Below are 115,343 nucleotides of genomic sequence, written 5' to 3'. Positions count from 1 at the left end.
TTGAAAAGCAGAACTACCGAGCTTATCAGCAAATCAAAGGTCAATACGACTTCACTGATTTCACTTTGTTTATCGATCATGTACAGGGTGACCCTTATGCATCGGCGTCACGTTTTCGTGCGACTCGCGCATGGTCTTTGACTGGTCTTGAGTGGCTAAGAGACGAGTCTCCTGCATTTCAAATAGGTGCACGTGATTTTATTGCGCGTAGTTTTGAACAGTTTGCTAAACAAGAAAACTCAGTATCAATTTCACTGACAGGCCAAACTGTACTGGATAGCACCGCGGTGTTGTTTACTGAAGAAGGTATTGAACTGCGTTTTCGAGTTAACTTACCAGCCGAAGGTCGTTCAGTATTGGGGAAAAAAGCCAACAACATACTGACTTTCCACCTGCCTAAGTTTATCCGTCGAGCAACTTTAGAGCGTGAACTCGACAAAGCCGCTTTAATTAAGCACTGCCAAGTTGTTGAAGACCAAGATGCCCTGCGAGAACAGTTGGAGGCCAATAACTTAGTCGCGTTTGTCGCAAACGGCAGTATTCTTCCTCGAATTGCAGGTAATTGCGACCTTCCTATGAAAGAAGCCGTTGAGTTTAAAGCCCCTGAATCTCTACAAGTCACTTTACATGCGCCAAACAAGGGTCATGTCACAGGATTAGGAATTCCAAAAGGTATCACACTGATCGTAGGTGGCGGCTTCCACGGTAAATCTACCTTATTAAATGCAATAGAGCGTTCAATTTACGATCATATTCCAGGAGATGGTCGCGAATACATTGTTGCCGATAACAAGGCTATGAAGATTCGTGCCGAAGATGGCCGATGCGTACACCACTTGAACCTGTCGAACTACATCAACCATTTACCGATGGGTAAAGATACGGCGGACTTTTCTACTCAAGACGCATCAGGCTCAACGTCGCAAGCCGCTTGGCTTCAAGAGTCTATTGAAGCGGGTGCAAGCACATTATTGATTGATGAAGATACTTCTGCTACCAACTTCATGATTAGAGATGAGCGTATGCAGGCATTGGTGGCAAAAGGTGATGAGCCAATTACTCCTCTCGTCGACCGCATTGGTCAATTACGAGATGATCTTGATATCTCTACCATTATCGTTATGGGTGGGTCGGGCGACTACTTAGACGTTGCCGATACCGTCATTCAAATGCACGACTACCAAGCCGTTGATGTAACTGAAAAAGCGAAAGAAGTTATCGCTCAGCACCCTACTCAACGCCATAACGAGTCAGAAGAACGTTTACAGACCTTCCCACCTCGAGCACTGAACCGCGTTGCGTTGATGAATATTCTGACTGACGGCAAGTTCCGTGTGAATGCGAAAGGCAAAGAGTCACTTCGATTTGGTAAAGAGTTTACTGATCTTAGCGCTTTGGAACAGATAGAGTCAGCCGATGAAGTCAACACAATTGGCTGGTTATGGTTCCAAATTGCTCAACTTCCAGGTTGGTGTAATCATCCAGCGAAGGAAATTGAAGAAATGCTGTCTGGTGAGTGGCATGCCGCTCTTCCTAAGCAAGGCGACTTAGCCAAACCACGTACACTAGACGTTATGGCTGCCCTCAACCGCATGCGAAAATCTCAGTTTAAGTCATCATGCTAGTTTTGATACGCTGACAGAGACAGTTCAATCAAAAGGCAGTTATAGTTAGCTGCCTTCCTTTATCTTTATTCTTAGCGAATCATTCGTTTCTCAGTACATTCCACGCTTCACAAAGAACTCTAAATCTTTCTGCATTGCCATTTTCTCGATCAGGATGCCAACGAAGCGCGAGTTTTCGCCATTGTTTTCTAATTTCCGCAGGCGTAGCGTCAGTGTTAAGTTCAAATAGTGACAGTGCCTTTGTCTTATCTACGCTGGCTACTGACGAACCACCGATGAACTTTTGATAAGTTGTCCAAAATTCATTCAACAGTCGACGCACTTCATCTTCGTCCGCTTCGTAATTGCGCCAATCTAAGTAATACTCACGCAAAGGATCATGAATATCGATCTTATGCCTCAAAGCTTCCATCGAAGACATGAGCTGAATATCCATGGCTTCGACTTGAAGCCAACTATCCGGATACAGAGTGTCTTGCAGTTGATATAATGCATTCATGATCAGGAAATTTCTTTTGAATAAATCCTTATCGGGAGAGTCGTCCAGCTTTGAGATATAACCTTGTTCACCCAACGAGCTTGCCAAGGTGTGCACTTTCCAATTAGAGGGCTGTTTTCTCAGAATTTCTAGCATTGGCCAAAGCAGCGGATTTTCTATTGCATGAGGCTCAATACTACTGACAGTACGTTGTCCTTCCATTCATCCTCTCTGACACGAGTTTAGGGCCCCATTCTCGGCACAAAAAACATAGTTTCCATTTTGTAGCATAAATGCAAAAAGGCCGATAGTCATTCACCATCGGCCTTTGTAAGGAGATCACGTAAAGGTTAAATAACCCCTAGCTCACGTAAACGTTCCATAAGGTAGCTATGTGCAGTGTAGCGCTCAGATAACACCACTTCCGGCTTTGGATGCAGGAACAACGGTAATGAGATACGTGACTTTTCTTGACGGCCACCCGTAGGGTTGATTACACGGTGAGTCGTTGAAGGGAAATAACCACCTGACGCTTCTTGAAGCATATCACCAATGTTGATGATTAAGTTTCCGAAGTCACATGGTACATCGATCCAATCACCCTCTTTACTCTTTACTTGCAGTCCAGGCTCATTGGCAGCAGGCAAAACCGTTAACAGGTTAATGTCTTCATGCGCAGCAGCACGAATAGCGCCTGGCTCTTCTTCGCCTGTCATCGGTGGGTAGTGAAGCACGCGTAGTAATGTTTTGTCACTGTTATTGATCATTTCTGACAACGCGATAGAGAACTTCTCTTGAACGTCCTTAGGTGCGTACGCTTCAACCCAACCTAATAGCTCTTGAGCAAATGCATTGGCACGCTCGTAGTACTCTAAGATTTCAGCTTTAAGCTGCTCTGGGATCTGCCCCCAAGGGTAAACATGAAAGTACTCTTTGATGTCTTTCACTTTGTGCCCTTTCGCCACTTCAGACACAGAAGGTGGGAAGTAGCCATCTTGGGTGTCTACGTTAAAGTGAAAATCATTCTTTTGATCTGAACAGAAAAACTCATGCCAGTTTTTGTAAATTGACTCTACAAGCTCTTGTGGAATCGGGTGGTTTTTCAACACACCGAACCCCGTTTCGCGTAGAGAGGTAACGAACTGTTGAGCAGCATCGTCAGCAAGATAATCGACAGTTTCCAGTTTCATGGCTTTACTTCTTTTTTATTAGACTGAATCATGGATTCTATGGATGGGCATGTTGTAAATCAAACTTTAATGAAAAGTGCACGCGCAAACGTTTTAATGTTGAGCAGTTTGCCAATAAATCAACATTTTCAGTGATCAAAAAACCCATTAAAATATCAATTGCACACCGTTCAATTAAGTGTAATCATTAACACAATCTATGGAGTCCCACTGTAAGATAAATTGAAGGATCAAATAACTCTATGAAAAGCACCTCGACACTCTTAGGATTAACGATTTTTTATGCCATCGTGTTTTTATTTTCTGCGTTGGAACCTAACTCACGTGCAGTTTGGTTTGCGGAGATTATCCCGGCGATTGGTATTCTTGTTGCTATTTGGGCGATTTCGATTCGCTATCAGTTCAGTAATACGGCTTACTTTTTAATGTTCATCTGGCTCTGTTTGCACACTATCGGTGCGAAATATACGTTCTCCGAAGTGCCGTTTGACTGGTTTAACGACATGATTGGTTCAGAGCGAAATAATTTTGATCGCGTTGCGCACTTTTCAATTGGCCTTTACGCATATCCGATCGCTGAATACTTGATAAACAAAAAACGGTTCAACAAAGCGTTCTCTTGCTGGTTTGCTTTGTTTGCTATCATGTCACTTGCTGCTGGCTATGAGATTATCGAATGGTGGTATGCGGAGTTAGCTGGTGGCGATGAGGGAATTGCCTTTCTGGGCTCGCAAGGTGACATATGGGACGCCCAGAAAGATATGTTGTGCGATACCGTTGGTGCAGTGTTGTCGTTATTCTTAATGTCGGCTCAACGTCGATTCTCTCAACCATTCTAAATAAGGGTTAAACCCATCAACAATTGGAACCTGTACGATTTGAGCGACCTCGTATTCGTGCAGGTTTTCTATTTTCTCTTCCACCAATTCATAAAGTTCTCGACGAGTTTTGATGACTAGCAACCATTCGTTGTCAGTACAAACCTCCCCTTTCCAAACGTAGTGGCTTTCAATAGGCATTGTTTGAATACACGCGGCTAATTGGGCATCTAGCAAACCTTTAATGATCTGATCTCGATTTTTTTCATTACTGGTTGTACTTAAAACCATGCAATAGTCATGTTTCATACTCATTTTCTAGCCCTTTATTATTTCATCGTCACTTTGCCGCCAATCATTTTGTAAGCGGGGGTTCCTCTTACTAGGGTATCTCTTGCAAACTCTTGTCCGCAAGCGGGGCAAATACATGGGGTTTGTGTGAAATCGTCAACAATGCGCTCTTTGAAGCATTTAACCAGTGCTCCTTTCCCGCCTTTACGGTACTTGAATAGTTGAGTTTTACACTTTGAGCAATAGATATCGACGGTTTTCGTCGGCTGCTTCTTATTCGGTTTCGCCATGGTTACTTTCTATATCCGGTTTGACCCATACATTATTAAAATCAAACCAACCTAAGGCATTACACTTTGCATTTTGTAACGCACCGCTGTGGTCTTTATTCACGCCTAGCCAACAGTGAAACATAGGAATCACCTGACAGCTTTTTACTAACTGTCGTCCTAGCTCACGCGCAGGAAAGTCTGTGTGCATCCCAGCACGCCATTGATCGACAAGTTTAGCCCATTCACTAAAATCGTAACCTGAACTGAACTTCTCAATATCACTGTAATCCAGGAGCCAGCCCGCCAACGCGTCATTTCGGTTCGTTGCAATACCCATAGCTTTCACCCAGATATCCACTTCCTCCGGTGCGGGCGGTTGAGAATCATAACGAATAAACTCAACCTCTATACCGTGCGGTTTTAAGAGTGTCTTGATGGCCTTGGCAACTACTGGAAACATCGGATGCTTTTTCTGATACGCTACGGAAATTACCTCATTAGCCTGTGGTACGCTGCCCGCTTCTGCTGGCCTAAGATCAATCCAACCGGGCTTAAGGCCAAAGGCTTGCAATACTCCCAGTTCCATCACTTTATCTTGTGGGACATGCGCGTAAATCTGGTGACTGTTGAGGGTTTGCGAGAGGAACTCTGCCCAACGAGGATCTTTTGCAATCCCAGTGTTTTTGTTTAGTAATAGGAATGTACAGCCAGGGTCCAGCTCGACTTCATCGGATGAACCTTGTTTATCCATCTTCGGTTTTGACAGGCTTGGATAAACCATTGAGGAATAGGCTTCATCGATTACCCACACCTCCACCTGGTCAAGTAAAGGGCGAAAACCAAAGTAGCCATCAAAAGCAGTCAAAATAAGACGCTTATCATCATTCATTTTAACTTGGAACGGCCCTGTCCCTATCGGTTGTCTATCGAAGCTTTCAGAACGCAAAGCACTCGGTAGCAAAATTTTTGCTTGCGACTCACTCAGAGCCAGAGGAAGGTAGCGATCAGGACGGACGAGCTCAATATCAACGGTCCACTCTTGTGGTGAAGACACCCGCTTTATGTGAGAAAACAAGTTCAAGCTATTTAACGCAAGCACACTTTCAAGAACACAACTGGTTGTTAACGGTTCACCGTTATGAAAGCGTACTCCACGACGAAGATAAAAACGCCAATGTGTATCAGAAATTGCTTCCCACGTGTGGGCTAAATCTGGTTGAAGTTGTTCATTTTCATCAAGGCGAGTGAGTCCGCTAAAAATTTGTCTGGCGATGTGCTGTTCAGAACGCCGCATCGGTTTCTGCGGGTTTAACATCGACAATGGTCGATAATAAGGCAAACGCACGACCTGCTCGCCCTGTCGATGTTGAAGCCCTAAATAACCTTGGATGACCTGCGTCAATCGTGCCGCATCGTTATCAAGCGCATCTAGAGCCTGACCGATTTTCCCTTCATCGAGATAACGCCTGGCGAGGTTTTCGCTGACGTCGCTTCGATTACGCTTAAAAACGAGTTTCGAAAGTTTTCCTCGACCCGCTGCCGGATGCCACTCAATCCAGCCCTCTTCTTCAAGTTTATTTAGAACAATACGAGCATTACGACGTGTACAAAACAACGCTTCGGTGATGTCTTCGAGCTGAACGTCCGTATCGTGACCGGAAAATTTTTCAAACAGTGTTTCGAACTGAACACGTAAACGAGGGCTACTCATAAAGAGGAAATTCTTATCTTGTTGTCGATAAGCTAAGTTTCCTCATTTTTACCAAAAAGTGCAAACATCACACTATAAATTATTGAATATCGATACCAATTTCTCGCGAAAGTTCAGCCAGTTGTTCCTCGTTGTCCAGCTTGATAGACCATTTACACTCTGCTCCATGAGATAAAACAACGTTCGCTCCTCTACCCAGCAACTGAATTGCATCGGTTTGCGCTTGCAAGGTTACCATTGCACTGCCGGAGAGCTTAATCACTATTTCACGCTGGGTTGCAATGATTTTTCCTAATGAAAACTCAATCACCATCTTAGTTTATACCGACTTTGTTTTGTGTTGTTTCACAGCGATGGTCAAGCGACTGGTACACACTAAACGGCCTCGCTCATCAGTGATATCGATTTGCCACACTTGCGTTGAAATACCCAGATGAAGCGGTTTTGCCGTACCAATCACATGACCACTTCGCATGGCTCGCACATGGTTCGCGTTAATATCTAAACCGACGCAGTAGCTGCCCTCATCGACAGAGAAGTTTGCAGCTAATGAGCCTAATGTTTCTGCGAGCACGACTGATGCACCACCGTGAAGCATTCCTAAAGGTTGATGAGTAAAGCTGCATACGGGCATGGTTGCTGTAAGGGAGTCGTCAGTGAAATCTGTATATTTAATTTGTAGGTGCTCGATCAGGGTATTTTTTGACGTGGCATTCAGAATCTCTATGCTTACGGGCTTTTTCCATATACTCATTGTTTTACTCTTAGTTTCACAAACTGGTTTGTTAGGTTGTAACGATGTGCTAGGAAGCTAGCATAGACGCTACTTGGGCATAACTTCAAGACGTAACATCTCACCTTCTTTATTAATCAGATGAATAACTTGATCCATGCATCATGTTACTATTTGGGTATATACTATTGCTTCAAAACAAAAAATTAAATGGAGCCTGTTATGAAGGTATGGATGAAAGCCTCTGCTCTTTTAACTATCGCGGGTTTAACAGCGTGTAGCGCATCACCGACGGGTCGCAACCAGATCCTGATGTTTTCAGATCAGGAAATGTCATCGCTTGGAGCTAAATCTTTCGAACAAATGAAGAAAGATATCCCAATCAGCAAAGACCGCAAAACGAATGCCTACGTTCAATGCGTTGCCAAACACATCACTGACAGCATTCCCGCTCAATCTGGATTTAAAGACTGGGAAGTCGTTGTTTTTGATAGTGAACAAGTCAATGCGTTTGCTCTACCAGGTGGGAAGATCGGCGTGTATACCGGGCTTTTAGATGTCGCGAAAAACCAAGATCAGTTGGCAACAGTGATTGGTCACGAAGTCGCTCACGTCCTCGCTGACCACAGTAATGAACGTCTCTCACAAAGTCAGTTAGCAAATGCAGGGTTGTCTCTAGCAAACGTTGCCATTGGCGCTTCCGAGTACAAACAGTATCAACAAATGACGATGGCGGCACTTGGTGTCGGTGTTCAATACGGTGTTATCTTGCCATACGGTCGTACTCAGGAATCCGAGGCTGATATTGTCGGGCTGGAATTCATGGCAAAAGCAGGTTTCGACCCACGTCAAAGTGTCGATTTATGGAAAAATATGAGTGCTGCATCAGGTGGTTCTCAACCACCTGAATTCTTCTCAACCCACCCATCGCACAGTACGCGCATTAAAGATTTACAAGCAACCATAAATAAGCTGCCTGCGTATAACGCGAAAGCACCAAGATGCGGCTAATTGATTGCTACTATCGTCTACCTACTTACTTGCCAAATAACAAAAAGCTCCCTAGGGAGCTTTTTAATGATTCTAATCAAGTGCCCAATATCTGTAGCGGCAAACTTAACAAACTATCTCCGAGAGTGGCAAAATACCAGATGATAGAAACAAAACCTCCGACAGAGACCAAGTACCAAGCCAGTGAGAATAGCTGCCCATAACGGGTTAATGGCAATAAATGGCTTTGATGTCGAGCTCTCCATTCCATCACCACTTCCAACATTCCCATTAACAATAAAAACCCTAGCAACGTCAGACCGAAATAGTAACTGATAAAAATGCCTAATAAAGCGGTCGCAATACTGCCAACTAACCCGACCCAAGTATTCATTGAGAAGGTAATACTTTTGAGCACATGGCCACCATCTAATGGTAAAATAGGCAGCAGATTAAATAGGTTTAGCAAGGCGTTAAACACAGCAAGCCCAGCGAAGATTACCTCACCAGTCATCCAATAAAGCAAAGTAAAAACAATACTAAGTACTAAACCGAAAAATGGTCCCATGATTGAGATAACCACATCCTGCCAGCGCGTGTTTATCTTTTCGTCACTTAGCGCCAAACCACCTAGGAATGGAATCAAATAGATTCCTTTGGTCTTCATTCCAAAATACTTCATCGCTCTAATGTGACCATATTCATGAAAAACCAAACAAGCGATCAACGCTAGCGCGAACTCGATGGAAAATAGCCAAGAATATGCAGCGAGACTTGCAGACGCTAACGCCACTTTAATAACTTTCGCACTTTTAAGTGCTTTCATCCCAAGAGATACGAGGCCTATTACACTTAAACGCTTTTCGGATGGTGGCGTAACTTCTGGCACTTGGCGCTCGATGTCTTTTTCATTTCGACAACCTTCATTGATGAGCTCACCGTTAATTGTGACCTTGTAACTCAATTCAAAAGGTTGCCATGTTAAAGAACACTCTAAATGACAGTTCAGGATTTCCTCACCCGCAGAGAGCCTAAACTGGTGTAGACAAGTCTCTGCGGTATTGTCACTGGCATCGATTTGAGACACCAACGTATTATCCCAATATAACTGCTGCCACCCAGCCATCGATCCTTCGAGCCTTAGCGAACGACCTAAAAATTCAACATTCAGTAATTCCAATGCGGTTCCTATTGCGTCTATTGAATAACTACATAGCGAGCGCGAATTATGCCTGTGAAGTGAAGAAACAGCAAAGCGAGCTATCTCTTGATTTGATCGTTATTTAACTATAAAGCTCGCAAAACAATTCTGGTCGTACCATCCTCTTCAAAAATATAACGATAATACATGCCCTTACAAGCCATCGTTTGACCTATGCATCATATTTAAAACGCAAAATACGCTCAAACTTTGACAAGTTATTAAACATACAATTAACATTACATTTACATCACCGTTGTATTTCGCGTATTAACAATTGGTGTAAGTACCACACAACAATTACAAGGACTTCGGTCCAGCATTATGACACCCTAGGAGGGTCAAGGATGAACAAGAAGCACTGCTCTCTGCTTACAATTTCAATATTGTTTGCGTGTAATGCCCACTCAGCGGGCTTCCAGGTAGCTGAACATTCGGCATCTGGTCTTGGTCGAGCATTTTCAGGTGAAGGGGCTGTCGCAGATAATGCCAGCGTCCTTGCTCGTAACCCTGCAGCAATGACACTTTTCAAAGAAGCTCAATTTTCGGGCGCGTTATCTATCATCGACCCTGAAGTCGATGTGTACGACACTGTAAACAATGAACACGCGAAAGATGTCGCTCCTTTACAGATCGTGCCAGCAGGTTATTACATCAGCCCTATCAATGATAGCTGGGCTTGGGGTATCGGTATGTTCACAACATATGGTGTTGCCACTGACTATCCAAATGATATTTCCGCAGGTGATATGGCGGGTGACACTTCCCTACTTTCAGTAAACATCAACCCTAATGTCGCTTACCGTATCAACGAGTCTTTCAGTGTCGGTGGTGGTATCAACCTAGTTTACGCTGAAGCAGAGCTGACTCGCCACAAAGGCGCACTCGCCGGTATTTTAGGTGGTAATAAGTCCGATAACCTTGTCGGCATGGAAGGTGAAACTTTCGCTTGGGGTTGGAATGTCGGCGCTTTATTTGAGCTAAATGAAAACAACCGTTTTGGCTTTGGCTACCGCTCTAAGGTTGATCTAGATTTTGATGACGGTGAGTTTAGTAGTTACGACTCTGGTCGAGCTTCATCACCAAAAGTTGATGGCCGTTTAAAAATCTCTCTCCCTTCAATTATCGAATTATCGGCTTTCCATCAATTGAATGAACAATGGGCTGTACATTACGGCTGGCAACAAACCGACTGGAGCACATTTAAAGAACTAAAAGCGACCAGTAACGAATGTAATGACGGAGTATGTTTCTTTAAACCTGAGAAATATGAAGACAACAATCGCTACTCCATTGGTGCAACTTACATACTTAATACAGACTGGACATTCCGTGCAGGCTTTGCGTACGACGAACAAGCAGGTGAAGCAACATTGAGTATCCCTGACAGTGACCGTTTTTGGTACAGCGCGGGCCTAACTTACGCAATGAATGAGAATTTAACTTTCGATGCAGGCTTTGCACTTGTTAAGAGTAAATCAGGCTCTTTCACTGAGAAAAATGCTCTGGGTGAAGAGATTAAGTTTGACTCAGAAGGTACTGCTTACATCAGCGCGGTACAGATGAACTACACCTTCAAATAATGGGATTACGGAGTAAACCAATGAAACACACGTTTAAATTATCAATGCTTTGTTCTGCAATCCTTCTTGCTGGTTGTGGTGATGATACCTCCAGCTCTGGTACTTCCGACAAAGTTCAATTTGAAGATGAAGTCCAAGCATTGCTTGATCGCGAAACATCCATCAGTTTTACGCTTCAAGGAGCGAACGCAGATGTACCGGCACCGTCTTACTTATTAATGGACACAAGCGATGGTACGCTTGGTCTGCCAACTGATGGCGATGATGCTTTAACCAACCCTAGAGCCTCAATGAACACGATGGATGGATGGTCAACGTCTATGCCAATCGTTCTTAACTTCAACGGCGACGGTTTTGCAACGGGCATGCTGTCGTCTGGTGTTAAAGTCATCAAGATTAACCAACGCTTAACCGAGTGGGACGGTAAATCTAACCCAATCGAAGAGGTACTCGTTCAGAATCAGGACTACGTAGTTCAAGCAAAAGGTAGCTCTCTATACATCCAGTTCTTGGCTGCACTTGATGAGTCAAGCGAGTACATTTTTGCGGTTACACAAGATGTTACTGACGTGAATGGTGAGCCAATTGGTACATCAGCCAGTTATGCGACAGGTAAATCGAAAGAAATCGTTTATGAAACTGGCGACCTTGCTTCTGTTCAAGCAGTCACTCAGGCGGTTGAAGGCATTTTTGGTCTAGCTCAAGTTAATCCTAACGACATCGTTTACTCCTCATGGTTCAGTACCCAGTCTGTAGGTGATACGTTAGCGGCAGTCAAAGGAGTAACCGCTACTGGTTTTTCTACTGGCGCAAACACACTAAATACCGTTTACAAAAATGACTCAAACGAAGGTTCAGTAGACTTATCAACGGCCTACACAATAACGCTCGGTGAAACCCAAGACTTTAGCACTGCGCTAGACTCTGACGATGACTTTAGTAAATACATTAGCGATCTAGACGCAGCTAAAACGGCAATTAAAGGCCTTTACATGCAATCAGGTGCCGATGTAAGCGTGACACAAGGTGTGGTAAGACTGCCTCATTACTTGGAAAAAGGCGCAAGCTGGAACATGCAACCAATGGTATCTGCGATGCCAAGCCTAGCGAAGCTAAGCGCAGCATTAGCGGATCCGAACGAGCAAGCAAACATGGTTCAGCAGCTATCAACAGGCGTTTTTGCAAATGATCCTGTTGATGTGACAAAGCTTGCTACAGATCCTACAGAGCAGCTAAAACTTGTTGGAGCTAAGCTTACTCTTACCGATGGTACCCAGCTTGATAGTGAGCGTATTATTACTCGCTACTCGCCTGTTCCCGTAGTGAAATCGGTTGAAGATGTCGAAGTACTGGTCTTCACACCTAAATCTGGCGTCGCGACAGACGTTGTGATTTATCAACACGGCATCACCTCTGCGAAAGAGAATGCGTACGCGTTCGCGTTCAATATGGTAAAAGCAGGTGTGGCAGTTATCGCTATTGACTTACCTATTCATGGTACGCGCAGCTTAGATGAACAACGTTCCGCAAATGCGAATGTACTGGCTTATCTAAATCTTTCCAACTTAGCCGTTGCGCGTGACAACCTACGTCAAAGTGTTCTGGATGTGTTAGGTTTGCGCGCTAGCTTGGTAGTATCTGCTCAAGGCGGTCTTTTAGCTGGAGGTCCTCTGCAAGGCTTCAACCCAATGACGGGTTCAAAAGTCAAAATGCTAGGTCATTCACTTGGCGGTATTGTCGCTACATCTGCCGTCGCAGCAGCAAACAATACATTGGGCAGCCCTACTGCGGATGCACTGTACACCTTTAGTTCTGCATCAGTACAGAACTCTGGTGGACAAATTGGTAATTTGTTACTGGGTTCAGACAATTACGGCCCTCAGATCAAACATAACCTCGCTTATGCAGCATCTAAAGACTATGCGAGTTACGCTGATGCATCATGTGCGGATCTAGAAGATAAAACATGTTACGAAGCATTTGAGGCTGCGGCAACGGAAGCTCAAGTAGCAGCGCTAGAAGCAGGTTTTTCACAATTTATCTATGCAGCACAGACTACACTAGACACTGTCGATCCGTTCACAAACGCTTCAGATTTAGTGGCATCTGGTTCGCTAACGACACCATTCTTTATGACAGAAGTGGATGGCGATAGCACAGTACCAAACAGCGTTCCAAATGCACCATTCGCGGGTACTGAACCGCTCGCTAATAAGCTAGGGTTGAAGACTGTGAACAGTACGGACACTACTGTGAATGCAACTGCGAGCTTTGTACAGTTTAATGCTACTGCATCGCACAGTACTTTTGCTTCGCCAAATGGCACTTTGTCTGATATTGATCATCATGTAGAGATGCAGATGGAAAACACTGACTTCTTAATGGATGACGCACTAACAGGTGTCACTAACACTTCTGTTTTGAAGTAATCGCAACACCCTTCCTACCAAAGCCCAGTTTCTACTGGGCTTTTTCATTTCAATTGTATTCAAACCCACTCATATTTCCTCTGCTATAGTTAAATCGATGTCTTTGCCTAACTCACTTGTTTAAAAGGAAAACTCTATGCGCGTATTGACTGTTATTGCCACTGTATTACTTCTTGCTGCATGCGGAAGTAGCCAATATCTGATGTCGACAAATGAAGGGAAAATTATTACCTCTTACGGTAAACCAGACCTGAACGAGGAAACGGGTATGTACGAGTATGAAGACATGGATGGTAAAGAAATGAGCATTTCAAAAGAGCAAATTGTCCAGATTGTCGAACGTTAACTACAGGCCCTCTGTAAATTAGAGGGCTATGTTCTAGCCACCCTCTCTCTACATTTACCTCTTTTAGGCTTGTAATCGTTGTAGAAATTGACACAACCAATTCATAAGCCAAAACAATTAATAGAGTCTTTTATACTTCCGTATTATTTATTTAGCGAATATTTTACATCTTCACCTTAATCAGGTTGGAGTATTGTAAAATCTAGTCTTTAATTCGCTAACACCCTTTTATTTCTCAGGATAAAGTGGATAATACCGCCACAAAATAACATTACTAAGGTGAGTCCTTATGTCTATTGAAGCTACTCTGCTTGCGCGCTGCGAGTCAAAATGTGAACTGTGTTCTTCTGAATCTCAACTAACTGCATACGCTGTCCCACCTCACGGTAATGTGACGGTTGATACTGCCATCATGGTTTGTGATAAGTGTCTGGGTGAGATCGATGAGCCAAAAGACATTAACCACTGGCGTTGTCTAAACGAAAGCATGTGGAGCCAGGTTCCTGCTGTACAAGTGACTGCATGGCGCCAACTCACTCGCCTAAACACAGAAAGCTGGGCTCAAGATGCTCTTGACATGATGTACATGGAAGAAGAGCAAATGAACTGGGCAATGAAAGGGATGTCTGCTGACGATAAAACGGTTGACTGTAACGGCACTGAACTTAAGAAAGGTGACGATGTAACAGTAATTAAAGACCTACCAGTAAAAGGCACTAACCAAGTAATCAAACAAGGTACAGTGATTCGTGGTATTAGCCTTGGCGATGATCCAAAGCTAGTTTCGGGTAAGGCAAATGGTGGTCAGTCGATGTACGTGATCGCAGAATACTGCCGCAAGAAGTAATATCTCACTTCAGTCAAGTCAAAACGGGGCACCAATGGTGCTCCGTTTTTCTATACAACACTTAATCTACTATCATGTCTACCTCCTCTAGAGTGTTTCTTTTCTAGGGCGTAGGTTGAGTAGACATGTTTGACAAATAAAAAAATACCGGCTCATAGGCCGGTATTTCTTACACTATTTCAATATTAACGGTACATACCGATGTCTTTTTGAATATGTGCTGACAAGTCTTCTGCGTAGTAACTGCGTGGCGCAGTGTTATCTACAAATAGAATGTCCAGTAAGTGAGCAATCAGTCCTTTGAAGTTAACCGCGTAGGTTTTCTTATCCATAGAGGTTGGTAAAGCTACATTTGTCATTTGCATTGCTTGTGCCATGATTGCCTCTCTTTAAAAGCAGTAGTCTGTTTAGTTGGTTGTATATTAGTCAGTTTATTATTGTTTAAGAAATGACAAATTTTACCCATTCAGATTAGAATTTATAATAAAACAAACTCATTACAAAACTCAAAAATACAAATGAATAATAACGGCATAAATAATCACAATTGCTGCGATTACATTGAATAACTGAACATTACCTGCATAATCGCCCCTTAAGCAACAACATATATTTAACAATATTTTTCGTTATTTCTTTTGATTTTAGTGCTTACTTTATATTTTTTGATTAGTAATATTAACGCTAGTTTGACGCTTCGCTTTATTTTTTAGGAGTGATGCCACCACTGCCGATGTCATCACAACAACTAAAAATGTGAGAGACCATGCTGTCGGAATCTCATATTCTGTTCCAACCAATAGCATTTTCACCCCGATAAACATCATGATTACTGATAATGCTGGTTTTAAGTACACAAACTTATCTAACATTGCTTGAAGAACAAAGTACAGCGATCGCAAACCCAATAATGCAAATACGTTCGCGGCTAAGACTAAAAATGGCTCTCGCGTTACCGCGAATATAGCTGGTATAGAATCCAATGCAAACATAACGTCCATTACTGCAATGACACCAACAACGATCAGCATCGGTGTTGCCACCCACTTACCAGCTTGCTTTAAGATTAAGTGATTTCCTTGGTAGTCATCTGTAACTGGCAATACCTTTCGAATCAACTGCTCCGGATATGGATTAACCTCTTCTGCTTCGCCTTTGTCGCGAGCTAGCTTAACACCTGTCCAAATAAGGAAAGCAGCAAATAAGTACAATACCCAGTGATACTGTGCAAGTAACTGAGCACCAACCGCAATCATGACAGCGCGTAAAACTAGCGCACCTATCACCCCCCAAAGCAATGCTCTCGGACGCAAATGCTCCGGCACACTGTATTGTGCAAAGATGATGGCAAACACAAACAAGTTATCAACGCTTAACGACTTCTCTAGTAAGTAACCAGTTAAGAATGAAATCGTTGCTTTGTCGTTCGTATAAGCGCTATGTGGCGCGTAAAAGTCCCAGAATAAATAAATAGAACCTGCAAAAACAAAGGCAAGCAAGAACCAAAAAACACTCCAAACGATGGCTTTTTTCATCGTGATAGCGCCACCACGTGTTTGATAGATATCAAGCGTAACAAGAACAAGGGTAAATAAACCAAAAGCACCATACATCGCTAATGATTCTTGAAGAGGCACCGATTGGCTCAATTGGGTGGTATTTTCGATAAGAGACATATTTCCTCCCATGGCGGAAGGACTTCGTTTGGTGACCTTCCGCAGACAATAACAACCAACAGCCACATAACGATTATGTGCTGCTAGTCAATGAATGCGTTGGTCTCGTTGAAGTGTTGACGTGAATGAACCACGTAACACCTTTACTTACCGGATAAGCTGATGCTTAACGAGATGACGATAAGTAAACTTGCGCTAACTACTCCCCAAACGCCGACATAATAACGCCGAGCGTCAGGCTTTCCAACAAAAAAGCCTTGTCTTATCGAAATAAAATTCTTATCAAAAATCAGGAAGCACTATAAAAAGAAAGAAATGGATTCAACCACCTGAACTTTAGTAAACAGACAAAAAGCAGCAAATGGATCAAGACAAACTCTTCATTGGTTAGAGCCCTAACGGGGAAGATAGATACAAAAAAGGAGCATTACTGCTCCCTTTTGTAACATCCACATTCTTAGCAATTCAAAAGCCGCTTAGAGGCACAAAGTAGACCAGTGTTGACCAAATTGCGATCCAGGCAACCACGACTGCCGTATCTGCCCAATCTTTATTCCACATACTGCCATCCTCATCAACCCATGTAGTAAGTGGAGAGCAGCAAAATCAATACCAGTATCTATTATCGACGTCGCTTTGTGTAAAGTTTGTGACTTTGATTCAAACAGTTTGGCTCATCGGTCAGGAGTTCAATAAAACAATCAGCCATGGACAAACTGGTCACACGTCCTTCTCCTTTCATCTCCTGCAATGCGTCGTACCCCTCTTTCCCTTTCATCGTATAGGCAGAAGAAGTCCCTCGATACCAAACATCATCTTGAACACCAACCCATTGTTTGCCATCAAAAATCACTAATGATTGAACTCTTTCACCTTTTGGGGCATCTGCGTGGTACTCGAAGTTTAAATTGTAAGTGTACGGATAACTGCCAGATCCAGTGCCTTCTACGCCATTGTTGAGTGCATTATTTATCGCGCCTTCAAGTGCACGGCGAATAGCGCTGCCTTTTACATCGTAAAAGCCGATAGGAACGGCAAAAGGCAACAGCCGTCCGGCAATGTCTGCCACTGTAATGTTGCCAGGGTTCAAAGAGGTTCGCACGCCACCCGCATTATGAATTGCAAATTGAACGTCATATCCACGTTTGTTTAAACAGTGCAGAAATGATCGGGCAACGGAGGAAGCCAACTCACTCTCACCAAATTCATCGGGAATTCTCACATGACGCTTTTTGGTGTCAACACTAGCAATGACTTGTGACTGTAACTGCCTGACCTGAGGAATATATTTATCGCTCAGGATCGCTTGAGTTTCCGGGTGTTTCTTACAAACCACGACATTCGGTTGACCATGGATGAAGTCGCACGCGGTTTCGAATACACCTTGGTCGAGCTGTTGGTTTAGCGTCGAGTCCCAAAAAATACGTCGACCAAGCAACAGTTCATTTTGTCCACTCAACATCGTTGCTTTACCGTGTTCATCAAACTCAATGACGCAGTGCCCCATTGTCAAAGCATGGAAACCCGCTTGCACCACATAGGTATCATTAATTTTGATACCGTAGGGATCGTCTTGTCCTAACCCTATTGATGAAAAATCACCTTGCAACCGGTGGCTGTGTCCACCAACAATTATACCAATACCTGCGACTTGCTCAGCTAACTCTAAATCACCTTCATAACCTAAGTGGCTCAGAAGAATAATATTTTTTATACCTGATGAATGGATTTGTTTTACGGTCGCCTTGGCGGTTTCAATTGCTGAGTGAAAAGGCGTGTCTGCATCAGGGTTTGCGATGTCGCTCATTTTATCTATGGATAATCCGAAAATCGCGACCCACTCACCATGGAATTCTTTAACAATGTATTGAGCGCTCTGTGTATCCGGTTGGTAACTATATACATCCTTGCAATCACTGATACGGTGAGGTTTTTTAAGTGATTCATTGGATAAATCCCAGTTGCCAGCAAGCAATGGGAACTGAGTACATTGGCAAAACAATGCAACTGGCTCATTCCCCATATCTAATTCATGGTTACCTAACGCCATTGCATCAATCTTTAATGCGTTCAATAAGTCGGCATTGGCTTTGCCTTTAAATAGTGAGAAATACAGCGTGCCTTGGAAGCAATCTCCGGCATGGAGGAACAACATCCCATGACCTTGGCGCTGAGCATCATCTCTTAACTGCTCGACTCTGGTTGCGATACGAGAAAAGCCGCCAGCACTGACATAGGGTTCTAGCGTGAGTTCATTGTTTATCTTAAGCTTTAACTGTAATGACGTTGGTTCAAAGTAGGAATGTGTGTCATTGATGTGTGCCAGTTTGATTCTCACTGGCTTATGATTGTTATTCATCTTCATCTTCTCTTTTTTCATTCCTTATAATAATAAGAAGTGAATCATGACAGAATCATGAATTTTATGAAACTGCGATTTAGGATTTCATGTTTAAGTGATCACGATGCTGTCCCCCGGCTTTGAAAGCAAGCCTCGCTTGTAACGGTCTCTATTCAGTAAGAGGCTCTCGTAATTTTGTGAACTGAGCTTAACTCAAAAATTTCGAATTCATATATGCTTAGGAGTAGCAAAATAACTCTCGATAATTCAAATAATTGCAAGGAGGATTGAGATGAGACTAGAACGCATCGAAATCTCCGGGTTTAGAGGCATCAAACGCCTTTCACTCTCTTTTGACGAACTCACCACGCTTATCGGTGAAAACACGTGGGGCAAATCATCATTACTCGATGCCCTTTCCATCGCATTACCTGCCAATGGCTCATTGTATCAATTCAAACTGAAAGATTTTCACGTTGACTACTCAATTTCTCATCCACAAACACAACACTTACAGATCATTGTTTGTTTTAAAGCACAGGATAAAAACGAAGTAAAAGCGGGACGCTACAGACGCATAAAGCCTACATGGTGCACCAACGAAGATGGTGAGCAAGTCATTTACTATCGTATTAGTGCGTCTCGCGATGAGCACGGCATTAATACAGAGTACGCGTTTTTGGGTCATAACGGCAAACCCAAAAAACTTCACCACTCAGAGAAACTCGCTATTGAGTTAATGACACTTCATCCTGTAATCCGACTACGTGACTCCCGACGCTTCCCAGATTTAAACCATGTCAACGGCGATGGTAAAAATGCTCGGATTGAAAAACGAATCAACAATACCTGTCGACGCTTATTGGCTATGCCTGGCCATGTAAATAAAGGTGAGATTCGTAGTAGTCTCGACTCAATGCAAACGCTTGTTGAGCACTATTTCGCGTTCAGAAGTGTCAGTAAAGGTAACCCACGCAAACCTCGTGATGGTCTTTTCTATACAAGCCCTTCCTCTGATAAAGGTTTGAGTCAGTTCTTGAAAGAAACCAATGACAAACAAAGCCGCTTGCTCTTAATGGGGTTACTCAATGCCTATCTTCAAGCTAAGGGCCCCACTGATTTAAGGCGCTGTGCGAGACCAATACTGATCATTGAAGATCCAGAAGGTCGACTGCATCCAACTCATCTAGCGAGAGCGTGGTCCTTATTGCAATTATTGCCAATGCAAAAGATATTAACCACCAACAGTGGCACGTTACTCGGTTCTGTTCCACTGTATTCAATTCGACGTTTAATTCGGCTATCAGACAGAACCATCGCTAAGAGTTTAAACTCAACAAAGTTTGGTCGAGATGAGTTGCGCCGAATTGGTTTCCATATTCGTTTTCATCGTTCAGGAGCATTATTTGCGCGGTGCTGGTTACTTGTTGAGGGCGAAACCGAAGTTTGGCTTTTTCATGAACTGGCTCGTCAATGCGGGTATGACTTGGCTGCCGAAGGGGTTCAAATCGTTGAGTTTGCTCAATCAGGTCTAAAATCACTCATCAAAGTAGCAAAAGAGTTTGGTATTGATTGGCATGTCGTTACCGATGGCGACCCAGCAGGGAAAAAGTACGCGCATGCAGTGCGAGCACAGCTCGACCATGATCAGGAAAGGCATCGACTTACGGAGTTACCCGACCGAGACATCGAGCACTTTCTGTACAACAATGGTTTTGAACTTTTCTTTAAGGACATCATCAAAGTTCCTCATGACCACCCTATCCCTGCTAAAAAAGTCGTAAATCGTGTTTTGAAAAAACATGCAAAACCGGACTTAGCTTTGGCTATTGTTTCTCATTGTGAAGAGAAAGGCATGGAGTGTATTCCTGTTCTTCTGCGCTGGACACTTAAACGCGTTGTTACCATGGCCAACGGCAATACATGAGTTAGGCGTATTTTACACTCAGCGTATTGTCTTGTAATACAAAAAAAGCACACCAATTTGGTGTGCTTGTATCAAACATCATTAATTTTGATTAAGGGTATTGAGAGGGATAAAACTCAATACACAGTGGATACCAATAAGATCGGGGGTTCACTACTGTGCTTGCTCAGCAAGCGAAGAAGAAGTAGCGGTTGATTTCGTATGCAACCATAGCCCTGTCGCTTTCATTAGATAGCCAAACACACCACCTAGCAACAACGATGGAATGACAAGTTGCCAGTTTCCGTCAGCCGCAAATGTTGCGCATGAACCAATAAAAGTACCAGGGATGTACGCGAGCCAAGCCTGTTTAGCTTGAATACACATGAAGAATGCCACAATAGCGGTAATCGCATAGCCAATAATTTCCAACCCCACGTAAGTGGAACCGTGAATAATTACCATTGCCCAGAATACGCCTGTCATATTGGTGATTAAGCTGATGCCTAGTCCTTTCAATCCGCTCGTTGGCGCTGCAAAGTAGCTCGTGCAACCTAAAAAACCAGCCCAAGAAAGCAAACCTAAAGAGATGGCGATCCAACCCCATACGCCAGATAAAATTCCAGTAGTGATAGAAATAGCTAAAAGTGTCGTCATGGTAGTCATACCTACTCGGCTATTATCGTACCTATATGGTTCAATAACTGCCTTCATACATTGAAATCAAGGACACATGTTAGATACATCAGCTCAGCTTATCGGTGATGCTGATCACAATAAGATATTATTATTTTCACAATTTACATTAAAAGTTTGACGCAACCGATAAATCAACAGATTTGGGGAATAAACCCAACTCATCTCGTAGGCATGTTTAATCAACCTTTAAAGAACTGAAGGCTTCCCTTTCATCATTCGCAGCCCCTCTCTTTTAATGCAGTCGACTAATGGGTTTTCTGCCATATCTGAGCGCCATATAAATGAAAGCGTCCTTTCCATTTTTAACTCAGGTACATTTAATGCCACAAGATGACCTGCTTCTATATATCGCTCTACATCTAAATACGGTAAGCAAGTAAGGTACTGACCATTAGCAACTAAACTACGTAACACCGGAACGTGTTCATACTCGCGCCACACATCCAAATCTTCAATAAGGTGGTGAATGGAACTATCAAATGTTTTTCGTGTGCCAGAGCCATGCTCTCTTAGTACCCACTTCGCTTGCTCTAACTGCGCAAGGCTAACAGACTGATTACGCGCAAAAGGATGATGAGAAGCTGCGACAACAGTAAGATGATCACGACACCATACTTCTTGGTGTAAACGGTTATCATCACAGCGCCCTTCAATAATCCCTAAGTCATACTTGTAATCTAATACCCCATCAATCACCCCTTTTGTACTTTGTACACCGAGGGAAATACGCATTTCTGGAAAGTCATTATCAATGATACTGATAAGGTCGGGAACTAAGTGCTCTGCTGGGGTTTGACTCGCTCCCATACGAATCTCACCACTCAATAAATGTTGCTCATAGAAGCCCATTTCAATCTGCAATGCATCTTGTAGCAAGCGTTTTGCTTTTGGTCGTAACCACATCCCCCAATGGGTTAACGCCATTTGCTTGCCTTGCCTCTCAAACAACGGCCTGCCAAGCATCTTCTCTAATTGCGCAAGCGACATACTCGTCGCTGATTGTGTTAAAGCCAATTTTTCTGCGGCTTGGCTTACACTGCCGGTATCTGCAACTGCGTCGAAAACCGCTAATTGCTTAAGTGAGTAGCGCAAAGTGTCCTCCATTATTAGTGGGTATTTCCCAATCCCCACAATTGTTAAAGCATGCCCCAATAAGCAATAGAGTTCATTTTACCTAGCCCCGTAAAGTTATCAATTAATTTGATGAGGTTTCTAAATATTATCAATTTTACCTTACTAACCGTTCTCCCTATTCTGAGTATGCGGTTCGGGAACACCGCAAGCCTCAATGGTTTTGAAACCGAAGTCATTGAGGCTCTTAATAAAAACAACAATTTCATTTTTGAGTTAATAACCAAGGATTTTTTATGCGATTACAAATTAAGGAGTCAATATGGCGGTGACCAGTTTTCAAAATCACCAGTATTTTTCTCCAAAAGAGATGATGGTTGAAGCGGAAAAATTTGCGTTAAGTAAGGCAAACAAAACCAGCAGTATGACATTAAGCCTCGCCATTATGGCCGGCGCGTTCATCGGGTTAGCATTCTTGTTTTACATCACGGTGACCACCGGCAGTACGGGCGCTGGTTGGGGCTTGAGCCGCCTAGCTGGTGGACTCGCATTTAGCATGGGATTGATCCTCATCGTGATCTGCGGTGGTGAATTATTTACCAGCTCCGTCCTATCCAGTATTTCTTGGGCCAATAAGCAAATCTCGTTCGGTAAGATGCTTTCGATCTGGGGCAAAGTTTACGTTGGTAACTTTATTGGTGCGATGTTCCTACTTGCGTTGGTTACTGCTGCTGGTCTTTATCAGATGGATGGCGGTCAATGGGGATTAAATGCGCTTAACATCGCACAACACAAACTTCACCACACTCTCATTCAAGCGTTTGCACTCGGTATTCTCTGTAACCTGTTGGTCTGCCTAGCGATTTGGCTGACATTTAGTTCTGCAAATGCAATGACAAAAGCAGCAATGACAATTTTGCCTGTGGCAATGTTTGTCAGCAGCGGTTTTGAGCACTGTGTTGCGAACATGTTTATGGTTCCACTTGGTATTGTTATCGCGAATTTTGCACCTGAATCTTTTTGGGCATCTGTCGGTGTGCCCGCGTCACAATACACAGACCTAAACATTAGCCACTTTATTACCGCTAACTTAATTCCTGTCACGCTTGGCAATATCGTCGGCGGAGCGGTATTAGTTGGCCTTTCAAACTGGTGTATTTTTCGCCGACCAGAACTAAAAGCAGCGAATATTTCTTCTATCACTACAACTACAACACTGTCGTCAGTTAAGGATTTCACCATGAAAAATGCCTCTTTTGTTAAAGACATTATGAACCAAAAACCAGTCACCATTCGTGCAGAAACGCCAATTGCAGCCGCGCTGGATGTGTTACTTGATAACAACGTAACTAGCACACCTGTTGTAGACGTACAAAATCGATTAGTTGGCTTCTTCTCTGCTCACGATGTGATGGTAGAACTATGGTGTGAGGACTACATTCCGGTGAAAGACCAAAAAGTCGTCGACATCATGAGCCGAGATGTGGTCGCAATTGACGCTGGTGATCGCCTCGTTGATGTTGTGGAATTCCTATGTATCGATAAAGAGCAGTTGTACCCAGCGAGCAGTATGGGTATTGCCACTCGCTTGACGTCTTTGTCTCTCGAAGAACGCGCTAAAAGTATCAAAGTAAGTAAGCCACAAGTGCTTCCTGTGCTTGAAAATGGGCAGATGGTCGGGGTGGTTACTCGTACTGAAGTATTAAAAGCACTACGCCCGATTTTTGGTGAGCGTTTAAACCTAGTGGAAAAAAGCGAGTTAGAAACAGCGTAATTCGCTAAACATTTACAACGTCTATTGGCTTTCAATCGCTATCACTGACTGGTTTATCGATGTTAGTGATGTGATTAAGATAATAAAAAAGCGCTCTTCAAGTGAAGAGCGCTTTTAGTGTATCTAAAAGGAACTAATTACTTCTTAATACCTTCGATATGAAGTTCCATATCGACGTAGCTTGAAGCACCCATTACTGGGATGTCAAAGTCAGCAAGCTCTAGGCGAGTGTTGCCAACAAAGCCAGCGCGCTCGCCGCCCCATGGGTCACTGCCAGCACCAACGAATTCAGCCTCAATAGTAATAGGCTTAGTAACACCGTGTAGCGTTAGATCACCAGTTACATCTAGTTTGCCATTGCCTTTATCAACCACTTTTGTGCTCGTAAAGGTTGCTTCACTGTATTTACCAGCATCGATGAAGTCACCACTACGAATGTGTTTGTCACGTTCAGCATGGTTTGAATCTAGGCTGGTTGTATCAACAACAACATTTACTTTTGAGTCAGCAATGTTGTTTTCATCAAAAGAAAAGTCACCAGAAAATGTATTGAAACGACCTTTGATGAAACTGTAACCCAAGTGGCTAACTTTAAAGTTGATTGAAGCGTGAGCACCTTTGGTATCGATGACATAATCTGCAGCTTGCGCACCAAATGGCAGTGCCATAGCGATAGCTAATCCTGTAGCGAAAAGTGACTTTTTCATTTTGAAGCTCCTAACATTTTTCTTAATGTGTTGTCTTTATCGATAAAGTGGTGTTTTAGTGCAGCAATAGCATGTAAGCCTGCAATCAGGATGACTGCCCAAGCTGCATAGAAGTGAATCTCACCTGCAATATCTGATTGGCCTGGGAATAACTCTCCCGCTCCTGGCACGGTGAACCAATTAAACACTTCGATGCCGCGTCCATCAGACGTTGAAATGAGGTAACCTGAAACAAAGATGGTGATCAATAGTAGGTACATGACACCATGCGCTGCTTTAGCAGCAAGCACTTCGTAACGTTTGCCTTCTACCTTTGGTGACGCCGTCACATGTTTCCATACGATGCGTGCCAAAGTTAAAATAGCGAGTAAAATACCGACAGAGCGATGGTAATGCGGCGCAGTTCGATACCATTCGCTGTAATAGCTAAGGTCGACCATCCACAAACCCACTGCAAATAGACCAATAATGCACAGCGCTGATAACCAATGCATCACGCGTGCAGTAAGGTTGTAATTCTTTACCAGTGTATCCATCTCAAGTTCCTAGATATATTCCTAAGTTAATGCTGAGCAAGAAACACTACATTAACCTATTTACGTCATATGAAACAGATTATTTACCATCATTTACATCCAGCCAATGGTACCGTATCTATCAAGTTGTTCGAATTTTTTGAAGGAACTTTAAATCGTTTGTAAAACTGAAACTTACAGCTTAATTTCTTGTTCTATCTCATACAGCTCTTCGGAAACTTCTAACATTCTGCGTTCAACCAGTAACTTAGCATCTTCAACACCCTTGTTATAGTAAATTGGCCCTAGTTTTTCTGTAATAAAATCAATTAGAAACTCACTATCGAACTAGCCAATTTCAACATCTAGCTCGTCTTGCATGTAATCTTGAATGGCGGTGGCCAGCGCCTCTTTTTGTGCGCGTTCTAGCTTTATCATTTTTTCCCTTTCAAATTTTTGTTCAACTTCTGCTTCTTTCGTGTTGTTCTATTAAAGATTAGACACGGTCATTTGTGAGAAATTTGGTGTTTAGATCAAGAAGTTGCCGAAGTAAATTAGTCTATTCTCAAAAGACTATGCTAACCTTTTGCAGTTCGTTTTGTAATTATTAAGGGATATTCTTTGCTACTCGACCTAGTTATTCAAAGTGTTAATGATTTTCAAGACGACTGTCTTAAGCTGTGTGAAAAGCATTACCCTGCGGTGCATAACCAAGGCATGAGTGAGCATCATCTTGGTCTCGCGTTTTCAAGAAGGATGGAACATACTTTTCGTCACTTTGGATACAACTGCGTGATAAAGCCAATCGAAGTGTTGGATTCTCCAGACCTTCCCCATCACTATCGAATTTCATCCGACATTGGCACTGTCTGGGTTCTGAGTCACCATATGGTCAGTGCCGGAAAATCTTGCCGGGAAAACTTACTCTCATCAATTACGGAATGGCAGAGTGAATATGGCTATGCCTTACAGCCTAATGACCTACTCTTTTTGGTTTGCGATCATTGGATAAGTCGCAGCAAAACGAGCCGAGAATTACTTCATTGGTGGATGGGTGAACTACCCGATCAGATCAACGAATACACAGAACAAGGAATCACACTGTACACCAGCGAGTCGCAACTCACGCAATCTTTGGACACTCGATTCGGTATTAGCCCTTGTTACATTAAGTTTGGGCATCCTTTACGGCGTTCGAACAAACAGCAGTTAGTCAGAAAATATTTGCAGTTGTATGCCGTACTGCAATGGTAGCATCAAATTGAAGTGCTGAGATTATCAATTATTTCATCAATTTGTTTGATATCACTCGACAAAACTACCCATCCATTACCATCGTTCTTGCTTGAGTTAATGAGCACACTTAGATTCATTGCCAATGAAATAGAAAAATTAGCGCGATAACGCTGATGTTGAGACATTGATTTAGGTTGTGGTAACAATGATGAGCATCTCGCAACTACTTAGTTGCATCCGGAAAGAAGCCGACGGGCAGTATATTGCGAAATACGCGAACTTCACTCTCCGCAGTGTCTTTCAACCCATATATAAGAACGATATTTCCATCGTTGGCCTTGAAGCACTGGTAAGAATTAGTAATGCCAATGGCACCATGGTTAGGCCAGATCAGTTTTTCCAATCCAAAGCGACTCCCACTCAAGATTTGCTCAATGTTGAACGCTTAAGTCGCCTAATCCATATCAAAAATTTCTCTCAGTCTCGCTTTCACACAAAACAATTGTTTCTCAATGTATTACCGGTAGCGGCAGAGATACTAGTCAAAGACATCACTTATAACCGACTGCTAAAACAAACCATTTATGAATCGCATTTGATGAATGAACAAATCGTCATGGAGTTACTTGAATTGAAGGTGGAGGATGAACTCTCTTTGTCTCAAGCTGCTCGGGAGTTAAGTCTTGAAGGATTTAAATTAGCGATTGACGATTATGGCGTCAATGCATCGACAACTGAGCGAGTGAGAAGCGTTTGCCCAGATATAATCAAGATGGATCGCTCTTTATTGCTAAGGTATGAAAACGGTGATTTTAAAGCGCTTAACGATGCATTATCACTCGCAAAAGCGTTATGCTCTAAAACCGTTATCGAAGGAATTGAAACCGAGCATCAACTTCGCTTAATGAAAAAGCTCGGTTTCGATATGTATCAAGGGTACCTACTTGCTATCCCCCAAACGTTAGACGTCTATGAAGAGGCAAAAACAGCCTGACTATGTAAGAACAAAAGTTTGCGCGGTTTAGCGAGAGCTACGTGATTTACCACGATTCTTATGAATCGCCAATTTTGCTTTTAGCTTACGCTTCTCAGATGAACGACTACGACGGCGCCCACCCCCATTTTGTTCAGGCTCAACTTCTTCTACAAGACTTGGTTCGAAACCTGCCAGCCATTCTTGGGGTAAGCGTTGATCAAGCAGGTTCTCGATAGCTTGCAACAAGTACTCCTCATCTCTACTCATCAGAGAAACCGCCAAACCTGACTTTCCTGCTCTTCCAGTGCGGCCAATTCGATGGACATAATCTTCTGCTTTGAATGGCATATCAAAGTTCACGACTTGTTCTAGCTCTTGAATATCTAACCCTCGTGCTGCCACATCGGTTGCAATCAAAGCACGTACCTTACCTTGTTTAAATTCATCCAAAGCTCTTTGGCGGGCACCCTGTGATTTATCACCGTTGATAGAAACCGCTTTGATGCCATCTAACTTGAGCTCTTTCGCTAACTCATCACTGCCTTGCTTCGTTTTTGTAAATACCAGCACTTGCTGCCAATTCCGCAAGCCAATTAAGTACGCTAGCAATTCACGTTTCCGTTTTTTATCCACTGGATAAACCATTTGTGTTACCGTTTCAGCAGTCGTATTTGCTGGTGAAACTTCGACTTCAACTGGCGATTCCATGAGTTTATACGCAATAGTTTTGATTCGCTTCTCAAATGTCGCAGAGAACAATAGGATCTGTTTCTCTGCAGGTAAACGTCGGAAGATGCGCTGCAAGTCAGGCCAAAATCCCATATCTAACATACGGTCGGCTTCGTCTAACACGAGCATACCGGTTTTAGAGATGTTTACGTTACCATTAAACAGGTGATCCAAAAGGCGGCCTGGCGTGGCAATCAAAATATCAGCGCCCTCTTCTAACTTTCTCTTTTGTACGCCAATGCTTGTACCACCATAAACACACACAATGCGAAGTTCTGTTTCTGCCGAGTACTGATTCAAATTATCAAATACCTGCTGTGCAAGCTCGCGTGTTGGAACCAAAATCAATGCTTGAGGTGTGCCGTTAAGTTTCTTTTGCTGAACGGTTTGTATGATAGGTAAACCAAACGCAGCCGTTTTTCCCGTACCAGTTTGTGCAGCAGCAAGTAAGTTTTTTCCTGCAAGGACGTGTGGAATTGACTTTTCTTGCACTGGTGTTGGCGTCACGATATTTAGATTGCCTAGCGTCTCGATTAGCTTTTGTTCGATGCCTAAATCAGCAAAATTAACAGACATGTGTAACCTCATTATTTTTGGAGCGCAGAGTTTACCAGAGCCCCTAAAGCCATACTACTTTTCTGTCTCATTGAGTTGAGTCATTAAGCTGTTGCTGAAAATCATACGACTGGCGCAAAACATCTCGATAAAGTGACGAGAACTTCTCTTCTAATTCGGTGTAATCACTTTCAATCACTTTAAATGTTGTGGTTAAGTCTGCCATCCTAGGACTTCTTTGCGACATCCGATGTAGTGCAAATTCTATATTGTCTAGATCTTGATAGGATTGAAGCCATCGGCCATGCCACATTCTGCTGTGGAGCACCAAAAAACGTGGCGGCAAATGTTCATGAACCTCTCGGTTTACTCTCTCGTATGCCGTTTGGACAAAGTGTTCGAGAGGCTCGGAATGAAAGTCGTTCCAGTGTTTTGCGAGGCAATGATCCCAAAACATATCCAAAGCGATAGGTGCAAAACGTCGCGCAACACCAGTGAAATGAGGCTTACATTCGTTGACGATTGGATGATGATCAGTAATACGGTCAACAAATCTATGTAATCTGATGCCGTTTGAGATATCGCGCTCATATAGCTTGCTTGGATCTCCTTTTACGAAGTCTCCAAGCAAGTTTCCCAATAAATGGCTGTTACTGTGATCTGCGATATGCAGGTGGGCTAGAAAGTTCATTCGACGCCAGTTTTGGCCTCTAGGGCTTGGTGTGACATGAACCTAGTATAACGTCAATTACGACGAGATGAGAGTGTTCCGCTATTCGGCTTCGTTGTCTGAGCCAACGTATTCCGACAAGATAATGCCAATTTCAAGCGCATCTAGCAGCTCTAGGCTCTCATCGTTTTGGTATTGGTCGCTCATTGTGACCTCCTTTATTTTAAGCTCTCTTGCTTTTACTTGCTGACGGCCTGACTCTTGCCATATCCACATCAGCAACTCCTTTTTATAGTCTTTATATGACACATTCATGACAGCGAGAAGTAAAGATTTAAAAACCTATGAGCATAATCAAAAGTAAACGATTGCAATTAGGTTTCATATCCGCTTAACACTTTAGAGAAATGACTCTTTTATCAACATTCATGTCAATTTAAAGATATAACATACTGTTATAGGCGTCCTTAGATCTCATTTCTTAAACTAAATTTAGTATTCGTTACATATTTTGCTGATTAACTTCGCATATTTTGTTTCGATATAGCAATAGATTTGGTCAATATCTTTTATCTCTAATGGAGCTTTAAATGAGAGAAGTTGAGTTTAGAACGATAGACAGGCTGTTTATCAAGATGTCTATCAACGACAAAATGTGGGTTATATTCCTACTGTTTTTAGTAGCCCTCACTTCAGTGGCTGGAAGCCGCTACTTCAATGAAATACAACAATTTGAGCAGCAAGCCATCTCGGCGAGCGAAGCGAAGCTTTCTGGTATCGTTGATGCTCAATCAAACCGCGCTACAGAAATTGACGGCGTATCGAAATCGAACCGCGTAAGCGAGAGTTCTTTTGTCGATGGGTCTGTGACCGCTTATGCCAAGTTGCATTCTGGGGAAGTGATTAAGCTGACTCAAAATGTGTCCACACAATACGAATCGTTAAAATCATCAGCTCTATCGTCACTATTACTCAGCTTCTTATGGGTTATTCCTTTTGCCCTATTCTCTTACTGGGTGGCAACGTTTATCGGAGGAGCTCTGTGGGTTTTATATACAACAACCGAAAAAATTGGTGACGGTGACTTAACCTCTCGTCTTGGTTTCCATCCAGGTCGAGATGAATTCGGTACCATCGGCTGTGCGCTAGACAAGTCTATGGATACCTTAAGTGAACTGGTTAATAGTGTTAAAAATAATGCAACGATGTTGAGCGAGACATCTTCTGCATTCGAAAAAGATATGCAGTTGAGTGAAACCCAGATATCTCATCAATATCAAACGCTTGATTCAGTCGCGACGGCAATGGAAGAAATGACAGCCTCTGCAAAGGAGGTATCAAGTATTTCTCAACAAGCAACGACGCAGTCAGACCAAGATGCCCAGAAGATCGAACTAAGCAGAAGCCGTGTACAAAACGTGATTGGCGAGATAGAGACGTTATCTAGCTATATTGAACAAGCCTCTACGTCAGTAACCAATTTAAACGAGAATACGACGCAGATTAATGACGTGATCACAACGATTAACGCCATTTCAGAACAAACTAATCTGTTGGCACTAAACGCAGCAATCGAAGCAGCCCGTGCTGGTGAACAAGGTCGTGGATTTGCAGTGGTTGCCGATGAAGTACGTACATTAGCAAGCAGAACTCAACAGGCAACAGTAGAGATCCAAGCCATGATTGAGAAGCTTCAAATTGAGAGCCAGAACATTGCTTCAATCACCAACCGAACCGTTCAGCAAGCTCAAACCAGCAGCCAGCTTATTGATGAAATCGGCCATGATGTTACCTCTATTGCCGAGTCAGCACGCTCATTAATGGACATGAGCATTCAGATTTCCACATCTGCTGAAGAACAAAGCGCAGTTGCTAACGATATTGCATCGGAACTTTCAGAAATTCGTAGTCAATCAAGCACAATCAGAGAAGTGGCGGAGCAATCTACCGCTGGCGTCGCTAATCTCACGCAAGCCTCCGTTTCTCTTGGTGAGATATTACAACGCTACCGCACCGCATAACGTTGTGGAACTTATGATCAACAAGGGCTCCTTAAGGAGCCCTTTTCTTTAAACCGTGTTCAACTATTACCTTCGATATTTTCTACGACATCCAAGTGGATATTTGAAGTGAATCTCAAGTTCTCGCTGTACCGGATGAAATAATGTTCTTAAACAAAGCGTTCCGCTATGCTTGATCTTGCCAATTCCAATTTGCTGCTGGAAAACAATATGAATAATTACAAAGACACAAAAGACATAGAGAACCTGAACTGCCCACTCTGCCAAGGAGATGAATATCTCATTTCATCGGATGGCGAGAAATTCACATGCGCTGCTTGTGGATTTCATACAAAAAACTTCTCATCTATCCAATGTCTACATCAAACGCCTTACCTACAGTCTAAACTTAAGCACATCCACAGCTTGAGTCCGGTTTGCCATTAGTAGGTCAAACAGAGCAGCCACACAGCTGCTCTTTTAATTCATCTAAATGATGGATGCGAATTACACGCTCGTCATCAACAAGATTGATAGCTTCACCATTAAATAACTGCACCGTTTTGATACCGGCGTTTAGTCCCGCCTCGACTCCTTTAGGCGTGTCATCAATATAAAGACAGTCACTTGGTAAAAAGCCCATGCTCATAGCACTGTACATGATTAAATCGGGCTCAGGCTTCCAACTATTCGCATCGAATGCCGAGAACACTTTCCCTCGGAAAGCATCGAGTAAACCGGTTAACTCCAAAGCGTATTCAATTTTATCTTTAGGTCCATTAGACGCCACACAATATTCGATATTATGCGAATCCAAAAACTGAATTAATCGTTTTGCGCCATCCATCGGCTGTAAGTGACGCACAAAAAGAGACTGGACTTCTTCTCGGTATTGCGGCTCTAAAACATCAATTGGGACTTTGATATCTTTCAATTCTTTAGTATCTAAAAGGATGTCAGCGAGCTTTCCTCCTTTAAAGTGAGAAACGCACTCTTCCATCGTTAACTCAGCCCCATGCTGGTTAAATACATTGACGAGCGCTTGGCAACACAGTCTTTCGCTGTCGACCAACGTACCATCACAGTCAAATATCACGCACTTAATATTGGTAATTGCCATAGCCATCTCCAGACGTCTTAAAGGCTCAAGCCCAAGCTGATTTTAAGAATGTTTGGATTAATCTTATTTGAGTTTGGGATTGTTGAAACGACGAGCTTGGCATTTCATGGAAATAGAAGGGAGCAATTACAGTTTTTCTAAGCAAGATCACCCAACGTCATCTTGCTTTACTTTTTATGCACATTGATGTGTAAGTTAGTCTTCGATAACCACTGAGTCTAACAGTTTTTGCTCGGTGCTTAGTCTTTTAGCCAGATCAGCCACAAACGAGCTTTTGTATTTTGATTCAGAAACAGCAACATCAGAGATGAGTGTATTTCCTTCGAGATGGCTAACAATAGCAGCACCAATTGGGACTCCTGATTTAAAACCAACATATAATTCAAAATCTGGCGTGAGGATAATCTGTGTCAGATATTCAATGATCATATCTTTATCATACTGCTGTTCCCAGCGCTGAGATTGCAAGATAGAGAACATAATGGTCAGTCGATGAAAATCGACCAGAAAAATATCGTCGGGGTTAAATTCAGAGTCACTTTCCAGTAGTGTGTCTTTGTCGACTACTTGATACGTTGCTTTTTCTAGCGTTTTGAAATAGACATCGCGCCCTTTCAAACTCTCTGGTGTCGGAAATTCAACTTCGACCAGATCATACAGCCATGTATTTTTACGCTCGATACTGGCTAACTGTTGTTCATTCATCTTGATACCTTCGTTTAGAGCAGTACATTAGCATGAAGCCCGCAACAAACCTAGCGCACATAGACCTTTCCGTGGCTAAATTTTGTTTTAGGTGCAAACCTCTGATAGATTTCATCAATATCTTTCCTAGTTAAGGACAAAAATAATGAAAAAGATGCTGTTAAGTGCATTGCTTGCTACTACTCTAGTTGGTTGTTCAGATAACGATGTTGCTGACGTGGGGCTCGGTTGGTTTACTTTGAAAGACATCAAAGTCGGTGAGTTGAAAGACGAGGTGGTAACAGGTGTCACATGTCACATCGCCTCTATCGAAGCGGATTTCAGCTTAGCAGATCCAAGTGATAGCTCAATATCATGTCGTCAGACTGGCGAAATCACACCGGAAATGATTGCAAAAATAGATAAGAGTAAGTCCGGTGAAATTGTATTTAAGAAGTCAAAAAGCATTTTCTTCAAAACAATGAAGGTTCGCCGTATTTATGATGCCGATAACCAAACCTTACTCTACTTGTCTTATACAACAAAAGAGACCGATGGTAGTTTTAAGCATAGCCTTTCGACAGTCCCACTTTGGGGTACCAAGGCTTACGTTGAGCCAACTGAAGTGAAAAAGTAACGCGGGTAAATTTAGTTAGCGCGGAGCAGGCTCTTTCCGGGCGCTGCTGAGCAACAAGTTTAAAAAACAACCCATTGCAATACGACAAGCGCCATAAATTGCAGCTGCTTTGGTTGCTATTTACTCAGCTCGCTGATTTTTTCAGCGAGCAGACTTCTTTGTAATAAATCACCACGATTTTCATTTTTTTGTGATACAATCCCGCGTCTTTTTTTTCTCACTCAAGAACAAGCATGAAGTTTCCTGGTCAGCGTAAATCTAAACACTACTTCCCAACTCACGCTCGAGATCCATTAGTAAACCAAATCCGACAGGCACCTAAGCTATATCGCCCAACTATTGTTGGTGTCGGTCAAACCATTGTAGATATCGAAGCACGTGTAGATGACGCGTTTTTAGAGAAATACAACCTGAGTAAAGGACATTCGCTCGTTCTTGAAGAAAGCAAAGCAGATGCACTTTACGAAGAACTGGTTGAGCAAGGCCTGATCACACACCAATACCCAGGTGACACGATTGGCAATACTCTTCACAACTACTCGGTTTTAGCCGATAGCAAATCCGTTTTGCTCGGTGTGATGTCTAAGAACATTCAAGTCGGTTCTTTTGCTTACCGCTACCTTTGCCGTACGTCTTCACGCATGAACCTTAACCATTTACAAACGGTAGATGGCCCTATTGGTCGCTGCTACACCCTAATTTCTCAAGACGGTGAGCGTACATTTGCTATCAACGAAGGTCATATGAATCAACTACTTCCGGAAAGCATTCCTGAAGAGATCTTTGAGAAAGCATCAGCCCTGGTTGTTTCTTCTTACCTAATGCGTGGTAAAAAAGAAGATCCAATGCCTAAAGCGGTACAAAGAGCGATCGACTTTGCTAAGAAGCACGATGTCCCTGTTGTACTTACGCTAGGGACAAAGTACGTTATCGAAGGTAACGCACAGTGGTGGCAAGAATACATTCGCGAAAACATTTCTGTTGTCGCTATGAATGAAGAAGAAGGTGCGGCGCTAACAGGTGAAACAGAGCCGCTAGCAGCTGCTGATAAAGCACTTGAATGGGTTGATCTCGTACTTTGTACAGCAGGACCAAATGGTCTGTATATGGCTGGTTACACCGACGAGAAAGTAAAACGAGAAACCACACACGACATCCTTGAAAGCTCCCTCGAAGCCTTTAACCAGTACGAGTTTAGTCGTGCGATGCGTAAAGAAGACTGTCAAAACCCAATGAAGGTCTACTCTCACATCGGCCCTTACCTTGGTGGACCACTAGAGATTAAGAACACTAACGGTGCAGGTGATGCAGCCCTTTCAGCCTTACTGCATGACATGGCAGCAAACTCTTTCCACCAAAAAGAAGTGCCTAACTCAGAAAAGCACGAAGTACGATGCTTAACCTACTCCTCGCTTTCTCAGATCTGTAAATACGCAAACCGAGTAAGCTATGAAGTGTTGACGCAGCACTCTCCTCGCCTATCGCGAGCGCTTCCTGAACGAGAAGATAGCTTAGAAGAGACTTATTGGGATCGTTAAAACGACAGCTTTAAAGCTAAAAATATATCAAGGTCACCATTTGGTGGCCTTTTTGTTTTTATCTAGCACTATAACGAGTAGATTTCGTTAGTATGTCGCACAATACGAAGCAGTAAACTCTTTACAAGCCTAACCGAAACAGTACCATCACCAAGCAGAGCTTTGCCTCACAATAATACTCGTTATAACTCAGGTAGTTTTTCAACGCTACTTGTGTGCCACTTTGGGGATTCTCCATGCAGTCAGATATCGAAATTTGCCGAAACACACCACTTTCTTCTATTGATGTTATCGCGGAAAAAGTAGGACTATTGCCCGAAGAGTATGACACTCACGGGAAGCACAAAGCCAAAGTCCACCCAAAATGTTTGGAACGACTCAAAGCAAATGATGACGGTAAACTTGTACTCGTCACTGCGATCACGCCGACTCCTCTTGGCGAAGGAAAAACCGTTACGACGATAGGACTGGCGCAAGGTTTAGCAAAGCTTAATCAATCTGTTATTGCATGTATAAGGCAACCTTCGATGGGCCCCGTCTTCGGTATTAAAGGTGGCGCAGCGGGCGGTGGTTATTCTCAAGTAGCTCCAATGGAAGAGTTAAACTTACACCTTACTGGTGACATTCACGCAGTGACAGCGGCGCACAACCTTGCTTCAGCCGCTCTTGACGCTCGCTTGTTCCATGAGCAACGCGAGGGTTATGATGCCTTTGAATCACGCACCGGGTTAAGAGCACTTAAAATCGACACGGCAAGTATTACTTGGAAACGAGTGATGGACCATAATGATCGTGCACTACGTAAAGTCAAAATTGGCCTCAATGATGCAGGAAAAACCATCAATGGTTTCGAGCGTGACGAAGGGTTCGATATTTCAGCCGCTTCCGAGTTAATGGCTATCATTGCACTAGCCAAAGATTTAAAAGATTTACGTCAACGTATTGGGAAAATTGTCGTAGCGTACGATTTGAACGGAAACCCCGTCACTACGGAAGATCTACAAGTTGCAGGAGCAATGGCAGTAACACTAAAAGAGGCGATTGCACCAACACTGATGCAAACTCTAGAAGGTGTTCCTACGTTGATCCATGCAGGTCCATTTGCAAACATCGCCCATGGAAATTCATCCATTATCGCGGACGATATTGCGCTAAAACTGTCAGGTTACACGGTAACTGAAGCCGGTTTTGGTTCGGATATGGGATTCGAGAAAGCGTGTAACATTAAAGCTGCTGCCGCCAACAAAGCTCCTGACTGTGTAGTGATCGTAGCAACATTACGCGGCCTCAAAGCGAATTCCGGACACTACGATTTACGGCCAGGTATGGCTATTCCAGATTCCATCTTTAATCCGGACCAAGCAGCATTGGAGGCTGGGTTTGAAAATTTAAAATGGCACATAAATAACGTTCATAAATACGGTTTACCTGCTGTCGTTGCCATTAACCAGTTTCCACAAGATTGTGTGAAAGAGCTTAAAGCTCTTGAAGAGCTGATTCACCAATTTAATCCCGAAGTTAAAGTAGCCATCAGCACCGCTTTTTCGCAAGGCGGACAAGGCGCAACGGAACTAGCTCAACATGTTATTGATGCGTGTACCACGCCTGTAGAGTTTTGTCCGTTATACAACAAAGAGCAATCATTACTCGAAAAGCTCATGGCAGTATGTGAAGCGGGCTATGGAGCAACCAATATAGAAATGACTCCTATCGCGACTGAACAGCTCAAACATTTTGAGCAATTAGGCTTTAACAACTTAGCGGTTTGCATCGCGAAGACACCACTATCGATAACCACAGACTCCGCAGTCAAAGGCGCACCAACTGGTTTTACCGTCCCAATCCGCGAGCTGCGCTTGTGTGCGGGCGCAGGATTCGTTTACGCATTATCTGGTACCGTGATGACGATGCCAGGCTTACCTGATAAACCCGCATTTATGAATTTAGATCTTGATGATGAAGGAAATATCATCGGTCTCTCTTAGTACAGTGATAACGTATCGCTATCAGTGAAGTGAGCATATTCATTAAGTGAGTGGTCTACTTACCTATCCACTCACTCTCAACAACTGTGAAAAGAGTTGTCTCAGGCCTTCTACTCTTGAATTGTTGATACAAAGCTCTCCTGCCTTACATCAACGCGCCTGTTTTAGACCTTTAGAGTTAAGAGGCTAACCCTAAGCCTTGTTTAGCCATAGTTATTAAGCTAGAAAACCCTATTTATCTTCTTGTTTTGTCGCCACTTTACATTGTAAATCCATACTTTTTGACTTCTCCTTTCTACAATTTTGCGCCAATTTGATGCACGGGCTATTTAGCGCTTCACTAATATGGTGCAGTTGTCTTACAGTGAAATTTTAACCTCCTTGATTTTTAAGGAGATATTCTATGGCTCGATTCTTGTAGTAGACTTTTCACTAATAAGCACATTAGCACATGCTTTTCAAAACCTCTGCGTTGCATACCACCTCCTTCAGGTTAGCACCGTTTTGATGCATGTGAGAAAAGGGAAAGGGAATACTATGGAAGACGCACTCGCCGTAATTTTAGCAGGAGGGATGGGGTCTAGACTCAGCCCACTCACCGATGACAGAACCAAGCCAGCCGTACCTTTTGGCGGAAAATATAGAATTATAGATTTCACACTAACCAATTGTTTACATTCGGGTTTACGCAAGATCCTTGTTTTAACCCAATATAAATCTCATTCACTTCAAAAACACTTACGAGACGGCTGGTCGATATTCAATCCAGAGCTAGGCGAGTACATTACTGCTGTTCCACCACAAATGCGCAAAGGTGGTGCATGGTATGAAGGAACCGCCGATGCGATTTATCACAACATGTGGTTGCTATCGCGAAATGATGCAAAGTATGTGGTTGTGTTATCCGGCGATCATATCTATCGAATGGACTACGCCGCAATGCTTGAAGAGCATAAAGAGAAAGGTGCTAAGCTCACCGTTGCCTGTATGGATGTTCCCGTAGAGGATGCTTCAGCATTCGGTGTAATGGGCACCGCAGCAAACGGGCTCGTTACTTCGTTTATAGAGAAACCTGAAACCCCACCTACTCTTCCTGGAAGCGCGACCAGAAGCCTTGTTTCTATGGGAATATATATCTTTGATATGGATGTTTTGAAAGAAGCGCTTGAAGAAGACTCAAAACTCGATTCATCAAGCCATGACTTCGGAAAAGACATCATACCTAAGCTGATTGATACCGAATCCGTTTACGCTTATCAATTCTGTGGCAGTAAAGGGCGCGTCGATAAAGATTGCTATTGGCGCGACGTGGGTACCATTGATTCCTTCTATGAAGCGAATATGGATCTACTAGAACCTGTGCCACCAATGAACCTTTATCAGTCCAATTGGGCGATTCGTACTTACGAGCCGCAGTTTCCACCAGCTCGTACTGTATCGTCGGCCACGGGTAATGAAGGCATTTTTATTAACTCCATCATTGCTACCGGTGTCATCAATTCCGGAGGCTCGGTACAGCACTCCATTATTTCCTCTAATGTACGCATTCAAGATAGTGCAACGGTAGTCGATTCCATCATTTTTGATGACGTAGAAGTCGGTGAAGGAAGTCAGTTGGTCAACTGCATAGTTGATAAACATGTTCGTATTCCGCCACATACTCAAATTGGCATCAATAAACTTGAAGATGCGAAGCGATTTAAAATCTCAGACAAAGGTATTGTCGTCATACCCGAAAGTTACCAATTCGATTAAACGACAAACTATCACAACAAAAAAGCGCACGATAATCATCGTGCGCTTTTGTTTAAGTGCCTGTAAACATTAGGCTATAACAAATAATCCATAATAATTAGATGTTACATACCGTTGACCAGCTACCATCTGTACCCGGTTCAGCCGCTGTCCACCAGTTCGCTTGGTAAACCACACCGTTGTGGATGATCTTATCACCTTGGTTAGCGTGGCTTGGATTACCTGCCCAATCCGTTTGTGGCAGAGCTGGGTATGTCACTAAACCTGTCGTATCACACGTACCTGGTTCAGTGGTACCACCACCCGTGCCCGCATTGAGATCACCAATTGGTAGAGCTGGCTGTTCAAACTTAAACGCAAACTCTTTACCACCAGAAATCACTGAGTAGTTAGCCGGACCAGAGATTGGTAGGTAGTAAACCATATCAAGCTCGTAAGTGCCGCCCGCCGGCAAGTCTTTCCATGCTGGTAGAGAGAACGACACACGGTGCATTACGCCATCTAAGCCACCAATGTTGTTTGCTCGAGTATGTCCAGAAGCAATTACTTTCAAACCACCACCTGATTGGTCTTTCGCGTTGTCCGGCGCAGATACTGGGATATCGAATTGGAATTCAGTACCGCCAGGGATCGCTTGACCAGTGTTGTTCGTAAACGTGATTTTCGGGTTAATTGGGTAGTTTTGATCGCCAACTTTGAAGCCGCCAACACTAACAGTAATGTCTACTGCTTCAGTTGGTGTTGGACCAGTCGCTACTTTATTACCGTAAGGCGTCGCAGACTTAAACTTGTCGTAGATAGCTTTGGTCATAGTGTTACCCATGTGGTATTCACCATTACCCGCCGCACAAGCTTGTTCAGTTGCATCTACTGCCGTACGATTACCATTTGCATCCAGTACGTAACAGTTGTAGTCACCGGCTAGTTCCCAGAACATGATACCGCCGATCTCTTTATCGATAACGTAATCGGCTTTCACCTCGATAGAAGCTTTATCTTCCGTAGATAGGAATACGCTCTTCTCCGCGTTCCACAACCAAGGTGCTACAGCAACGCTATCGTAATGACGAGTATAAGTACCAACAAACTTATCTGAAGGATCGTTGACTGGGTCAAGACCGTAAGCAGCTGCGTAAGAGCCCCATATACCGTTTTCTAGGTTCTTAGCATGCCACATTGGGTTAGAACCAGCGCCCATTTCGTTTCCTTTAGGGTCGGTATCATGCCACATGTTGTCGATACCAATAGCGCCGTGACCACAGTTGTTCTTCTCACCTTCACCTGTGCCCGGTTGGCACTCTGCTTGGTTTGGTAGTGCCGCTCGGCCCCAAAGGCCATTTTCGCCACCAGTAACACCTTGCCAACCACGGGTGTAGTAAGGAACACCAATGTTGATACGACCTGCTGGCATAGAACCACGGAAGTAATGGTAAGCCCAGTCTGTGTTCAAGTAACCGATACCACCGTATGCAGCAGTGCCGTATACGTTCCACTGCGCTAGCTCAGAGTCTTTACCTGTATCGAATAAAGCCGCGTTATGACCAACGTGATCATTCCAAGCCCCATGCAAGTCGTAAGACATGATGTTTACGTAGTCTAGGTACTTAGTTACATCGAAGGTTTCCATCCCACGTAGCAAGTAACCTGAAGATGGTGCTGCGATAGTCAGCATATAATGAATACCATCTTGCGCGGATGCCGCATCAAGTTTCTCACGCAATACTTTCATCAGCTCTTGGTAAGACGCCCATAAATACTGACGACGTGGTTCCATGAAGTCTTTGTCGTAAGGGTTACCAGCACCAGCCATTGACGTCGGGTATTCATAGTCAATATCCAGGCCATCGAACTTGTACTGACGCATCATTTCAACGGCTGAAGTTGCGAACTTCTCAATACCAGCATGATTAATAGAACCGTCCGCATTCGTCGTCATGGTGTAGAAGCCACCATCAGCTACACGATCGCCGTTCGTATCGAAGTGACCGCCCGTTTCAGCCCAACCACCAATCGAGATTAGCGTTTTAACATCATGTTTTTGCTTGTAAGTTGCTAGCGCACCAAAATGACCTTTAAAACCAAGAGCGGGATCTACCTCAACGCCTGGCCAAGTTTTACCTGTAGCAGGGTTGTTAGGATCATTTACGTCGCCAACGTTTACTTTGCCGTCAGAACCAATGCTCACAAACGCGTAGTTAATGTGAGTAAGTTGTTCCCAAGGAATGTCTTTAACAAGGTAAGTCGATTGTGGGTCGTCACCTGATCGCCAACTGGTGAAGTAGCCGATTACACGACGTGGGTGATCAGCCCCCATTTTCTCACGGCCTTCTTCGTCATAAATAGAACAGTAAGGAACATCTACACCCGTTGTTTGATAAAGACCATCAGGACGACAATCAGATGTCACTGCGCCGCCGTTTACTGTTAACGTCGCAATTGCAGAATCTGCTGTTGCTCCAGCATCATCGGTTGCTCTCGCATAAACACTCAATGAGCCAGCTTGTGAAGGGGTTACATCCAGCGTGTATGGCGCTGTTGTAGCAGTGCCAGCAAGCACACCTGCAACATAAAAATCAACTTTAGCAACGGTACCATCCGCATCCGTAGCATTTGCAGTCAGTGTTACGGAACCACCCAGGTCAATAGAGCTCGCAGAAAGCGCGACATCCACTGTCGGCGCTTCGTTACCAGGTTGCGCTGATGCCACAGTTAACGTCACAACACTTGCCGTACTAACGGCACCTGCATCGTCATAGGCCTTGGTAGAGAACTCGTGCTGTCCTTCAGTTGCTGTCCACGATGCAGCATACGGCGCAGACGTTGCCTGACCAACTAATACACCATCAACAAAGAACTCTACTTTGCTAACAGTCCCATCAGTATCTGCCGCATCTGCAGCTAGGTTAACAACATCACCCGCAGTCACAGAAGCCGACGCAGAAGGCGATGTCAGAGTAACCGTCGGGACTTCATTCTGAGGTGGATCAACCGGTCCAGTGCCATCACAAGCGCCAAGTGTTTCCCACTCGCCCCACTCACCAGATTGCGCTGGATTGTTGTTTTGCGTCCAGTAACGCGCTTTATAAGCATTACCTTCATGCTGAACTTGGTCGCCACCGTTATAAACTTTTGATGATTGCCAAGTTTCTAGAAGGGCACAGTCAACTGCTGCGTAGCTATTGAAGGCCATAAGACAAGAAGCGGTGAGTGTGCTTAGTGTGAACACGTTTTTCACTGCGTTGCCGTTTTTAAGGTGCATAATCGCTCTTCCTTAAGTTATTGTTAAAACAATACTAAATGCGCTAAACGAAGCGCATCTATACTTTTATTTCGACGTAAAATAACTTAAGTACAAGTTGGTGATTTCACACTATCTATTTACGAGTTTTCCACACCGCCTCGCAACAATCCACTAAATGATTGCAACAACGTACCTATTATTTGGCACCAGTAACTAATTTTATAACTCAAATAAATATGTCACTCGCAAATTAATAAAAAAGGTAAAAAAAGTCGCCATTGTGAAATAAAGATCACTAAGCCTTTGTTGACCTTGGCGTTTCATTAAAATGCCGCTTGTACTCGCGACTAAACTGTGATGGGCTCGTGTACCCGACCATTCTCGCTGCATCATTAACACGTCTCCCCTCTAACTGGATCAATTCGCGCGCTTTGTTAAGTCGAACTTTCTTAATATATTGCAACGGAGATTCAAGCGTGACATTGCGAAATGCTTGATGGAAAGCAGACACACTCATGTTGGCTTCTTCAGCCAATGCTTGTACGTTCAACTGTTCATGATACGCTTGATGCACGCGATTTAGTGCTTTAGCGACCCTCGCGTAAGAACCTTCTTGATGTGCTAGGTCAAATAAAACATACCCCTCTTTGCTCACCAAAGTACGATACACAATTTCCTCAAGAAGCAGCTCGCCAAGCATGATGACATCAAGCTCGTTACACATTGCTTTCATTAACCGCTTGCACGCATCCAACATACCTTCATTCATACGTACCGACTTAAGGCCGCAACGGGTTGCATCCAGACACTTATTACTGAATTTCTCAGCCTCTAATTTTTTAACGAGTTTATGAAGAAGCGTTGGCGAAATATCTATCGAAATGCCAAGTAAAGGCTCATTGTTTGTCGCAAACGCTTCGCACTCTAGTGGCATGGGAACCCCGACAACAAGGTAATCTTCGGGCCCATATTGCACTGGTGTATCACCAATATGAATGTTCTTATGCCCTTGACCCAATACGATGATGCCGGACTGATAGACAAACGGCTGGCGATGATTCCCTTTGCTACTGCGATAAAACCATACGCCATCTATCGCTGTTTTCTTCATACCTTCTAGGTCATGCAGCCCCTGCTTTTCTACATATTGCTGCATGATATCTGCGAGAGTGTGCATTAGAGCGCTCCATCAATGACCAACGAGTTTGGTCTCTATTATCGTTTCGAGCACTATACTTCCTCTCGACTTTAACTTTCTAGCTCAAGAGCATTAATTTTGTAGAAATAGGCAAATTATTTGCAGAAATCGACCTGTTAACGATCGTTAATCAGGACTAATATGCATGTATTCAATCTCCTTCACTGGAAGCAAGAGGGCTAATAATGAACTTTTCTTATGTAAACCCAACCAAGATTTTCTTTGGTCAAAAACAAATCGCAGCAATCAAAGAAGCTATCCCATCCGACCAAAAAGTTTTAGTGGTATACGGTGGTGGCTCCATCAAAAAAAATGGCGTGTACGACCAAGTAGCAGAAGCTCTTGAGGGACATGAATGGCTAGAGTTTTCAGGTGTTGAACCAAACCCAACCAAAGAAACACTCGATAAAGCAGTCGCAATGGTAAAAGAGCATGGTGTTGATTTTATTCTAGCGGTAGGTGGTGGTTCAGTCATCGATGGTTCCAAATACGTAGCAGCGGCATCAATGTATGATGGTGATGGTTGGGATATCATGATTGGTAAGCACCAAGTCACTGAAGCGACGCCTCTAGCTGCAATTTTGACATTGCCAGCAACAGGCTCAGAGTCAAACATGGGCGCAGTTATCACTAAAAAAGAAACTCAAGACAAACTTCCGTTCATGTCTCCAGCAGTGCAGCCAAAATTTGCCGTGTTAGACCCAGATGTAATGAAAACACTGCCAGAACGCCAGCTTATCAACGGCATTGTTGACGCATGGGTGCACGTATGTGAGCAATACTTGACGCTTCCTACCGGTGCAATGGTTCAAGATGGTTACGCAGAAACACTGCTGAAAACTTTAAAAACACTCGGAGAACAGTTTGCGGAACGAGACGACGATATGTGGCGCGCAAACTTAATGTGGTCTGCTAACCAAGCATTGAATGGGTTAATTGGTAGTGGCGTTCCACAAGACTGGGCGACACATATGATCGGCCATGAATTAACCGCTCTATGGGGCGTTGATCATGCGCGTTCTCTTGCAATTGTCCAACCATCGTTACTTCGTAACCAAATGCAGTTTAAGCGCCCTAAGTTAGAACAAATGGGTCGCAACGTATTTGCTCTTGAAGCAGGTGAGGATTTAGCAGAGCGCACAATCGAAGCTATCGAAGCGTTTTATCATCAACTTGATGTCGCAACTAAGCTCGAAAACTATGGTGAGAGCCGTGAACAAGCTATCGATGCCATCATTGATCAACTAAACAAACACGGCATGACTGTTTTAGGTGAAAACCAGGCGATCACACTTGAACGTAGCCGAGAAATCTTAGAGTTAGCTGTCTCATAACTGCAACAATTCTTCACTGCCCTTCCTAGGGTTTAACGGTATTGTGACTTAACAGTCACAATACCGTTTTTTTATGCTATTTTGTAAGCCACATCACGTTCAAAACGAGGAGGCTTCTAAAAACAACGATTCCCTCCAGACAAAAAATCGGCCGTGTTGGTTAGTAAAGAGACAACTGTCCAGCTTTACACAAATAAAAATAATTGAGATCAAAGAACGAGTTAACTCGTTAATTAAGTTTTGATTTGTTGTAGTGATGTACTACATAATTTTGTCTGTTCGAGAAAACACTTTATGTGGCTAGTTGTTGTCGTATTAGCATTCATACATATCATCAGTATCCGTAAAGGCTCTAAATGGCTCTTTTACGTTTCTAAACCATTACCAGTGCTCTGTATGCTTGGTATTTTAATTCAGTCCCCGGCTTACCCAATGCCATATGCGCATTGGATTTTGATTGGCTTATCGCTCTCGTTGCTTGGTGACGTGTTATTAATGCTCCCTAGAGACAAGTTCATTACAGGATTAGTGCTCTTTTGCTCTGCCCATCTCTCCTATAGTTATGGTTTTGCCATCATGTCAGCGTGGCATTTTACACCTTGGCTCCCAATTGCCTTGTTCGGACTCGGTATATGCGTCTACTGGTTGTTCCGACCGGATCTCGGTAAAGAAAAACGGCCAGTTGCTAGTTATATATTGGTACTGATGACTATGTGCTGGGCTTCGATCGAGTATTATTTGAGTGGGAAAACACAATCCTCCTCTTTTGCAGTGCTCGGAAGCTTTATCTTTATTATCTCTGGCATCGTATTGGCTTTCGAACGCTTTGGAGGACGGTCAATATTTTCACGACAAGTTGTCATGGTGACCTACTATTCTGCACAGACACTAATGGTTATGTCTGTTGTTGCGATTGTTGTTCGTTATCCGTATCTCGTTGAACTGAGTTAGTCATACTCTAGACTCTAGACTGCACCAACATTAAAGAAACATGGATGTATCTTGTAAGCGATCTGAATAGAGTCTTAAAATCATCGCCTAAACATTAGCTTATTCTTAATGAAATTACGCGCACAACTTGCTATTGTAAAAGGATATTTTTCCGTTATAGCGTGCCCCTTTGAAAGAGAATACTCCCGTCGTTGAGTTTAGCGACGTAAATAAGTGGTATGGCGATTACCACGCTCTAAAAGACATCAACTTCTCCGTGCATTCTGGCGAGATCTTCGTGGTGTGTGGCCCTTCAGGTTCCGGAAAATCAACGCTCATTCGTTGCATCAACCATCTTGAATCGATTCAAGAAGGCCAGCTTCATGTGTTCGACCAGCCTTCTCACGCAAAATCTCTCAAGCCCGGTAAAATCGGCATGGTGTTCCAACACTTTCACCTTTTTCCTCACTTGACTGTACTGGAAAACCTCACCTTAGCGCCGATTCGCACACACAAATTATCAAAACAAGAAGCGGAAAAACGCGCAAAACATTACCTAAAGCGAGTCAATATTGAAGAGCAAGCGAGTAAGTATCCTATCCAGCTTTCTGGCGGTCAGCAGCAACGCGTCGCGATTGCCCGCTCCTTGTGTATGGAACCGGACTTACTCCTGTTTGACGAGCCAACTTCAGCGCTTGATCCGGAAATGATCAACGAAGTGTTGGATGTCATGGTTGAGCTGGCTCAAAGCGGAATGACGATGATTTGCGTCACGCATGAAATGGGATTTGCCAAAAAAGTAGCGAACCGCGTGGTATTTATGGATGAAGGCCAAATCGTGGAAATGAACTCTCCAGTCGCCTTATTTGAGACACCTCAGCATCCACGAACCCAAGCATTTTTGAACCAAATTTTAAGTTACTGATGATAGTTCGCGTAATCAAACCTGTCCTTCAAGCTTTACTGCAAATGACGCTCCTCTTCATCGCGATTGTGTGGGTGTTGGACTCTGGTGCCGACGCTATGGGCTATCAATGGCAATGGGAGCGCGTACCTGATTACATCGCTTTTTATGAAGGTGGAGAATGGTGGCCGGCAGAACTTATTGATGGGCTATTGGTCACGCTTAACATCTCGGCTATTAGTCTATTTTTTACCTTAGTATTAGGGTTGGTTACCGCGTTACTAAGGCTGAGCGATTCGAAAGTCGGCAATATTATTGGTACAACTTACGTCGAAGTAATACGTAACACGCCGTTGTTGGTGCAAATCTATTTACTCTACTTCGTGTTTGGCCCCGTGATTGGTTTGGACCGATTCAGCACCGCCGTTTTGGCATTATCCCTTTTCCAAGGTGCCTACACCGCGGAAATATTCCGTGCAGGTTTAAACAGTATTCCTAAAGGGCAATTCGAAGCAGCACAAACTCTCGGACTATCACCGTTTTACACCTACAAAGACGTAATTTTGCCTCAGGTTTTACAGCGCACATTACCGCCATTAACCAATGAAGTGGTTTCTTTGATCAAAAACTCTTCCATTGTAAGCGTGATGGCGATTTTTGATCTAACAACACAGGCACGCAACATCGTCTCAGAGACGGCGATGCCGTTTGAAATTTGGTTTACCGTGGCAGCAATTTATCTTGCTCTCACTCTGTCACTTTCTGGCTTGTCTGCATGGCTAGAACACAAACTCGGAGCCAGTTGGCGCAAATTATAAGGAGATAACATGAAGTTATTCAAAGCGACCATTACTGCATTATTAGGGCTAGCCATCGCTATGCCTACAATCGCGAAAGAAGATGTCGCCACAACCAATGTAGATCAAATCAAAGAACGAGGCACTTTGCGCGTTGGTATGTCAACATTTGTACCTTGGGCAATGCGTAACAAGCAAGGTGAGTTAATCGGTTTTGAAATCGATGTTGCCAAACGCTTAGCACAAGATTCAGGTTTGAAAGTGGAATTCGTACCGACTGCGTGGGATGGCATTATTCCCGCACTACTGGCGAAAAAGTTCGACGTGATCATCGGTGGCATGTCGGTTACGCCTGAACGTTCCAAAAGCGTGTTGTTTACGGAGGCCTACTCGCACTCAGGCGTTCAAGTAGCAGCAAACAAAGAACTCGCCTCTGGTTTTAGCGAATTTTCGGATTTTGACTCACGACGCGTAAAAATTGCGGCTCGTCGCGGCGCATTCACCGTTCAAGTAGCCAGAGAAACCTTCCCGAAAGCGAAGATCCTGCAATTTGATGACGACGTGCAAGCGTTCCAAGAGGTGCTGAATGGTAACGCCCACGCGGTCATTGCTTCTAGCCCAAAACCAGAACATGAGACAGTGAAACACAGCGACAAACTATTCCTTCCATTCTCTGAGCGACTATCACAAGGCAACGAAGCCTTTGCAGTTCGCTTGGGGGAAGAAGATAAAAAGGCCTTTTTCAATAAATGGATTGAAGCAAGAACCCAAGATGGATGGTTAAAACAACGTTATGAATACTGGTTCTCGACATTAGATTGGCAAGATCAAGTCGCGCAAGGCCAGTAATCTAAATGGCTCGTGGACGCCGCGAGCCTATACTCTCCAATCATCCATTTTACTTTTCCATAACTTATCGGAGTCAAATTTTTGGGCGAACACACTACCACTCGCACAGCACCCGCGAAATCCAGCACAGGCTACCTTTTACCGCAATTAAACACACTAGACTGGGTACTACTTGTTATGTGCGGTATCGGTGGTGTTTGGCTGTACCATCGGTCCGCTGTTGGTGTGCATTATTTGTGGCAGTGGAAAGAGGCGCTTGAATTACTTTTCACGCCTAGAGCAGGTGGTGGTTTGCCCTACTTCTTCCAAGGTTTGATTTCGACGTTAAGGCTCAGTATTTGGGGCATCAGCTTCGCATTAGTGTTTGGCACTTTGTTAGGCTTAGCACGCTTCTCTCGTTCCGTTTGGTTGCGCACACCTGCCAATGCGTTTATCCAGTTAGTGAGAAACATCCCTCCGTTGGTGTTTGTTTTTATTTTCTACTTTTTCATTTCTAACCAATTGATCCCGTTACTCGGTTTGGAAGATCTTCTACGAAACTACAACGGCGAACCAAATGCGCTACAGCGCTTTCTGTTTGGGCCTTCGAACCTTTGGGAAAACCTTGCCTCTGGCGTGTTATGTGTCGGCTTACTCTCTTCTGCCTACATTGCAGAAGTTGTGCGCGGTGGTTTACAAAGTATCGACCAAGGTCAGTGGGAGGCGGCTGACTCATTGGGCTTGTCTCGGTGGGTGAAATACCGATTTGTTATCGCGCCACAGGTGCTTAAATCAATAACACCTGCACTTGCCGGTCAAACCATCTCTTTGGTGAAAGACACCTCTATTGTTTCACTGATTTCGATACAAGAAATGACGTTTGTTGGGACAGAGATGGCAAATTCATCAGGGTATATATTTGAAATTTGGTTGATTGTCGGCCTCGCTTACTTCTTAATTTGTTTTGGTCTGTCACTTATTTTTCGCCATATTGAAGCAAAATCGGAAGCCATTTCAAATTAACTCAACCGCATATGTAATTAGGCACATTTGATTCTTCAAATCAGAATTGCACCCTGTTACATTGACAAGATGCTAAATTTTCGGCGTTTTTCATGGAGTTAAAGAATCAATCCGACTACGAGCGATACATAAAACAAGATAATCTTGGTGAATATTACGTAGCTCTCAATCAATTCACTTTTCACAGTGTTTATCAGCCAATTTTTGATAGACGCCAACGTATTATTGGTATGGAAGCCTTACTGCGTATTCGTGGCATTGATGGTTCCCTAATTCGTCCTGACGTGTTTCTGGCCAATAATGGTCTTGATCCCTACTTTCGCTTATGTGTAGAGTTTTTATCCAGAGCAATGCACATTCGAAATTTTGCACGCTATTTCGCAGGGACACCGATCAAACTGTTTCTTAACGTCATGCCTCAAACGCTACTCACGCTAACCAAAGACATGGGCTTTAAAGATAACGGCCTGCTTTACAAACGCCTTTCCGAACTTGGTATGAGCCCATCAGACGTAGTTTTTGAAGTAGTCGAAGAGTCATGCGGAAATACGGATTTATTAATCAAAGCCGTACAGTTAATGAAAGCGAATGGCTTTATCTTTGCTATCGATGATTTTGGCGCCCAACATTCTGATATCGCACGTGTTCAGCAGCTCTGCCCTGACATCATCAAAATCGATCGTTCCTATTTGCTAGACTACTGCGCCGGAGAAACCTTTTCCATACATAGCGCCGTTGATCTAGCGGATCATATGGGAGCAAAAGTCATTATAGAAGGGGTTGAAGAAGACGTGCAACTACAAGCTATGTATCAACTTAATTTGGATTATTACCAAGGCTTTTACTTAGGAAAGCCTTGCGCCATTCATCACTGGACAGATAGCCTAAACATCGAGACGACAGTGCATTAACACTGCCCACTTACAGCACAGTGAAACCAAAAAAGCGCCGATATAATATGCTCGGCGCTTTTTAGTTTTACTCAGATGTCACTTATTTAGTTAAGCGTTCATTTCCCTAGAAAAAATCAATAGAATTACGTCCGCTCTTCGGATCACGAGTGGCTTGCGGTTTGTCTTCTTTTTTGCCTTTCTTAGCAGACTGAGACAACGCTTCTTTCTGCGCTTTACGCTCTTTATGTGCCGCTTTACGGCCTGTTGATTTAGGCCCAGAGGCTTTAGGTGACTTACTTTGACGAGACTTATCTTTACGAGAAGACTGTGCTTCTTTTTTCGCTTTCTTTTCTGCTTTTTGCTCTGCCGTTTCAGGTTCGGTTACTGGCGCATCGCAAACCACAACATAATATTCCTGGTTAAACTCAAAAAAGTCACCATCATACATCTTGCGGCGCTTACGTGTTTCTAGTTCACCATTCACCGCGACGTAACCTTCCTCGATGATATGTTTTGCTTCGCCGCCACCGCTGACCAAGTTTGCGATTTTAAAAAGCTTGTACAGTTCGATTGGATGCGCATCAACATCGATGCCAATCGCTTCGATCTCAATCTCTTCGCCTTCTAAATACTCTTCGTGGTCGTAATCTTGGGTCATGTTACTTACTCTTACTATTTGATGCCCTGAAGTTTAAACGCAATGCTTAAAAATAGAAACCTCTGGCGATGTTCAATCACCGATTCACCTTGGCATTTGAGCACCTCTTAACCCATTTAGCTTGTCGCTCGTTAGCTTGTATCTCGATGCGTAGCTCAAACGAAGCTGCAATTACGCAACCTGAAGGTATATACTCTCTAAGTTATTGTTGAAAAGAGCGAATACTTTGTCTCAACCAAGTAGAATTACCTTTGTCACTGCGAACTTGTTTAATTTTGTCGCACCGCCTAACGCTTACTATGATTTCGAGAACATATACTCGTTAGAGCAATGGCGAGACAAACTTTCGTGGACGCAACGTCAAGTTGAAAAACTGGAAGGCGACGTGATTGGCTTACAAGAAGTATTCAGTATCGAGAAGACCCAGGCATTCTTTTCAACCATCGGCTACCCCTACTTTGCGACCGTTGACACCCCACATGTTGAGGATGAGTACATTTACTCAAGCCCTGTTGTGGCAATCGCATCTCGGTTTCCAATAGAAAAAGTACAAGCGGTAGAGTTTGACTTAGCAACGCTTGAGCCTTTTGGAGTAAGTGTTGTTCCAGAGTTCAGTCGCAAACCTATCTATGCCCAAGTAATACATCCTGTACTTGGTCATATCGCCGTTTACGTAACGCACCTGAAATCTCAACGCCCAGCCGACTCAGAACAACCAGAAACGTCTAGCACGATTATTGGGCGCTGGTTATCCACCCAGCAAAGAGGCTGGGAAGCAGCGATGTTAAGAGACGCGATGCAAAAGAGGTATCGAAAAGAACCAATGCCGACAGTGTTAATGGGCGATATGAATCAACCTATCACTCCTATCAGCGTTAACAGCTCATTAGTATCCAATACTAGTGACAGCGTCACTGAATTACAACTCAAAGATGGTTGGTTATTGCAAAGTGACCCCCTGAAGGATGAACGCCCAGCCACGCACTATCATTTTTCCACTGGGAATGTACTCGACTATATCTTGCTCTCACAAGAGTTTGATACCTTATCAGATATATCGGTTGCCGAGGTTGTTGACTATCAGGTGTCTAACCAACATCTGATCAACCCGATTTATGACAGAGATAAAAACGCCAGCGACCACGCATTTGTGGCGCTGACGGCTGAAGTAAAGCTTTGAGCAACCTATTTAGTTACTTAGTGACGTTTCACAATTTTACGCGGGATAAGTTCTACGCCAGGCTTGTAACGCTTGGCGGAAGCGTTGAGTGCTAACTCCATTGCGCTGTCCGCGATCAACTCAAACTGTTGAGGCAAAGAGTTGATTTTCACAGGCAAGAAGTCCAGCAGTCGATTATCACCAAATGTCGCTAAACGCACCTTTCCCATCAGTTCTGGTTTTTCTAGCATTACATCCAACACACCTTCTAACAGTGTGTATGACGTTGTAACAATGGCATCTGGCAATGCGTTCTCTATTAACCATCTCTCTAAGACTTTCTTGCCTTCTTCCCGGGAGAAGTGTTGTCCATAACCCACTGTTGCCGTTTTGCCACCTTGTTGAGAAGCAGATAGAAAACCGAGCTCACGCTCTTTTGAGACTTGAAGATCTTGCAATGCACCGATTAAGCCAATGGACTTAATATCCTCTGACAGTACTGACTGAGTGAGTTCAAGTGCGGCATCAAAATCTTCGCTGATGACACAACAAAAGTGCTCATCATCCATTGGACGGTCTAGCGCGATAACTGGCGTACCAGAATTTTGCAACTTAAGGTAATACTCGTTTGCAGTGGGCATACCACTTGCCACAAACAACGCATCAATGCGACGACTGACTAATGCTTCCGCCACCTTTTGCTCTGTATCAGGATCATCATCAGAGCAGCCAATCAAAATTTGGTACCCCGCTTTCCGAGAGTTCTGCTCTATCAGCTTTGCAAGACGCGCATAACTGGTGTTCTCTAAGTCTGGGATGATAAGCCCAAATGAGCGTGAATTACCTGCCCGCAAGGAAGACGCCGCATGATCTGGCTTATAATTGTACTCTTCTACAACGGCCATCACCTTTTTCTGAGTCTTCTCGCTGATGCGGTATTTCTGCGCTTTTCCGTTAATCACATAGCTTGCAGTTGTCTTAGAAACACCCGCTAATTTGGCTATTTCATCCAGTGTCATATTCTAAACCTTATTCTGTGCGCGCGATCATATTAATACATCAACGATCTTTCGATAAGTTGAATTATAAGCTGAACCGATTCAGTATAAAAGCTGAAAGGATTCAGCAAAACTTAAAAATTGACGTAAATCACCCGAACACGCAACAAACCAATTTGTGAGCTAGGCTATAGGACAGCGGCAAAGGCTCGTTTGTTAACGTCAGTTTTTAAAACAGTTTTTCTGAGTCTTTTAAAAAATTTACCAACAAGCTGAATCGATTTAGCTTGAAATATAAAAGGTTTGAGGAGTGATAAGCGCTCAGAAGAAGCGGCGTTCAACTTCTCACACAGAATACATTTTTAAATTGATACCTTAAGGCTGGAGAAGCACCATGCTTAAGCTAAATAAGAACGACATTACCCTCTCGCAATCAGCGACAGATAAGTTTGAAGCAATAAAGAGTATTGCTCATAGCCTGACTGATAAAGGCCTAGTTGAGCAAGGTTACGTTGAAGGCATGCTAAACCGTGAAAACCAAAACTCTACGTTTTTGGGGAACGGTATTGCCATACCGCACGGTACAACCGACACTCGTGCAATGGTGAAAACAACGGGTGTTGCTGTGCACCACTTCCCACAAGGTGTCGACTGGGGTGATGGCAATACTGTGTTCGTCGCTATCGGTATCGCAGCTAAATCTGATGAGCACCTTGGCATTCTTAAACAGCTCACCAAAGTGCTAGGCGCAGATGGCGTAGAAGAGCGTCTGCGTAATGCAAAAAATGAAGACGAAATCATCGCCCTACTGCACGGTGATGTTCAGCTTGAAGCAGACTTTGACGCTTCTTTAATTCAACTGATGTTCCCTGCGAGCGACATGCTACAGATGAGTGCTGTTGCTGGTGGTCTGTTGAAAAATACGGGATGTGCTGATAACGAATTCGTTGCAGATCTCGTTACCAAACAACCAACTCACTTAGGTAATGGCCTGTGGTTAATTGGCAGTGACAAACATGTCACTCGCACAGGTGTGTCATTTGTCTCGACGGCAAACGACTGCGAATATGAAGGTCAAAAAGTGCGTGCACTTGTCGCGTTCGCGGCATGTAACAATGCTCACCAACCTATCCTAAAAACGCTTTCTAATATTGTGTTTAACAATGAACACGGCAAGCTTTTAGATGCATCAGTAGAACAGATTCTTGCTTTGTTCAAAGGTGAAGAAGTCACAGCTGCATCTTCAGAAGAAGGCAATACCGCTGTATTTAAAATCAAAAACTCTCACGGCCTACATGCTCGTCCGGGGGCAATGTTAGTCGCAGAAGCGAAAAAGTTTGAATCCACTATACGTGTTGCCAACCTAGACGGAGATGGAAAAGCAGTAAACGCGAAGAGCCTAATGAAAGTCATCGCGCTGGGCGTTAAGCACGGTCACCAACTTCAATTTACAGCAGAAGGCCCTGATGCGCCGCAAGCCTTGGAGTCTATCGGAAATGCAATCGCTTCTGGTCTTGGTGAAGGTTAAGGATCCGATATGACAAAAAAAACAAATAAGGTTGTCACTATTACGCTCAACCCAGCATTGGATTTAACAGGTTCAGTAAATGAACTAAACGTTGGTTCCGTGAGCTTAGTACAGCAAAGCAATCTCCACGCTGCAGGTAAAGGTGTCAACGTAGCAAAAGTGTTGAGCGATTTAGGCGCAGATGTCACGGTTACCGGCTTTCTTGGTAAAGATAACCCTGAGCTATTCCATCAGCTTTTCAATGACATCGGCGTTAAGAATGAGTTTGTAGAAGTACAAGGTGCAACTCGTATCAACGTCAAGCTCGTTGAGGCTAATGGAAACGTTAGTGACATTAACTTCCCTGGTGTTCAAGTTACGGCAGAAGAAATCGCGCGCTTTGAAGAAACCCTATTCCGCCTTGCTGAAACACACGATTACTTTGTATTGGCAGGCAGCCTACCGGGCGGTGTTACTGCAGAGCAATGCGCTGCATGGATAGAAGCACTGCATCAACAAGGCAAAAAGGTGTTGTTCGACAGTAGCAAAGCCGCATTGAAGTCAGGTATTGATGCTCACCCATGGTTAATTAAACCTAACGATGAAGAACTTGGTGATTTTGTTGGCGAACATCTAGCAACACCTGAACAGTGCCAAGCTGCAGCGCAAACACTGAGCGACAAAGGCATAGAAAACATCGTGGTTTCTATGGGACCTGACGGTGTTATGTGGCTCAACCAAGGCGAATGGCTTAGTGCAAAACCGCCTCGAATGCATGTCGTGAGCACCGTTGGCGCAGGCGATACGCTGGTCGCTGGCTTGTGTTGGGGCCACATGCAACTGATGCCGAAAAACGATTTATTGCGCTTCGCTACGGCACTTTCTGCTTTGGCAGTTAGTCAAGTTGGCGTAGGGCTAACCAGTCAGGAAGAACTGGAAAATATCAAGCGACAAACTGAAATTAGCGCGCTTTACCCTATTACAAACTTAGAACAAAACTAAGGAACAGAAGGTTATCGTATGAATATTGCCATTATTACTGCCTGTCCGAGCGGTGTAGCAAATAGCATCCTTGCGGCAGGATTACTAGAACAAGCCGCCGCAAAATTAAACTGGAATGCCAAAATAGAATGTCAATCAAGTGTGGTTGAACCAACACTATTGACGGAAGCTGACGTTGAACAAGCCGAAGTCATTGTCATTGCGGCAAATACTAGCGTCGACACTTCTCGTTTTGTAGGAAAAAAGGTTTACCAAGCGGAAATTAGCGAAATAGCAAAAGACGCAACTGCGTTTCTCCAGCAAGCGGTTGAAAACGCCACTTTACTTGAAAAAGCAACCACACTTGCAGCCCCTATCATTGCTGAAGCAACATCAGCATCAAAGAAGATTGTTGCAATCACGGCATGCCCTACTGGCGTTGCGCATACCTTTATGGCGGCAGATGCTTTAGAAGAAGAAGGCAAGCGTCGTGGCCATCAAATCAAGGTGGAAACTCGTGGTTCAGTTGGCGCTAAAAACCAACTGACTGAGCAAGAAATTGCAGATGCCGATCTGGTGATCATTGCTGCGGATATTGAAGTGCCACTTGATCGCTTTAACGGCAAAAAGATGTACCGCACGAAAACAGGTCCAGCTCTGAAAAAAACAGCCGTAGAGATGGACAAAGCATTCGAGCAAGCCACTGTGTATCAGCATTCTGGTTCAGCTAACTCTTCATCTACCACCGAAGAGAAAAAAGGCGCTTACAAACACCTAATGACGGGTGTTTCGCACATGCTTCCTGTCGTCGTTGCAGGTGGTTTGATCATCGCTCTATCTTTCGTGTTCGGTATTGAAGCATTTAAAGAAGAAGGCACACTAGCAGCAGCCTTGATGAACATTGGTGGTGGCTCTGCATTCGCATTGATGATTCCTGTACTTGCTGGCTATATTGCGTTTTCAATCGCTGACCGTCCTGGTCTGGCTCCTGGTCTTGTTGGTGGTATGCTAGCAAGTTCTACTGGCGCAGGTTTCCTTGGCGGTATCGCGGCTGGTTTCATTGCTGGTTACGCAGCGAAACTCCTCGCAGATAAGGTGAAACTGCCACAATCTATGGAGGCGCTTAAACCGATTCTGATCATTCCATTTGTGGCAACATTGTTCACTGGTCTTGTGATGATCTACATCGTAGGCGGCCCAGTTTCAGGCATCATGAACGGCCTGACTGACTTCCTAAACAACATGGGTTCTGACAGTGCAGTACTACTGGGTATTATCCTTGGCGCAATGATGTGTTTCGACCTAGGAGGCCCGGTAAACAAAGCCGCTTACGCATTTGGTGTTGGCCTTCTGGCTTCACAAACTTACGCGCCAATGGCGGCAATCATGGCCGCAGGTATGGTTCCTGCGCTAGGTATGGGTTTAGCGACCTTCATTGCGAAGAACAAATTTGAACAAAATGAACGTGAGGCAGGTAAAGCATCATTTGTCTTGGGCCTTTGTTTCATCTCTGAAGGCGCAATTCCATTTGCTGCGAAAGATCCAATGCGCGTGATTCCATCTTGTATGGCAGGTGGCGCACTTACTGGTGCCCTATCGATGCTATTCGGTGCGAAATTAATGGCACCACACGGCGGTCTATTCGTGCTGCTAATTCCTAACGCAATTTCACCAGTATTAATGTATTTAGTGGCTATTGCAGCAGGTACAGCGGTAACTGGCTTTACTTACGCATTCTTAAAAAGCAAAGCAGAAGCGAAACAAGAAGTCGCAGCTTAATTAGAGCGACTCCGGTTAACAATGCCACCCTCGAATTTGGCATTTAGCACCTCCCTTTAATTCCGGTTAAGGGAGGTGTTTTTTATTCCGCAGCCGGAACGGCTACAATGTCTACTTCCCCACTGCTCATATCCACCGTTGCTTGATAAGCGCTATGCGGGTCACCGTAGTGCTTGAAGGTAAAGTGGTAAACGTTAGCTGGCGTCCACAAGGTTTTTGATTCTGCGGGCAGAATGTCATAGCCGTCTTGCTGATAAAGCTCTGTCGCCATTACATTTGCGATTGCCGCCTGCTGGTTAGCGTCTCGATCCACCTTTGGCTCTAGTGACGGGTTACTTGGATAAGACTCACCGTTGTAACTCATGAGTCGATATGAGCCATTACTCCAAACGATAAAGTCCTGCCAACCATTACTGTAACTGTCGGCTAGTACAATAGGCGTGCGAGTTACCGACATTCGATTAATAACGTTTCCCTCATTATCAAACATATATGCAGAGCAGCCACCACTACCACAGAAATAGCGATCTTGAAGCAACACTATGTGTTCTGCCTTTCCGTCGCTGTTTAGGTCGGCGCTACCCGATAGATAACGTAGATTGTCTTGCTCGAGCGACAGCCCTTCAGGGGCTAAAACCTTACTATCAATCCAACTGGAAATTACTTCAGCACTAACACTGTTGACTTTAGGGGCAGGTTGTTTGGTTTCTGTCGGCATGCTATCCGTCGCGGTGCAGCCAACCAAGGTGAAAGAACCAACGAAGAAGAGTCCGTTTAATATGCGCTTATTCATGTAATCTCAATCTTTGATGTGTCGTTACATCAGTATACGCATGATTTGCATTGTAATCGTAAGAAAATCATTAAAATCAAGCAAATGAATGGTTTGGTATATATTAGTAAGATCAAAAAAGCCCCGAAGAAAACCTTCAGGGCTAGGCAGGAAGCTGGCAAATAGCCAGGAGTCCCTATGCAGTGGTCGGTTTTACCCTAAACAGAATTGCAAACATCACTGGCACCACTATCAGTGTCAGTACAGTAGCAAAACCAAGACCTGCCATAATCGTTATTGCCATCGAGCCAAAGAAGGCGTCGAAGACCAGTGGTATCATCCCCAAGATAGTTGTTAGGGCAGCCATACTTACCGGACGAACGCGGCTTATCGCACTATCGACAATCGCGAGGTAAGGATCTTTACCTGACTCCAACTCAAGGTTAATTTGGTCAAGCAACACAATACCGTTTTTCAAAATCATGCCACTTAGGCTTAACAAACCAAGGAATGCTGTAAAACTGAACGGCATGTTCGTGGTAAGCAAACCAAAAGCAACGCCAATGATCGCTAACGGAACGGTGAACCAAATGACCAACGGCTTTTTGATTGAGTTAAACAATAAAATAGTAATGATGAACATCAACAAGTAACCCATCGGCAATGAACCGAATAGGCCTTCTTGTGCATCTTTGGATGATTCGTACTCACCACCCCATGTGATTTCGTATCCTTCTGGAACATGCAATGCCATCACTTTAGGCTGTACACGAGCAAATAAGCTTGCTGCCGTGTCGTCACTCAACACATCATGGTCCGCGAGAACGGTTAACGTACGCTTACGGTCACGACGCTGAATTAGCGGCTCACTCCAATCCAGTTGAACGCCATCAATCACTTGATCAACCGGAATATACGTTTGCAACGAAGGACTCCAAATGGTCACGTTTTGTAGTGATTCAAAATCTACGCGTTCTTCTTCAGGAAGGCGTGTCATAATTGGCAACGTATGTGTACCATCACGCAAGTAACCTAAGGTGCTACCACCAAACGCCATTTGCAGTGTGCTTGAAAGATCTTCTTTCGAAATACCTAAGCGACGAGCTTTAGACTCATTGAAAACGGGTACAAGTTCCTTGGTGCGCTCTCGCCAATCGTGACGAATGTTTCGGGCACCAGGATCGGTATGAAGGATGTCTTCAACTTGCACCGCCAAGTCACGTAAAACTTGTGGATCAGGGCCAGTAATACGCGCTTCGATCTTAGACGCTGGTGATGGACCAAATTCCATCAATTTAAACTGGAACGTAGGCGCATCAAATGTTTTCGCCAGATTCGCATCTAACTTATGCAGTAAACCAAACATTTTCTCACGATCAGTCGCGCGAACTTGGAACTGAGCGTACGCTTCGTAACTTTTTTCTGGTTGATAGGTTAAAGCAAAACGCTGTAGGCCCTGCCCAATCGAAGCAGAAACAAAGTCAATATCATCTTGCTGACGAATGTAGCTTTCGACCTCTTCAGCTTTTTTGATCGTTTCACGGATGTCAGTACCCTCTGGCATCCACATATCCACGTAGAACATCGGCGTATTCGATGGTGGGAAGAACTGCTGTTTTACATTACCAAATGCCACGACAGCACCCACTAATAGCGCCACCATGCCAGCAACGGTAAGCCAGCGGAATCGCAATGCAAATTTCAGCGATGCCCCAAATACGACAAACAACCAGCCTTTATAAGGATCATCTTCGCTAGTACCCTGCTCTTTGTTTTCCTCTTTCAACAAAAGATCGGCAAGGAAAGGCGTCAGTGTAATAGCGGTAATCCAGCTTAAAAATAATGAGAAACACAGCACCCAGAATAGAGAGCCCATGAACTCGCCTGTCGCATCTTGCGACAAGCCGATAGGTGCAAAAGCCGTAATTGCAATAACAGTTGCGCCCAGCAAAGGCCATTGTGTTTGCTTTACAATATCGACAGCCGCTTGAACTTTGGTACGCCCTTTCTTTAGGCCAACCAATATGCCTTCCACGACAACAATCGCGTTATCAACCAGCATACCCAAGGCAATAATTAACGCGCCAAGAGAAATACGATGCAGTTCGATGTTGTTGTAATTCATCAAAATGAAGGTACCAAATACCGTCAATAACAACACAACTCCAATGATGACACCACTGCGTAAACCCATAGTAAACAGCAACACAATGATTACGATCGCCACTGCCTCCGCTAGACTAATTACAAACGCTTTAACAGATTCATCCACCTCATTGGCTTGGTTGTAAAAGTAGTTCATATCGATGCCAGCAGGCTTGATAGACTCAAGGCTCGCGAGCTCCGCATCCAAACGTTCACCAACCTCAACCACGTTCACACCCGATGCAAACGAGATACCGATATTAATCGCTTTTTGACCGTTAAAGAGTACGACGTTGCTTGGCTTCTCTTGAATACCGCGAGAAATCGTTGCTACGTCTTTTAGACGAATTAGATTTCCTGTGTCACGGCCATGAATGATCAGATTTTCTAGTGCTTCTACAGTGTTTAAGGTGCCGCTTGGGCGAATAACAAGGCTTTCGCCATTGACCATCACTTCACCTGCTGAAACCACATTGTTTTGCTGGTTCAACAAGCTCGAAACCACATTCATGTCTAAGTTCAGTGCAGCAAGGCGATCAAGTGAGATCTCAACGAATAGCATTTCTTGCTGATCGCCCGTGATGTCTACCTTACCAACACCATCAACAAGCTCGATTTCACGGGTCAGGTAATCCGCATAACGTTTCAGCTCTACATAGTCGTAATCGTCACCAGTGAGCATTAACATCACGCCATAAACGTCACCGAAATCATCAATGATCTGTAAAGACTGAACACCTTGAGGCAATGATGGTCGTAAATCATTAATTTTACGGCGCATTTCATCCCAAATTTGCGGCAGTTCATCAGGACCATAGTCCATTTCCATGCTCACCGTTATTTGAGACATACCATTAGAAGACGTAGAGGTAATTTTGTCGATATAAGGGAGTTTTCGAATCTCTTTTTCTAGAGGATACGTCAGCTCTTCTTCAACTTCTTTTGACGTCGCGCCAGGGTATGTTGAGATGATCATGGCATCTTTGATCGTAAATGCCGGGTCTTCTAATCGTCCAAGCTCCAAAAATGACGTTAAACCACCAACAGCAAGGATAATAATGAACAACCAGCTGATGACTTTGTTTTTTATTGAATACTCAGCAATGTTCATTATTGGTTATTCTCCACAACATCCACATGTTTACCTTCGCGTAATTTACGCAGATTTGAATTAATCAGAATATCGCCCTGGCTAACACCTGACGACACAATGGCTCCATTGCCATTCACTTGAGAAATCATGACAGGCACTCGTGTGACAATGTCACCTTCTTTTTTCCACACAAAGAACTCATTCCCTTCACTGCCTGCTTGAAGCGCCGTGACAGGAACACTGTAACCATCGATAGAGGTAATGCCCGCCTTCACCATATCGACCAAAACGCTTACGCTGGTTCCCGGCAATATCTCTGTTTTTGGCTGTGGCATCGTCAAGTACATTTCGTAGGTTTGAGTTTCAGCGTTGGGTTCACTTGTGTGCTCTAAATAGTCCAAAGCAAATCTGCCATCGATGCCGGAGAAGGTTGCTCTAGGCTTGTAGCTCATGCTGTCTGAGTTTGGGTCTACCATCGCTAAAACATTGTCGGAAAGCTCAATACGCACGTAAACCAAATCGTTTTGGTATAGGTTTAACACGGGTTCACCAATTGCCACACGCTCAAAACGTTCTTTGAAAACATCAGATACTTTACCGGCGAACGGGGCGAATAAACGGGTGTAATTCAATTGATTGGTCGCGTTATAGAAAGTAGCCTCAGCTAGCTCTTTATTGGCGGTTAGCTCATCAAGTTCCGCTTTTGAAATCATTTGACGTGCATGCAAGTCTTCACCGCGTTTAAGCTGACGAATTGCAAGTGTGTATTGTGCTTCTGCGTCATTCACGGCTTGCTTCTCTTTGCTATCATCTAGCTTTGCGATCATTTGCCCCTGCTTCACAACGTCACCCGCTTTAACCAATACGTGCTGAACTTCCCCAGCGCGGCGAAATGCCATTGGCGTTTGCTCTGCAGGCACTACTATGCCTTTGAACGCGCGATGTTGACTTTGTACTGGTGCATCCACCGAGATAGTCGACACAAAAAGTGGCTGCTCGACGATAGCTTGGTTTTCATTTTTGCACCCTGTTAAAACTGCAAGTGCAATCGCAGAGATCGTAAGTAGAGAACGTTTCATTAAATGCCTCCCTCACGAACCCAAGCTTTCACCACTTGCCCTTCAACCAGTCTCTCAACACCAGCAATAACAACGTAATCATTGTTATCAAGCCCGGCTTTCACACCACCTGCTGCATCAAGTGACACAGTGACTTTATTGACCTGCTGCGTGCTTCTGTCCATTACCCAAACTTCACCTTGCGTCCCATTTTTGTTGACCCAAGCAGACTGAGGTAACGTCATCGCGTCCGATACATGTTGTTTAGCAATGTGTACCTGCCCTGTCATACCTGTCAGCAAATTGCGATCTTCTGGTCGAGTGATGGTCACGATCGCCTCATAACTATTGGTATCGATGTTTGGCTGCGTCGAAATTTCTTTAAATTGCCCAGGGATACGTTTTCCTGGCTCGCTATCCATCGTCACCCACATATCGGAGTTTTGCAGTGACTCAAGTGATACAGATTCCGCATAACTTACTGGCAAGGTGAAAGATACATCCAACGTCGTGTTATCAATGAGATTCAAGATCTCCTGCTTCTCTGCGACTACTTGAAACGGGTTGACATAGGTATATGACACAATGCCATCAAACGGCGCGTGAATTTTGGTATAGCTCAAATCGGTTTTAGCTTGTTCGTAGTTCGCCAATGCCGCTTTATATTGAGTTTCTTTCTGATCGTACTCATCAGTACTAATGAGTTTTTTTCCGTAAAGGTTTTTCGCGCGGTCCCATTGTGTTTTCGCTAACGCGTACTGCGCTTGAGCGGCATCTAACGCAAGCTGAAGATCTTTAGGGTCTAACGTTGCGAGCACTTCACCTTTTTGGACTTTTTGACCCATGCGTACACGTAATTCATCAACCTCTCCACCAACTTGAAAAGAAAGCTGCGCACGATGTGTTGCATCAATACGCGCTAAAAAGGCGTGCGAGTCTTCAAGTTCTAGGTCTTTCACCGCCAGTAATTTTACAGGTTTGATTAAAGGTTCAGACGGCTCAGAAATGGCTTTATTACACCCAGTTAGCATCCCAGAAAGACTTAATGTCACCACTGCGCCAACTAAAGTGCGCTTTAAATATTGTTTTCGCACCCGCTTTCTCCGTAGGTTTTATATATTACACAGCCGTGCAGTATAAGCAGAATTTGAAATTGATCAACATATTTTCCAGGTGGATAGCAAATTAATTAGTCAAAGCGTTCGGTTTCTGGTAAAAGTAAGCGCGTGATTAATATTCGGGAAAATTCGAACTATGAATGAAAGAAAGCAGGGGCGTAGAAGTGCTGAAGCAGCAGAACAAACTAAGTGTCTGATCCTTAAAGTGGCAGCAGATATGTTTTGTGAACTTGGTTACGAGCGTGTCTCGCTGCGCAATATCAGTGAAAAGGCTGGTGTTTCACATAGTTTGATCCGTCACCACTTCGGCAGCAAAGAGAAAATCTGGCAAGCGGTTAGCGATGCAATGGACGAGTTCATGCAGTGCTATATGGCTGAACTCATCAATGAAATGCCGGAGAACACACCTTCGAATAGAAAAATTTATCTGTTTATGGTTCGCATGCTAGCATTTGCTCTCGTCAATCCTCATCCAGTACAGATGATCGCCGATGCCATTCGACAAGGCGATGACGGTGCTCTGCTGCAGTATTTCTTAAAGTCAAAAGATGAGTTCGCTGCAATATTTACCGGAATTTTCGAGCAGTACAACAGCGAAAACCCTAATGCACAATTTGATCAGTGGGAATCAAAGTGGCAAATGTTGATCTTCGCACATGGTGCTGTCAGTCTCGCGCCAATGATGCAAGAAACATGGCCGGATATTGCAGATAATCGCGAAAAACTGCTGATCAAGCATTGGGAATTGTTTAATACCATTATGGCCTCTCAATTTGGGATCCCAAAAGAAGAGATGATTCATCCGGAAAAGCTTGAAGATATCGTTATTGATATGTGCTGTACTATTGATGAAGCAGTAAACTAAAAGTAAACAAGCGAAAAGAAGACATAAAAAATGCCGAGCTACAAAGCTCGGCATTTTTGTTTCAATTCGTTTTAACCACGGTAGTAACGTTGTGGTACGAACGGCATTTTTTCAACTGTCATTGGTAGCATTTTACCACGCACTTCAGCGAACACTTCAGTACCAATCGCCGCCAAATCCGCACGAACATAACCCATTGAGACTGGCTTACCTGCATTCGGACCCGCCGTACCGCTGGTTACAACGCCAATTTTAACGCCGTCAGCATCAAACAGTTCAACACCTTCACGCACTGGCGCTTTGGTTTGACCTACTAGACCCACACGCTTACGCGCCACATCTTTAGTCTCAATCTGCTTAAGAATAATGTCTGCGCCAGGGAAACCACCTTCACGTTCACCACCAATACGACGAACTTTTTGGATACCCCATAGCAAGCTCGCTTCAACAGGTGTTGTTGTTGTGTCTAGGTCATGACCGTATAGACAAAGGCCACACTCAAGACGAAGTGAATCACGAGCACCAAGGCCAATCCATTCAACTTCATCTTCCGCAGTCAGTTTACGTGCTAGCTCTTCCGCTTTGTCAGCAGGAACCGAGATTTCGTAACCGTCTTCGCCTGTATAACCACTACGAGAAACAATGCACTCGGCGCCTAAAACATCGACTTTACAAATATCCATGAACAGCATTTCAGAAACTTCTGGTGCAAAACGCGCCAATACAGCCGCCGCTTTAGGGCCTTGGATTGCAAGTAGAGCTCGGTCTTCGATAGTTTCTAGCTCAACACCAGATGGTAAATGCGCTTGTAGGTGTGCGATATCTTGCGCTTTACATGCTGCGTTCACAACCACAAACAGATGATCGCCTAGGTTAGCCACCATCAAGTCGTCCATGATGCCGCCCTCTTCATTAGTGAAAAAAGCGTAACGCTGTTTACCAGACTCAAGATCCACAATATCCACTGGGACTAATGTTTCTAGGAACGCAGCTGCACCGTCACCAATTAGGCGAAGCTGTCCCATGTGAGAAACATCAAACAGACCTGCCGCATCACGAGTATGTAAGTGTTCCTTCTTTACGCCTAGAGGATACTGAACAGGCATATCGTAACCCGCGAACGGGACCATTTTGGCACCAACTTCAACGTGAAGTGCGTGTAGTGGTGTTTTCAGTAGTTCTTGAGTCATTTTCGTCTCCATTTAGATAGACCCGAGAATGCTATCGGCATTCGATGTGTTTCCAATAATAAACATGGCTCATTCTATTTTGCACGAACAAGACGTAGATCGACTTGCAAAAGTGTGACTCTTAACATTTTAATCACAACAAATCGTACAAAAAAAGCGCTTTAATGAGCAAGTTCTCATCAAAAAAGCGCCTTTTCATCATAACGACCACCAACGGCAATCGTTTGCTTTCACTATAGGAAATTTACAAGTATTTATCACTATTTGGCTGTCACCCACAAAATGAGCGCATCTTCCTCGCTAACACTGGTCAACATATGTCCCATATTTGCATCGTAATAAACGCTGTCTCCCTCGCTTAAAACAACAGGTTCGTAAAACTCAGAATAGAACATGACCTCACCAGATAAGATAAGCAGAAATTCTTCGCCATCATGACGAACCCAGTCTTTATATTCATCAAAACTACGAGCTCGAATTTGGCTCTTAAACGGCATCATTTTCTTATTGGAAAGTTGTGTCGCGAGCAGTTCATGTTCATAAGTTTGTGTTGGGTGTGGTTTACCTTCATTCTTCTTGGTAACATCCCTACGCCCTGTCGCTACCTTTTTTCTAGGTGGCTCAAAGAGTTGTGGCATGTCAATTTGTAAGCCTAGTGCCAATTTTTGCATCGCTTGAAACGTCGGGGAGATCTGCTCATTCTCTATTTTGCTCAGTGTAGATCGAGCAAGCCCGGTTCGCTGACTGGCCTCTTCTAATGTGATACCGAGTTTCGAGCGGATATCCTTAATACGCTGGCCCAGTTTTAACGGCTCGATATTTTGGTCATGTTGCTCTTTTGCCAACGTCATCGATGGGTATTCATCGTAAATACTTTCTGCCATAAATCCCTCTATAGATATCCATATTTTTTGTCTTACTCGCATTGTGCATGAAGCACATAGTGGATAGAAGTCCACCAAGTGAATTAAACCGTGCTCTTGTTAACAAATTTTGAAATCTTGTTTCCTATAGGAAATTTTTGGTTGATTGTTCCCGTCACAGGCGCTATGTTACCAACTTGTTAGATGTAGAGATGCATATTTCCGTAAGAGATTGGTAAAGGAAACACGCAATCCAACGGAGTTTTTGCCCAAATTTAGGGCCGGATGTTCACTCTGTTCTGCTACGCAGTTCAGCTGTTTTTGAGGACAAATGAACCACAACCGCAAATCATAACTCATCTATTGCGGGTTCATTTTCAGATTTGGAAGGTCAACTACCATGAATAAGAGTTACCCTAACCACAGCTTGGAAAACTTTTTCTCTACCAACCTCTCTGCGACAGATGATGCTGTCTTTGCTGGAATTCAAGCGGAATCCGCTCGCCAAAACGAACAAATCGAACTTATCGCTTCTGAGAACATTGTTTCTAAAGCGGTAATGCAAGCTCAAGGCACATGCCTAACAAACAAATACGCTGAAGGTTACCCAGGTCGTCGTTACTATGGTGGTTGTGAGCACGTAGATACAGTGGAAGCCATTGCTATCGAACGCGCAAAAAAACTTTTCAATTGTGAATACGCAAACGTTCAACCACACTCAGGCGCACAAGCAAACGGCGCAGTAAAACTGGCACTGCTTCAACCTGGTGACACCATTCTTGGTATGTCTTTAGACGCAGGTGGTCACCTGACGCACGGCGCACGCCCTGCACTTTCCGGTAAATGGTTTAATGCAGTTCAATACGGTGTTGATCGCGAAACACTAGAAATTAACTACGAAGATGTTCGTGAGCTAGCACTTGAGCACCAACCTAAAATGATCATCGCAGGTGGTAGCGCTATTCCACGTACTATCGACTTTGCAAAATTCCGTGAAATCGCAGACGAAGTAAATGCAATTCTTATGGTCGACATGGCGCACATCGCTGGTCTTATCGCAACAGGCGCACACCCTAGCCCATTGCCACATGCACACGTTGTTACGACTACAACACACAAAACATTGCGTGGCCCTCGCGGCGGTATGATTCTTACTAACCACGAAGACATCATTAAGAAAATCAACTCAGCCGTATTCCCTGGCCTACAAGGTGGCCCACTGATGCACGTTATCGCAGCCAAAGCGGTCGCATTTGGTGAAGCGCTTGGCCCTGAATTTAAAACTTATATTGATTCGGTGATCAATAACGCAAAAGTCCTAGCGGAAGTATTGCAAACTCGCGGTTGCGACATCGTAACTGGTGGCACAGACACGCACCTAATGCTGGTTGACCTTCGTCCGAAAGGGTTGAAAGGCAATAAAGCAGAAGAAGCTCTAGAGCGTGCTGGGATCACATGTAACAAAAATGGCATCCCATTCGATACAGAGAAGCCTATGATTACATCGGGCATCCGTTTAGGAACGCCTGCGGGTACAAGCCGCGGCTTTGGCGCTGAAGAATTCAAACTCATCGGTAATTGGATTGGTGACGTACTGGACGGTTTAGTGAACAACCCTGAAGGTGACGCAGAAGTTGAAAAACGCGTTCGCAAAGAAGTAAAAGAACTTTGCAGTCGCTTTCCTCTATACCAGTAAACGATTTTTTTTGAAATCATAATAATTCCTGACAAGTTATTCGGAGATTAAGCAATGGACAAAACACTGAAGTTTGCAGATAGCCACGAGTGGGTACGTGACAACGGTGACGGCACAGTAACAATTGGTATTTCTGAGCATGCACAAGAAATGCTAGGTGACGTGGTATTCGTTGACCTACCAGACGTAGAAGACGAAGTTGAAGCAGGTGAAAGCTTCTCTCTCGTTGAATCTGTAAAAGCAGCGTCAGACATCTACGCACCAATCACTGGTGAAATCGTAGAAATCAATGAAGAACTAGAAGACAGCCCAGAGCTAATTAACGAAGAGCCGTACGAAGGTGGCTGGATCGTAAAAGTGAAGATGTCTGATGTATCTGAACTAGATAACCTGAAAGACGCAGACGAATACCTAAACTCTATCGAAGAAGAGTAATTAGGATGTGACGAAAGCTGTTCCCTAGCCTGTTTAGAGAACAGCTTTTTTTCTAGGTTCGGACGTATAATTTAATTTATCAGTAACGCAAATCCGTTACCCGAACCAAGGAGTAGGTAAAGGACAATGACTGAATTACTTCAAAGCCTCAGCACACAAAACGAGTTCGTTGCTCGCCACAATGGACCAAACAAATCTGACCAACAGAAAATGTTGGAAGCGATCAACGCAGTTAGCCTAGATTCGCTTATCGACGAAACCGTACCAGCACAAATTCGCCTAGAGCAACCAATGAGCTTGGCAGAAGCGAAAAGCGAAGCAGACATGCTGGCAGCCATGCGTAAGTTCGCCGATCAGAACCAAGTTAAACGTACATTCATTGGTCAGGGTTACTACAACACCTTCACGCCGAACGTGATTCTACGCAACGTGATGGAAAACCCGGGCTGGTACACTGCTTACACCCCTTATCAACCAGAGATCTCACAAGGTCGTTTAGAAGCACTTCTAAACTACCAACAAATGGTGATGGATCTTACTGGTATGGAAATCGCGAACGCGTCATTGCTCGATGAAGCAACGGCAGCAGCAGAAGCGATGACACTTTGTAAGCGTGCGGGTAAAAGCAAGAGCAACGTATTCTTCGTTGCTGACGACGTTCACCCACAAACCATCGAAGTGGTAAAAACTCGTGCGAAATTCATCGGCTTTGAAGTCTTGGTTGGTTCTTTAGAATCACTACCAGAGCAAGACGTGTTCGGTGCACTAGTTCAATACCCAAGTACAACAGGTGAAGTTCGTGACCTAACGGACATCATCGCTAAAGCGCAAGCAAACAAAACACTAGTGACTGTAGCAACGGACCTTCTTGCTTCTACCCTACTTAAACCTGCAGGTGAAATGGGCGCAGACGTAGCAATCGGTTCGGCACAACGTTTTGGCGTGCCGATGGGTTACGGCGGTCCACACGCTGCTTTCATGGCAACTCGTGATAAGCACAAGCGTACAATGCCTGGTCGTGTTATCGGTGTTTCTATCGATACCAACGGTAACCAAGCACTGCGTATGGCAATGCAAACGCGTGAACAGCACATCCGTCGTGAAAAAGCGACTTCAAACATCTGTACTGCTCAAGCACTGCTAGCGAACATGGCGTCTTTCTACGCGGTTTACCACGGCGCAGAAGGTCTACGCACGATTGCTCGTCGTACGCACCACATGACAGCCATCCTAGCCGCTGGCCTAACTAAAGGCGGCTTCGAGCTTGCTCACAACAGCTTCTTCGACACCATCACTATCAACACAGGTGCACAAACTGAAGACCTATACGCGAAAGCACTAGCCGCAGACATCAACCTACGTAAGTTGGGTACTCAGCTAGGTGTGAGCTTCGACGAAACCACAACCGTGGCAGATGTAGAAGCCCTATTCGCAGTATTCGGTGTGAAAGAAGAAGTCGCAGCACTATCAACTGAAATCGCAGGCAACGAGTTTGCAGCCATTCCAGAAGCATTGCGCCGCACAACAGAATATCTAACACACCCTGTGTTTAACACGCACCACAGCGAAACACAGATGATGCGTTACCTAAAACAGCTAGAGAACAAAGACTTCTCACTCACGCACGGCATGATCCCACTGGGCAGCTGTACGATGAAGCTGAACGCAGCAGCAGAGATGATTCCAGTAACTTGGCCTGAGTTTGGTTCGATCCACCCGTTCGCACCAGCAGAACAAGCAGCTGGTTACGCAGCACTCGCAAAAGATCTTAAAGAAAAGCTATGTGAAATCACTGGCTATGACGCATTCTCACTACAACCAAACTCTGGTGCATCGGGTGAGTACGCAGGTCTTATCGCGATTCAACGCTACCACGAAAGCCGTGGCGAAGGTCACCGCAACGTATGTTTGATCCCAAGCTCTGCGCACGGTACTAACCCTGCGACAGCATCTATGGTGTCAATGAAAGTGGTTGTGGTTAAGTGTGATGAAGAAGGCAACATCGACATCGACGACCTAGCAGCGAAAATCGAGAAACACAAAGACAACCTATCAAGCATTATGATCACTTACCCTTCTACGCACGGCGTTTACGAAGAGAAAGTGAAAGAAGTGTGTGAAATGGTTCATGCCGCTGGTGGTCAGGTTTACCTAGACGGCGCTAACATGAACGCGCAGGTTGGTCTAACATCACCAGGCTTCATCGGTTCAGACGTTTCTCACCTAAACCTACACAAAACCTTCTGCATCCCGCACGGTGGTGGCGGTCCGGGTATGGGTCCTATCGGTGTGAAATCTCACCTAGCTCCTTTCCTACCAGGGCATATTGAAGACGGTGTAGAAGGCGCAGATTTCGCAGTATCAGCAGCAGATATGGGTAGCGCTTCTATCCTACCTATCTCTTGGGCTTACATCGCAATGATGGGCGAAGCTGGCCTAACAGATGCTACAAAAGTAGCAATTCTGAACGCAAACTACGTGATGGAAACACTTCGCCAACACTACCCTGTTCTTTACCGTGGCAAAAATGGCCGCGTAGCGCACGAATGTATTATCGACATTCGTCCGCTGAAAGAAGAAACAGGTATCAGCGAAGAAGACATCGCGAAACGTCTAATGGACTACGGTTTCCACGCACCAACTATGTCGTTCCCTGTAGCGGGCACGCTAATGGTTGAGCCAACGGAATCGGAAGATCTAGAAGAGCTGGACCGCTTCTGTGATGCGATGATCGCTATCCGCGAAGAAATGGAGAAAGTGAAAAACGGTGAATGGCCACTGGATAACAACCCACTTGTTAACGCGCCACACACACAAGTTGATCTTTCAGCTGAAGATTGGGACCGCCCTTACTCTCGCGAGATTGGCTGCTTCCCGTCTAAAGCGACCAAATCTTGGAAGTACTGGCCAACGGTAAATCGCGTGGATAACGTATACGGCGACCGTAACCTAATCTGTTCATGCCCAAGCATCGATAACTACGAAGATTAATTTTTGTAGTCTCTAAATCGACAAAGGCGAACCGTTTGGTTCGCCTTTTTGTTTTTGGTGTGCCGCCCTAACACTTGTTGATACATCGAGAAGGAATGATGGCTAGTTATTGTTTGCACAAAAGTGATTTAGAAATACAGTAACTTCTGAGAACCTTTGAATTAGCACTAATATCTCAGAGCCTTAAAGGCTTGTTGGAAACTCCTCATGAACACTATGCTATGCAGGTGCTATGTAGTTTCTAGTTCAGTTGCAGTAAGTCCCATTTATTACCATAGAGATCTTGGAACACCACCACTGTCCCGTATTCTTCCACACGAGGCTCTTCATTAAATACAACACCATTTTTCTTCATCAACTCGTAGTCACGCCAAAAATCATTAGTTTGCAGAAACAGGAAAACACGACCACCTGTTTGATTTCCTACTGCATGCGTTTGCTCCGGTGTACTCGCTTGAGCTAAAAGTAGTTTTGTACCATTGGAGTTTGGAGGAGAAACTTGAACCCAGCGTTTACCACCACTTAGGTTGGTATCTTCAACCAGAGTGAATTGAAGTTTTTGAGTATAGAACTCGATAGCATCGTCGTAATTTTCAACGACTAGAGCAATGTTTCCGATTTGCTGCTGAACAGTTTTGGCCATGATGATTTCCGCTGTGTCAAAACGCTAATTGTACGCTATTTTGAGACTTTTCCAGAAAGCACGTAACGCCTTGCAAAGGTTTAAGGCACACAATACGAATGTTTACGCACAGCGCCTTTGCCACTAGAACCGACAAACAATACAGCTACCACAAGTGTCGAATCTTGATTGAGCAACTCATCAAAGCCTTAGTTATAACTCAAGAGCAAATCTCTAACCTAATAACGAAGGCTGCTCGTATACCACGGTATTATAGTTCTTCTAGTTTTCCCTTAGCTAAATCTTCTTGTTGCTTAAGGAACATGAAGAAGTTTGCCTCACTGATAAACGGGTTACCGCTTGTACCGAGCTTCTTCCTATTTTCAAAAAGGAAATTTTTATGTGGATGGTTCGAAAGGTTAACGTTCACAATAGGTGCCTGTAGTGAAATTTTTCGAATTTTCTCCATGCTAGTCAGGAACTGGCCAATAACTTCTGGATCATTGCTACTTACGCTATGCCCACCAACGATAAAAGCACGATATTGTTCGCCATTATCTTCAACAGTGAAGTCTAAGGAATAATCACCTTCCGTGTGGCCAGGTGTGAGATAGAACTTAAACTCATGTCCACCAATAGCCATAGAGCTATCGCTTTTTATCTCTATGTCTAAATTTGGAGGAAGGAACTTGTTCTCACCTTCGCTTTTGTTTGATTGCTGTATAGATAGTTCATGAGCGCTTTTGGTCATCACGACTTTGGAACCATACTTCTCTTGAAGTAACTGGGCGCCCCCAACGTGGTCAGAATGCCCATGAGTTACCAATATGTGCGTTATTGGCTTATCTTTTAGCCCTAGCTTCTCTAGGTTGATAGGTATCCACTCAGAGTAAGGGAAGTCAAGCGTATCAATGATAACGAGTCCGTCGTCTGTAGCAATGGCATATGATGAGACCCACTTGTCTCCTACATAATAGACATTATCAAACATCTGAAATGGTTCTACATAACCGTTCTTATCATTCATTGCTGGAACATATTGACTTAAGGAAGCAAAAGACGAAGCACTGAAAAGTAAACCTACAATAATTTTTTTCACGAAATCACACACAAATATATCCTTAATAATTTCTTATAGAACCTCGCGGATGAGAAAGCTCTAAACGATTTTCAGAGGCAAATACAACTGCAAATACTTTCTACTTAGCTTGAATTTTAGCTGACCGAATCACTTGTAAACTCGAATCCCATTAACTGCCTATGTATTCATGATTCTTTTAGAGGTTAAATAAATGAACTCAATTGAAGCAGAGTCATGAAGCTTCAATTGAGGTTACCGGCACAGCACAATGTGATAAACCTCTTTCAAGCAAACATTTGAATGCGATTTTTCCAATTTAAGACATGTTCAATAAATGCATCAACTCTTGCAGGCCTTTTATCGCGGTCTCGATACATAATGAATACTTCTTTACCCGAGCATTGCCATTCTGGCAACAAAGGCAGCAGGTTATGTTGATCATGATTTAGCTCATGAAAGTAATAGGTTGGAATCCACGCAATTCCTAAACCATGGATGACGGCGTCTCTAACTAGCAGTACATCATTTGAAGTGAATTGAAACTTTAGCGGATGATCAAATGTTTCATTGGTGATTTGATTAACTAATTTCCATTGGCAGTCGTTGTTTACCGTAATTAGGCGATGATGAACAAGTTGTTCTGGATGGGTAATCGGTTGGTGTTGTTCTAAATAGCTTCGTGATGCACAAAGCGCAAATGGAATCGACCATAATTTCTGAGCAATCCAGTCTTGTTCAATAAGATCACCAAGACGAAAACTAACATCGACACGGTTAGATACAAGATTGATTTTTTCATTCTGTACATCTAAATCGATACATATCTTCGGATGTTGCTCTGCAAATTCATAAACGCACCGCTTTAACCACATCTGTGTCATGTTAATTGGCGCTGATATTTTGATCGTTCCGCTTAAAGACTGACGCTCAGTCGCAATTCTCGATGTCACATTATTTAAGCTAAGAAGTAACGGCTCACAGAGTTGATAATATTTTTCGCCATCAATTGTTAACGCAAAGTGGTGTGCACTGCGGTTAAATAGTCTGCAATTTAAGTTTGTTTCCAGCCTTTTTAACTTCCGGCTTAGCGTGGCTAACGGGACATTAAGACGCTCAGATGCTTGTGTTAGGCTTTGATAGCGAGCAACAGAAACGAATAACAAAAGGTCATCCAAAGAGTGACGTTCCATATTTGGGATTAACCCTCTTAAATTTGGCTATTAAAAATCAAATATGAAATATATAGCATTATCGCGTCAAGTTAATTTTTATCAGGAAGATCTATGTCTAAGCATTTATCAATTTGGTGCGGTGTTGTTGTCGCTATCTTTTTTTGGTCTAGTAACTTTAACGTAATAAAGGCTATTAATAGCGATGTCTCTCCTTTGGATTCAGCGACGTTACGATTTTCCGTTGCAGCTTTAATACTCTTACTGATAAGAGGTACTAAACGCTCTCCATATGGAGCCAAACTCACACGAAAAAGTATTTTGTCGTTGTTTGTTATAGCAACCGTGGGTGTAACTATCCAAAACTTCTCTATTTTCTCTGCAATGAGATTTACTACCCCAGTTAACGCAGCGGTTGTTCAGGCAAACCTACCACTTGTCACTATCTTGTTGTCGGGCTTTATTCTCAAGACTTCCATTTCGGTTAAAACTATTTTAGGTGCACTAATCAGTTTTTGTGGCGTGGTAATCGTCATTACAGGGGGAAATATTCATTCTATTAGCAGCAATAGTAATATTGGTGATCTATACATGTTATTTGCTTTAATTAGTGGGTGTTTATACACAATTCTAGCGAAGCGTTTAACATCTCATATCCCAGTAACTCAGCAGTTACGTTGGGTGTTAAGTATTGGTGCCATTCAAATGGTCGCTATAGCGATGTACCACGGCGACTTTAGCCGTAGCTTAAATGCCATAACATTTAAAGACCTAGCATTAATAGCTTACATGAGCCTGTTTGGAACTTTGATTGCTTATTACTTTTGGATGAAAGGCGCTATCGTTCTTGGTCCAGATAAGATGTCTCCATTATTTAATATTATGCCGGTATTCACTCTACTGATTTCGTTCATTTCTGGTGAGCAGACTCAATGGGAAAATGTTTTAGGCGTCTTTATCGTTGCGGCTGGTGTGTATATAGGTAACTCAGCACCTTTTGCTCGTTTACGGAAGGTGGTGGAGTAAAAATAGACGCCAACCTTAAGTCCATTATTTAGAGCAATACTTTGTTAATTGGCATAAGTTTTCTTGGTTTCCAATAGGTACACTTTTCGCTTTCGTCGTTCACTCTTTTATCTAACTTTATTGAGTACATGTCGAAAATCTTCAATCTTTTGCTAAGAGCGTTTTTTACTATGTAAAAAACAGAGGAGAATGACCATGAAGAAACGACTCAACTATATTGAAGTAGCGCCAAAAGCAATAGAAATCCTATACGCTCAGGAGGCTTACTTCCATGAACAATTTAGCCAATCAGAAACCATGAACATGATCATATGGGAACTGGTTAAGTTACGCATATCGCAAATCAATCAATGTGCATTTTGTATCGACATGCATAGTAAAGATGCGCTTCAGTTAGGTGAAAAGCCGGAACGCATATGGGGGCTTAGTGCATGGAAAGATATGCCATTCTACAGCGATGCAGAACACGTTGCACTAGGCTGGGCTGAACTACTAACTGCTGGCCTACCAGTAGATGATGATACCTATCAGCTGACCTTGAATACCTTTGGAGAAGAAGCTATGGTCAACCTAACAATTGCGATCAACGCGATCAATAGTTGGAACCGAATAGTTAAGGCATTTAAGCCAAAGGTTGGAGTCTATAAACCTCGATAATTCTATTTGACGGTTCTTACTTTTAAGCCGCTGCTTATACCTCAACTTAATAGGATGAAAAGTACATGTGTATCACTTTCTCATTTAAGTTGAGGTTAAATAGGATGATTCATTTGAACTTAGAATTTGATATTTTAAAACCTCAAAAGGCTTTAGCTGGCTATGTTCAAGCCATTTGGTCAGCATCCGTCAAACCTGATACGACGCAAACCGTACGTAAACAATTACTCAGTGATGCTGGTACAGGTGTGGTATTCATTTTACAGAATGAAGTACAAATGGATGGTGAGTGGCAAACGCCAGGGGTTGTCCTACTGCCTATAAGCATTCTGGCACATCAGGTCTGCCTACCGCCAGGCGCGGTGATGACTGGCGTACGCTTTCATCCTGCTGTTGGTTATCAACTATTTGGTAAACGTCTAGAACAGCTATTGCGGATTCAAGACGACCACCCTTTGGCTTCTTCTGCGCTAGCAACATTTGAGTCTCTGCAAACAGCGCGTTCGCCATATGCAAGGATTTCTACGTTATATCGCTGGGTTCAAACACTGATTGAGGAATATGAACCGCAGTATGTCGGCCACATTATTGACCAACCTACAGGGACCATCAGTCAGCGCCAGAGAGAGCGCAATTTTCAGAAATGGTTGGGGATTACTCCTAAACATTACCAACGCATTAAACGAGTGAAGCACACTTTAGAGCAACTCCGAGCGCAACCCGATCTTACTTTATCGGAGTTGGCGCTGGAGCAAGGTTTTTCCGATCAAGCACACATGACTAGAGAGTGTAAGCAGATTGCGCGCATGACACCGAAGCAGTATGTCCGAAAGAGAAACCTCTAAACCTTATTAGCTTTCTACATCAAACCCCATTGATTCAGAATCGACCATATACTTGTTACAATGTTCGATCATATATCACCTACTTTTTCGATCGCTCATTCCAGCTTGATGTGAGTTGGTTAGCTCGCTTTTGATGCCGCTCTACCATAAACGCGATCACTTCTTCGTTTAAGCAAGATTTGCTGATGTATTGGCGTTGTTTACCAAGGTGAAGGATAAAGCCCAAATCAGTTTGTTCGAGTTGGTCGATTTCATTCCAAGCGAGGCTGCGGTCAACTTTACCGCTTTTGTAGCGCACGCCCTCTGCATTCACATCAAACACCACTTTACTGCCGCGGCTTGAGCTGATGGTTTGACGCCACAGCCACCAAGTTCTTTTGAAGTAAACGCTGGACGCTTCAATCACACTCAATACGATAAAGAACCAACCGACGTAACCGTTAGGTAGCAGTTCAAACTCCAATAAAACCACACCAAAAATTAGAAAGAGGATCCCTTTCAAATACGCTTGCGGGAACTTAACTGGCTGGCTAGTTTGATCATAACACTCAGAAAAAAATGGCTTGTCGAGTGTGTATTCTGTAGTGAATTCGAAATCTTTAGACATGTATGGTTACTTCAAGGCTTCTGTAAATGAGTATTCTTGGTTGCACTCTTGCAACGCGAGCATTGTAGCGCTTCTCTGGCTTTATCTTTAGCCCTTTTGATGCTGTTTTGTAAATCAATGATAACGAAACATTAGAAGGCCTCGGTGCACTTGCCAAGATCAGACAAGGCGAACCACCTGGCTCGCCTTGTGAATTAATGACCTATGTAACTTCTTGAGGTTTTTACTTTAGAGGGTCGTTGTCTGGCAACGCACTGTGTATCCATACTGCCAGTCGGTGTTTGATGCTTGCGCCATCTAGCTTGCTTTCCGGTAGTGGCGTGATCTGTTTGGCATCGACCAAGAATAGGTAAATCGCTTTTACTCTTAGAGGCTGTGGTGACTGAGGAAGGTCAAAACCTTGTAGCTTCGCCATCTTCCCACCAATCTCTAGTGCCTTCTTAACCAGTTTGTCTTCATTGTGAAGCTTGGAGCTTTTTGACATTGATAAATCCTCTTCTTCGCTTCAATTAAGAATACATGAAGTGTCACGTATGGCGTGTTAATAAGCTCGCATATTGATAAGTTTATGCCTTATCACCGAGTGACTGGTTGAAAAACGACCTTAATTCTTCGTCACCAAGGTTGAGCAGGTAGTCACCGACATACCATTCAACGATGGATTGATGTGGATGTGCCGTGACTTGCGGATTACCAAACCAAATGCCCTTCTCTGTAGCAAAAGTATGTTGGAGTTCTTTCAACTTTTCACAGCTGAAAGGTAGGATCAGGTACAACATGTTTGCTCGAGGTGCTGCCGAACGGCATTGCCGCAGACACTGCATAAGGTGTTCTATTAATGATTTATTTAGAACAAAGATCATGCTCACCGTAAACAAGCCATTTAGGTAAATATGCGGCTTCTGGAATCGTCCAGCCATACTTATCGTATGCTAATGCAGCAAGACCAGTCAGTTTCAGAGAAACATTTCCTTTTGGCGAATAGCGAACATCTTCATTCATGTAGAACTGGTAATGCGCCTCTAACGCATCTCTCAGTGCTTCTTGATAATGTGCCTCATCGCCATCGATAATGGCAACAAACACATTCACAAAAGGAATAAACAAAGAGTGTACATATGGCACTCTGGTTGATTCTAAATATTGTGGGGAGGATTTCTCCATCACCGTTTGCAATAACTCAGGTAACGCTGATGAATTGCTAAATACACCGTTAACGAACTCGACTAGAGCAACATTAAACGGCGTCTTTATAGACAATAATGACTCATCCATGATGGTCATCAGCTCTACGCCGCGCCAATCTCTCGCTGCCATCGCTAAGCAGATTTCATCCAGCCAAGCATCCATTGTTCCTCCTGCAATAGAACGGTTACCCACTTCCGAAAAGTGTCGGTGCCCAACGGAGAACTCAACAACTTGGTCTGAATGATTGGCCAGCAAGTACACGTTATTCAGTAACTCGAGCGCCCTTTTTATATAAGCTGGCGAGGCCTGATGTTGTCCGAATTCGGAAGCGGTGAAGAATGCCTCAAGCGAATCCCAAGCATCACCTTTCATTCTCTTGAGAGGGTGCTTATAAAAAGATTGATTTTCATCAAGCATTCTTTCCCAGAAGCTGTAAAAATTTTCATCTTCTTCACGAAAAATACGCAATTTTCTTTCTTCAGGTATCTCTAAATAATGATTCTTCATTGGTTCCATCGTTCCCTAGCCTCTCATTATAAGTTGTTCTAATTTTTTGCCGTGATGATATTCATCCTCAAAATCAAGCCGTGAATGATGCCGAAGTTGTTTTATGAAATCAATTTATAATCAGTATCTTATATCGAAAAGCAATACTTAATTGAAATGAATCGAAAAGCCGCCTGTGTCCAGTTAGTTGTTTTGTAACAAGGTTTCGGCATAAGGCTACGATGATTAACTGATGTAGCCGATCAGATCGTAACTTCCTGATTTAGTTCCATCGAATTACGCAACAAAGCCCAATGATCTTGTAGATTTGTTTTGTTCGCTCAAACAGAGCCCGCAGCTGAGCCAACCTTTCATCGAACGGCATTGCTTCAGACACTGCATAAGGTGTTCTATTAATGATTTATTTAGAACAAAGATCATGCTCACCGTAAACAAGCCATTTAGGTAAATATGCGGCTTCTGGAATCGTCCAGCCATACTTATCGTATGCTAATGCAGCAAGACCAGTCAGTTTCAGAGAAACATTTCCTTTTGGCGAATAGCGAACATCTTCATTTATGTAGAACTGGTAATGCGCCTCTAACGCATCCCTCAGTGCCTCTTGATAATGTGCCTCATCGCCATCGATAATGGCAACAAACACATTCACAAATGGAATAAACAAAGAGTGTACATATGGCACTCTGGTTGATTCTAAGTATTGCGGAGAAGATTTCTCCATCACCGTTTGCAATAACTCAGGTAATGCTGATGAATTGCTAAATACACCGTTAACAAACTCGACCAGCGCAACATCGAAAGGATCTTTTAAACGCACTAACGACTCATCCATGATGGTCATCAGCTCTACGCAGCGCCAATCTCTCGCGGCCATCGCTAAACAGATTTCATCCAACCAAGCATCCATCGTTCCCCCTGCAATAGAACGGTTACCTACTTCCGAAAAATGTCGGTGCCCAACGGAGAATTCAACAACTTGCTCTGAATGATTGGCCAGTAAGTACACGTTATTCAATAACTCAAGCGCTCTTTTTATATAAGCTGGCGAGGCCTGATGTTGTCCATATTTTGAAGCAGTAAAAAATGCCTGAAGCGAATCCCAAGCATCGCCTTTCATTCTTTTAAGAGGTTGCTTATAAAAAGATTGTTTTTCATCAAGCATTCTTTCCCAGAAGCTGTAGAAATCTTCATCTTCTTCACGAAAAATACGCAATTTTCTTTCTTCAGGTATCTCTAAATAATGATTCTTCATTGGTTCCATCGTTCCCTAGCCTCGCATTATAAGTTGTTCTAATTTTTTGCTGTGATGATATTCATCCTCAAAATCAAGCCGTGAATGATGCCGAAGTTGATTTATAAAATCAATTTATAATCAGTATGTTGTATCGAAAGTTAATGCTTAATTGAAATGAATCGAAAAGCCGAAAAACATTTGAAATATAAGGCTACCGCACAAGCCGCGATGGGTAAGCCAGAACGTACCTGTCCATAAACAGTGGACGACGAACACTGACTTTGTGGAGTAAAGATAGACAGATATTCACCATTGTGTTCGCCTTTCTTTTTCTGTCGCTTTCGATAATACTCTTGCGCAATATTACTCAGCTGGAAAATTTTATGCCTCAAGCAAACTCTGTGGTCGTACTCGACTTTGAAACCACAGGTCTCTCTCCTACTTTAGGTGATCGCGCAATAGAAATTGGTGCAGTAAAGTTAGTCAATGGCGAGGTTGTCGATAGTTTTCAGCAACTCATGAATCCCAGTTTCAGAGTGAGTTCTTTCATTGAGAACTACACCGGCATTACCAACAATATGTTGCGATCGGCACCAAGCTGCGAAGAGGTAATGGCGTCATTTAGTGAGTTCATTGCTGGCGAGAACCTTATCGCTCACAACGCGTCCTTCGATAAACGATTTTTAGATGCAGAGCTTGAACGAATCAATTGTGGTTATTCGGGTGAGTTTGCTTGCTCCTTACTGGTGGCAAGACGGCTCATTCAAGATGCCCCATCACATAAGCTAAGTGAACTTGTTCGCTATAAAAATATCGACAACGACGGCGTTTTCCACCGTGCACTAGCCGATGCGCAAATGACAGCCAAGCTTTGGCTCTTAATGGTCGAAGGGATAGAAAACTCAGGCGTCGAAAAACCAAGTTTTCAGTTGATGCAAACGGTCAGTAAAACAGCCAAAGGAAAAGTCGACCTGCTACTCGCCAAAAGCCGTGCGTAACACCCTCCGAACTAAAAGCTGATTCTAGTCTCTTCGACGTTTAAGTGATTTTCGATATACATGCGATATTGGCTATATCTGTCAATATCGCAGTGCTTCTTATTCAAAACAAAGATCGCCTGGGTCACTCTATCCTCCAAAACTTCTAAAAAAATCGTGAATTATGTCTCACCGATTTAGATACTCGCTATAGTCACTCGAGACAATACGCGACAATTCGAGGTGTATTCACTGACTACTGATTTGTAAGCGATGATCAACAATGTTTTTCTGTTCTTAGAACAGTTTGCAGCTTTACTCATACTCGTACTGATTTCTGTTTTTGCTGTTGGCTTTTTATTTTTTGGTAAGGAAGCTCAAGTGTTTACACCAAGCATAAAAGGACGTATTACGAAGAACGATACTCCCATAAAGAATGCAAATGTAGTACTTAACATTCGGTCAGCAAATAGTTCTTTCGAACGTAGCTTCACCACGAATACAAATGGGGAATTCAAGTTTGATCCTGTTTTCAGAAAAAGGAACAAAGTTCTAAGTATTTTCGATGGCCTATTTCAAACAATATGCAGTGTAGAAGTGACCACAACCGTTGCCAATCAAAAGGTTGTTATTTGGAAAGGAATTTTCAGGCATCATGTCATCGGTATGAAGGAAAGAGTAAATATGTCTAATTTAAACTGCGAAGCCACCACCCCCATCAGAAAGTTTGAATTTCAATCCCATGGGGATTCCGTAAGTAGTCAATGTGACTTAAGTGATTACTTAAAAGTAAACAGATAGAGTAATGTTTACTCTATCAAACTCCTCAACTTCCTGATCCGAAAGCGGTAGTTCGCTGGTCTCACCAACCAAACTGGCTTACTATGCCAGGTACCTAAAACGCTTTGTGAGTCACTCATGAGCAGAAAAAATAACAAAAATCTCAGCATTCTTCTTAAACTCAGCACCTTTATTGCACCTTATAAATGGCGGGTTGCGGCAGCCTTGGTTGCCCTTGTCGCGACAGCAAGTTTGACGTTATCCGTTGGCTATGGAGTGCGCATTCTTATCGACCAAGGCTTTGCTCAGCAATCATTGCAAGAGCTCACCAATGCGATTCAGTTTATTGTCGGTGTCACATTGTGTATTGCCATTGGGACTTTCTTTCGCTTTTACCTTGTCTCTGCCGTAGGTGAGCGCGTTAGTGCGGATATTCGCCTTGCGGTGTTTAATCATGTGATTACGCTGCATCCGAGCTATTTTGAGACTAACAGTAGTGGCGACATAATGTCGCGCCTGACTACCGATACCACATTGCTGCAAAGCATTATTGGTTCATCGTTCTCGATGGCGATGCGTAGCGCTTTGATGTGTTTTGGTGCCATCATTATGTTATTCGCTACCAACGTTAAGCTCACGCTGATTGTGCTTGCTTCTGTGCCTTTGGTTTTGGTGCCAATTTTGTTTTATGGACGACGCGTGCGTGCTCTCTCTCGCCAAAGTCAGGACTCAATGGCCGATGTCGGAAGCTACGCTGGAGAAGCGATAGAACATATTAAAACCGTGCAAAGTTTTAGCTCAGAGTCGCATGAACGAGCGGCTTTCGCTGTCGAGGTGGAAAAAGCTTATGAAGTAGGCAGACAGAGAGTAAAGCAGCGAGCGATCCTGATATCAGGCGTTATTGTGATTGTGTTCAGCGCGATTTCAGGCATGCTTTGGATAGGCGGCAGCGATGTGATTCACGGAAAAATGTCTGCGGGTGACCTAGCCGCATTTGTGTTTTATGCCATTATGGTTGCCTCATCGACTGCAACCATTTCCGAAGTCATGGGTGAATTGCAAAGAGCCGCAGGTGCTACCGAACGGCTGATTGAGATCCTTCAAGTAGCCAGTGATATTAAAGCGCCAAGCAACCATTTGCCTGTCCGTGCCGACATGCCTGCTGAGGTTAACTTTAATTCGGTGAGTTTCAACTACCCTTCTCGCCCAAATCAACCAGCTATCAAAGAGTTAAATCTAACTGCTGAACAAGGAAAAGTGTTGGCGTTGGTCGGCCCTTCTGGTGCCGGTAAAACAACACTATTCGAACTGCTGCAACGCTTTTATGATCCGCAAAAAGGGCAAGTGTTGTTTGGTGGTGAAGATATTCGACAGTTCGATCCAAACGAGCTTCGACGTCAAATGGCGCTCGTACCACAACAACCAGCGCTGTTTAGCCATGATGTTTTCCATAATATTCGCTACGGTAATCCTGAAGCGACGGATGAACAAGTTATCGAAGCCGCGAAAAAAGCCCATGCCCATGAGTTTATTGAGAAGCTTCCCGAAGGCTATCACAGCTTTTTAGGGGAGCGCGGCGTTAGGCTATCAGGCGGACAAAAGCAGCGCATTGCGATTGCTCGCGCGATTCTAAAAGATCCAAAAATCTTACTGCTAGACGAAGCTACCAGCGCCCTTGATAGTGAAAGTGAACATCACGTTCAGCAAGCACTTGAAGCTCTAATGAAAGGACGCACAACGCTGATTATTGCTCATCGTCTTTCGACTATCCAACATGCGGATAAAATTGCGGTGCTCGACAATGGCGAGTTAGTCGATGTTGGTAACCACCAATCATTAATGCAAAGCTGTGAGTTGTATCAGCGACTTGTGGCATTGCAATTTAAGCACTTGGAGTAACGCCTAGTTAAGCGTTCAAAAGTAAGCAAAGGCGGACCAAATAATTTAATAACAGGAGTTTAACGATGTTTTTGTGTCAGTCCAGCGAGCCTTGGCGAGACTAAGAATCTAGCTCTGAGTGGTTAATGAGATAATTTAGACCATGAAGAGCTAGGATAGAAGATCCCACATCATGTCCCATCGTCGCTGTACAAGGTGACGAAATACAAAAGATGCCACTCGCAGTTAAACGAGCGGCATTAAACCAAGCAGCTCGCCTTTTAACAAAGGAATTCCAGTAAGAATCCAGTAACCAGCGTATTCTCCCTTCAACTAGAAACACTCGTTCACAACTACCATATAAAACCCAATCAACTTCATTTGTAACAATTAAGGTTTCAAAAATAGGAAATCATTACTGAAAAAGTTTACCGCGTTTTGTGTTGCTATCTATGGTTACAATGTTTGAGACATCAATGCCTTCAAACCAAGCAACACAAAAGCGGCACCGATATGAACAGCGAAGCGAAACAACTATTTTCTTATCTATGTCAGCGATACGATGCGCTTTCTCAAGAGCTTGAGTCTCGCCCTTTTCCTGAATTTTCTGAGACTATTACTCATCCTCTTGGGCACTGTTTAGTCCGTTGCCCAGCAGGTAGCCAACGCTTTTCTATTGTAGCAGTCAACTTTGCACCCTCCGTTCGCGGGCAAGGCGTGCTTACTGCATTTATCGACTACATCAAAAGCAATCCTTACCACTACCAAGGTGTTGAGGTTGCAATCATTGAAAACAAGAACTTAGCTAAACGGCTTTTGTCTCTTGGCTGGAAGTACAAGTCCCTGTTTGGCAAGATTTTCTTCGCTAGCAAGCCAACCCTAGTAAAGGACTTTCAGTCTGCGTAATGGTTATTACGACACCGCATCGACATCCAAAGTAAAACCATCACTCAAAATCCGTAAGCATGTTGAAAAAAACTTGGCGATCTTCTGCAGTACTTCCTCGATGAGCAGTGTATTCAACGTGCGCGTCTGCGCTGGCTTTTGGGGATAGATTGATGCCCCATAACGCATTAATTTGGTTTGGTACGATGGAATAACGCATATCAACAATTCGCATTTCATTATTCGGATCCGTCGCTACAAAACCGTTTGAAAACCAACGGAAACGTTCGATGTCTCTTGCTTGTTGCGATTGCGGGTTTAGCCACGGAAATTGCTCTTTTATATTTAACTTTGGAGTTGATTCGCCAGGGTAAATTTTTATTGAACGCCCCACCCTTACGGCATCTACATAGTAGCTCTCTTCCGTTTCATAAATTAGTTTCCAAACCAAAAGATTGCTAAAGCTTGGTTTGGCTTTTAATTGTATAGCGTTGTGTTGTCGCTCTTTGACGATTTCCCAACCAGCTGCTTCTGCTCTATCTCGTTGGATCATTCCAAGGCTTAGGTAAGCCAGACACCATAAAAATGCAATGCGGGCATAGTTTGGGCTTCGCTTCAGTGCAGCAAACAAAAGCAATATTAAAATAGGGAGTGTGAACGCGGGGTCGATTACCGAAATAGTGTTCCAAGCATAACGCGTGTTGCTTATCGGCCATAGAAGCTGTGTTCCATAACTGGTGCATGCGTCTAACAACGCATGGGTACTATAACCAAGCGCGCAGTAAAACCAACTCTGCCGGAAGCTTAGTCCTCGCTTTTTTGCGAACAATGGATACAACACCAAAGCACAAATGAAACTACCAAACGGGATAAACAAGAGCGAGTGAGTAAATTGGCGATGGTATTCCAAATACAGCAAAGGATCAGTTGAAGAACGGATGAGCACATCTAAATCCGGAGCCATCCCAGAGACCACGCCCAACACGCCAACAACTGCAAGGTTTCGCTTGTTGCTCACGGCCAGTGGCAAAGCTGCACCCAATAAACCTTGCGTTAACGGATCCATCGTTCACTTCCTTTAGATAGATGAAGCTCAGCTGGAAAGCGTACACGCTCAATAGTCGGTTCCAATTTAAAAACCAGAAGGTTCTTCGACATAAATTATCCGCATTTAAGTGGAAAATAATACACGACTTAGTCATGCATTTGCTTGTTTAGCAACAAACACCTTGATTTAGTGTAAGAAGGAATCACGCCGTTCGCTAGTGAACGAACAAATCTGAGTCTAGGCTTGTTTGGTATTTCAAACCCGAAGGTTTATCTGACGCGAAAAAACAAGGCGAACCAAATGGCTCGCCTTGTTTCTAATTTACTGAACGATAAACGGCAGGTGTTTAGTCTTGAGGATTCTCTTTCGCGTTGATTTCAGCGTAAGTGTGTAGCAGCTCCGTCAATGTTTTTACCCACGCAAAAACATCCGAAGGTACATTTTCGATTAGTTTTTCCACTAGAGCACAGTGTGTTTCTAGCGTGATGGCCTCTTCCAAACGGAATGAGATCGCGTAGAAATGCCAAAGCACCAATCGCGTCATTCGCTCGCTATTTTGCTTTGCGTTGTCTGAGTCATCAAACGCTTGTTGAATTTCACTCAGTGCGATTGCTGTCATGCGTAGCATTGCATCAAGACGTGCAGACAACATGCGGTCTTCACTATCCACTTCTTCTTGATCAAAAGTGAACAGCTCATTCATCACGTCTTCTGGCACCATTTTACTGATCATACGAGCACTAAACTCTTCCAGCTCATGGCGAGGCATAGTTACAAGACAATCGAAGGTGTAATCACGAAGCATAAAATCACTCTAGGTTAGAAATCAATTTCAGCCTCGCATTCTAAATATTGAAATTTCAATTGCCAGTGTTAATTTCTATCCATCTACGAAAAACTACAAAACACCGTTAATTGCAATACCAACACCAATCCGCTGCTGATTATGATCATAGTCGATCAAGCTCTTACCATAACCCGCTGAGTATTGTGCGTACCCCTGAACTTTGCCCCAAATCGGAAATGACACACCCAGTTCTGCAAAACCCTTATGTGTTTGAAAGTTCTGGCGACCTAAAAAGGTAAACTCGTAACCATTCCACTTGTAAGCACTCGATAGCTCAAAGTGTCCCATATAGTCTTCGATATCCGGGTTATCATCACCTTTGGGATCATTAGGCGATGTCTTTTCATCTTCAGGTATACGCCACCAAGGCTGGATAGAAACCGCAAAATTGTCTTTTGCAAAGGTTAAGTTGGCATAGACACGGTTCCAACTGCGCGATAGCTCCTGTCTCTGACCGTTAGACTCATGTTCAATACCAAAACCTAACCAAGTCGAACCATCAAGTGGTTTCCAGTCTGTTGGGGTGTAGTAAAAAAGCTCTGGACGATAATTGGTTTCACGGAATGGACGAGATGCTGCCCCCGTGTATACCTGCCAAAATGATTTAAGAGTCATTCCAAAAAACAGACCATCGCCATCAAACAACAAGTCATCATAGTTCATTGGTACTTTAAAACTGATTTGGAACTCCGCCTCTTCCTTACGCAGTTCATCGCCGTATTTGGTGTCGGCATACGCGCGTTTATTTACACGATCACTGTATGTAAACGGAAGAATATAGTTAACGCGATGCGCGACTAGGCTAAACGGTTCGAACGCGTTTTCTCGTTCTGATTCCAAACGCTTGTCGACCAAACTTTCCTGAAGTTCTTCAGGCTCTTCAATTTCTGGATCTGCGGGCACTGTGCTGGTTACTGTGTCAAGCTCACACTGCGCGCGAATGCTCTTTATGGTTTCTTCACCTTTGCTTTGCTTTATTTTGTCTAGCAAACATAAATCATAAGCACTGGCTGTTTCTCCCATCGCAACTGGCGCTGCCAATAAACTCAGTATTGATATCCCTGCCACTTTTGAAGCCATCTGAAACCCTTAATATTCTTTATGTCAAACCAGATAATTTTCGTTTTTCTTGGTAAACCGCTTGCCATTCTGACGTTAAGGCAATGTTAAATGTCCGCCGACTTTACGTCTTGGATAAATGCAACAGACTTTAGACATATCGGTCAACTATGATCAAAGCGCAAAAAACAACCAAGAGTTGAGCATCATAGATAAAAACCACTCGTTTGCATGATGCTCATGTTATCTATGCAAAATACTGGCTCGTAACTTTGATTGCAAACCCGGCTATGAATAAACCCAAACCATAACCCAAATGCGCCAATGTGCTAAGAAAACGGGCTTTCCAAGGTGTTGGGGTTTTACTCGCAGCAAAACCAAATCCTAGACAAGGTTGAATGACCAAAAATGGGAAGATCAACGTTACCACGCCTGTAATTAAGCTGGGCATTAGACTGGGCTCTACCAACCAATGATGACCAAAAACAGTAACGTGAGCCAAAGCGAAAGTAACGCCGATGGCATAATGCAAAAACCAGCCAAGTGACTTTTCTCCCGGCATCGCCTCTGACGCCATAATTGGCGCATGCATAAGCTTTCCTTGGGGCATGTACAAAACCCAGCGCGCAACCAACGCATAGTTTAATGAAGGAATACCAAACACTCTCCTTTGTAACCATGCCCATAAATCCATTATCAAAGTGGCACCAATCCCTATTAGCACCGCTTGCAATCCCATTAAAAGCAACATTTTTCTCTCCTCATGTTTTTGATTTGTTAAGGTCTTAGTTGCATGCTACAACTTAAAGCCAACTTGAAGTCAATGGGGAATAATATGGATATTGCAGAAGTGGTTAGAAAATCAGGATTGCCGACTTCAACGCTCAGGTACTACGAACAGCTGGGGTTAATTCGCTCGATAGGAAGGAATGGATTGAGACGCCAATATTCACCAGAGGTACTCAATACACTCAATTTAATTAGTTTGGGGCGTATCGCTGGAATATCGCTTAACGAAATGGCAGAAATGTTGAATCAATCAGAAGTTTCAAAGCCATATATCGATCGTGACTTACTAACGAAAAAGGCACTTGAGATTGATGAGCAAATAAAACGTTTGAAAGCGGTGCGAGACAGCCTCAACCATGTCGCCACCTGCCCTCATGAGTCACATATGGACTGTTCTTCATTTCAGAAGCTTATGAAGGTCGTAAAGCGTTATGTCCCCCAAAAGCAGAGATGAACCGCTCTCCCTACCTTCCTATTCTTGATTTAAAAGGAAGTAACTCGACATGGAGGGTTACTTCCTCTCATATTACTTAGCTTTCGCTTTTACGTACTTCTTCACTTTTTTCATCGCCATTTTTTGCTTTAACGGTGAGAGGTAATCAATGAACAAGTTACCCGATAGGTGGTCAATTTCGTGCTGCATCACAATCGCCAAGAACTCATCACTCTCGATTGTAATCGGGTTGCCATCACGGTCTAGTGCAGACACAACAACTGACGTGTAACGCTCTACATCTGCGTAGTACTCAGGAACAGAGAGACATCCCTCTTGACCAAGTGCTTTGTTTTCTCCGCTCACCACTTCTGGGTTAACCAAGATTAAAGGGTCATTGCGTTCGTCAGAGATATCGATGACAACAACCGCCTCTTTTCTGCCTACTTGGGTTGAAGCTAAACCGATACCATTGCCCGTTGCGTAAAGTGTTTCTAGCATATCGTCTATCAGCGTTTGTACTGTCGATACATCAGTGACTTTTTCTGCTTTTACTTTAAGCCTTGGGTCTGGAATGGAGAGAATTTCGAGGACTGCCATACTTACCTTTCATATCTATAAATCGTAATTCGTGGCGAATTATACACACGTTTCTCGATACATAAACCTGCTAAGCTATCTTGCGCACAAGGCATAAACCATTAACTCAAACTACAACACAATCAATGGGTTTGCCTTTTAGACAAAAAATCCTATAAACAGGAAACTAAAACGCCAGCACATTATGGCTGGCGTCTTGTCATGATCCTAATTGAATCGTTTGTTGTATTTTATCTACTGACTTTCCTTGGCTTTGAGTAATACTCTAATCGCCATTTTCTCACCACTTTTTAAAATTAAGTAGGCGATGCCAATCGTTATTAGCATTATGATAGCAATAAAAATACTTACCCTACCGAGCTCAGATAATAAATAAAACGGAGAAATATCTAACGACATTAAGATAAGAGAGAACACTACCAAACTTGCTAAAGTCCACAGTAAAACAGCATACCATCTTGTTTTTGATGGCATTACATCTCCAGTCTTGTAGCCGAAGTAATAACCAACACTCATGGCTGGGATTAACGTGCTAAGAAAGCCTGTACCACTCATTTCTATCCCAGCAATATATTCAATGGCCAACAGCAATGTAGCCCAACAAACGGACGCCAGACACAACAGAGACGTAACAAGAAGTACCGATGGTGGCTGGTTTATTTCTGATTCTGAATAGTTATTTTTTAATTCCACTTTCATTTCTTTCCATTTATTTGAATAAAATAAGCGTTTTAGATCATGCTTCCGCTTGGACAACCTAGAGAAACAACACCGCCATAACTCGTTGTTGGTGTAGCTACCATGACTAAATCAACAGGAAGAAACACAACGTCCGTTGCTAACGACAAAGGAATGTCAATCAATGATAGTGGGTATAACGCGATAGAAGTAATATCAGCTCTTAAATAGCAAGGTTGTCGTGCGACTGATAACGCGGTGCCTGAAAACGGCTTTCCGTATCCGCCACCAGCATGCGCATCTATAGACGAACACCCCACCATTAAAGATGCTGACACCACAAGAAATACAACTTGTAGCTTTTTAAATAGTTTTATTTTCATTTAACCTAGATTCCAACTAACTATTATTTTTACAACTAAACCCTCTCTCAAATTGTATGTTCAATGAATTTACTCATATGGGCCAAGTGCAACCATGTTAATACGTTCTGTGTATTAGAAACAATTCATTTATTTCCAATGACACTAGCGAGATCATGCGACGTGATTGGAATCTCACTTAAGTTTTCATGGACCTATCGCGCTGAAAATTGAATCCTCTACCTGTCATAGAATAAAAAGCCGTCAAAACCAGTGGTTCTGACGGCTTTTTATTTTCTATTACACACTCGATTATTGTTGCAGCTTCGCTGTGGCTTCTACTGCTTTGTAGAAGTCCAGCACTCTCTGTTTGAGGTTCGATTAAAACCCTATAAAACATTAAGCCGCAATATTAATTGAGTTGTTCTATATAGCGATTCAGCTCTACCGCATATGTTTTTTGATCAATCGCAGTGTCACCTATTTCTTCATCTAGAAATCCAAGTAGCATTTGTGCACCACCTTCACCATTATTTAACGCTTGCGTCAAGTAATAGGCTGAAAGCACCTTATTTTCAGGTAAACCACAGCCATCATCATACAAACATGATCCTAAATAAAATTGTGCACTAGCCAACCCATCATCAGCAGCCTCTGAGATTAAAGAAAAGCCCCGCTTAACATCCATGACTTTTGGCTCTTTCAGAAGGATTACCCCTAAAAGCTCTTTACTATGAACATCATCCACTTCGATAGCTTTGATCAATAAAGACTTTGCTCCTTGCACATCACCTTGTTCATAAAATTTATTTGCTTCGCTGTACAACTGCTCTGGAGCTTCTCGGTTCTTAGTTAGGAGGCTTTCTGTCGTTTTAGTTGCCTCAAACTTTGACGTAGTATCGTTACATGCCGTAACAAGGAGCACTACGAATAAAACGTTAACAATTCTCATGTTATTCCCATGTACATTTGATAAACAAGACTGCTGTCGAGTATGAATCGTCATACTGACCGCTTACAATTTGAAACTTTGTATTGATCGGAGCTTTAGCACTAGCTTCACACATATTGGCAATTTGACCACGAACATAAGCACTCGAATCAAAGTTATACTTGTCTTCTTGAGAAATTATACTTGCTAATGAAACTCTAGATAGTTGAGGAGCTTTCCCATATTCCCTTTCGACTTTCAAATACTTCACATTAACAATCAAAATGCAGCCAGATGATTCTAGATTTGCATTGTGTACTCGATTAGCTAGTACTCTAACGTTTTGTCGGATAATATCAAAGAGAAGCATAGCTCTGCCTTTCTGTAATACCATCCCTAAGGCCATGGCCCTTCCACTATTTGCTTTCATTGCAGTAGAAGCTAGAGTTGACGACTGTATTGGAGCTAGAGACGAAAATTTACGTGAAGGAATAACAGCTTTATTTTTCCAGTGCATTCGATCTGTTAACATACCAGACTTAACCGCCATGTTGCGATCTATCTGTTCCTTAAGCTTTTGTAACCTTTTCTCACCTGTAATATCATTTGGAAGCTTACGTAATGGTCCCGCAAGAGAAGTATCTTTTATGGTATTAACGGGAATTTTCTCATTATCTAATTTGCTTCTTAGTTCGACACAAGAGCTAAATAGTTTGTCAGCTGGATACATGTAATTAATGTAGTTGATTGATAACGGCGTATCTCTCTCGTGCGTTAGTATAGAAATGTACATAATGATTCTCTCAAAACCATTATTATGAACAGGATTGCATAAAGTTCCAAGCTCTAAGTTGTCCTAGTTGTGAGATATACCCTAATCAATAAAAGTTAATTTATAGTTAGATATTTGTTAGAAGCACTCAGCGGTCATTACAAATAAACATTCGTTAACTATATGTGTTGTCACCATTACATGTAAGATTATTAAAAATAAAGGCTAACCAGTTGGTTAGCCTTTATTGATATTACTGCTACAATTTTGCTTTGGCTTTTACGCGGACTTTAACTAACACATCACCATCGACCAACCTAAGGTCGAATATTGGTGAATGTCGCGGTGGTGACTCCATCACTTTGTGACGACAACGATTTTACGTCTGCGCTAAAGTAATACGGATTAAGTGGCATTTTATTCTCTGCTGGTCGCGCGTAGTAAAGCTTGGCGGGCTGTTTTGCCATTTGTTGCGCGTACAAATACCCGACCACCGCATGTTCAAACTGGTGGTAACCATTTCCCCAATGGAACGCTTTGGTTGATTTAGGACTCAGACCGACTCCTCCATATTGATGATCCACCCATACGTCCATAAAAGTGGGTAACGTGTATTGAAGCGTTTCTTTCATCGAACCATCGACAAGAGAAACTGTCATTGCCGCTTGATCGAGCTCTGCCCATTCCCAAGACGAGCTATAGTGCTTGTATGGTCTTGATTGCCAAGCAGGAATGCTCTCTTGCGTCCATTTACTCTGCCATTCTGGTGAGAAAAGCGCTTTGACTTGCTCAAAGTTTTGCTGGTATTGCGCTTGCTTAAGCGTGTGTTTCATTCCTTTGAAACCAAACTCTGTCCACTTTGAATTTTCCAACAACTGACCTGTCAGATACGTCATCCAATACGCCTTGATGGTGTGTCCAAAATCATTGTGTTTCGCATCTGGCATCATTACCGCTTTGTGGTGTATCGCGCCATAAAAGCGCTGCTCTTTGACGGAATGGTAGTTATCTATCATCACTTGCGTCAGCCATTGCAGATCTTGCTTCCACTTGGCTTGCGCTGGCGGTGGTAAAAGTGGCGCCGTTAACAACAGATAGCCATTGATCTGGTCAAGTTGAGCGACTAGCTCTTGCTGCTTCGCACTTTCCCCATCACCGTCTTTCAAAACCCAAGACAGACCGCGATCATCGCTTCGTCGGTATTGTTTAAATATAAACGCTTGCTGGTCGATGAGCGCTTGTTCGACCTTTGGATCTTGAGTCAAGTAGTAGTACATCGCCAACCCCACCAAGGCGTAAGCTTGGTCTTGAGAAGTTCGTTGTTGCCACTCCATCCCCGGTTTCCCACTACGCGTAAAGCTCACAAAGCCGCCGTTTTTCTCATCTTGTAGATGATCAATCAGGTAATAAGCCCCTTTCTTTGCCAGCTCTAATGCTTGCTTGTCACCCGTAAGATGAAAAAGCACGCCATAAGCGTAAGTTTGGCGCGATTTCATGCGGGTGTATTCGCGATCGAAGTGCGGGCTAATCCACCCTTTGTTTAATTCTCCACACGGCTTTTGTGGGTCGAGAATGACACCGTTATCACAACGAAAAGTCGGAAAATTCCCCGCAGGTTGTCCATGCGCGCTTTCCATCATCCAATATGGGGCTAGGCCATTCGTCACATGGTTTAACCAATCATCCCCCGAAGGCAGGCCTACATCAGCAAAGCTGCTCATGCTCGTCGTTGCGAGCAATAAGGTAAGATATTTAAAAGACATAACACTCAATTAACTTATTGAATTTTATCCAGTATAAATAACTCCCTTTACGCATATTGTTGTCGTGCTCACAATCGTCTTACGCATTTGTTTGCATCAATCATCTTTCAGCCTTGTTCGATAACTGAGCCGAGAATAAACGCTACTCTGTCTTCGACTGACATTTTGGGCACTTCGATCAATTGATAACCAAACTTGTGGTATGCATCGACCATCTGTTGATACGTGGCGACCGCTTCAGAAAAATCTTGCTTTCGCTCTTCGTCGTTGCTGAATATCGACGTCCACGGTGGAAAAATGAATACTTGAGAATGATAACGAAGCATCTGGCAATGCGTGATGAGCTCATGCGAGATTGGAAGTTGTTCCAACTTACTGTAGCCATATACGTCCACAATACTGCGATCAAAAAACACATTCCCTTGGTGGACATTGAAAGCTCGGTAATTGCTCACTTCTGCCTTCATCATTTCGTCTCGAAAAGCTTGTTTGTCATTCCAAGGTAATGCTGAACCGTGATTGGCAACCTGCGTTTGTATTATTTGACGGCCGGTTTCTGGCGCGCAGATAAAGCCTTGTGTTTTTAGTTGTTCGATAACCGAGGTTTTTCCTGCACCGGGACCACCAGTGAATACGATGAGTTTATTCAAAATTGTTTCCTTATTTTTTGTTTGAGTGAAGTAATGCGTATACAGCCAAGAAAATGGGCATCATCTGGCGTTTGAAATTGGCATTTGGCACTCCAGCGTTAAGCGAGATCGGTAGTGGGAAATTTGGGGGAATAGAACTGGGCAGTGAAGAGATATACAAAGTAAGAACCGAAACGACGTGTTCATCGGTTATGGAAAACGGAGGAATGCTGAGCGAAGCAAGCTCGCCCAAAATACTGGGTTGGGAAATGGTGCGATTGGTTCTGCTGGTTAACGCGTCAATTGGCTTTCTATATCAAGAAAATGGCACCTAAGCCTAAGAACGCAAAGAAACCGACGACATCGGTAACGGTCGTCAATACTACCGAGCCAGCCACGGCGGGGTCAATGTTAAACTTCTTCAACGTGAATGGTATCAACGTACCCGATGCCGCGGCCGCCAAACTATTGAGGAAAATGGCACAGCAAATAATAAGTGCCAATGGCCAAGAGTCAAACACCATGTAAACGACACCCGCGATCACCAACCCCATAATTAAACCATTAATGGTGGCGATTTTTAATTCCTTATTCACCAATAGCTTCAAGTTACTTTGGTGCAAGTGGTTTAGTGCGATACCTCGAATGGCCACCGCTAAGGTTTGGCTACCCGCGATGCCGCCCATGCTCGCCACGACAGGCATTAAAATAGCAAGCGCAACGACTTGCTCGACCACATTATCAAAAAGCCCAATGATGGCGGAGGCTACGAAAGCGGTCAGCAAGTTAATCACCAGCCAAAGTGCTCTTAGCCTTGTCGCCACGCTTAATGGTGTGAACAAATCTTCTTCGCTTCGTACGTTTTCTGCCACTACAGCTTGTAGGCTGAGTTCACGCAAGGTAATCGCGATGGTCGCCATCGACAAGACGCCCATAATTTTGCCACCAGCCATGATAGGAAACCAATGTGCTCCACCATCAATCGAGACTTGTTTGCTGACGCTTTGAATCGTTTGAATATCTTCTAGAATTGGCGTAACTACGGTCAAGTCGGTAAGTTTGATATGATTTTCGTGCAGCAACAGGGTTTGCGGCTCTATCGTACCAATCACACCACTCGCATCACGCACAATAATCAACCGCACTGGACTTTGCCCACGTTTTAGCAGCTCGGTTTTGATGCCTCCTACGCTGTTTTTAGGGTTTGCGACCAGAAAGTGAGGCTCGGCATAACGTCCAACTTTGTTGTCTTCATACGACAATGCTTGTTGGATATGCGCGACAGACTCTTCACTTTGATCAATAAGGTATTCATCTACAAATTCGGTCGGTAGAAAGTCCGCAAAGATGATCAGTTCTGAATCCGTTATGTACGCCAAGCGTTCATGTTGTAAGTCTTTATTGAGTGATTGATGAATGTGCTTGGCGGTGCCGTATCGGAGCAAATTTAATACCGTCCAATACTTCTCAGGCGGCACTGCTTCTATGACACGCTTACGGTAAGCAATGTTGACCGATTCCAAAATGTTCGCAATCTGTGCTTCTTGATAGTCTTTCAAAAAGCTCAAGTCTTCGGTCGATTCTATCGCTTTAATGATCTCAGCAAGCAAATGTGGCACTTTGCGGTTAATTTGCAATTGGTTGGAATCTATCATTACTTTTACCTATAGCTTTCACTACCACATTCGCCGCATTGACGATATGTGCTATCCGAAGGCATGAATTCTTGATGTTAAAATTCTAGGCGATAGTTGACTTAATTGCGGAATTTATATTTCGCTCGCAGAAACAAAACGCCTCTGCATCAGTTCATGGTATAGACTTGAATGTGTGTCAGGCTCATTCGCCTTGTTTGATAATGGAGTAATCAATGGCACCTGTATTTTTTCTGACTCAGCAGGCCGCCTTACCAAGTCGTAAGGTGCTTCGTAAAGTGATTCAATTTTCGACAGCGTTGGCTCAGCCTATTGTGGTTTTAGTGGAAGACCATCGCCGAAGTGAAGATCACGCATTCGCTCATTTTCTCAGTTTCAACTCTGACCATATAGAAAAAAGACAAGCTGAGTTTGAAGCTTGGACCTTAAAGTTCAACGCATTAATTGTCGAACTTTGTGAAGAAGAAGAGCTTGAAACGCCAACGCTCTCTTACGAGCATTTCAAAGGGAGCCATTGGGTTGAGCAAGTTGCGAAACGACTTGTTGACCACACTGACTTACTGCTCGTGGGACACTTTAACAAACACGAGATTCAAACGATGCTCACAGAACTAGCACAACAAGATTGCGACTTGTTGCTACTGAGTGAGCGGTCATGGCCTTCTCACGCCAACATGCTTTGTGCAATCGACCCACTTCATCGAGGGGATGAAAAGTCGATAGTAGATAAAGCCATCGTCTCGCGAGGCTCAAAATTAGAACAAACCTTAAGCGGGAAAATGACGCTCGTTTACTGCCGATACGTCGCACCATACCTCTCTCGCTATCGTGCAGAGATATTAAGCAATCAAAAAGCAGGCATTACAGATTTTATTAGTGCGCAAAAGTTAACGCGAGTTCCATTACTATTACCGGAAGGAAACCCTGAAACGGCGTTACCAAAAGCAGTTAAGCAATCACAAGCAGCGATTTTGATTATGGGGGCATGTAAACGAAGCATGTCATCTCAATTTTGGTCTGGCAGCACTGTAGACACGTTACTTGATCAACCACCTTGTGACCTACTGTTGGTCAACAGTTCCAAGGGCTGACTAGGTATTCCCTATTAACCAACCCTTTCAATACCAAGCGCAGTTATTGGCTCTTTACATCTTCTAACTGCGCGGCTTCATGCTCTGCGTTCAAGGCTTGTTTCTGCTGCTGTTTTATCTCATCCCAACTGCGTCCCGACTCAATCGCAGATACACGCTGATCGTATTTGTTGCAGGCTCTTTCGAGTACTTTCTCAGGATCTATGCCCTTTTCTCTTTCCAGCGCTTTTAATACGTTAAGATAGTTCCACAACACATCGCCTAACTCGTCTTCCAAATGACAAAGGCGATCCTCACGAATCTCTTCGCGGACTTCATCAACTTCTTTGCCAATGGCCTCCAGATAAGTCTCTACGCCTTTAAACCAAGTGTTGGTTTGGTCATATTGAGATTTTCTCGTCGCAATTGCATACAGCTCATCAAATTTCTTCATTGCCTCTCCGTAGAACACGTTTTTATTTATGCCTTTTTAGGACGAATAAACTTCCCTTTAGCCGTCACTCTAACTTCGCTATTGACCCGCAATTGAGCCACCAGTTGATATATACCGCGTCGTTCACCTTCACAGTGTGCAGTAATCGTGACTCGATCATCTAACTGAATAGGTGCATGGTAGCGCACATCCAACTGCGCCGTAAGAGCTTGAATGTCTCTAGATAACAAACAATGCGTCATTGCACCATCGAGAAGCGAACTGGCAATACCACCATGCAACAGGTCTGTGTAACCTTGATGACGCGGTAAAACGTGAAACTCTCCGACAACAGAACCATCGGCTAGGTATTGGTAGTTCACGGCCAAAGAGTTCGGATTCACATTAATTGAAGAACAAACCGCACATTGATGATGAGATTCGTGAGTGTAATGACAATAGCTGTTTGTAGACATGATAGTTACTCGGTTTCTCAAAAGAGTAATTAGCATATGCCAACAATTAAAAAGAAACGGCGAGTAATCTTTGTTTGCATGTTGCAGGGCCAGCAACCTCGCTTTTCATAACACTAAATAATCATTTTAATAATTAACGATAATTTCCAGTTTATTTAGAGTGGCGATATGGTTTGCATAGTGATTACGCAACGTTATGAAAAGGCGACTTATGAAGTTTCTCCACACGATGATCCGTGTAGCTGACCTAGACAAATCTATCGAATTTTATACAAAAGTTCTGGGAATGAGTGTTTTGGATCGTTTTGAAAACCAAGAATACCGTTACTCACTGGTGTTTGTTGGTAACACTGATCAACCAGATGGCGCGACCATCGAGCTAACTTATAACTGGGATACCGACAGTTACGACTTGGGTAACGCATTCGGACACATGGCACTGGGGTCTGAAGATATTTACGCCGCTTGCGAAAAAATTAAAGCGCTTGGTGGCAACGTTACTCGCGAGCCAGGTCCAATGAAAGGCGGAGAAACTCACATCGCGTTCATTAAAGATCCCGATGGTTACCAAATCGAACTCATCCAAACTCACAAATAACGAGGTTTCCTATGACAGACGCATTATTTCAACCCATTCAACTTGGCTCTCTCTCATTAAAAAACCGTATCGTTATGCCTCCGATGACGCGCTCTCGTGCTTCTCAACCAGGTAATATCGCTAACGACATGATGGCGACCTACTATGCTCAACGTGCTGAAGCGGGCCTAATCGTTGCTGAAGGCACACAAATTTCGCCAATGGGTCAAGGCTATGCATGGACACCAGGCATTTACAGCCCAGAGCAAATTGCTGGCTGGAAAAAAGTAACTGATGCAGTGCACGAGAAAGGCGGCACTATCTTCGCGCAATTATGGCACGTTGGACGTGTGACTCACCCTGATAACATTGGCGGTGAGCAACCTATTTCTTCTTCTGCGCTAAAAGCAGAAAACGTGAAAGTATTTGTCGATAACGGCACAGACGAACCGGGTTTTGTCGACGTGGTTGTGCCTCGTGAAATGACCAAACGAGACATCAAGAACGTTATTGAAGAGTACCGCCAAGCCGCACTAAACGCGATAGAAGCCGGATTCGATGGTATCGAACTTCATGCAGCGAATGGCTACTTGGTCAACCAGTTTATCGATTCTGAAGCGAATAACCGCACCGATGAATACGGCGGCTCAATTGAAAACCGTCTGCGTTTTCTTGGTGAAGTGGTAGAGGCGATGACGCAAGCTATTGGCGCTGAGCGTGTTGGTGTTCGCCTTGCACCATTCACTTCGTTAAATGGCACCGTTGATAGTACGCCAGTCGAAACCTACACCGCCGCTGCAGCGCTGCTTGATAAACTCAATGTGGTTTACATTCACATTGCAGAAGTGGATTGGGACGACGCGCCAGACACTCCGCACGACTTTAAAACCGCAGTTCGTGAGGCGTATAAAGGCACACTGATCTATGCCGGTCGTTACAACGATGAAAAGGCGCAACACGCGATTGAAAGTGGTTTAGCCGACATGATTGGCTTTGGCCGTCCGTTTGTTGCAAACCCAGACTTACCAAGCCGCATCAAGCATGGCTATCCACTGGCAGAACATGACCCTACCACATTGTTCGGCGGCGGTGAAAAAGGCTTAGTGGACTACCCTGCGTACCACGCGGGTTAATTCATCTACGTAAAGCTGATTCGCAACTCGCGATAAACCAATAGCGAAACCAAAAGAACCTTGCTCTTCCCCCTGTAACGCCAAGATGCAGGGTTCTTTTTAGGCAAGCCACCAGAATTAACGTCTTTGACAAGATGTACAACCTCGACACGCAGAGCGCGTCTTTTTACTGAGCAAACTGCGTTGTACTTTACAGTAAGCATTCTTTAAAGCACGACGACCTGAAAACCAATCATCCGGTTTAGTGAGGATTAAGTAGCCGTGAAACCTCTTAACCAACTCGGTTCGATTGTTTTCGATAAATCGGCTATCAAACTCGATGTCGAAGTAATCCAAAGCCTCTTCGATACAAGTAAAGCTGGCAATTTTTTCCTGAATCGTATTCTCTGTCATCGTTTCTTTAGCGTAATCATTTTCAATGAAGTCTAAGTTCCTCGCGCTTTACGTTCTTTGATTTAGCGCTTCTTAAGATCATTCTTTATGGGGTTTCCATATTGAAATTCAATTTGGGAATTCGTTAACCCACCTAGCATTTTCATTTTGACAATCACTTTAAGACACTGATTTAAATAAATATTATTTCTGGTTCATATTTTGCTCTACTTCATTAAACGGAATGTTGGAGCAACACTATATGACTTACAGAGCAGAAGTAGACGGATTAAGGGCGATTGCTGTCACGTTGGTGATTTTGTTTCATGCAGGAGTTGAGCAATTCGCTGGTGGCTTTATTGGCGTCGACGTGTTCTTTGTGATCAGCGGCTATTTGATCACTACCATCGTGATTAACGACTTAGAAAACCAGAAGTTCAGCCTTGGTGATTTTTATGAGCGACGCATTCGTCGCATACTCCCCCTCTTACTGGTGGTGATCGCCGTCAGCTATTTGATGTCTTGGTGGCTATTTTTGCCGCAAGCACACAAAGACGTTGGTCAGTTTGCAGTGTCTTCCATTCTTTCCGCATCCAACATTCTTCTGTATTTAAAAGGCCACAATTACTTCGGTTTAGAAGATCAAGCCAACCCGCTGTTCCACACATGGAGCTTGGGCGTTGAAGAACAGTACTACATTGTCATTCCTTTGCTACTCATGCTACTCGCTCGTGGTAAAAACGTGTTTTACCTGACTTTTTTTATCACGGTATTTGTGCTGAGTTTGATGACTATTGTCTACGCGAGCAACGATCCTGATTTCGCTTTTTACATGATCTTCTCTCGCGCTTGGGAGCTGGCAACCGGTTCATTACTCGCATTAGTGATGAGAAAAGTCCAAGTTCAATCTAACGATACTCTAGCAACCATTGGCATCGTTTTGATATTGGCTTCCGCGCTTTTGTTTGAAAAATCGCAAGATGGCGCGGGCATTACGCTGCTGGTGCCGGTCATCGGTAGCGCGTTGGTGATTTTGTTTGCCTCTAAAGGCAATGTCTGCGGTAGATTACTGAGCCTAAAGTGGGTCGTGTTCGTCGGCTTAATCAGCTACAGCTTATACTTGTGGCACATTCCATTATTTGTCTTTTACCGCTACGTGTTGGACACAACACAAGACGTCAATATCCCGCTTTACGTTATCGCTCTTTTTGTACTTTCTTACTTCACTTGGCGCTTTATTGAAAAGCCGTTCCGTAGCCGAAAAGCCATGAGCATGCGCACTGTGTCCGCGGTTATTGTGTTGTTGACGTTGCCCTTGCTAACGCTCGGCGTTATCGGTCATCAAAACGGTGGTTTTCCAGAAAGAAGCGCATTTTTCGAGGCCATGCGCGTTAACAACGGTTATGGTTTAGATTGCAACGGCAACACCAACGTTAACGATGTGTGCTCGTCTGCGCCGCAGCCCGCCATCGCTGTGTTAGGCAATAGTCACAGCATGGTTTACGTGAAGCGTCTATCTGAAGTAACACCAACTGGCGTGGTGCAACTTACTCAAGATTCCTGTGCGGTCGGTTATGTCGACATCCTAGAAGCTGCTGGCTCAATTTCTTGCCGACAGTTCTTCAATGAGGCTGTCGATACCATTCTAAGTACCCCTTCCATTCGTCGCGTTGTTATCTCTTCTAATTTCAATAAAGAGCTTTCACAAGCCGATTATGAAGCATCATTAACCAAATTATTGAATGAACTGAAAGGAAAGGAAGTGGTCGTTTTCGGTCCAACCCCTTCTGCACCGTTTGCGGTAGGAGAATGCCTTTGGAAAGCGCGTTTGTTTGGCGAGACAGAAGAGTCTGCCTGCGACTTTTCTCCCAAACAACATCACCCTCGAAACGTGGCGAAGTTAGTGAACTACTTTGAGCAATTTGAGCACGTTGAGTTTGTCGACTTGACCGATGCCATTTGCAGGAATGGCGTATGTCGAATGAAAGTTGGTACAAACAATGCGATGTATACGGATGACAGCCATTTATCTTACAAAGGTGCTGAGTTGGTGCTTGGGCATTACCACAACAGTACAAATGAAGCGCAACAGTTCACTTACGACCGACAACAACCAAGGAAATAAACTTTTATGCTTCAGCGCTTATCTCAAGTAAGCGCTGAATGCTTTAAAGCAAGACAAAGCTAGGCGTCTATTTGAAAATGCGCGGATCAAACGCGAAATCGAGCTTTTCGGCTTTCTTGATGATCTCTTTCATTTTGGGATGATTTGGATTCACCACGTAGTTTTTATCACGAGGTGAAATCGTTGAAGGCACTTGCAGCGCGGCAAACTCTGGATGAGGATCATTGAGAAACTGATCACCAATGTACTGCGTAGACTCGCTCGCCGGTATTGCTCGCCACGTCACAGGGAGATCTTCTTCATCTAAGGTGGCGATGAGGTATTCTGGCATTTCAATACGATATAAATCGTAAAGTTTGGTGATAGCAGGATCGTTGTTTACGTGAACAAATACTTCCAACGAGCAAAGGGATTCCGATTCAGAGAAGTAGAGGGCTTCGGTTCCTTTTGAGTTCCATCGCCCTCCAAACAACTTTGCGCCAACGGGGCTGAATGGCGTGTCAGCAAATTTCTTTTGTGTGAGACGATAGAGCTTCATATTACGAGAATACCCCGTGCTCTAAACGGCCGATCAAATCTTTTACGATTTCAAAATCCACCGTGGTCGAGACCATATCAAGTGGACGTTTTCCACCTAAGCCATACACATTCTCTCTCATCCATTTTAACGCGCGCTCTTCGTCGTCAAACAGTTCTGTCGCGAGTTTCAATAACATCGCTAATCGATAGATTGCATCACTTTCTTGCGTATTGAAGCGCTCATCGTTTTTTAGACGACGCTTGATCGTGCTAACAGGTATCAATGTGACGTTTTGAAACTCACTCTGAGAAAGCTTCACACGCTCAACAATATTGCGATACACCTTTGGCTCAAAGCCTTTGTGAACCGCATCAGTGCGACCTGTTTCAGCGTCTTCAATACCCAACATAAACCAGAAATTGGCTTTATGAGGTTGTTTCGGTTTGAAGCTTTTTAATGCTGCAGTTGCCATATCAAGCTCCTATGGTTCATATGGTCCAGTTATTATGGTTCAAATGAGCTCAACTTTCAATCAAAGTAAAAAGATAGGTAAAGAAAAAGGCGAGCTTTTCGCCCGCCTCTCTTACTTATTCATCAACCCATCTACCGACGGGCATCGTTTCACTTATTGCAAGTCAAAACGATCCGCGTTCATGACTTTCGTCCATGCGGCGATGAAGTCATGGATGAATTTTTCCTGATTATCATCTTGCGCATACACTTCCGCATACGAACGCAGGATCGAGTTTGAACCAAAGACAAGATCCACACGGGTTGCCGTCCACTTCACAGCGTCGGTTTTACGATCACGGATTTCATATTGATTAGCACTCACTGGTTTCCACGTATATGCCATGTCAGTAAGGTTCACGAAGAAATCATTCGACAAAGTGCCTACTCGGTCAGTAAATACGCCCTCTTTTCCACCGCCGTAGTTACTGCCTAGAACACGCATACCACCGATAAGTACCGTCATTTCTGGCGCCGTTAGCCCCATAAGCTGAGCACGATCTAATAAAAGCTCTTCTGGCTTAACCGCGTAGTCTTTCTTCAACCAATTTCGGAAACCGTCAGCAACAGGCTCAAGTACTTCGAACGATTCCACATCCGTCATCTCTTGGGTGGCATCACCTCGGCCTGGCGCGAATGGTACGGAAACATTATGACCTGCGGCACGCGCAGCCAGTTCAATACCTACGTTCCCAGCAAGCACGATAGCGTCTGCAACACTACAGCCCTCTTCTGCTGCTATTTTTTCTAGCACAGCAAGAACACGGCTTAGACGTTCAGGTTCGTTCCCTTGCCAATCTTTTTGCGGAGCCAAGCGAATTCTCGCGCCATTTGCACCGCCTCGGCGGTCAGAGCCACGGTAAGTACGCGCACTATCCCACGCCGTACTTACTAACTCACTAATGGATAGGCCACTTGCTTCGATTTTTGTTTTTACTAAATCAACATCGTAGTCTGTCTTACCTGCGGGCGTTGGGTCTTGCCAAATAAGAGCTTCGCTTGGCACATCAGGGCCGAAATAACATGATTTTGGTCCTAGATCGCGGTGTGTCAACTTAAACCAGGCACGAGCAAAAACGTCATCAAAGTACGCAGGGTCATTTTGGAACTTTTCTGCAATCTTACGATATTCAGGGTCCATTTTGAGCGCCATATCGGCGTCGGTCATGATTGGATTGTAGCGCTTAGAACCGTCTTCAACATCGGCAGGCTTGTCTTCTTCTTCAATGTCGATTGGCTCCCATTGCCATGCACCTGCTGGGCTCTTTTTCAGTTCCCAGTCATACTTAAATAGTAGGTGGAAGTATCCGTAGTCCCATTGTGTAGGGTGTGTTGTCCAAGCACCTTCAATGCCACTCGTTACCGTGTCACGACCAATACCACGTGTTTTGTGATTAATCCAGCCAAGACCTTGCTCATGAACGTCTGCTGCTTCGGGCTCTGGGCCAAGGTTTGCGGCATCACCATTACCATGACACTTACCCACCGTGTGACCACCAGCTGTGAGCGCGACGGTTTCTTCATCGTTCATTGCCATTCGCGCAAAGGTCACTCGCATGTCATGTGCTGTTTTGAGAGGATCTGGGTTACCGTCTACCCCTTCAGGGTTCACATAGATAAGACCCATCATTACCGCAGCAAGCGGGTTTTCTAAATCTCGCTCACCAGAGTAGCGGCTGTTATCAGCGTCACTTGTGGCTAACCATTCTTGCTCAGAGCCCCAGTAAGTGTCTTTTTCTGGGTGCCAAATGTCCTCTCGTCCAAACGCAAAGCCAAAGGTCTTAAAACCCATGGATTCGTACGCCATGTTACCGGCAAGGACAATCAGGTCTGCCCAACTTAGTTTGTTGCCATATTTTTTCTTGATTGGCCATAAAAGGCGTCGAGCCTTATCGAGGTTGGCGTTGTCTGGCCAAGAGTTGAGAGGAGCAAAGCGTTGGTTGCCTGTAGCAGCACCGCCACGGCCATCTGCAATACGATAACTGCCCGCTGCATGCCATGCCATTCGGATCATTAAACCACCGTAGTGTCCCCAGTCGGCAGGCCACCAGTCTTGGCTATCAGTCATTAAATCTTTTAAATCTTTTTTAAGTGCTTCGACATCTAGCTTTTCCAGTTCTTCTTTGTAATTAAAGTCCTGACCAAATGGGTTGGTTTTGGAGTCGTGTTGATGCAGGATGTCTAAGTTCAAGGCATTCGGCCACCAATCCATCACCGACTTATCTGTAGATGTTTGCCCACCATGCATAACTGGACATTTACCTACCGAACCGCCGTTTGCTTTGCTCATATAATGCTCCTTCGTGTCGTGGTTGTGGTAACCACTCTTTGTTATTCAATAAATCGAATATCCACCTCAAACAGCGTAGTTCATACACTGTTTTTTTAGTTAACGCCAAGTCAAAATTTCAAACATTTCAGCGAATAAATAATTGTTATCAAACATGTACCTATATGCAGAAAATATGGATAGAGATCAGTTTAAGTCCATACCTGAATACTTAATCCCAGACAGCCTCGCCATGTTGTGATCCCAGGTAGCTAAATCATGATGACTAAATTCATTCAGAGCGTGATGACCACACGCCCTCGCCATGACTTTCATGAGCTCAACCGAAGATTCGAAGAAATTTTTCAGTTGCTGGGATGACTTTTCAACGTCGAGACGCTGCCTCAAATCGGCATTTTGTGTCGCAATGCCTGCCGGGCAATTATTGGTGTTGCAGATGCGAGCCGCGACACAACCGATCGATTGCATCGCACTGTTTGCTATCGCTACTCCGTCTGCTCCAAGTGCCAACGCTTTGACAAAATCCGTAGGAACTCGCAACCCACCGGTGATGATTAATGTGACGCGGTCACTTGCACCTTTTTCATCTAAATACTTACGTGCACGAGCTAATGCAGGAATGGTGGGCACACTAATATGATCACGGAACATAGTTGGCGCCGCACCCGTGCCACCACCGCGACCATCTAAGATGATGTAATCAGCCCCAGCATCAAGCGCAAACTGAATGTCTTGCTCAATATGGTTGGCACTGAGTTTAAATCCAATTGGAATACCGCCTGTGATGCCACGAACTCTGTCAGCAAACTTTCTGAAATCGTGAGTAGTGTGAAGATCTTTGAACGTTGGTGGTGATATCGCTGGTTGTCCCTCGGGGATGCCTCTCACCTGAGAGATCTTACCTACATTTTTATTTGCAGGCAGATGACCACCCGTGCCCGTTTTTGCTCCTTGCCCGCCTTTGAAGTGAAACGCCTGAACATTAAGAAGCTTAGATTCGTCGTAGCCAAATTGAGCACTAGCAAGCTCATAGAAATACCGTGAATTGGCGGCTTGCTCTTCCGGTAACATGCCACCCTCACCAGAGCAAATCCCAGTCCCTGCCAACTCTGCACCTTTTGCTAGTGCAATTTTCGCCTCTTCAGAAAGTGCGCCAAAACTCATGTCCGACACCAACAAAGGAATGGCGAGTCTGAGCGGCTTACGCGCGTTTGGTCCCACAATCAACTCGGTAGACACAGCAACGTCTTCCAACAACGGTTGTGTCGCCATTTGCGCCACCATAATTTGTATAGCATCCCAATGTGGTAGCAAATGCCTAGGAACCCCCATTGCAGCCATCGGACCATGATGACCGAGTTTAGAGAGTCCTTCTCTCGCTAATTGGTGGATAAACTCGAGGGTTGGTTCTTCTTGAGTAGCAGACGCCGTTGGTTTGTCTCTTTTCTCTCGCTTTTGTTCCGGTCCCTCTTTACCGACTTGCTCTGCGGTAAATCGCTTGTGTGTACCATCACAAAAAGGAGCATTGGCGGTATGCTTACATTGGCAGAGATAGGCATCTTCGTCTTTTTCCGCACTAAAGCTCATTGGCTTTAAGCCGGTTCCCGAATGAGACCCATCGCAGTAAGGTTGTTTTTTAGAACGCCCACATCGGCAGAAGTAATATTCTTGCCCAGCTTTCAACTCTACTTTGATCGGCTTGTTATCAGCGATGATTGGCTTGCTTATGTTGCCCCCTATTTATTATTGTTAACCATGCTTTCTCGCTGGCTTGCAATAAGCGTAGAACAGGAGCGTAAAGAGCGTCAGTGTCGCCGAGTAAAATGCGCGATTGTCGCCCGACTAACCTATACTTTTTATGGGTCTCATACACGTGGAGGCTATATGACGATTGCAACCCGATTAGATGAATATTTGACTGAGCATAACATTCACTTTCAAACTGTGAATCACAGCCACAGTCATAGCTCGCTACAAAGTGGTGTTGCAGCAGGTGTGCCTTTAATGAATATCGCAAAAGGTGTGATTCTAGAGGATCATGAAGGGCGTCATATGATGGCGGTCTTACCTGCCAACAACAAAATCAGTTTGTCGAGATTAAACGACGAATTTAATGCCACCTTCCACTTGGTGAAAGAGCGTATGGTTTACCGACTCTTCACCGATTGTGAACACGGCGCTATTCCACCGATTGGTAGCCCTTACCACATGTCGACAGTTTGCGATGAAAGACTAGCAAACTTGGAACATGTCTACCTTGAAGCTGGCGATCATGAAACTCTGATTAAGCTGGACCGAAAGGCGTTTAAAGAACTGATGAACGACTGTAGATATCTAAGATTCAGCAGTGAAGTTCTGCATTAAACTTGCCAAGATATTTCGACATTTCCTGAACAAGGCTCTTTCAACAAGAGCCTTTCTTTGTTTTGTTGGTAGCACGCGATGGAAGTTTCTCGGACTTTGGTGCCCAGCGTTTCAGAGCATATAGAAACAAAAAACCGCCTATTCGGGCGGTTTTTTATCAATCAAATCATAATTATTATCGAACAAAGATCTTTTGGATCGCTTTTATCGCCATAGCCCTACGGCGCATTAATACGCTCGTTCTTGGCAACCATTTCGGTGTGTGAAGAATGGTTTTCGCATGACTAAAAGTTCTGAATCCTTCCTCTCCGTGATAATGCCCAATACCCGATTCACCAACGCCACCAAAAGGCGCATCTTCAGCGCCAACATGTAAAACCGTATCATTAACGCCGACGCCACCACTGTGGGTGTTGCGTACAATATGTTTGATGGTCGATTTGTCGTCCGACATAACATACAGCGCAAGTGGTCTTTGGCGCTGATTAATGTAATCAATCGCTTCATCAACCGCATTGTAGGGCTTAACAGGTAGAAATGGCCCGAAGATCTCCTCTTGCATGATTCGCATATTCGGCGACACATCCGTGACCAAATGAGGATACAGAAGTCGTTCCTCTTGGGGCGACGCTTCAACAGTGTGAAGGTTAGCACCTTGCGCTTTTGCATCCTCAAGTAGCGCAGTCAAACGATCATATTGTCGTTGGTTGACAATATGGGTCAGCTTTTGATTCTTGTTGGATTTTAAATAGAGCTTTTCAAAACGTTTTAAGAATAGCGAAATGAACTCTTCGACACGTTCTTGCGGTACAAATGCGTAGTCAGGCGCGACACAAATCTGGCCTGCATTAATGCATTTACCAAACAAGATAGCATCAACGGCTTTCTTCATGTCTGCATCTTTTGCAATGATCACCGGGGACTTTCCACCCAACTCTAACGTCACCGGGGTAAGGTTTTCCGCTGCCGCTTTTGCCACTGCGCGACCAACACTCGTAGAACCCGTGAACAAAAGGTGATCGAATGGCAGTTGGCTGAATGCTTGTGCGACGTCTGCTTCACCCTCAAAAACTTCGACATACTCAGACAACCCACGGCAAATATCGATGATGACTTTATTGGTTTTTGGCGTAAATTCGCTGAGCTTCATCATCACGCGGTTGCCAGCAGCCAATGCTGTCACTAAAGGCGCAAGGCTCAAAATCACAGGAAAGTTCCACGGTGAAATGATCCCGACGACACCTAACGGTTGATACTGAACGGTGACTTTAGAAGGTGCGAGCAATAAGCCGGATTCGCGCTTGCTGGGTTTGCACCATTTTTTTAGTCGTTTGAGGGTATAATTAATATGCGAGACCGTTGGCAAAACGTCGGTCATAGCGGTATCAAATTCTGAGCGATAGCCAAAATCGTCACTTAACGCTTCAACCAGCGCTTGTTTGTTCTCAAGCAGCGATTTTTTTAACAAAACGAGGCGCTGTTTACGTTCATCCAAACTAGGATAAGGCTCGGCTGCATATGCCGCTTTTAAGCGTTCGAGGCTTTGCTGTAACAAGTTATCTACTTCAACCTCTGTGATTGCGTTCATGATGCTTCTCCTAGCCTAGTTTCTGCCAATGACGCCCCAAGTTAACACGAGCGCAACAATGTTACTATTGTAGCGCTCGTGAAGTTAGAGTTCGAACTCTGATTAAAATATTTCTGGGGTGGATACTACATCAAACGTAGTTCATAAATGCCTAGTCGTTGAGAGCGGTCAAGCATATCGAACTCATGATCAACGTATTCTTTTAATGTGGCGCCTGCACGCTCAGCAATATTGATGCTAGCGATGTTATCTTCCATACAATGGAACTGAATGAATTGTGCGTGCCCTTTCTGCTTCAAAAAAGGGATCAATACTGCGAGTACTTGATCAATCACACGATGGCCTCGCCCATTATTGGCAAGCCAGTAGCCAATTTCAGTAACACGTGTATGTAAATCCACACCTTTAATGCCAATAACACCCGTAAGCTGCTCATCAAAATAAATTGCACACCAGTGGGAATCCAGCGCGTTACTGTTCACTCGCTGGGAAATGTAGTTAACGGCCTCTCTATGATTCGTGACAGAATCCGTCCAAGGTAGATAGCCCTCAAGGCTCTCTCGGTGAGTGTTCACAACCTCTAGTAAAGCGGACGCGTGTTTCGTGTTGAGGGGCTCAATTGAGACCCTTTGCGAGACGGAAAAACGCTTCTGTAAGTGATTTCCTTGATACGTCTCTTGGCATGTGACTTCATCCATAGATGTTATTCCTTTTTATTGTGAACGCTCAGCGCAAATCCTAACGCTTCATTTTATGAGAACAAACCTCTCTATAAAAACTAATCAAAGCCGTTGCCGTTCATTTAGCCCTTTTGATCGATCAGCGTAAATGGCGTTAGTGATGCCACATCTACATAATGTTTCCATACATGTTCATAGAGGTGATGCTGATTGGCAAACGGAGCCAGCTGCTTAGCTTCTTCAAGCGTACACCAGCGATACTCTGTATGCTCTTCGTTGAGAACAACTGATTGGTTAGGCGGACAAAATAGCACAAAACATGGGATAACCATGATACGGTTATTTTTTGCTTCGTAGAACTGCTCTAGAAAGTCTGCTGTATGTAACTCAACTTGGTCAATTAGTGTCTCTTCTTTTAACTCTCTTAAAATGGTTTGCCACCCGGCTTCACCCGCTTCGATACCACCTGCAACATGGCACCAATAGCCACCTTTTACGCGTTTGAGTAACAGCATTTTTTCTATGCCATCAATTTTTGAAATGACAACGCCTGAAACATGCGTTGCTTTTATCGGGATCATGTAAGCTCCTTAAATATCGAGTTTTTATTGTTACGCTGAGAGAGGCAGATTAATTGCTACGTATTCTACTGTTTATTCATCTTGTCGACAGAAGTGTTTGAGTTGAGAGGATTTAATCGCTAACTAAGTATGCTAAAGTGAGATCTGTCGCAACAAATGAGCAGTAAAATGTCCAATTCATTCAACACTATGATTCCCATCGGTGTGCGCTTTATGGTGCTTTCCGCGTTCGGCTTTGCTCTGATGTCGGCTACAGTAAAGCACGTCGGCAACTACGGTATCCCCGTTTTTGAAATCGTTGCAGCAAGAGCGCTCGTTTCACTTATCATTAGTTATTTCGATGTAAAGCGAAAACGAATTTCTGTATGGGGCAATAATAAGCCATTACTATTTGCGCGCGGTGCTGTGGGCACGATGGCTCTGATGTGTGTATATTATTCAGTGACCACCTTACCTTTGGCAGAAGCGACGATATTCCAATATATTCATCCGGTATTTACTGCACTACTCGCCGTATTTTTCTTGAAAGAGCGCATCCAGCCGTCAACTTTCCTTTGTATTGCGTTGTGCTTACTCGGCATCTATATCATGGTAAGCCCAGAAACTGGGCAAGGCTCAGATAGCGCTTTACCAATGTTTAGCGTCATGATTGCGATCTTAGGCGCGTTTGGTAGCTCAATTGCCTACGTCATTGTCAGAAAACTGAGTCAGACAGAAGACAGCTCAGTGATCATTTTCTATTTCCCGTTGGTTGCTCTCCCCGCTTCACTCTTACTGATTGGCGACGATTTTGTAATGCCCGATCTATATCTGACTTTCATGTTGGTTCTAGTTGGTGTCTTTACCCAAATTGGGCAATTGGGGTTAACCAAAGCGATGCAAACTCAACAAGCGGGTAAAGCCTCCGCTTATTCGTATATTCAGATCGTATTTTCTGTGTTGTTGGGCATCATTTTCTTTGGCGAGGTTCCGATCATTTGGACGTACGTCGGTGGCGGTCTGATTGTTACAGGCGCATTAATTAATGCGTTTGGTCATCACTTACGGTTACCTTTTATTAAGCGCAACGCTTGATATACCTACCCAGAACCGTAAACACGACATTTAGAAAAACAGCCAGAGTGACTCTGGCTGTTTTGTGTTTAGCCTAACGTTAAGCTGATATTTTTAACCCTGCGATACCAGCGACAATCATTAGCAAGCTTAAGGCTTTGATAAGTGTTGCTGGCTCATTGAACAGATAAATACTCACGACTGCCGTGCCTATTGCGCCAATCCCTACCCATACGCCATAAGCAATGCCTAAAGGCAAGGTTCTTAACGCAATGCCAAGCAACCAAAAGCTCAATAACATAAAGACAATAGTGAATGCCGAAGCACCGAATTTGGTAAACCCTTGTGAATATTTAAGACCGACAGCCCATGCGATTTCACACAAGCCCGCAATGAAGAGAATTCCCCAAGCCATGTCACATTTCCCAACGAGATGGGGTCGTCCCCGAGAAAAGATAGAGCGGTGAGGTCGTCCTCACTTCTGATTGACTGCTTATTATATACAGAAATTTGAACATAAAAAATAAAACACGGTGATAAGCATACAACTCAAAACATCTCATGCACGCTTAAATTCTACGCTTTTCTTTTTAACGGTGGCGGACTCTCTATTTCGCATCAATAACGACACCGTTTTTTAACAATTTACATATAACCTTCTGGTGTTGAAAGTGTTGCATTTATTGCACAAATCACACAAAAACTAATTGAACATGTAAATATGAAAACGTTTGTGTGACTAATATCGCTTAAAACAATGACTGATGACTTTAATATTCAGCCGAATTAATTATAAGGTATGACGTACCCATGAAAGCAATCAAAACCTCTATCGCTGTCCTTGTTGGCGCCGCTCTACTATCTGGATGTAATGACGATACTGAATACGTCAATGTTCAGCCTAAAGAAGTAAAAATAGCGACTTACAACCTCTCTTTTGACCGCGCTACCTTCGAAACTTTGGTAGGTGAAATGCAAATTGAACCAACGCAGCAAACTGCGTTGGTCACCTCTTATTTAGACGGTTCAATCGCAGCCGAAGACAAAACCACTGCGGAAAAAGTCATTCAAATTCGTAACGTTGCAGCAATCATTCAAAAGAATCGTCCTGATGTTCTTATGATGGCGGAATACAACAACGACGGAACAGGCGAAAACAAAGCAGCCATTGAAGGATTCCAGAAGAACTACTTGTCTGTCGCGCAAAGCATCAATGGCGCGGGCGGTGAAGCAAACCTTGAGCCTATTGAATACCCTTATGCTGAATCTTATTCAACTAATACAGGGTTGTTGAGTGAGTTTGATCTCGACAACAACGGAACCGCAGGTCAAATGCCAGGTGATGCATGGGGCTTTGGCATGTACCATGGTCAATATGCATTTGCCCTTATGTCTAAGTATAAAATTGACACGGCAAACACACGTACATTCCAAGCATTTAAGTGGAAAGATATGGAAGGTGCGACAATTCCAACCATTACTATCTGTGACGGTTCGCAAAAGATTCCAGACGGCATGAAGTGTGGTGATGAATGGTACTCAGCGGAAGAATGGGATCAAGTGCGTCTATCTTCGAAAAATCACGTCGACGCGCCAATCATCATTCCAACTCGCAATGGCGAGGAAGTTGTACACTTGTTGATGTCTCATCCTACTCCACCAGTATTCGACACCGGTAAAAACAAAGCGCAAAACGCAGCAGAAGTGGAGTTTTGGCATCATTACATTCAAGGCAAAGACTATTTTTACGACGATGCGGGTAAAACAGGTGGCTTAACGAACGGCACTAAATTCGTAATGATGGGTGATCAAAACCTTGATCCAGTGGCTGGTGACGGTATTAGCTCTGTAATGCAAGAGCTGCACAACGATCCATTGGTTAATCAAACCGTGATGAATGGTGAGCTTTACCCAACAAGCTTTGGTGCAGCTGAACACGCTGTTGACCGCAGTTCAACTCACCCATATCCGAATCGCATCACTTCAACGTTTGGCTTAGGGGTAGACTATGCCTTGCCTTCAGCAAATTTGAATGTAATAGACTCTGGTGTGTACTGGTCAGCGTCTTATGAAGAAGGCCGTAAACTATTTAACGATGCACGTATCGGTAAGTATGGTGATGGTAAGGATGTATCTTCCGACCATCGCATGATCTGGATTAAAGCACAGTTCTAGACTGCATAAAAAAAAGCCAACCACAAGGAGTCGTGATTGGCTGTATATATTTGTGAACAAGATGGTTCACTAACAACGTCAGTTGGCTAGGTGACCCTCGGCTTAGAAAGGGTCACTCATACTAAAGCATGAGGCGTGCCAACTTTTCAGCGCACAAAAACAGGTTGTTATTTAATCACTTTCATTAAAACTTAACCAATAGCTACTGTTTGCTCACAGAATAAATTGCAATTTGCAAACTACCATTGGCATTTCGCAATAAACCTGATCTTTAGCTCTTGCTTTTATTGCTTCCTAGCTAAGTCGCGTGCAAGGATTAACGCAAGTCCGAATACTTGCAAGAAGAGTCCGATATTCTTGTACCAAGCGATCTTTTCATCCTGCTTTGCCATTACCTCATTGAGCCCTACATTCTCAATGTAGTAATTATCGATGCGGTCTCTATACGTAGCTTGTGCCTGATTTATCTTTGACATCAGTTGAGGAAGTTGATCAATTTTTATTTCATCCGACTCGTTGAGAACCCAAGAAGATAAATGCCCTGCTAATACCTCTTCTAGCTCTAAAGGTATCGCTACGCTCTGACTTATGTGCACATGCAGCAGTAAAGCTTCTCTTTTCCTTTCTAGGGTTTCCACACTGTTCCATGCGAGTTGGATGGAATACAAGTTTTTTGCTGTTTGCTCTGCGAGCTGCGATTGCTGTTTACCCAACTTATCAAGGACTAAGCTAGTAACGATGATCGCGCCAATATTCAGTACTAATCCAATCAGAACGAGTACCCAAGGTGGTGGAATGTAACGTCGCAGACTTACCATAACTTATCGTAT

The 115,343-nt window shown here is 43.8% G+C and carries 109 protein-coding genes and 3 pseudogenes (2 of these 112 running past the window's edge); 47 read left to right on the top strand and 65 right to left on the bottom strand.

What is annotated here, in order from left to right:
• A protein-coding gene (locus R7O13_RS03405; protein WP_318302989.1) for an ABC-ATPase domain-containing protein crosses the window boundary here: on the top strand, window positions 1–1,625 show its 3' portion. Its footprint begins 31 nt before the window's first position; only the last 1,625 of its 1,656 coding nucleotides appear in the window; the start codon falls outside the window, past its left edge; its stop codon occupies window positions 1,623–1,625.
• Window positions 1,626–1,704: 79 nt separating this feature from the next.
• Here R7O13_RS03405 and R7O13_RS03400 read toward each other — a convergent pair whose 3' ends face one another.
• Window positions 1,705–2,325 carry a DNA-J related domain-containing protein gene (locus tag R7O13_RS03400; RefSeq protein ID WP_033907081.1) on the bottom strand — a complete coding sequence of 207 codons (621 nt, stop codon included), beginning with the start codon at window positions 2,323–2,325 and terminating at the stop codon, window positions 1,705–1,707.
• 128 nt (window positions 2,326–2,453) lie between these two features.
• Complete coding sequence (locus tag R7O13_RS03395; RefSeq protein WP_005376329.1) at window positions 2,454–3,293, bottom strand: isopenicillin N synthase family dioxygenase; 840 nt, start codon at window positions 3,291–3,293, stop codon at window positions 2,454–2,456.
• A 242-nt stretch (window positions 3,294–3,535) separates the two neighbouring features.
• Here R7O13_RS03395 and R7O13_RS03390 point away from each other — a divergent pair, with 242 nt between their 5' ends.
• Complete coding sequence (locus R7O13_RS03390) at window positions 3,536–4,132, top strand: DUF2238 domain-containing protein (RefSeq protein WP_005376330.1); 597 nt, start codon at window positions 3,536–3,538, stop codon at window positions 4,130–4,132.
• On the opposite strand, the gene cutA is transcribed toward R7O13_RS03390, so the two are convergent.
• The 5 genes from cutA to R7O13_RS03365 all read right to left on the bottom strand — a co-directional run bounded on the left by cutA (window position 4,094) and on the right by R7O13_RS03365 (window position 7,139).
• On the bottom strand, window positions 4,094–4,426 hold the full coding sequence (cutA, locus tag R7O13_RS03385) for a divalent-cation tolerance protein CutA (RefSeq protein WP_017634166.1): 333 nt from the start codon (window positions 4,424–4,426) through the stop codon (window positions 4,094–4,096). The two genes, R7O13_RS03390 and cutA, sit on opposite strands and share 39 nt — an antisense overlap.
• A 14-nt stretch (window positions 4,427–4,440) precedes the next feature.
• Window positions 4,441–4,692: a hypothetical protein gene (locus R7O13_RS03380; RefSeq protein ID WP_017634167.1), complete on the bottom strand. Its 252-nt coding sequence runs from the start codon at window positions 4,690–4,692 to the stop codon at window positions 4,441–4,443.
• Window positions 4,676–6,385, bottom strand: coding sequence for an SgrR family transcriptional regulator (locus tag R7O13_RS03375; RefSeq protein WP_318302986.1), 1,710 nt, complete (start codon window positions 6,383–6,385; stop codon window positions 4,676–4,678). Before R7O13_RS03375 ends, R7O13_RS03380 begins: the two co-directional genes overlap by 17 nt.
• A 79-nt stretch (window positions 6,386–6,464) precedes the next feature.
• Window positions 6,465–6,698: a DUF3389 domain-containing protein gene (locus R7O13_RS03370; RefSeq protein ID WP_005376338.1), complete on the bottom strand. Its 234-nt coding sequence runs from the start codon at window positions 6,696–6,698 to the stop codon at window positions 6,465–6,467.
• Window positions 6,699–6,704: 6 nt separating this feature from the next.
• Entirely contained in the window at window positions 6,705–7,139 is a 435-nt protein-coding gene (locus tag R7O13_RS03365; protein ID WP_005376340.1) for a hotdog fold thioesterase, read from the bottom strand.
• A 201-nt stretch (window positions 7,140–7,340) separates the two neighbouring features.
• On the opposite strand from R7O13_RS03365, the gene R7O13_RS03360 reads away from it, so the two are divergent.
• On the top strand, window positions 7,341–8,129 hold the full coding sequence (locus tag R7O13_RS03360; RefSeq protein WP_155487280.1) for a M48 family metallopeptidase: 789 nt from the start codon (window positions 7,341–7,343) through the stop codon (window positions 8,127–8,129).
• A 76-nt stretch (window positions 8,130–8,205) separates the two neighbouring features.
• Here R7O13_RS03360 and R7O13_RS03355 read toward each other — a convergent pair whose 3' ends face one another.
• Window positions 8,206–9,234, bottom strand: a complete 1,029-nt coding sequence (locus tag R7O13_RS03355; RefSeq protein ID WP_054575173.1) for a site-2 protease family protein — start codon at window positions 9,232–9,234, stop codon at window positions 8,206–8,208.
• Window positions 9,235–9,656: 422 nt separating this feature from the next.
• Between R7O13_RS03355 and R7O13_RS03350 the strand changes: the two genes are divergently transcribed.
• The 4 genes from R7O13_RS03350 to R7O13_RS03335 all read left to right on the top strand — a co-directional run bounded on the left by R7O13_RS03350 (window position 9,657) and on the right by R7O13_RS03335 (window position 14,514).
• A complete protein-coding gene (locus R7O13_RS03350) occupies window positions 9,657–10,892 on the top strand; it encodes an outer membrane protein transport protein (protein WP_262664995.1) in 1,236 nt (411 codons plus the stop codon).
• A gap of 20 nt (window positions 10,893–10,912) precedes the next feature.
• On the top strand, window positions 10,913–13,321 hold the full coding sequence (locus R7O13_RS03345; protein ID WP_151515600.1) for a VolA/Pla-1 family phospholipase: 2,409 nt from the start codon (window positions 10,913–10,915) through the stop codon (window positions 13,319–13,321).
• A 136-nt stretch (window positions 13,322–13,457) separates the two neighbouring features.
• Window positions 13,458–13,667: a YgdI/YgdR family lipoprotein gene (locus R7O13_RS03340; protein ID WP_005376349.1), complete on the top strand. Its 210-nt coding sequence runs from the start codon at window positions 13,458–13,460 to the stop codon at window positions 13,665–13,667.
• 289 nt (window positions 13,668–13,956) lie between these two features.
• Window positions 13,957–14,514: a PhnA domain-containing protein gene (locus R7O13_RS03335; protein WP_005376350.1), complete on the top strand. Its 558-nt coding sequence runs from the start codon at window positions 13,957–13,959 to the stop codon at window positions 14,512–14,514.
• Window positions 14,515–14,699: 185 nt separating this feature from the next.
• Here the strand turns inward: R7O13_RS03335 and R7O13_RS03330 are convergent, their stop codons facing one another.
• From R7O13_RS03330 to R7O13_RS03320, 3 genes are all read right to left on the bottom strand, one after another.
• The gene (locus R7O13_RS03330) at window positions 14,700–14,891 is read right to left on the bottom strand and encodes a hypothetical protein (RefSeq protein WP_005376351.1); all 192 of its coding nucleotides are present in this window, start codon (window positions 14,889–14,891) and stop codon (window positions 14,700–14,702) included.
• 279 nt (window positions 14,892–15,170) lie between these two features.
• A complete protein-coding gene (locus R7O13_RS03325) occupies window positions 15,171–16,190 on the bottom strand; it encodes a TerC/Alx family metal homeostasis membrane protein (protein ID WP_031781325.1) in 1,020 nt (339 codons plus the stop codon).
• 622 nt (window positions 16,191–16,812) lie between these two features.
• Window positions 16,813–18,555, bottom strand: a complete 1,743-nt coding sequence (locus R7O13_RS03320) for a bifunctional UDP-sugar hydrolase/5'-nucleotidase (RefSeq protein ID WP_318302982.1) — start codon at window positions 18,553–18,555, stop codon at window positions 16,813–16,815.
• 268 nt (window positions 18,556–18,823) lie between these two features.
• On the opposite strand from R7O13_RS03320, the gene R7O13_RS03315 reads away from it, so the two are divergent.
• Window positions 18,824–20,458 (top strand): ATP-dependent endonuclease, encoded by a 1,635-nt coding sequence (locus R7O13_RS03315; protein ID WP_042520844.1) that lies wholly within the window; start codon window positions 18,824–18,826, stop codon window positions 20,456–20,458.
• A 153-nt stretch (window positions 20,459–20,611) separates the two neighbouring features.
• Here the strand turns inward: R7O13_RS03315 and R7O13_RS03310 are convergent, their stop codons facing one another.
• Both R7O13_RS03310 and R7O13_RS03305 read right to left on the bottom strand, forming a co-directional pair.
• Window positions 20,612–21,094 (bottom strand): DUF1097 domain-containing protein, encoded by a 483-nt coding sequence (locus R7O13_RS03310; protein WP_318302979.1) that lies wholly within the window; start codon window positions 21,092–21,094, stop codon window positions 20,612–20,614.
• Between the two features lie 228 nt (window positions 21,095–21,322).
• Window positions 21,323–22,228 (bottom strand): LysR substrate-binding domain-containing protein, encoded by a 906-nt coding sequence (locus R7O13_RS03305; RefSeq protein ID WP_005376369.1) that lies wholly within the window; start codon window positions 22,226–22,228, stop codon window positions 21,323–21,325.
• Between the two features lie 301 nt (window positions 22,229–22,529).
• Between R7O13_RS03305 and focA the strand changes: the two genes are divergently transcribed.
• Complete coding sequence (gene focA, locus R7O13_RS03300; protein WP_318302977.1) at window positions 22,530–23,981, top strand: formate transporter FocA; 1,452 nt, start codon at window positions 22,530–22,532, stop codon at window positions 23,979–23,981.
• Window positions 23,982–24,118: 137 nt separating this feature from the next.
• On the opposite strand, the gene R7O13_RS03295 is transcribed toward focA, so the two are convergent.
• The 3 genes and pseudogenes from R7O13_RS03295 to R7O13_RS03285 form a co-directional block, all read right to left on the bottom strand.
• Window positions 24,119–24,688: a YceI family protein gene (locus R7O13_RS03295; RefSeq protein ID WP_017634178.1), complete on the bottom strand. Its 570-nt coding sequence runs from the start codon at window positions 24,686–24,688 to the stop codon at window positions 24,119–24,121.
• A complete protein-coding gene (locus tag R7O13_RS03290) occupies window positions 24,685–25,224 on the bottom strand; it encodes a cytochrome b (protein ID WP_025767789.1) in 540 nt (179 codons plus the stop codon). The genes R7O13_RS03295 and R7O13_RS03290 overlap by 4 nt, the downstream gene beginning before the upstream one ends.
• Window positions 25,225–25,398: 174 nt before the next feature.
• Window positions 25,399–25,641: pseudogene (locus tag R7O13_RS03285) on the bottom strand (DUF2164 domain-containing protein).
• A 183-nt stretch (window positions 25,642–25,824) separates the two neighbouring features.
• Between R7O13_RS03285 and R7O13_RS03280 the strand changes: the two are divergent.
• Together R7O13_RS03280 and R7O13_RS03275 are read left to right on the top strand one after the other, a co-directional pair.
• Window positions 25,825–26,457, top strand: a complete 633-nt coding sequence (locus tag R7O13_RS03280) for a hypothetical protein (RefSeq protein WP_005376385.1) — start codon at window positions 25,825–25,827, stop codon at window positions 26,455–26,457.
• Window positions 26,458–26,644: 187 nt separating this feature from the next.
• Window positions 26,645–27,433: an EAL domain-containing protein gene (locus R7O13_RS03275; RefSeq protein WP_042520834.1), complete on the top strand. Its 789-nt coding sequence runs from the start codon at window positions 26,645–26,647 to the stop codon at window positions 27,431–27,433.
• Between the two features lie 27 nt (window positions 27,434–27,460).
• Here R7O13_RS03275 and R7O13_RS03270 read toward each other — a convergent pair whose 3' ends face one another.
• The 3 genes from R7O13_RS03270 to R7O13_RS03260 all read right to left on the bottom strand — a co-directional run bounded on the left by R7O13_RS03270 (window position 27,461) and on the right by R7O13_RS03260 (window position 29,645).
• Window positions 27,461–28,720, bottom strand: coding sequence for a DEAD/DEAH box helicase (locus tag R7O13_RS03270; RefSeq protein WP_318302974.1), 1,260 nt, complete (start codon window positions 28,718–28,720; stop codon window positions 27,461–27,463).
• 67 nt (window positions 28,721–28,787) lie between these two features.
• Window positions 28,788–29,390, bottom strand: coding sequence for an ACP phosphodiesterase (locus R7O13_RS03265; RefSeq protein WP_005376382.1), 603 nt, complete (start codon window positions 29,388–29,390; stop codon window positions 28,788–28,790).
• Window positions 29,391–29,471: 81 nt separating this feature from the next.
• Window positions 29,472–29,645 (bottom strand): hypothetical protein, encoded by a 174-nt coding sequence (locus R7O13_RS03260; RefSeq protein WP_005376381.1) that lies wholly within the window; start codon window positions 29,643–29,645, stop codon window positions 29,472–29,474.
• Window positions 29,646–29,959: 314 nt separating this feature from the next.
• Between R7O13_RS03260 and R7O13_RS03255 the strand changes: the two genes are divergently transcribed.
• Window positions 29,960–31,390, top strand: coding sequence for a methyl-accepting chemotaxis protein (locus tag R7O13_RS03255; RefSeq protein WP_005376380.1), 1,431 nt, complete (start codon window positions 29,960–29,962; stop codon window positions 31,388–31,390).
• A 430-nt stretch (window positions 31,391–31,820) separates the two neighbouring features.
• Here R7O13_RS03255 and R7O13_RS03250 read toward each other — a convergent pair whose 3' ends face one another.
• Both R7O13_RS03250 and R7O13_RS03245 read right to left on the bottom strand, forming a co-directional pair.
• Window positions 31,821–32,489, bottom strand: a complete 669-nt coding sequence (locus tag R7O13_RS03250; protein WP_031778921.1) for an HAD-IA family hydrolase — start codon at window positions 32,487–32,489, stop codon at window positions 31,821–31,823.
• A gap of 195 nt (window positions 32,490–32,684) precedes the next feature.
• Window positions 32,685–33,194 carry a hypothetical protein gene (locus R7O13_RS03245; RefSeq protein WP_005386088.1) on the bottom strand — a complete coding sequence of 170 codons (510 nt, stop codon included), beginning with the start codon at window positions 33,192–33,194 and terminating at the stop codon, window positions 32,685–32,687.
• A gap of 145 nt (window positions 33,195–33,339) precedes the next feature.
• Here R7O13_RS03245 and R7O13_RS03240 point away from each other — a divergent pair, with 145 nt between their 5' ends.
• The 4 genes from R7O13_RS03240 to glgC all read left to right on the top strand — a co-directional run bounded on the left by R7O13_RS03240 (window position 33,340) and on the right by glgC (window position 39,088).
• Window positions 33,340–33,810, top strand: a complete 471-nt coding sequence (locus R7O13_RS03240; protein ID WP_005397614.1) for a CreA family protein — start codon at window positions 33,340–33,342, stop codon at window positions 33,808–33,810.
• Between the two features lie 233 nt (window positions 33,811–34,043).
• Window positions 34,044–35,348 carry an inosine/guanosine kinase gene (locus tag R7O13_RS03235; protein ID WP_318302970.1) on the top strand — a complete coding sequence of 435 codons (1,305 nt, stop codon included), beginning with the start codon at window positions 34,044–34,046 and terminating at the stop codon, window positions 35,346–35,348.
• A 236-nt stretch (window positions 35,349–35,584) separates the two neighbouring features.
• Window positions 35,585–37,333: a formate--tetrahydrofolate ligase gene (locus tag R7O13_RS03230; RefSeq protein ID WP_186585332.1), complete on the top strand. Its 1,749-nt coding sequence runs from the start codon at window positions 35,585–35,587 to the stop codon at window positions 37,331–37,333.
• Between the two features lie 537 nt (window positions 37,334–37,870).
• Window positions 37,871–39,088, top strand: coding sequence for a glucose-1-phosphate adenylyltransferase (glgC, locus tag R7O13_RS03225; RefSeq protein ID WP_213960955.1), 1,218 nt, complete (start codon window positions 37,871–37,873; stop codon window positions 39,086–39,088).
• A 97-nt stretch (window positions 39,089–39,185) separates the two neighbouring features.
• Here the strand turns inward: glgC and R7O13_RS03220 are convergent, their stop codons facing one another.
• Together R7O13_RS03220 and R7O13_RS03215 are read right to left on the bottom strand one after the other, a co-directional pair.
• Window positions 39,186–42,347, bottom strand: coding sequence for a chitinase C-terminal domain-containing protein (locus R7O13_RS03220; RefSeq protein WP_318302968.1), 3,162 nt, complete (start codon window positions 42,345–42,347; stop codon window positions 39,186–39,188).
• A 277-nt stretch (window positions 42,348–42,624) separates the two neighbouring features.
• Window positions 42,625–43,506, bottom strand: a complete 882-nt coding sequence (locus R7O13_RS03215) for an AraC family transcriptional regulator (protein WP_005386077.1) — start codon at window positions 43,504–43,506, stop codon at window positions 42,625–42,627.
• Between the two features lie 206 nt (window positions 43,507–43,712).
• On the opposite strand from R7O13_RS03215, the gene R7O13_RS03210 reads away from it, so the two are divergent.
• The 7 genes from R7O13_RS03210 (at window position 43,713) to R7O13_RS03180 (ending at window position 50,254) form a co-directional block, all read left to right on the top strand.
• On the top strand, window positions 43,713–44,861 hold the full coding sequence (locus tag R7O13_RS03210) for an iron-containing alcohol dehydrogenase (RefSeq protein ID WP_005376393.1): 1,149 nt from the start codon (window positions 43,713–43,715) through the stop codon (window positions 44,859–44,861).
• Window positions 44,862–45,155: 294 nt separating this feature from the next.
• A complete protein-coding gene (locus tag R7O13_RS03205; RefSeq protein WP_005376394.1) occupies window positions 45,156–45,812 on the top strand; it encodes a lysoplasmalogenase in 657 nt (218 codons plus the stop codon).
• Window positions 45,813–45,981: 169 nt separating this feature from the next.
• Window positions 45,982–46,716: an amino acid ABC transporter ATP-binding protein gene (locus R7O13_RS03200; protein WP_213903804.1), complete on the top strand. Its 735-nt coding sequence runs from the start codon at window positions 45,982–45,984 to the stop codon at window positions 46,714–46,716.
• Complete coding sequence (locus tag R7O13_RS03195) at window positions 46,716–47,513, top strand: amino acid ABC transporter permease (protein ID WP_053303588.1); 798 nt, start codon at window positions 46,716–46,718, stop codon at window positions 47,511–47,513. Before R7O13_RS03200 ends, R7O13_RS03195 begins: the two co-directional genes overlap by 1 nt.
• Window positions 47,514–47,522: 9 nt before the next feature.
• Window positions 47,523–48,341, top strand: coding sequence for a transporter substrate-binding domain-containing protein (locus R7O13_RS03190; protein ID WP_005386070.1), 819 nt, complete (start codon window positions 47,523–47,525; stop codon window positions 48,339–48,341).
• An 81-nt stretch (window positions 48,342–48,422) separates the two neighbouring features.
• Window positions 48,423–49,343, top strand: coding sequence for an amino acid ABC transporter permease (locus tag R7O13_RS03185; RefSeq protein ID WP_005376398.1), 921 nt, complete (start codon window positions 48,423–48,425; stop codon window positions 49,341–49,343).
• 92 nt (window positions 49,344–49,435) lie between these two features.
• Window positions 49,436–50,254, top strand: a complete 819-nt coding sequence (locus R7O13_RS03180) for an EAL domain-containing protein (RefSeq protein WP_053303582.1) — start codon at window positions 49,436–49,438, stop codon at window positions 50,252–50,254.
• A gap of 106 nt (window positions 50,255–50,360) precedes the next feature.
• Here the strand turns inward: R7O13_RS03180 and R7O13_RS03175 are convergent, their stop codons facing one another.
• Window positions 50,361–50,894 (bottom strand): RNA-binding S4 domain-containing protein, encoded by a 534-nt coding sequence (locus R7O13_RS03175; RefSeq protein WP_005376400.1) that lies wholly within the window; start codon window positions 50,892–50,894, stop codon window positions 50,361–50,363.
• 226 nt (window positions 50,895–51,120) lie between these two features.
• Here R7O13_RS03175 and R7O13_RS03170 point away from each other — a divergent pair, with 226 nt between their 5' ends.
• Entirely contained in the window at window positions 51,121–52,074 is a 954-nt protein-coding gene (locus R7O13_RS03170) for an endonuclease/exonuclease/phosphatase family protein (RefSeq protein ID WP_053303578.1), read from the top strand.
• Between the two features lie 17 nt (window positions 52,075–52,091).
• Here R7O13_RS03170 and cra read toward each other — a convergent pair whose 3' ends face one another.
• Complete coding sequence (cra, locus tag R7O13_RS03165; protein ID WP_318148858.1) at window positions 52,092–53,072, bottom strand: catabolite repressor/activator; 981 nt, start codon at window positions 53,070–53,072, stop codon at window positions 52,092–52,094.
• Window positions 53,073–53,445: 373 nt separating this feature from the next.
• On the opposite strand from cra, the gene fruB reads away from it, so the two are divergent.
• The 3 genes from fruB to fruA are packed head-to-tail and all read left to right on the top strand — an operon-like array spanning window position 53,446 to window position 57,318.
• The gene (gene fruB, locus R7O13_RS03160; RefSeq protein ID WP_213877304.1) at window positions 53,446–54,579 is read left to right on the top strand and encodes a fused PTS fructose transporter subunit IIA/HPr protein; all 1,134 of its coding nucleotides are present in this window, start codon (window positions 53,446–53,448) and stop codon (window positions 54,577–54,579) included.
• 9 nt (window positions 54,580–54,588) lie between these two features.
• Window positions 54,589–55,560: a 1-phosphofructokinase gene (pfkB, locus tag R7O13_RS03155; protein WP_213963741.1), complete on the top strand. Its 972-nt coding sequence runs from the start codon at window positions 54,589–54,591 to the stop codon at window positions 55,558–55,560.
• 18 nt (window positions 55,561–55,578) lie between these two features.
• A complete protein-coding gene (fruA, locus tag R7O13_RS03150) occupies window positions 55,579–57,318 on the top strand; it encodes a PTS fructose transporter subunit IIBC (protein WP_318302967.1) in 1,740 nt (579 codons plus the stop codon).
• An 82-nt stretch (window positions 57,319–57,400) separates the two neighbouring features.
• Here fruA and R7O13_RS03145 read toward each other — a convergent pair whose 3' ends face one another.
• From R7O13_RS03145 to R7O13_RS03130, 4 genes are all read right to left on the bottom strand, one after another.
• Window positions 57,401–58,111 (bottom strand): hypothetical protein, encoded by a 711-nt coding sequence (locus R7O13_RS03145; RefSeq protein ID WP_005376411.1) that lies wholly within the window; start codon window positions 58,109–58,111, stop codon window positions 57,401–57,403.
• Window positions 58,112–58,286: 175 nt separating this feature from the next.
• Complete coding sequence (locus R7O13_RS03140; protein ID WP_005386052.1) at window positions 58,287–61,346, bottom strand: efflux RND transporter permease subunit; 3,060 nt, start codon at window positions 61,344–61,346, stop codon at window positions 58,287–58,289.
• Entirely contained in the window at window positions 61,346–62,407 is a 1,062-nt protein-coding gene (locus R7O13_RS03135) for an efflux RND transporter periplasmic adaptor subunit (protein ID WP_005376420.1), read from the bottom strand. The genes R7O13_RS03140 and R7O13_RS03135 overlap by 1 nt, the downstream gene beginning before the upstream one ends.
• On the bottom strand, window positions 62,407–63,480 hold the full coding sequence (locus tag R7O13_RS03130) for an efflux RND transporter periplasmic adaptor subunit (protein WP_017820965.1): 1,074 nt from the start codon (window positions 63,478–63,480) through the stop codon (window positions 62,407–62,409). Before R7O13_RS03130 ends, R7O13_RS03135 begins: the two co-directional genes overlap by 1 nt.
• Window positions 63,481–63,640: 160 nt before the next feature.
• Between R7O13_RS03130 and vdeR the strand changes: the two genes are divergently transcribed.
• A complete protein-coding gene (gene vdeR, locus R7O13_RS03125) occupies window positions 63,641–64,369 on the top strand; it encodes an efflux transporter transcriptional repressor VdeR (protein ID WP_005376423.1) in 729 nt (242 codons plus the stop codon).
• Between the two features lie 71 nt (window positions 64,370–64,440).
• Here the strand turns inward: vdeR and gcvT are convergent, their stop codons facing one another.
• A complete protein-coding gene (gcvT, locus tag R7O13_RS03120; RefSeq protein WP_047103535.1) occupies window positions 64,441–65,559 on the bottom strand; it encodes a glycine cleavage system aminomethyltransferase GcvT in 1,119 nt (372 codons plus the stop codon).
• A gap of 260 nt (window positions 65,560–65,819) precedes the next feature.
• Window positions 65,820–66,443 carry a helix-turn-helix domain-containing protein gene (locus tag R7O13_RS03115; RefSeq protein WP_005376429.1) on the bottom strand — a complete coding sequence of 208 codons (624 nt, stop codon included), beginning with the start codon at window positions 66,441–66,443 and terminating at the stop codon, window positions 65,820–65,822.
• A gap of 379 nt (window positions 66,444–66,822) precedes the next feature.
• Between R7O13_RS03115 and R7O13_RS03110 the strand changes: the two genes are divergently transcribed.
• The 3 genes from R7O13_RS03110 (at window position 66,823) to gcvP (ending at window position 71,544) form a co-directional block, all read left to right on the top strand.
• Window positions 66,823–68,118, top strand: a complete 1,296-nt coding sequence (locus tag R7O13_RS03110) for a serine hydroxymethyltransferase (protein WP_005376430.1) — start codon at window positions 66,823–66,825, stop codon at window positions 68,116–68,118.
• Window positions 68,119–68,172: 54 nt separating this feature from the next.
• Window positions 68,173–68,553: a glycine cleavage system protein GcvH gene (gene gcvH, locus R7O13_RS03105; RefSeq protein WP_005376432.1), complete on the top strand. Its 381-nt coding sequence runs from the start codon at window positions 68,173–68,175 to the stop codon at window positions 68,551–68,553.
• 126 nt (window positions 68,554–68,679) lie between these two features.
• On the top strand, window positions 68,680–71,544 hold the full coding sequence (gene gcvP, locus R7O13_RS03100) for an aminomethyl-transferring glycine dehydrogenase (RefSeq protein ID WP_017820968.1): 2,865 nt from the start codon (window positions 68,680–68,682) through the stop codon (window positions 71,542–71,544).
• Between the two features lie 241 nt (window positions 71,545–71,785).
• Here the strand turns inward: gcvP and R7O13_RS03095 are convergent, their stop codons facing one another.
• The 3 genes from R7O13_RS03095 to R7O13_RS03085 all read right to left on the bottom strand — a co-directional run bounded on the left by R7O13_RS03095 (window position 71,786) and on the right by R7O13_RS03085 (window position 74,437).
• Window positions 71,786–72,187, bottom strand: a complete 402-nt coding sequence (locus R7O13_RS03095; protein WP_151515611.1) for a VOC family protein — start codon at window positions 72,185–72,187, stop codon at window positions 71,786–71,788.
• A gap of 250 nt (window positions 72,188–72,437) precedes the next feature.
• Window positions 72,438–73,265, bottom strand: a complete 828-nt coding sequence (locus R7O13_RS03090; protein ID WP_225452537.1) for an MBL fold metallo-hydrolase — start codon at window positions 73,263–73,265, stop codon at window positions 72,438–72,440.
• A 266-nt stretch (window positions 73,266–73,531) separates the two neighbouring features.
• On the bottom strand, window positions 73,532–74,437 hold the full coding sequence (locus tag R7O13_RS03085; RefSeq protein WP_213898352.1) for a LysR family transcriptional regulator: 906 nt from the start codon (window positions 74,435–74,437) through the stop codon (window positions 73,532–73,534).
• 93 nt (window positions 74,438–74,530) lie between these two features.
• On the opposite strand from R7O13_RS03085, the gene R7O13_RS03080 reads away from it, so the two are divergent.
• The 3 genes from R7O13_RS03080 to R7O13_RS03070 all read left to right on the top strand — a co-directional run bounded on the left by R7O13_RS03080 (window position 74,531) and on the right by R7O13_RS03070 (window position 76,944).
• Window positions 74,531–75,442, top strand: coding sequence for a DMT family transporter (locus tag R7O13_RS03080; protein ID WP_238844348.1), 912 nt, complete (start codon window positions 74,531–74,533; stop codon window positions 75,440–75,442).
• A 195-nt stretch (window positions 75,443–75,637) separates the two neighbouring features.
• A complete protein-coding gene (locus R7O13_RS03075; protein WP_042520770.1) occupies window positions 75,638–76,099 on the top strand; it encodes a carboxymuconolactone decarboxylase family protein in 462 nt (153 codons plus the stop codon).
• A gap of 104 nt (window positions 76,100–76,203) precedes the next feature.
• Window positions 76,204–76,944: a helix-turn-helix domain-containing protein gene (locus R7O13_RS03070; protein ID WP_170960428.1), complete on the top strand. Its 741-nt coding sequence runs from the start codon at window positions 76,204–76,206 to the stop codon at window positions 76,942–76,944.
• A gap of 79 nt (window positions 76,945–77,023) precedes the next feature.
• Here R7O13_RS03070 and R7O13_RS03065 read toward each other — a convergent pair whose 3' ends face one another.
• The 6 genes and pseudogenes from R7O13_RS03065 to R7O13_RS03040 all read right to left on the bottom strand — a co-directional run bounded on the left by R7O13_RS03065 (window position 77,024) and on the right by R7O13_RS03040 (window position 80,507).
• Entirely contained in the window at window positions 77,024–77,551 is a 528-nt protein-coding gene (locus R7O13_RS03065) for a YcxB family protein (protein WP_318302966.1), read from the bottom strand.
• A 223-nt stretch (window positions 77,552–77,774) separates the two neighbouring features.
• Window positions 77,775–78,035, bottom strand: coding sequence for a DUF5062 family protein (locus R7O13_RS03060; protein WP_005376453.1), 261 nt, complete (start codon window positions 78,033–78,035; stop codon window positions 77,775–77,777).
• A gap of 82 nt (window positions 78,036–78,117) precedes the next feature.
• A pseudogene (locus R7O13_RS03055) lies at window positions 78,118–78,354 on the bottom strand (Low-specificity L-threonine aldolase); the annotation flags it as partial.
• A 40-nt stretch (window positions 78,355–78,394) separates the two neighbouring features.
• Window positions 78,395–79,255, bottom strand: coding sequence for an immunity 49 family protein (locus tag R7O13_RS03050; protein WP_318302965.1), 861 nt, complete (start codon window positions 79,253–79,255; stop codon window positions 78,395–78,397).
• 283 nt (window positions 79,256–79,538) lie between these two features.
• Window positions 79,539–79,646: pseudogene (locus R7O13_RS03045) on the bottom strand (threonine aldolase); the annotation flags it as partial.
• Window positions 79,647–80,507, bottom strand: coding sequence for an immunity 49 family protein (locus R7O13_RS03040; protein WP_054577849.1), 861 nt, complete (start codon window positions 80,505–80,507; stop codon window positions 79,647–79,649).
• 356 nt (window positions 80,508–80,863) lie between these two features.
• Here R7O13_RS03040 and R7O13_RS03035 point away from each other — a divergent pair, with 356 nt between their 5' ends.
• The 4 genes from R7O13_RS03035 to R7O13_RS03020 all read left to right on the top strand — a co-directional run bounded on the left by R7O13_RS03035 (window position 80,864) and on the right by R7O13_RS03020 (window position 85,021).
• Window positions 80,864–81,478: a PolC-type DNA polymerase III gene (locus tag R7O13_RS03035; RefSeq protein WP_171053569.1), complete on the top strand. Its 615-nt coding sequence runs from the start codon at window positions 80,864–80,866 to the stop codon at window positions 81,476–81,478.
• 252 nt (window positions 81,479–81,730) lie between these two features.
• Window positions 81,731–82,258 (top strand): DUF6795 domain-containing protein, encoded by a 528-nt coding sequence (locus R7O13_RS03030; protein WP_213866366.1) that lies wholly within the window; start codon window positions 81,731–81,733, stop codon window positions 82,256–82,258.
• A 117-nt stretch (window positions 82,259–82,375) separates the two neighbouring features.
• The gene (locus R7O13_RS03025; RefSeq protein ID WP_172563780.1) at window positions 82,376–84,136 is read left to right on the top strand and encodes an ABC transporter ATP-binding protein/permease; all 1,761 of its coding nucleotides are present in this window, start codon (window positions 82,376–82,378) and stop codon (window positions 84,134–84,136) included.
• A gap of 492 nt (window positions 84,137–84,628) precedes the next feature.
• Entirely contained in the window at window positions 84,629–85,021 is a 393-nt protein-coding gene (locus tag R7O13_RS03020) for a hypothetical protein (RefSeq protein ID WP_005376463.1), read from the top strand.
• A 40-nt stretch (window positions 85,022–85,061) separates the two neighbouring features.
• Here the strand turns inward: R7O13_RS03020 and R7O13_RS03015 are convergent, their stop codons facing one another.
• The 4 genes from R7O13_RS03015 to R7O13_RS03000 form a co-directional block, all read right to left on the bottom strand.
• Window positions 85,062–86,066 (bottom strand): metal-dependent hydrolase, encoded by a 1,005-nt coding sequence (locus R7O13_RS03015; protein WP_206969559.1) that lies wholly within the window; start codon window positions 86,064–86,066, stop codon window positions 85,062–85,064.
• 328 nt (window positions 86,067–86,394) lie between these two features.
• A complete protein-coding gene (locus tag R7O13_RS03010) occupies window positions 86,395–86,853 on the bottom strand; it encodes a hypothetical protein (RefSeq protein ID WP_054577846.1) in 459 nt (152 codons plus the stop codon).
• A 93-nt stretch (window positions 86,854–86,946) separates the two neighbouring features.
• Window positions 86,947–87,975: a phospholipase A gene (locus R7O13_RS03005; RefSeq protein ID WP_017820977.1), complete on the bottom strand. Its 1,029-nt coding sequence runs from the start codon at window positions 87,973–87,975 to the stop codon at window positions 86,947–86,949.
• 226 nt (window positions 87,976–88,201) lie between these two features.
• Window positions 88,202–88,705, bottom strand: coding sequence for a DUF2938 domain-containing protein (locus R7O13_RS03000; protein ID WP_005376471.1), 504 nt, complete (start codon window positions 88,703–88,705; stop codon window positions 88,202–88,204).
• Window positions 88,706–88,789: 84 nt separating this feature from the next.
• Between R7O13_RS03000 and R7O13_RS02995 the strand changes: the two genes are divergently transcribed.
• Window positions 88,790–89,197 (top strand): helix-turn-helix domain-containing protein, encoded by a 408-nt coding sequence (locus tag R7O13_RS02995; RefSeq protein ID WP_031778925.1) that lies wholly within the window; start codon window positions 88,790–88,792, stop codon window positions 89,195–89,197.
• Window positions 89,198–89,269: 72 nt separating this feature from the next.
• Here R7O13_RS02995 and def read toward each other — a convergent pair whose 3' ends face one another.
• From def to R7O13_RS02960, 7 genes are all read right to left on the bottom strand, one after another.
• A complete protein-coding gene (def, locus tag R7O13_RS02990) occupies window positions 89,270–89,776 on the bottom strand; it encodes a peptide deformylase (RefSeq protein ID WP_017635324.1) in 507 nt (168 codons plus the stop codon).
• 234 nt (window positions 89,777–90,010) lie between these two features.
• Complete coding sequence (locus R7O13_RS02985) at window positions 90,011–90,475, bottom strand: ABZJ_00895 family protein (RefSeq protein ID WP_318302961.1); 465 nt, start codon at window positions 90,473–90,475, stop codon at window positions 90,011–90,013.
• A gap of 32 nt (window positions 90,476–90,507) precedes the next feature.
• Window positions 90,508–90,837 (bottom strand): YceK/YidQ family lipoprotein, encoded by a 330-nt coding sequence (locus R7O13_RS02980; protein WP_053349143.1) that lies wholly within the window; start codon window positions 90,835–90,837, stop codon window positions 90,508–90,510.
• A gap of 391 nt (window positions 90,838–91,228) precedes the next feature.
• Window positions 91,229–91,768 (bottom strand): tetratricopeptide repeat protein, encoded by a 540-nt coding sequence (locus R7O13_RS02975; RefSeq protein ID WP_064354738.1) that lies wholly within the window; start codon window positions 91,766–91,768, stop codon window positions 91,229–91,231.
• Window position 91,769: 1 nt separating this feature from the next.
• A complete protein-coding gene (locus tag R7O13_RS02970; protein ID WP_154204326.1) occupies window positions 91,770–92,540 on the bottom strand; it encodes a hypothetical protein in 771 nt (256 codons plus the stop codon).
• Between the two features lie 296 nt (window positions 92,541–92,836).
• A complete protein-coding gene (locus R7O13_RS02965; protein ID WP_318302958.1) occupies window positions 92,837–94,282 on the bottom strand; it encodes an AGE family epimerase/isomerase in 1,446 nt (481 codons plus the stop codon).
• A 107-nt stretch (window positions 94,283–94,389) separates the two neighbouring features.
• On the bottom strand, window positions 94,390–94,932 hold the full coding sequence (locus R7O13_RS02960; RefSeq protein ID WP_318302956.1) for an AAA family ATPase: 543 nt from the start codon (window positions 94,930–94,932) through the stop codon (window positions 94,390–94,392).
• Between the two features lie 53 nt (window positions 94,933–94,985).
• Here R7O13_RS02960 and R7O13_RS02955 point away from each other — a divergent pair, with 53 nt between their 5' ends.
• Complete coding sequence (locus R7O13_RS02955) at window positions 94,986–95,246, top strand: hypothetical protein (protein WP_318302954.1); 261 nt, start codon at window positions 94,986–94,988, stop codon at window positions 95,244–95,246.
• Here R7O13_RS02955 and R7O13_RS02950 read toward each other — a convergent pair.
• Window positions 95,223–96,566, bottom strand: coding sequence for a magnesium transporter (locus R7O13_RS02950; protein ID WP_318302952.1), 1,344 nt, complete (start codon window positions 96,564–96,566; stop codon window positions 95,223–95,225). The two genes, R7O13_RS02955 and R7O13_RS02950, sit on opposite strands and share 24 nt — an antisense overlap.
• A 215-nt stretch (window positions 96,567–96,781) precedes the next feature.
• Between R7O13_RS02950 and R7O13_RS02945 the strand changes: the two genes are divergently transcribed.
• On the top strand, window positions 96,782–97,657 hold the full coding sequence (locus tag R7O13_RS02945; protein ID WP_025767825.1) for a universal stress protein: 876 nt from the start codon (window positions 96,782–96,784) through the stop codon (window positions 97,655–97,657).
• Window positions 97,658–97,700: 43 nt separating this feature from the next.
• Here R7O13_RS02945 and R7O13_RS02940 read toward each other — a convergent pair whose 3' ends face one another.
• Window positions 97,701–98,090 carry a MazG nucleotide pyrophosphohydrolase domain-containing protein gene (locus tag R7O13_RS02940; RefSeq protein WP_005376487.1) on the bottom strand — a complete coding sequence of 130 codons (390 nt, stop codon included), beginning with the start codon at window positions 98,088–98,090 and terminating at the stop codon, window positions 97,701–97,703.
• Window positions 98,091–98,116: 26 nt separating this feature from the next.
• Window positions 98,117–98,545 (bottom strand): PaaI family thioesterase, encoded by a 429-nt coding sequence (locus R7O13_RS02935; protein WP_017820983.1) that lies wholly within the window; start codon window positions 98,543–98,545, stop codon window positions 98,117–98,119.
• 211 nt (window positions 98,546–98,756) lie between these two features.
• Here R7O13_RS02935 and gloA point away from each other — a divergent pair, with 211 nt between their 5' ends.
• Together gloA and R7O13_RS02925 are read left to right on the top strand one after the other, a co-directional pair.
• Window positions 98,757–99,143, top strand: a complete 387-nt coding sequence (gloA, locus tag R7O13_RS02930) for a lactoylglutathione lyase (protein WP_005388741.1) — start codon at window positions 98,757–98,759, stop codon at window positions 99,141–99,143.
• 11 nt (window positions 99,144–99,154) lie between these two features.
• Window positions 99,155–100,255, top strand: a complete 1,101-nt coding sequence (locus R7O13_RS02925; RefSeq protein WP_318302949.1) for an alkene reductase — start codon at window positions 99,155–99,157, stop codon at window positions 100,253–100,255.
• Window positions 100,256–100,372: 117 nt separating this feature from the next.
• On the opposite strand, the gene R7O13_RS02920 is transcribed toward R7O13_RS02925, so the two are convergent.
• Entirely contained in the window at window positions 100,373–100,648 is a 276-nt protein-coding gene (locus R7O13_RS02920) for a nitrogenase-stabilizing/protective protein NifW (RefSeq protein WP_053307639.1), read from the bottom strand.
• 241 nt (window positions 100,649–100,889) lie between these two features.
• Here R7O13_RS02920 and R7O13_RS02915 point away from each other — a divergent pair, with 241 nt between their 5' ends.
• Window positions 100,890–102,752, top strand: a complete 1,863-nt coding sequence (locus R7O13_RS02915; protein WP_318302946.1) for an acyltransferase family protein — start codon at window positions 100,890–100,892, stop codon at window positions 102,750–102,752.
• Window positions 102,753–102,819: 67 nt separating this feature from the next.
• Here the strand turns inward: R7O13_RS02915 and R7O13_RS02910 are convergent, their stop codons facing one another.
• The 4 genes from R7O13_RS02910 to R7O13_RS02895 all read right to left on the bottom strand — a co-directional run bounded on the left by R7O13_RS02910 (window position 102,820) and on the right by R7O13_RS02895 (window position 107,800).
• A complete protein-coding gene (locus tag R7O13_RS02910) occupies window positions 102,820–103,290 on the bottom strand; it encodes an RES family NAD+ phosphorylase (RefSeq protein WP_005376497.1) in 471 nt (156 codons plus the stop codon).
• A 1-nt stretch (window position 103,291) separates the two neighbouring features.
• Window positions 103,292–103,744, bottom strand: coding sequence for an antitoxin Xre/MbcA/ParS toxin-binding domain-containing protein (locus R7O13_RS02905; protein WP_017820987.1), 453 nt, complete (start codon window positions 103,742–103,744; stop codon window positions 103,292–103,294).
• Window positions 103,745–103,897: 153 nt separating this feature from the next.
• On the bottom strand, window positions 103,898–106,072 hold the full coding sequence (gene katG, locus R7O13_RS02900; protein ID WP_318302944.1) for a catalase/peroxidase HPI: 2,175 nt from the start codon (window positions 106,070–106,072) through the stop codon (window positions 103,898–103,900).
• A 186-nt stretch (window positions 106,073–106,258) separates the two neighbouring features.
• The gene (locus R7O13_RS02895; RefSeq protein WP_318303097.1) at window positions 106,259–107,800 is read right to left on the bottom strand and encodes a glutamate synthase-related protein; all 1,542 of its coding nucleotides are present in this window, start codon (window positions 107,798–107,800) and stop codon (window positions 106,259–106,261) included.
• A gap of 156 nt (window positions 107,801–107,956) precedes the next feature.
• On the opposite strand from R7O13_RS02895, the gene R7O13_RS02890 reads away from it, so the two are divergent.
• Window positions 107,957–108,436, top strand: coding sequence for an aminoacyl-tRNA deacylase (locus tag R7O13_RS02890; RefSeq protein ID WP_005376501.1), 480 nt, complete (start codon window positions 107,957–107,959; stop codon window positions 108,434–108,436).
• 175 nt (window positions 108,437–108,611) lie between these two features.
• On the opposite strand, the gene R7O13_RS02885 is transcribed toward R7O13_RS02890, so the two are convergent.
• The 3 genes from R7O13_RS02885 to R7O13_RS02875 all read right to left on the bottom strand — a co-directional run bounded on the left by R7O13_RS02885 (window position 108,612) and on the right by R7O13_RS02875 (window position 111,285).
• Window positions 108,612–110,024 (bottom strand): coniferyl aldehyde dehydrogenase, encoded by a 1,413-nt coding sequence (locus tag R7O13_RS02885; protein ID WP_054577837.1) that lies wholly within the window; start codon window positions 110,022–110,024, stop codon window positions 108,612–108,614.
• Window positions 110,025–110,149: 125 nt separating this feature from the next.
• On the bottom strand, window positions 110,150–110,722 hold the full coding sequence (locus R7O13_RS02880; protein ID WP_318302941.1) for a GNAT family N-acetyltransferase: 573 nt from the start codon (window positions 110,720–110,722) through the stop codon (window positions 110,150–110,152).
• 104 nt (window positions 110,723–110,826) lie between these two features.
• On the bottom strand, window positions 110,827–111,285 hold the full coding sequence (locus R7O13_RS02875) for an NUDIX hydrolase (RefSeq protein ID WP_005376504.1): 459 nt from the start codon (window positions 111,283–111,285) through the stop codon (window positions 110,827–110,829).
• Window positions 111,286–111,453: 168 nt separating this feature from the next.
• Here R7O13_RS02875 and R7O13_RS02870 point away from each other — a divergent pair, with 168 nt between their 5' ends.
• Entirely contained in the window at window positions 111,454–112,359 is a 906-nt protein-coding gene (locus R7O13_RS02870) for a DMT family transporter (RefSeq protein ID WP_005376505.1), read from the top strand.
• Window positions 112,360–112,438: 79 nt separating this feature from the next.
• On the opposite strand, the gene R7O13_RS02865 is transcribed toward R7O13_RS02870, so the two are convergent.
• Window positions 112,439–112,753, bottom strand: coding sequence for a DMT family transporter (locus tag R7O13_RS02865; protein WP_005376506.1), 315 nt, complete (start codon window positions 112,751–112,753; stop codon window positions 112,439–112,441).
• 395 nt (window positions 112,754–113,148) lie between these two features.
• On the opposite strand from R7O13_RS02865, the gene R7O13_RS02860 reads away from it, so the two are divergent.
• Window positions 113,149–114,513 (top strand): endonuclease/exonuclease/phosphatase family protein, encoded by a 1,365-nt coding sequence (locus R7O13_RS02860; RefSeq protein WP_318302939.1) that lies wholly within the window; start codon window positions 113,149–113,151, stop codon window positions 114,511–114,513.
• Window positions 114,514–114,797: 284 nt separating this feature from the next.
• On the opposite strand, the gene R7O13_RS02855 is transcribed toward R7O13_RS02860, so the two are convergent.
• Both R7O13_RS02855 and R7O13_RS02850 read right to left on the bottom strand, forming a co-directional pair.
• Complete coding sequence (locus tag R7O13_RS02855) at window positions 114,798–115,331, bottom strand: DNA mismatch repair protein (RefSeq protein ID WP_318302937.1); 534 nt, start codon at window positions 115,329–115,331, stop codon at window positions 114,798–114,800.
• A protein-coding gene (locus R7O13_RS02850) for an MAPEG family protein (protein ID WP_005376510.1) crosses the window boundary here: on the bottom strand, window positions 115,325–115,343 show its end. 368 nt of this gene lie beyond the right edge of the window; only the last 19 of its 387 coding nucleotides appear in the window; its start codon lies off the right edge, out of view; the stop codon is at window positions 115,325–115,327. The genes R7O13_RS02855 and R7O13_RS02850 overlap by 7 nt, the downstream gene beginning before the upstream one ends.

This window comes from Vibrio sp. Y176 (assembly GCF_033438945.1).
The sequence above is the reverse complement of the archived record's forward strand: the minus strand, read 5'-3'. Positions and strand labels throughout refer to the sequence as shown.

Bases quoted from the DNA above. Each gene is read 5' to 3' on its own strand.
- R7O13_RS03400 (WP_033907081.1), bottom strand. From the start codon at position 2,325: ATGGAAGGACAACGTACTGTCAGTAGTATTGAGCCTCATGCAATAGAA.
- R7O13_RS03395 (WP_005376329.1), bottom strand. From the start codon at position 3,293: ATGAAACTGGAAACTGTCGATTATCTTGCTGACGATGCTGCTCAACAG.
- R7O13_RS03390 (WP_005376330.1), top strand. From the start codon at position 3,536: ATGAAAAGCACCTCGACACTCTTAGGATTAACGATTTTTTATGCCATC.
- cutA (WP_017634166.1), bottom strand. From the start codon at position 4,426: ATGAGTATGAAACATGACTATTGCATGGTTTTAAGTACAACCAGTAAT.
- R7O13_RS03380 (WP_017634167.1), bottom strand. From the start codon at position 4,692: ATGGCGAAACCGAATAAGAAGCAGCCGACGAAAACCGTCGATATCTAT.
- R7O13_RS03375 (WP_318302986.1), bottom strand. From the start codon at position 6,385: ATGAGTAGCCCTCGTTTACGTGTTCAGTTCGAAACACTGTTTGAAAAA.
- R7O13_RS03370 (WP_005376338.1), bottom strand. From the start codon at position 6,698: ATGGTGATTGAGTTTTCATTAGGAAAAATCATTGCAACCCAGCGTGAA.
- R7O13_RS03365 (WP_005376340.1), bottom strand. From the start codon at position 7,139: ATGAGTATATGGAAAAAGCCCGTAAGCATAGAGATTCTGAATGCCACG.
- R7O13_RS03360 (WP_155487280.1), top strand. From the start codon at position 7,341: ATGAAGGTATGGATGAAAGCCTCTGCTCTTTTAACTATCGCGGGTTTA.
- R7O13_RS03355 (WP_054575173.1), bottom strand. From the start codon at position 9,234: ATGGCTGGGTGGCAGCAGTTATATTGGGATAATACGTTGGTGTCTCAA.
- R7O13_RS03350 (WP_262664995.1), top strand. From the start codon at position 9,657: ATGAACAAGAAGCACTGCTCTCTGCTTACAATTTCAATATTGTTTGCG.
- R7O13_RS03345 (WP_151515600.1), top strand. From the start codon at position 10,913: ATGAAACACACGTTTAAATTATCAATGCTTTGTTCTGCAATCCTTCTT.
- R7O13_RS03340 (WP_005376349.1), top strand. From the start codon at position 13,458: ATGCGCGTATTGACTGTTATTGCCACTGTATTACTTCTTGCTGCATGC.
- R7O13_RS03335 (WP_005376350.1), top strand. From the start codon at position 13,957: ATGTCTATTGAAGCTACTCTGCTTGCGCGCTGCGAGTCAAAATGTGAA.
- R7O13_RS03330 (WP_005376351.1), bottom strand. From the start codon at position 14,891: ATGGCACAAGCAATGCAAATGACAAATGTAGCTTTACCAACCTCTATG.
- R7O13_RS03325 (WP_031781325.1), bottom strand. From the start codon at position 16,190: ATGTCTCTTATCGAAAATACCACCCAATTGAGCCAATCGGTGCCTCTT.
- R7O13_RS03320 (WP_318302982.1), bottom strand. From the start codon at position 18,555: ATGAAGATGAATAACAATCATAAGCCAGTGAGAATCAAACTGGCACAC.
- R7O13_RS03315 (WP_042520844.1), top strand. From the start codon at position 18,824: ATGAGACTAGAACGCATCGAAATCTCCGGGTTTAGAGGCATCAAACGC.
- R7O13_RS03310 (WP_318302979.1), bottom strand. From the start codon at position 21,094: ATGACGACACTTTTAGCTATTTCTATCACTACTGGAATTTTATCTGGC.
- focA (WP_318302977.1), top strand. From the start codon at position 22,530: ATGGCGGTGACCAGTTTTCAAAATCACCAGTATTTTTCTCCAAAAGAG.
- R7O13_RS03295 (WP_017634178.1), bottom strand. From the start codon at position 24,688: ATGAAAAAGTCACTTTTCGCTACAGGATTAGCTATCGCTATGGCACTG.
- R7O13_RS03290 (WP_025767789.1), bottom strand. From the start codon at position 25,224: ATGGATACACTGGTAAAGAATTACAACCTTACTGCACGCGTGATGCAT.
- R7O13_RS03275 (WP_042520834.1), top strand. From the start codon at position 26,645: ATGATGAGCATCTCGCAACTACTTAGTTGCATCCGGAAAGAAGCCGAC.
- R7O13_RS03270 (WP_318302974.1), bottom strand. From the start codon at position 28,720: ATGTCTGTTAATTTTGCTGATTTAGGCATCGAACAAAAGCTAATCGAG.
- R7O13_RS03265 (WP_005376382.1), bottom strand. From the start codon at position 29,390: ATGAACTTTCTAGCCCACCTGCATATCGCAGATCACAGTAACAGCCAT.
- R7O13_RS03260 (WP_005376381.1), bottom strand. From the start codon at position 29,645: ATGTGGATATGGCAAGAGTCAGGCCGTCAGCAAGTAAAAGCAAGAGAG.
- R7O13_RS03255 (WP_005376380.1), top strand. From the start codon at position 29,960: ATGAGAGAAGTTGAGTTTAGAACGATAGACAGGCTGTTTATCAAGATG.
- R7O13_RS03250 (WP_031778921.1), bottom strand. From the start codon at position 32,489: ATGGCAATTACCAATATTAAGTGCGTGATATTTGACTGTGATGGTACG.
- R7O13_RS03245 (WP_005386088.1), bottom strand. From the start codon at position 33,194: ATGAATGAACAACAGTTAGCCAGTATCGAGCGTAAAAATACATGGCTG.
- R7O13_RS03240 (WP_005397614.1), top strand. From the start codon at position 33,340: ATGAAAAAGATGCTGTTAAGTGCATTGCTTGCTACTACTCTAGTTGGT.
- R7O13_RS03235 (WP_318302970.1), top strand. From the start codon at position 34,044: ATGAAGTTTCCTGGTCAGCGTAAATCTAAACACTACTTCCCAACTCAC.
- R7O13_RS03230 (WP_186585332.1), top strand. From the start codon at position 35,585: ATGCAGTCAGATATCGAAATTTGCCGAAACACACCACTTTCTTCTATT.
- glgC (WP_213960955.1), top strand. From the start codon at position 37,871: ATGGAAGACGCACTCGCCGTAATTTTAGCAGGAGGGATGGGGTCTAGA.
- R7O13_RS03220 (WP_318302968.1), bottom strand. From the start codon at position 42,347: ATGCACCTTAAAAACGGCAACGCAGTGAAAAACGTGTTCACACTAAGC.
- R7O13_RS03215 (WP_005386077.1), bottom strand. From the start codon at position 43,506: ATGCACACTCTCGCAGATATCATGCAGCAATATGTAGAAAAGCAGGGG.
- R7O13_RS03210 (WP_005376393.1), top strand. From the start codon at position 43,713: ATGAACTTTTCTTATGTAAACCCAACCAAGATTTTCTTTGGTCAAAAA.
- R7O13_RS03205 (WP_005376394.1), top strand. From the start codon at position 45,156: ATGTGGCTAGTTGTTGTCGTATTAGCATTCATACATATCATCAGTATC.
- R7O13_RS03195 (WP_053303588.1), top strand. From the start codon at position 46,716: ATGATAGTTCGCGTAATCAAACCTGTCCTTCAAGCTTTACTGCAAATG.
- R7O13_RS03190 (WP_005386070.1), top strand. From the start codon at position 47,523: ATGAAGTTATTCAAAGCGACCATTACTGCATTATTAGGGCTAGCCATC.
- R7O13_RS03180 (WP_053303582.1), top strand. From the start codon at position 49,436: ATGGAGTTAAAGAATCAATCCGACTACGAGCGATACATAAAACAAGAT.
- R7O13_RS03175 (WP_005376400.1), bottom strand. From the start codon at position 50,894: ATGACCCAAGATTACGACCACGAAGAGTATTTAGAAGGCGAAGAGATT.
- cra (WP_318148858.1), bottom strand. From the start codon at position 53,072: ATGACACTGGATGAAATAGCCAAATTAGCGGGTGTTTCTAAGACAACT.
- fruB (WP_213877304.1), top strand. From the start codon at position 53,446: ATGCTTAAGCTAAATAAGAACGACATTACCCTCTCGCAATCAGCGACA.
- pfkB (WP_213963741.1), top strand. From the start codon at position 54,589: ATGACAAAAAAAACAAATAAGGTTGTCACTATTACGCTCAACCCAGCA.
- fruA (WP_318302967.1), top strand. From the start codon at position 55,579: ATGAATATTGCCATTATTACTGCCTGTCCGAGCGGTGTAGCAAATAGC.
- R7O13_RS03145 (WP_005376411.1), bottom strand. From the start codon at position 58,111: ATGAATAAGCGCATATTAAACGGACTCTTCTTCGTTGGTTCTTTCACC.
- R7O13_RS03140 (WP_005386052.1), bottom strand. From the start codon at position 61,346: ATGAACATTGCTGAGTATTCAATAAAAAACAAAGTCATCAGCTGGTTG.
- R7O13_RS03135 (WP_005376420.1), bottom strand. From the start codon at position 62,407: ATGAAACGTTCTCTACTTACGATCTCTGCGATTGCACTTGCAGTTTTA.
- vdeR (WP_005376423.1), top strand. From the start codon at position 63,641: ATGAATGAAAGAAAGCAGGGGCGTAGAAGTGCTGAAGCAGCAGAACAA.
- gcvT (WP_047103535.1), bottom strand. From the start codon at position 65,559: ATGACTCAAGAACTACTGAAAACACCACTACACGCACTTCACGTTGAA.
- R7O13_RS03115 (WP_005376429.1), bottom strand. From the start codon at position 66,443: ATGGCAGAAAGTATTTACGATGAATACCCATCGATGACGTTGGCAAAA.
- R7O13_RS03110 (WP_005376430.1), top strand. From the start codon at position 66,823: ATGAATAAGAGTTACCCTAACCACAGCTTGGAAAACTTTTTCTCTACC.
- gcvH (WP_005376432.1), top strand. From the start codon at position 68,173: ATGGACAAAACACTGAAGTTTGCAGATAGCCACGAGTGGGTACGTGAC.
- gcvP (WP_017820968.1), top strand. From the start codon at position 68,680: ATGACTGAATTACTTCAAAGCCTCAGCACACAAAACGAGTTCGTTGCT.
- R7O13_RS03095 (WP_151515611.1), bottom strand. From the start codon at position 72,187: ATGGCCAAAACTGTTCAGCAGCAAATCGGAAACATTGCTCTAGTCGTT.
- R7O13_RS03085 (WP_213898352.1), bottom strand. From the start codon at position 74,437: ATGGAACGTCACTCTTTGGATGACCTTTTGTTATTCGTTTCTGTTGCT.
- R7O13_RS03080 (WP_238844348.1), top strand. From the start codon at position 74,531: ATGTCTAAGCATTTATCAATTTGGTGCGGTGTTGTTGTCGCTATCTTT.
- R7O13_RS03075 (WP_042520770.1), top strand. From the start codon at position 75,638: ATGAAGAAACGACTCAACTATATTGAAGTAGCGCCAAAAGCAATAGAA.
- R7O13_RS03070 (WP_170960428.1), top strand. From the start codon at position 76,204: ATGATTCATTTGAACTTAGAATTTGATATTTTAAAACCTCAAAAGGCT.
- R7O13_RS03065 (WP_318302966.1), bottom strand. From the start codon at position 77,551: ATGTCTAAAGATTTCGAATTCACTACAGAATACACACTCGACAAGCCA.
- R7O13_RS03060 (WP_005376453.1), bottom strand. From the start codon at position 78,035: ATGTCAAAAAGCTCCAAGCTTCACAATGAAGACAAACTGGTTAAGAAG.
- R7O13_RS03050 (WP_318302965.1), bottom strand. From the start codon at position 79,255: ATGGAACCAATGAAGAATCATTATTTAGAGATACCTGAAGAAAGAAAA.
- R7O13_RS03040 (WP_054577849.1), bottom strand. From the start codon at position 80,507: ATGGAACCAATGAAGAATCATTATTTAGAGATACCTGAAGAAAGAAAA.
- R7O13_RS03035 (WP_171053569.1), top strand. From the start codon at position 80,864: ATGCCTCAAGCAAACTCTGTGGTCGTACTCGACTTTGAAACCACAGGT.
- R7O13_RS03030 (WP_213866366.1), top strand. From the start codon at position 81,731: ATGATCAACAATGTTTTTCTGTTCTTAGAACAGTTTGCAGCTTTACTC.
- R7O13_RS03025 (WP_172563780.1), top strand. From the start codon at position 82,376: ATGAGCAGAAAAAATAACAAAAATCTCAGCATTCTTCTTAAACTCAGC.
- R7O13_RS03020 (WP_005376463.1), top strand. From the start codon at position 84,629: ATGAACAGCGAAGCGAAACAACTATTTTCTTATCTATGTCAGCGATAC.
- R7O13_RS03015 (WP_206969559.1), bottom strand. From the start codon at position 86,066: ATGGATCCGTTAACGCAAGGTTTATTGGGTGCAGCTTTGCCACTGGCC.
- R7O13_RS03010 (WP_054577846.1), bottom strand. From the start codon at position 86,853: ATGCTTCGTGATTACACCTTCGATTGTCTTGTAACTATGCCTCGCCAT.
- R7O13_RS03005 (WP_017820977.1), bottom strand. From the start codon at position 87,975: ATGGCTTCAAAAGTGGCAGGGATATCAATACTGAGTTTATTGGCAGCG.
- R7O13_RS03000 (WP_005376471.1), bottom strand. From the start codon at position 88,705: ATGTTGCTTTTAATGGGATTGCAAGCGGTGCTAATAGGGATTGGTGCC.
- R7O13_RS02995 (WP_031778925.1), top strand. From the start codon at position 88,790: ATGGATATTGCAGAAGTGGTTAGAAAATCAGGATTGCCGACTTCAACG.
- def (WP_017635324.1), bottom strand. From the start codon at position 89,776: ATGGCAGTCCTCGAAATTCTCTCCATTCCAGACCCAAGGCTTAAAGTA.
- R7O13_RS02985 (WP_318302961.1), bottom strand. From the start codon at position 90,475: ATGAAAGTGGAATTAAAAAATAACTATTCAGAATCAGAAATAAACCAG.
- R7O13_RS02980 (WP_053349143.1), bottom strand. From the start codon at position 90,837: ATGAAAATAAAACTATTTAAAAAGCTACAAGTTGTATTTCTTGTGGTG.
- R7O13_RS02975 (WP_064354738.1), bottom strand. From the start codon at position 91,768: ATGAGAATTGTTAACGTTTTATTCGTAGTGCTCCTTGTTACGGCATGT.
- R7O13_RS02970 (WP_154204326.1), bottom strand. From the start codon at position 92,540: ATGTACATTTCTATACTAACGCACGAGAGAGATACGCCGTTATCAATC.
- R7O13_RS02965 (WP_318302958.1), bottom strand. From the start codon at position 94,282: ATGTCTTTTAAATATCTTACCTTATTGCTCGCAACGACGAGCATGAGC.
- R7O13_RS02955 (WP_318302954.1), top strand. From the start codon at position 94,986: ATGGGCATCATCTGGCGTTTGAAATTGGCATTTGGCACTCCAGCGTTA.
- R7O13_RS02950 (WP_318302952.1), bottom strand. From the start codon at position 96,566: ATGATAGATTCCAACCAATTGCAAATTAACCGCAAAGTGCCACATTTG.
- R7O13_RS02945 (WP_025767825.1), top strand. From the start codon at position 96,782: ATGGCACCTGTATTTTTTCTGACTCAGCAGGCCGCCTTACCAAGTCGT.
- R7O13_RS02940 (WP_005376487.1), bottom strand. From the start codon at position 98,090: ATGAAGAAATTTGATGAGCTGTATGCAATTGCGACGAGAAAATCTCAA.
- R7O13_RS02935 (WP_017820983.1), bottom strand. From the start codon at position 98,545: ATGTCTACAAACAGCTATTGTCATTACACTCACGAATCTCATCATCAA.
- gloA (WP_005388741.1), top strand. From the start codon at position 98,757: ATGAAGTTTCTCCACACGATGATCCGTGTAGCTGACCTAGACAAATCT.
- R7O13_RS02925 (WP_318302949.1), top strand. From the start codon at position 99,155: ATGACAGACGCATTATTTCAACCCATTCAACTTGGCTCTCTCTCATTA.
- R7O13_RS02920 (WP_053307639.1), bottom strand. From the start codon at position 100,648: ATGACAGAGAATACGATTCAGGAAAAAATTGCCAGCTTTACTTGTATC.
- R7O13_RS02915 (WP_318302946.1), top strand. From the start codon at position 100,890: ATGACTTACAGAGCAGAAGTAGACGGATTAAGGGCGATTGCTGTCACG.
- R7O13_RS02910 (WP_005376497.1), bottom strand. From the start codon at position 103,290: ATGAAGCTCTATCGTCTCACACAAAAGAAATTTGCTGACACGCCATTC.
- R7O13_RS02905 (WP_017820987.1), bottom strand. From the start codon at position 103,744: ATGGCAACTGCAGCATTAAAAAGCTTCAAACCGAAACAACCTCATAAA.
- katG (WP_318302944.1), bottom strand. From the start codon at position 106,072: ATGAGCAAAGCAAACGGCGGTTCGGTAGGTAAATGTCCAGTTATGCAT.
- R7O13_RS02890 (WP_005376501.1), top strand. From the start codon at position 107,957: ATGACGATTGCAACCCGATTAGATGAATATTTGACTGAGCATAACATT.
- R7O13_RS02885 (WP_054577837.1), bottom strand. From the start codon at position 110,024: ATGAACGCAATCACAGAGGTTGAAGTAGATAACTTGTTACAGCAAAGC.
- R7O13_RS02880 (WP_318302941.1), bottom strand. From the start codon at position 110,722: ATGGATGAAGTCACATGCCAAGAGACGTATCAAGGAAATCACTTACAG.
- R7O13_RS02875 (WP_005376504.1), bottom strand. From the start codon at position 111,285: ATGATCCCGATAAAAGCAACGCATGTTTCAGGCGTTGTCATTTCAAAA.
- R7O13_RS02870 (WP_005376505.1), top strand. From the start codon at position 111,454: ATGTCCAATTCATTCAACACTATGATTCCCATCGGTGTGCGCTTTATG.
- R7O13_RS02865 (WP_005376506.1), bottom strand. From the start codon at position 112,753: ATGGCTTGGGGAATTCTCTTCATTGCGGGCTTGTGTGAAATCGCATGG.
- R7O13_RS02860 (WP_318302939.1), top strand. From the start codon at position 113,149: ATGAAAGCAATCAAAACCTCTATCGCTGTCCTTGTTGGCGCCGCTCTA.
- R7O13_RS02855 (WP_318302937.1), bottom strand. From the start codon at position 115,331: ATGGTAAGTCTGCGACGTTACATTCCACCACCTTGGGTACTCGTTCTG.